Origin of the sequence: Tardiphaga robiniae (assembly GCF_013359755.1) — a bacterium.
Lineage (GTDB): Bacteria > Pseudomonadota > Alphaproteobacteria > Rhizobiales > Xanthobacteraceae > Tardiphaga > Tardiphaga robiniae.
This window is the reverse complement of sequence record NZ_JABMCJ010000094.1, coordinates 398,919-513,073: the sequence shown is the minus strand read 5'-3', so window position 1 is coordinate 513,073 and position 114,155 is coordinate 398,919. Positions and strand designations below refer to the sequence as shown.

Annotated in this window: 110 protein-coding genes and 2 tRNA genes (1 of these 112 only partly in view); 49 read left to right on the top strand and 63 right to left on the bottom strand. The window is 62.1% G+C overall.

The annotated features are described in order from the left end of the window. The 8 genes from pnp to rimP form a co-directional block, all read right to left on the bottom strand. Positions 1-249, bottom strand: partial view of a polyribonucleotide nucleotidyltransferase gene (gene pnp / locus HP556_RS28735; protein WP_089266441.1) — the start only. Its footprint begins 1,899 nt before the window's first position; only the first 249 of its 2,148 coding nucleotides appear in the window; it begins with the start codon at positions 247-249; its stop codon lies off the left edge, out of view. A gap of 323 nt (positions 250-572) precedes the next feature. Further along, positions 573-842: a 30S ribosomal protein S15 gene (gene rpsO, locus HP556_RS28730; protein ID WP_068734145.1), complete on the bottom strand. Its 270-nt coding sequence runs from the start codon at positions 840-842 to the stop codon at positions 573-575. A 2-nt stretch (positions 843-844) separates the two neighbouring features. Continuing rightward, positions 845-2,005, bottom strand: a complete 1,161-nt coding sequence (gene truB / locus HP556_RS28725) for a tRNA pseudouridine(55) synthase TruB (RefSeq protein ID WP_093757901.1) — start codon at positions 2,003-2,005, stop codon at positions 845-847. Continuing rightward, on the bottom strand, positions 2,002-2,418 hold the full coding sequence (gene rbfA / locus HP556_RS28720) for a 30S ribosome-binding factor RbfA (protein WP_068734171.1): 417 nt from the start codon (positions 2,416-2,418) through the stop codon (positions 2,002-2,004). Before rbfA ends, truB begins: the two co-directional genes overlap by 4 nt. 168 nt (positions 2,419-2,586) lie before the next feature. Beyond that, complete coding sequence (infB, locus tag HP556_RS28715) at positions 2,587-5,370, bottom strand: translation initiation factor IF-2 (protein ID WP_175369428.1); 2,784 nt, start codon at positions 5,368-5,370, stop codon at positions 2,587-2,589. 9 nt (positions 5,371-5,379) lie between these two features. Then, complete coding sequence (locus HP556_RS28710) at positions 5,380-6,168, bottom strand: RNA-binding protein (RefSeq protein ID WP_175369427.1); 789 nt, start codon at positions 6,166-6,168, stop codon at positions 5,380-5,382. A 16-nt stretch (positions 6,169-6,184) separates the two neighbouring features. Then, complete coding sequence (nusA, locus tag HP556_RS28705) at positions 6,185-7,789, bottom strand: transcription termination factor NusA (protein WP_068734140.1); 1,605 nt, start codon at positions 7,787-7,789, stop codon at positions 6,185-6,187. 3 nt (positions 7,790-7,792) lie between these two features. After that, positions 7,793-8,572, bottom strand: a complete 780-nt coding sequence (gene rimP, locus HP556_RS28700) for a ribosome maturation factor RimP (RefSeq protein WP_175369426.1) — start codon at positions 8,570-8,572, stop codon at positions 7,793-7,795. Between the two features lie 360 nt (positions 8,573-8,932). On the opposite strand from rimP, the gene HP556_RS28695 reads away from it, so the two are divergent. Further along, positions 8,933-10,036, top strand: coding sequence for a DUF2336 domain-containing protein (locus HP556_RS28695; protein WP_089266433.1), 1,104 nt, complete (start codon positions 8,933-8,935; stop codon positions 10,034-10,036). Here the strand turns inward: HP556_RS28695 and HP556_RS28690 are convergent. Beyond that, positions 10,013-10,966: a LysR family transcriptional regulator gene (locus HP556_RS28690; RefSeq protein WP_175369425.1), complete on the bottom strand. Its 954-nt coding sequence runs from the start codon at positions 10,964-10,966 to the stop codon at positions 10,013-10,015. The genes HP556_RS28695 and HP556_RS28690 overlap by 24 nt on opposite strands. Positions 10,967-11,084: 118 nt before the next feature. Here HP556_RS28690 and HP556_RS28685 point away from each other — a divergent pair, with 118 nt between their 5' ends. Then, positions 11,085-12,086, top strand: coding sequence for an aldo/keto reductase (locus tag HP556_RS28685; protein WP_175369424.1), 1,002 nt, complete (start codon positions 11,085-11,087; stop codon positions 12,084-12,086). Positions 12,087-12,142: 56 nt separating this feature from the next. Here the strand turns inward: HP556_RS28685 and HP556_RS28680 are convergent, their stop codons facing one another. Next, on the bottom strand, positions 12,143-12,943 hold the full coding sequence (locus tag HP556_RS28680) for a HesA/MoeB/ThiF family protein (protein ID WP_175369423.1): 801 nt from the start codon (positions 12,941-12,943) through the stop codon (positions 12,143-12,145). A 234-nt stretch (positions 12,944-13,177) separates the two neighbouring features. Between HP556_RS28680 and HP556_RS28675 the strand changes: the two genes are divergently transcribed. From HP556_RS28675 to HP556_RS28665, 3 genes are read left to right on the top strand one after another with little or no spacing between them, the layout of a single operon-like run. After that, positions 13,178-14,539, top strand: coding sequence for a serine protease (locus tag HP556_RS28675; RefSeq protein WP_175369422.1), 1,362 nt, complete (start codon positions 13,178-13,180; stop codon positions 14,537-14,539). A 60-nt stretch (positions 14,540-14,599) separates the two neighbouring features. Next, entirely contained in the window at positions 14,600-14,839 is a 240-nt protein-coding gene (locus HP556_RS28670; protein ID WP_175369421.1) for an antitoxin, read from the top strand. A 14-nt stretch (positions 14,840-14,853) separates the two neighbouring features. Beyond that, positions 14,854-15,243, top strand: a complete 390-nt coding sequence (locus HP556_RS28665; RefSeq protein WP_120287747.1) for a type II toxin-antitoxin system VapC family toxin — start codon at positions 14,854-14,856, stop codon at positions 15,241-15,243. Positions 15,244-15,263: 20 nt separating this feature from the next. On the opposite strand, the gene HP556_RS28660 is transcribed toward HP556_RS28665, so the two are convergent. Both HP556_RS28660 and HP556_RS28655 read right to left on the bottom strand, forming a co-directional pair. Then, complete coding sequence (locus HP556_RS28660; protein ID WP_338117628.1) at positions 15,264-15,941, bottom strand: PilZ domain-containing protein; 678 nt, start codon at positions 15,939-15,941, stop codon at positions 15,264-15,266. A gap of 165 nt (positions 15,942-16,106) precedes the next feature. Beyond that, positions 16,107-16,904: a class I SAM-dependent methyltransferase gene (locus HP556_RS28655; protein WP_175369420.1), complete on the bottom strand. Its 798-nt coding sequence runs from the start codon at positions 16,902-16,904 to the stop codon at positions 16,107-16,109. A gap of 182 nt (positions 16,905-17,086) precedes the next feature. Between HP556_RS28655 and rutA the strand changes: the two genes are divergently transcribed. Beyond that, entirely contained in the window at positions 17,087-18,187 is a 1,101-nt protein-coding gene (gene rutA, locus HP556_RS28650; RefSeq protein ID WP_175369419.1) for a pyrimidine utilization protein A, read from the top strand. A gap of 49 nt (positions 18,188-18,236) precedes the next feature. Here rutA and mutM read toward each other — a convergent pair whose 3' ends face one another. Then, a complete protein-coding gene (gene mutM, locus HP556_RS28645; protein WP_175369418.1) occupies positions 18,237-19,142 on the bottom strand; it encodes a bifunctional DNA-formamidopyrimidine glycosylase/DNA-(apurinic or apyrimidinic site) lyase in 906 nt (301 codons plus the stop codon). A gap of 94 nt (positions 19,143-19,236) precedes the next feature. On the opposite strand from mutM, the gene ubiE reads away from it, so the two are divergent. The 11 genes from ubiE (at position 19,237) to trxA (ending at position 36,242) form a co-directional block, all read left to right on the top strand. After that, on the top strand, positions 19,237-19,998 hold the full coding sequence (ubiE, locus tag HP556_RS28640; RefSeq protein ID WP_120288096.1) for a bifunctional demethylmenaquinone methyltransferase/2-methoxy-6-polyprenyl-1,4-benzoquinol methylase UbiE: 762 nt from the start codon (positions 19,237-19,239) through the stop codon (positions 19,996-19,998). Continuing rightward, entirely contained in the window at positions 19,995-21,563 is a 1,569-nt protein-coding gene (ubiB, locus tag HP556_RS28635) for a 2-polyprenylphenol 6-hydroxylase (protein WP_093757889.1), read from the top strand. Before ubiE ends, ubiB begins: the two co-directional genes overlap by 4 nt. Before the next feature lie 61 nt (positions 21,564-21,624). Beyond that, on the top strand, positions 21,625-23,085 hold the full coding sequence (coaBC, locus tag HP556_RS28630; RefSeq protein ID WP_175369417.1) for a bifunctional phosphopantothenoylcysteine decarboxylase/phosphopantothenate--cysteine ligase CoaBC: 1,461 nt from the start codon (positions 21,625-21,627) through the stop codon (positions 23,083-23,085). After that, entirely contained in the window at positions 23,082-23,546 is a 465-nt protein-coding gene (gene dut / locus HP556_RS28625) for a dUTP diphosphatase (protein ID WP_120287740.1), read from the top strand. The genes coaBC and dut overlap by 4 nt, the downstream gene beginning before the upstream one ends. A 173-nt stretch (positions 23,547-23,719) precedes the next feature. Beyond that, positions 23,720-26,242 carry a PAS domain-containing sensor histidine kinase gene (locus tag HP556_RS28620; protein WP_175369416.1) on the top strand — a complete coding sequence of 841 codons (2,523 nt, stop codon included), beginning with the start codon at positions 23,720-23,722 and terminating at the stop codon, positions 26,240-26,242. An 11-nt stretch (positions 26,243-26,253) separates the two neighbouring features. Then, positions 26,254-27,777, top strand: a complete 1,524-nt coding sequence (gene tsaE, locus HP556_RS28615) for a tRNA (adenosine(37)-N6)-threonylcarbamoyltransferase complex ATPase subunit type 1 TsaE (RefSeq protein WP_175369623.1) — start codon at positions 26,254-26,256, stop codon at positions 27,775-27,777. A gap of 92 nt (positions 27,778-27,869) precedes the next feature. After that, entirely contained in the window at positions 27,870-28,187 is a 318-nt protein-coding gene (locus HP556_RS28610; RefSeq protein ID WP_175369415.1) for a PilZ domain-containing protein, read from the top strand. A gap of 159 nt (positions 28,188-28,346) precedes the next feature. Beyond that, entirely contained in the window at positions 28,347-29,069 is a 723-nt protein-coding gene (locus HP556_RS28605) for a nucleotidyltransferase family protein (RefSeq protein WP_089266886.1), read from the top strand. 68 nt (positions 29,070-29,137) lie between these two features. Then, positions 29,138-32,329: a double-strand break repair protein AddB gene (addB, locus tag HP556_RS28600; RefSeq protein WP_175369414.1), complete on the top strand. Its 3,192-nt coding sequence runs from the start codon at positions 29,138-29,140 to the stop codon at positions 32,327-32,329. Next, positions 32,326-35,820 carry a double-strand break repair helicase AddA gene (gene addA, locus HP556_RS28595; RefSeq protein WP_175369413.1) on the top strand — a complete coding sequence of 1,165 codons (3,495 nt, stop codon included), beginning with the start codon at positions 32,326-32,328 and terminating at the stop codon, positions 35,818-35,820. Before addB ends, addA begins: the two co-directional genes overlap by 4 nt. Before the next feature lie 101 nt (positions 35,821-35,921). Then, complete coding sequence (gene trxA, locus HP556_RS28590; RefSeq protein WP_068734104.1) at positions 35,922-36,242, top strand: thioredoxin; 321 nt, start codon at positions 35,922-35,924, stop codon at positions 36,240-36,242. Between the two features lie 244 nt (positions 36,243-36,486). Here trxA and HP556_RS28585 read toward each other — a convergent pair whose 3' ends face one another. The 12 genes from HP556_RS28585 to aroA form a co-directional block, all read right to left on the bottom strand. After that, positions 36,487-37,227 carry a metallophosphoesterase family protein gene (locus HP556_RS28585; protein WP_175369412.1) on the bottom strand — a complete coding sequence of 247 codons (741 nt, stop codon included), beginning with the start codon at positions 37,225-37,227 and terminating at the stop codon, positions 36,487-36,489. A 57-nt stretch (positions 37,228-37,284) separates the two neighbouring features. Then, positions 37,285-38,616, bottom strand: coding sequence for a glutamate ligase domain-containing protein (locus HP556_RS28580; protein ID WP_175369411.1), 1,332 nt, complete (start codon positions 38,614-38,616; stop codon positions 37,285-37,287). Then, positions 38,613-39,542, bottom strand: coding sequence for an acetyl-CoA carboxylase, carboxyltransferase subunit beta (accD, locus tag HP556_RS28575; protein ID WP_175369410.1), 930 nt, complete (start codon positions 39,540-39,542; stop codon positions 38,613-38,615). The genes HP556_RS28580 and accD overlap by 4 nt, the downstream gene beginning before the upstream one ends. Before the next feature lie 105 nt (positions 39,543-39,647). Beyond that, positions 39,648-40,484 (bottom strand): tryptophan synthase subunit alpha, encoded by an 837-nt coding sequence (gene trpA, locus HP556_RS28570; protein WP_175369409.1) that lies wholly within the window; start codon positions 40,482-40,484, stop codon positions 39,648-39,650. Beyond that, complete coding sequence (trpB, locus tag HP556_RS28565; protein WP_120287734.1) at positions 40,481-41,698, bottom strand: tryptophan synthase subunit beta; 1,218 nt, start codon at positions 41,696-41,698, stop codon at positions 40,481-40,483. The genes trpA and trpB overlap by 4 nt, the downstream gene beginning before the upstream one ends. Further along, positions 41,698-42,354, bottom strand: coding sequence for a phosphoribosylanthranilate isomerase (locus HP556_RS28560; RefSeq protein ID WP_175369408.1), 657 nt, complete (start codon positions 42,352-42,354; stop codon positions 41,698-41,700). The genes trpB and HP556_RS28560 overlap by 1 nt, the downstream gene beginning before the upstream one ends. A gap of 57 nt (positions 42,355-42,411) precedes the next feature. Continuing rightward, positions 42,412-42,801: a LapA family protein gene (locus HP556_RS28555; protein ID WP_175369407.1), complete on the bottom strand. Its 390-nt coding sequence runs from the start codon at positions 42,799-42,801 to the stop codon at positions 42,412-42,414. A gap of 87 nt (positions 42,802-42,888) precedes the next feature. Next, positions 42,889-43,200 carry an integration host factor subunit beta gene (locus HP556_RS28550; protein WP_068730326.1) on the bottom strand — a complete coding sequence of 104 codons (312 nt, stop codon included), beginning with the start codon at positions 43,198-43,200 and terminating at the stop codon, positions 42,889-42,891. Between the two features lie 161 nt (positions 43,201-43,361). Continuing rightward, positions 43,362-44,342, bottom strand: coding sequence for a signal peptide peptidase SppA (gene sppA, locus HP556_RS28545; protein ID WP_175369406.1), 981 nt, complete (start codon positions 44,340-44,342; stop codon positions 43,362-43,364). 203 nt (positions 44,343-44,545) lie between these two features. After that, a complete protein-coding gene (gene rpsA / locus HP556_RS28540) occupies positions 44,546-46,249 on the bottom strand; it encodes a 30S ribosomal protein S1 (protein ID WP_068730324.1) in 1,704 nt (567 codons plus the stop codon). Positions 46,250-46,511: 262 nt separating this feature from the next. Then, a complete protein-coding gene (gene cmk, locus HP556_RS28535; RefSeq protein ID WP_093757876.1) occupies positions 46,512-47,150 on the bottom strand; it encodes a (d)CMP kinase in 639 nt (212 codons plus the stop codon). Positions 47,151-47,261: 111 nt separating this feature from the next. Then, positions 47,262-48,611 (bottom strand): 3-phosphoshikimate 1-carboxyvinyltransferase, encoded by a 1,350-nt coding sequence (gene aroA / locus HP556_RS28530; RefSeq protein WP_175369405.1) that lies wholly within the window; start codon positions 48,609-48,611, stop codon positions 47,262-47,264. 147 nt (positions 48,612-48,758) lie between these two features. Here aroA and HP556_RS28525 point away from each other — a divergent pair, with 147 nt between their 5' ends. Together HP556_RS28525 and HP556_RS28520 are read left to right on the top strand one after the other, a co-directional pair. Next, the gene (locus HP556_RS28525) at positions 48,759-49,172 is read left to right on the top strand and encodes a TIGR02300 family protein (RefSeq protein ID WP_068730321.1); all 414 of its coding nucleotides are present in this window, start codon (positions 48,759-48,761) and stop codon (positions 49,170-49,172) included. A gap of 81 nt (positions 49,173-49,253) precedes the next feature. Continuing rightward, positions 49,254-49,329: transfer RNA gene (locus HP556_RS28520), tRNA-Ala, on the top strand. 69 nt (positions 49,330-49,398) lie between these two features. Here HP556_RS28520 and HP556_RS28515 read toward each other — a convergent pair. Further along, positions 49,399-49,857: a MarR family winged helix-turn-helix transcriptional regulator gene (locus tag HP556_RS28515; protein ID WP_175369404.1), complete on the bottom strand. Its 459-nt coding sequence runs from the start codon at positions 49,855-49,857 to the stop codon at positions 49,399-49,401. 161 nt (positions 49,858-50,018) lie between these two features. Between HP556_RS28515 and HP556_RS28510 the strand changes: the two genes are divergently transcribed. From HP556_RS28510 to HP556_RS28465, 10 genes are all read left to right on the top strand, one after another. After that, a complete protein-coding gene (locus HP556_RS28510) occupies positions 50,019-50,444 on the top strand; it encodes an organic hydroperoxide resistance protein (protein ID WP_175369403.1) in 426 nt (141 codons plus the stop codon). 222 nt (positions 50,445-50,666) lie between these two features. Further along, complete coding sequence (locus tag HP556_RS28505; RefSeq protein ID WP_175369402.1) at positions 50,667-51,875, top strand: CaiB/BaiF CoA transferase family protein; 1,209 nt, start codon at positions 50,667-50,669, stop codon at positions 51,873-51,875. Between the two features lie 167 nt (positions 51,876-52,042). Next, entirely contained in the window at positions 52,043-53,356 is a 1,314-nt protein-coding gene (gene ugpB / locus HP556_RS28500) for a sn-glycerol-3-phosphate ABC transporter substrate-binding protein UgpB (protein WP_175369401.1), read from the top strand. A gap of 105 nt (positions 53,357-53,461) precedes the next feature. Further along, positions 53,462-54,343, top strand: a complete 882-nt coding sequence (gene ugpA, locus HP556_RS28495; protein WP_175369400.1) for a sn-glycerol-3-phosphate ABC transporter permease UgpA — start codon at positions 53,462-53,464, stop codon at positions 54,341-54,343. Continuing rightward, positions 54,343-55,191, top strand: a complete 849-nt coding sequence (gene ugpE, locus HP556_RS28490) for a sn-glycerol-3-phosphate ABC transporter permease UgpE (protein WP_175369399.1) — start codon at positions 54,343-54,345, stop codon at positions 55,189-55,191. Before ugpA ends, ugpE begins: the two co-directional genes overlap by 1 nt. A 6-nt stretch (positions 55,192-55,197) precedes the next feature. Beyond that, positions 55,198-56,295, top strand: a complete 1,098-nt coding sequence (locus HP556_RS28485; RefSeq protein ID WP_175369398.1) for a sn-glycerol-3-phosphate import ATP-binding protein UgpC — start codon at positions 55,198-55,200, stop codon at positions 56,293-56,295. A gap of 158 nt (positions 56,296-56,453) precedes the next feature. Beyond that, positions 56,454-56,879 (top strand): Hsp20 family protein, encoded by a 426-nt coding sequence (locus HP556_RS28480; protein ID WP_068730313.1) that lies wholly within the window; start codon positions 56,454-56,456, stop codon positions 56,877-56,879. Positions 56,880-56,986: 107 nt separating this feature from the next. Beyond that, positions 56,987-57,253 carry a BQ00720 family protein gene (locus HP556_RS28475; protein ID WP_089266380.1) on the top strand — a complete coding sequence of 89 codons (267 nt, stop codon included), beginning with the start codon at positions 56,987-56,989 and terminating at the stop codon, positions 57,251-57,253. 336 nt (positions 57,254-57,589) lie between these two features. Further along, a complete protein-coding gene (locus tag HP556_RS28470) occupies positions 57,590-58,198 on the top strand; it encodes a hypothetical protein (RefSeq protein WP_175369397.1) in 609 nt (202 codons plus the stop codon). Between the two features lie 32 nt (positions 58,199-58,230). Further along, positions 58,231-58,758, top strand: coding sequence for a hypothetical protein (locus HP556_RS28465; protein WP_139285801.1), 528 nt, complete (start codon positions 58,231-58,233; stop codon positions 58,756-58,758). A gap of 111 nt (positions 58,759-58,869) precedes the next feature. On the opposite strand, the gene ptsN is transcribed toward HP556_RS28465, so the two are convergent. From ptsN to HP556_RS28430, 7 genes are all read right to left on the bottom strand, one after another. Beyond that, the gene (gene ptsN / locus HP556_RS28460) at positions 58,870-59,331 is read right to left on the bottom strand and encodes a PTS IIA-like nitrogen regulatory protein PtsN (RefSeq protein WP_089266376.1); all 462 of its coding nucleotides are present in this window, start codon (positions 59,329-59,331) and stop codon (positions 58,870-58,872) included. Positions 59,332-59,554: 223 nt separating this feature from the next. Beyond that, positions 59,555-60,160 (bottom strand): ribosome hibernation-promoting factor, HPF/YfiA family, encoded by a 606-nt coding sequence (hpf, locus tag HP556_RS28455; protein WP_089266375.1) that lies wholly within the window; start codon positions 60,158-60,160, stop codon positions 59,555-59,557. A 59-nt stretch (positions 60,161-60,219) separates the two neighbouring features. After that, positions 60,220-61,896, bottom strand: coding sequence for an RNA polymerase factor sigma-54 (gene rpoN, locus HP556_RS28450; protein WP_175369396.1), 1,677 nt, complete (start codon positions 61,894-61,896; stop codon positions 60,220-60,222). A 90-nt stretch (positions 61,897-61,986) separates the two neighbouring features. Continuing rightward, positions 61,987-63,003, bottom strand: a complete 1,017-nt coding sequence (gene lptB, locus HP556_RS28445) for an LPS export ABC transporter ATP-binding protein (protein WP_175369395.1) — start codon at positions 63,001-63,003, stop codon at positions 61,987-61,989. A 197-nt stretch (positions 63,004-63,200) separates the two neighbouring features. Beyond that, on the bottom strand, positions 63,201-63,872 hold the full coding sequence (locus HP556_RS28440) for an LptA/OstA family protein (RefSeq protein WP_420878726.1): 672 nt from the start codon (positions 63,870-63,872) through the stop codon (positions 63,201-63,203). Positions 63,873-63,877: 5 nt separating this feature from the next. Next, the gene (lptC, locus tag HP556_RS28435) at positions 63,878-64,627 is read right to left on the bottom strand and encodes an LPS export ABC transporter periplasmic protein LptC (protein ID WP_175369393.1); all 750 of its coding nucleotides are present in this window, start codon (positions 64,625-64,627) and stop codon (positions 63,878-63,880) included. Positions 64,628-64,802: 175 nt separating this feature from the next. Next, positions 64,803-65,417, bottom strand: a complete 615-nt coding sequence (locus tag HP556_RS28430; protein WP_068730302.1) for a ribonuclease D — start codon at positions 65,415-65,417, stop codon at positions 64,803-64,805. A gap of 162 nt (positions 65,418-65,579) precedes the next feature. On the opposite strand from HP556_RS28430, the gene HP556_RS28425 reads away from it, so the two are divergent. Further along, a complete protein-coding gene (locus HP556_RS28425; protein WP_175369392.1) occupies positions 65,580-66,416 on the top strand; it encodes an NYN domain-containing protein in 837 nt (278 codons plus the stop codon). Here the strand turns inward: HP556_RS28425 and HP556_RS28420 are convergent. From HP556_RS28420 to HP556_RS28410, 3 genes are read right to left on the bottom strand one after another with little or no spacing between them, the layout of a single operon-like run. Then, the gene (locus tag HP556_RS28420) at positions 66,398-66,778 is read right to left on the bottom strand and encodes a cupin domain-containing protein (protein ID WP_089266367.1); all 381 of its coding nucleotides are present in this window, start codon (positions 66,776-66,778) and stop codon (positions 66,398-66,400) included. The genes HP556_RS28425 and HP556_RS28420 overlap by 19 nt on opposite strands. Positions 66,779-66,802: 24 nt before the next feature. Further along, positions 66,803-68,302: a 4-hydroxyphenylacetate 3-hydroxylase family protein gene (locus HP556_RS28415; protein ID WP_175369391.1), complete on the bottom strand. Its 1,500-nt coding sequence runs from the start codon at positions 68,300-68,302 to the stop codon at positions 66,803-66,805. A gap of 51 nt (positions 68,303-68,353) precedes the next feature. Beyond that, complete coding sequence (locus HP556_RS28410; RefSeq protein WP_210269356.1) at positions 68,354-68,884, bottom strand: flavin reductase family protein; 531 nt, start codon at positions 68,882-68,884, stop codon at positions 68,354-68,356. 202 nt (positions 68,885-69,086) lie between these two features. Here HP556_RS28410 and HP556_RS28405 point away from each other — a divergent pair, with 202 nt between their 5' ends. Further along, positions 69,087-69,626, top strand: coding sequence for a MarR family winged helix-turn-helix transcriptional regulator (locus HP556_RS28405; protein WP_158596735.1), 540 nt, complete (start codon positions 69,087-69,089; stop codon positions 69,624-69,626). 27 nt (positions 69,627-69,653) lie between these two features. Here HP556_RS28405 and HP556_RS28400 read toward each other — a convergent pair whose 3' ends face one another. The 6 genes from HP556_RS28400 to HP556_RS28375 are packed head-to-tail and all read right to left on the bottom strand — an operon-like array spanning position 69,654 to position 77,683. Beyond that, positions 69,654-70,343 carry a response regulator gene (locus HP556_RS28400; RefSeq protein WP_175369389.1) on the bottom strand — a complete coding sequence of 230 codons (690 nt, stop codon included), beginning with the start codon at positions 70,341-70,343 and terminating at the stop codon, positions 69,654-69,656. After that, positions 70,340-73,060 (bottom strand): sensor histidine kinase, encoded by a 2,721-nt coding sequence (locus HP556_RS28395; protein WP_175369388.1) that lies wholly within the window; start codon positions 73,058-73,060, stop codon positions 70,340-70,342. The genes HP556_RS28400 and HP556_RS28395 overlap by 4 nt, the downstream gene beginning before the upstream one ends. A 40-nt stretch (positions 73,061-73,100) precedes the next feature. Beyond that, positions 73,101-73,706, bottom strand: a complete 606-nt coding sequence (locus tag HP556_RS28390; protein ID WP_175369387.1) for a K(+)-transporting ATPase subunit C — start codon at positions 73,704-73,706, stop codon at positions 73,101-73,103. Positions 73,707-73,717: 11 nt separating this feature from the next. After that, positions 73,718-75,841 (bottom strand): potassium-transporting ATPase subunit KdpB, encoded by a 2,124-nt coding sequence (gene kdpB / locus HP556_RS28385; protein ID WP_120287716.1) that lies wholly within the window; start codon positions 75,839-75,841, stop codon positions 73,718-73,720. 20 nt (positions 75,842-75,861) lie between these two features. Continuing rightward, the gene (gene kdpA, locus HP556_RS28380) at positions 75,862-77,565 is read right to left on the bottom strand and encodes a potassium-transporting ATPase subunit KdpA (protein ID WP_175369386.1); all 1,704 of its coding nucleotides are present in this window, start codon (positions 77,563-77,565) and stop codon (positions 75,862-75,864) included. Between the two features lie 28 nt (positions 77,566-77,593). Further along, positions 77,594-77,683 (bottom strand): K(+)-transporting ATPase subunit F, encoded by a 90-nt coding sequence (locus HP556_RS28375; protein WP_081421711.1) that lies wholly within the window; start codon positions 77,681-77,683, stop codon positions 77,594-77,596. 380 nt (positions 77,684-78,063) lie between these two features. Between HP556_RS28375 and HP556_RS28370 the strand changes: the two genes are divergently transcribed. The 3 genes from HP556_RS28370 to HP556_RS28360 all read left to right on the top strand — a co-directional run bounded on the left by HP556_RS28370 (position 78,064) and on the right by HP556_RS28360 (position 80,192). After that, a complete protein-coding gene (locus HP556_RS28370; RefSeq protein WP_175369385.1) occupies positions 78,064-78,522 on the top strand; it encodes a hypothetical protein in 459 nt (152 codons plus the stop codon). Between the two features lie 114 nt (positions 78,523-78,636). Continuing rightward, entirely contained in the window at positions 78,637-79,560 is a 924-nt protein-coding gene (locus HP556_RS28365) for a 2-dehydro-3-deoxygalactonokinase (RefSeq protein ID WP_420878724.1), read from the top strand. Beyond that, the gene (locus HP556_RS28360; RefSeq protein ID WP_175369383.1) at positions 79,557-80,192 is read left to right on the top strand and encodes a 2-dehydro-3-deoxy-6-phosphogalactonate aldolase; all 636 of its coding nucleotides are present in this window, start codon (positions 79,557-79,559) and stop codon (positions 80,190-80,192) included. The genes HP556_RS28365 and HP556_RS28360 overlap by 4 nt, the downstream gene beginning before the upstream one ends. Before the next feature lie 149 nt (positions 80,193-80,341). Here HP556_RS28360 and HP556_RS28355 read toward each other — a convergent pair. Further along, a tRNA-Leu gene (locus HP556_RS28355) sits at positions 80,342-80,428 on the bottom strand. Between the two features lie 163 nt (positions 80,429-80,591). Between HP556_RS28355 and HP556_RS28350 the strand changes: the two genes are divergently transcribed. Then, complete coding sequence (locus tag HP556_RS28350) at positions 80,592-81,560, top strand: complex I NDUFA9 subunit family protein (RefSeq protein ID WP_175369382.1); 969 nt, start codon at positions 80,592-80,594, stop codon at positions 81,558-81,560. A gap of 69 nt (positions 81,561-81,629) precedes the next feature. Here the strand turns inward: HP556_RS28350 and HP556_RS28345 are convergent, their stop codons facing one another. After that, positions 81,630-82,439 carry an undecaprenyl-diphosphate phosphatase gene (locus HP556_RS28345; RefSeq protein WP_170849629.1) on the bottom strand — a complete coding sequence of 270 codons (810 nt, stop codon included), beginning with the start codon at positions 82,437-82,439 and terminating at the stop codon, positions 81,630-81,632. 205 nt (positions 82,440-82,644) lie between these two features. Here HP556_RS28345 and HP556_RS28340 point away from each other — a divergent pair, with 205 nt between their 5' ends. Next, complete coding sequence (locus tag HP556_RS28340) at positions 82,645-83,337, top strand: glutathione S-transferase family protein (protein ID WP_068730287.1); 693 nt, start codon at positions 82,645-82,647, stop codon at positions 83,335-83,337. After that, positions 83,286-84,521 carry a tRNA epoxyqueuosine(34) reductase QueG gene (gene queG, locus HP556_RS28335; protein ID WP_175369381.1) on the top strand — a complete coding sequence of 412 codons (1,236 nt, stop codon included), beginning with the start codon at positions 83,286-83,288 and terminating at the stop codon, positions 84,519-84,521. The genes HP556_RS28340 and queG overlap by 52 nt, the downstream gene beginning before the upstream one ends. Here the strand turns inward: queG and HP556_RS28330 are convergent. Together HP556_RS28330 and HP556_RS28325 are read right to left on the bottom strand one after the other, a co-directional pair. Then, complete coding sequence (locus tag HP556_RS28330) at positions 84,481-84,951, bottom strand: nuclear transport factor 2 family protein (protein WP_175369380.1); 471 nt, start codon at positions 84,949-84,951, stop codon at positions 84,481-84,483. The two genes, queG and HP556_RS28330, sit on opposite strands and share 41 nt — an antisense overlap. A gap of 66 nt (positions 84,952-85,017) precedes the next feature. Continuing rightward, positions 85,018-85,800, bottom strand: coding sequence for an alpha/beta hydrolase (locus tag HP556_RS28325; protein WP_175369379.1), 783 nt, complete (start codon positions 85,798-85,800; stop codon positions 85,018-85,020). Between the two features lie 323 nt (positions 85,801-86,123). Here HP556_RS28325 and infC point away from each other — a divergent pair, with 323 nt between their 5' ends. Further along, complete coding sequence (infC, locus tag HP556_RS28320; protein WP_086936983.1) at positions 86,124-86,663, top strand: translation initiation factor IF-3; 540 nt, start codon at positions 86,124-86,126, stop codon at positions 86,661-86,663. A gap of 113 nt (positions 86,664-86,776) precedes the next feature. On the opposite strand, the gene HP556_RS28315 is transcribed toward infC, so the two are convergent. Beyond that, entirely contained in the window at positions 86,777-86,923 is a 147-nt protein-coding gene (locus HP556_RS28315; RefSeq protein ID WP_175369378.1) for a hypothetical protein, read from the bottom strand. A 283-nt stretch (positions 86,924-87,206) separates the two neighbouring features. On the opposite strand from HP556_RS28315, the gene rpmI reads away from it, so the two are divergent. The 6 genes from rpmI (at position 87,207) to HP556_RS28285 (ending at position 93,311) form a co-directional block, all read left to right on the top strand. Then, the gene (rpmI, locus tag HP556_RS28310; protein WP_068730283.1) at positions 87,207-87,407 is read left to right on the top strand and encodes a 50S ribosomal protein L35; all 201 of its coding nucleotides are present in this window, start codon (positions 87,207-87,209) and stop codon (positions 87,405-87,407) included. Positions 87,408-87,475: 68 nt separating this feature from the next. Continuing rightward, complete coding sequence (gene rplT / locus HP556_RS28305) at positions 87,476-87,835, top strand: 50S ribosomal protein L20 (RefSeq protein ID WP_068730282.1); 360 nt, start codon at positions 87,476-87,478, stop codon at positions 87,833-87,835. Positions 87,836-88,041: 206 nt separating this feature from the next. After that, positions 88,042-89,124 (top strand): phenylalanine--tRNA ligase subunit alpha, encoded by a 1,083-nt coding sequence (pheS, locus tag HP556_RS28300; RefSeq protein ID WP_089263024.1) that lies wholly within the window; start codon positions 88,042-88,044, stop codon positions 89,122-89,124. Beyond that, a complete protein-coding gene (gene pheT / locus HP556_RS28295) occupies positions 89,121-91,526 on the top strand; it encodes a phenylalanine--tRNA ligase subunit beta (RefSeq protein ID WP_175369377.1) in 2,406 nt (801 codons plus the stop codon). The genes pheS and pheT overlap by 4 nt, the downstream gene beginning before the upstream one ends. Beyond that, positions 91,523-92,290, top strand: a complete 768-nt coding sequence (locus tag HP556_RS28290; protein ID WP_246297927.1) for a sulfite exporter TauE/SafE family protein — start codon at positions 91,523-91,525, stop codon at positions 92,288-92,290. Before pheT ends, HP556_RS28290 begins: the two co-directional genes overlap by 4 nt. 73 nt (positions 92,291-92,363) lie before the next feature. Continuing rightward, complete coding sequence (locus tag HP556_RS28285) at positions 92,364-93,311, top strand: MBL fold metallo-hydrolase (protein WP_175369376.1); 948 nt, start codon at positions 92,364-92,366, stop codon at positions 93,309-93,311. A 25-nt stretch (positions 93,312-93,336) separates the two neighbouring features. Here the strand turns inward: HP556_RS28285 and HP556_RS28280 are convergent, their stop codons facing one another. Continuing rightward, entirely contained in the window at positions 93,337-94,740 is a 1,404-nt protein-coding gene (locus HP556_RS28280; RefSeq protein ID WP_175369375.1) for a flavin monoamine oxidase family protein, read from the bottom strand. Between the two features lie 194 nt (positions 94,741-94,934). On the opposite strand from HP556_RS28280, the gene HP556_RS28275 reads away from it, so the two are divergent. Continuing rightward, positions 94,935-95,822: a YiiX/YebB-like N1pC/P60 family cysteine hydrolase gene (locus HP556_RS28275; protein WP_175369621.1), complete on the top strand. Its 888-nt coding sequence runs from the start codon at positions 94,935-94,937 to the stop codon at positions 95,820-95,822. A gap of 9 nt (positions 95,823-95,831) precedes the next feature. On the opposite strand, the gene HP556_RS28270 is transcribed toward HP556_RS28275, so the two are convergent. Genes HP556_RS28270 through HP556_RS28260 form a run of 3 tightly spaced genes read right to left on the bottom strand, consistent with a single transcriptional unit; the run spans position 95,832 to position 99,011 of the window. After that, positions 95,832-96,683 carry a carbohydrate ABC transporter permease gene (locus HP556_RS28270; RefSeq protein ID WP_068730277.1) on the bottom strand — a complete coding sequence of 284 codons (852 nt, stop codon included), beginning with the start codon at positions 96,681-96,683 and terminating at the stop codon, positions 95,832-95,834. A gap of 13 nt (positions 96,684-96,696) precedes the next feature. Continuing rightward, positions 96,697-97,575 (bottom strand): carbohydrate ABC transporter permease, encoded by an 879-nt coding sequence (locus HP556_RS28265; RefSeq protein ID WP_089263663.1) that lies wholly within the window; start codon positions 97,573-97,575, stop codon positions 96,697-96,699. Positions 97,576-97,628: 53 nt separating this feature from the next. Beyond that, a complete protein-coding gene (locus HP556_RS28260; protein WP_089263039.1) occupies positions 97,629-99,011 on the bottom strand; it encodes an ABC transporter substrate-binding protein in 1,383 nt (460 codons plus the stop codon). Between the two features lie 140 nt (positions 99,012-99,151). Here HP556_RS28260 and HP556_RS28255 point away from each other — a divergent pair, with 140 nt between their 5' ends. After that, positions 99,152-99,904 (top strand): sulfate transporter family protein, encoded by a 753-nt coding sequence (locus tag HP556_RS28255; protein ID WP_175369374.1) that lies wholly within the window; start codon positions 99,152-99,154, stop codon positions 99,902-99,904. On the opposite strand, the gene nth is transcribed toward HP556_RS28255, so the two are convergent. Then, positions 99,901-100,674, bottom strand: coding sequence for an endonuclease III (gene nth, locus HP556_RS28250; protein WP_175369373.1), 774 nt, complete (start codon positions 100,672-100,674; stop codon positions 99,901-99,903). The genes HP556_RS28255 and nth overlap by 4 nt on opposite strands. 22 nt (positions 100,675-100,696) lie before the next feature. Here nth and HP556_RS28245 point away from each other — a divergent pair, with 22 nt between their 5' ends. Continuing rightward, positions 100,697-101,215, top strand: coding sequence for a DUF2244 domain-containing protein (locus tag HP556_RS28245; protein WP_175369372.1), 519 nt, complete (start codon positions 100,697-100,699; stop codon positions 101,213-101,215). A gap of 81 nt (positions 101,216-101,296) precedes the next feature. Continuing rightward, complete coding sequence (locus tag HP556_RS28240) at positions 101,297-102,178, top strand: methylated-DNA--[protein]-cysteine S-methyltransferase (protein WP_414716825.1); 882 nt, start codon at positions 101,297-101,299, stop codon at positions 102,176-102,178. A 47-nt stretch (positions 102,179-102,225) separates the two neighbouring features. Here the strand turns inward: HP556_RS28240 and HP556_RS28235 are convergent, their stop codons facing one another. The 3 genes from HP556_RS28235 to HP556_RS28225 form a co-directional block, all read right to left on the bottom strand. Next, positions 102,226-103,593, bottom strand: a complete 1,368-nt coding sequence (locus HP556_RS28235; RefSeq protein ID WP_089263047.1) for an MFS transporter — start codon at positions 103,591-103,593, stop codon at positions 102,226-102,228. 76 nt (positions 103,594-103,669) lie between these two features. After that, positions 103,670-105,199, bottom strand: a complete 1,530-nt coding sequence (locus HP556_RS28230; RefSeq protein WP_175369371.1) for an aldehyde dehydrogenase — start codon at positions 105,197-105,199, stop codon at positions 103,670-103,672. After that, entirely contained in the window at positions 105,196-105,846 is a 651-nt protein-coding gene (locus tag HP556_RS28225) for a GntR family transcriptional regulator (RefSeq protein WP_093757834.1), read from the bottom strand. The genes HP556_RS28230 and HP556_RS28225 overlap by 4 nt, the downstream gene beginning before the upstream one ends. 171 nt (positions 105,847-106,017) lie before the next feature. Between HP556_RS28225 and HP556_RS28220 the strand changes: the two genes are divergently transcribed. Continuing rightward, positions 106,018-106,809 (top strand): alpha/beta fold hydrolase, encoded by a 792-nt coding sequence (locus HP556_RS28220; RefSeq protein WP_175369370.1) that lies wholly within the window; start codon positions 106,018-106,020, stop codon positions 106,807-106,809. Between the two features lie 26 nt (positions 106,810-106,835). Here HP556_RS28220 and HP556_RS28215 read toward each other — a convergent pair whose 3' ends face one another. From HP556_RS28215 to dnaK, 8 genes are all read right to left on the bottom strand, one after another. Further along, entirely contained in the window at positions 106,836-107,459 is a 624-nt protein-coding gene (locus tag HP556_RS28215) for a 2,3-bisphosphoglycerate-dependent phosphoglycerate mutase (protein ID WP_089263055.1), read from the bottom strand. A 22-nt stretch (positions 107,460-107,481) separates the two neighbouring features. Continuing rightward, a complete protein-coding gene (gene dapB, locus HP556_RS28210) occupies positions 107,482-108,297 on the bottom strand; it encodes a 4-hydroxy-tetrahydrodipicolinate reductase (protein ID WP_089263057.1) in 816 nt (271 codons plus the stop codon). A gap of 120 nt (positions 108,298-108,417) precedes the next feature. Then, positions 108,418-108,720 carry a DUF1330 domain-containing protein gene (locus tag HP556_RS28205; RefSeq protein ID WP_120287700.1) on the bottom strand — a complete coding sequence of 101 codons (303 nt, stop codon included), beginning with the start codon at positions 108,718-108,720 and terminating at the stop codon, positions 108,418-108,420. Positions 108,721-108,743: 23 nt separating this feature from the next. After that, on the bottom strand, positions 108,744-109,460 hold the full coding sequence (gene pyrF / locus HP556_RS28200) for an orotidine-5'-phosphate decarboxylase (protein ID WP_175369369.1): 717 nt from the start codon (positions 109,458-109,460) through the stop codon (positions 108,744-108,746). A 6-nt stretch (positions 109,461-109,466) separates the two neighbouring features. After that, positions 109,467-110,045, bottom strand: a complete 579-nt coding sequence (locus HP556_RS28195) for an NADPH-dependent FMN reductase (RefSeq protein ID WP_093757831.1) — start codon at positions 110,043-110,045, stop codon at positions 109,467-109,469. 45 nt (positions 110,046-110,090) lie between these two features. Further along, on the bottom strand, positions 110,091-110,693 hold the full coding sequence (locus HP556_RS28190; protein WP_093757830.1) for a class I SAM-dependent methyltransferase: 603 nt from the start codon (positions 110,691-110,693) through the stop codon (positions 110,091-110,093). Between the two features lie 92 nt (positions 110,694-110,785). After that, on the bottom strand, positions 110,786-111,928 hold the full coding sequence (gene dnaJ, locus HP556_RS28185; RefSeq protein WP_092140889.1) for a molecular chaperone DnaJ: 1,143 nt from the start codon (positions 111,926-111,928) through the stop codon (positions 110,786-110,788). 183 nt (positions 111,929-112,111) lie between these two features. Continuing rightward, positions 112,112-114,010 carry a molecular chaperone DnaK gene (dnaK, locus tag HP556_RS28180; RefSeq protein ID WP_068730261.1) on the bottom strand — a complete coding sequence of 633 codons (1,899 nt, stop codon included), beginning with the start codon at positions 114,008-114,010 and terminating at the stop codon, positions 112,112-112,114. Positions 114,011-114,155 lie beyond the last annotated feature (145 nt).

Sequence of the window (114,155 nt, the reverse complement as noted above, 5' to 3'; positions counted from 1 at the left end):
ACGACCTTCGCGCTTGAAGTAGCCGCCGGGAATGCGGCCGGCTGCGTAGGTCTTCTCGATGTAGTCGACGGTCAGCGGCAGGAAGTCGATGCCATCCTTGGCAGTCTTCGCGGCGACGACGGTGGCGATAACGACGGTCTCGCCATAGGTGGCGATGACGGCGCCGTCAGCCTGACGGGCAACCTTGCCGGTTTCCAGCTTGAGCGGACGACCGCCCCAATCGATCTCGACGGAGTGAACATTAAACATCTTAGGTTTCTTTCATGGGTTCACGGAGGACGTGACGGCCAAAAACACTGAAGTCCAAAACACAAAAGCCATGCGCAAGACGGCAAGAAGCTGTTCGCGATGTCGCGAAATCAGCGTCCGGCGATCCTGCCATGGCTCTGGTATTCTGAATGGCGTCCATCCTTCCGATGGTCGCGGGGATCTTTGGAGGATCGCGCCGCGCGACGGGCACCTTGCCCGTCATCGTCCAGTTGCCGGATTGCTTCTGAACGTTATCGCGAAAGCCGCACATGGCTTCCGCTACAAAAAACGCGCGCAAAGGGTTTTTGCGCGCGTGATTTCGCTTAGCGGCGAATGTTGTGCTTCTCGAGCAGCGCCTTGTAGCGCGCCTCGTCCTTGCGCTTGATGTAGTCAAGCAGCGAACGACGCGTGGAGACGAGCTTCAAAAGACCACGGCGGGAATGGTTGTCCTTGGTGTGGGTCTTGAAGTGTCCGGTCAGGTTGGCAATGCGCTCGGAGAGGATCGCAACCTGGACTTCCGGCGAACCAGTGTCGCCGGTCTTGTTGGCATTGGTCTTGATGACTTCCGCTTTGCGTTCTGCGGTAATCGACATCGTCAGTTACTTTCTTTGCGGGCCGAACTGGCGGTCAGTCCGGTCAGGTTAAACACGCGCTTGGGGATGAGTTCGCCGTTGCCAACTTCAGCGAGGGCCAATAATCGCCCTGCCACCGTGACATAAACTGTGCCGCTACAATCGGGCGCATCCCGTCCGCGCAACAAAACGGCCTGGCCCCGATGGAGCCTTGCCGCATCCGCCCGTGTGACGGCCAGTGCCGGGATGTCGTCCAGCGCGGTCTCAACGGGCAGTAGCGCGTCGGCGAGGCTACCCTCGCCAGACGCGGCTCTATCGCACAAAGCCTCCAACTGTTCCAGCGGAATCATGTCGGCTTCGGCGAAAGGTCCGACCAGGGTACGCCGGAGCGCACTGATATGGCCGTAGCAGCCGAGTAAACGGCCGATATCGCGGGCCAGCGCACGCACGTAAGTGCCCTTGCCGCACTCGGCTTCGAACACGGCATGGTCGCTATCTGGCTGTTCTGTCAGGACTAATTCGTGAATCACAACCGGTCGGGGAACCAGTGGCACCACCTCGCCGTCGCGGGCGAGATCATAGGCGCGCTCGCCCTGGATCTTGATCGCCGAGTATTGCGGCGGGGTCTGTTCGATATTGCCGGTAAATTGCGGCAGCAACGCCCGGATCTGGTCCGCCGTTGGCCTATTCGGGCTGGTGAAGGTCGCGCGGCCCTCGGTGTCGTCGGTATCGCGTTCCTCGCCCCAGGCGACCGTGAAGCGATAGCGCTTGCGGCCGTCCATCACGAACGGAACCGTCTTGGTGGCTTCACCGAGCGCGATCGGCAGACCGCCGGACGCCAACGGATCGAGGGTACCGGCATGGCCGGCGCGCTTGGCCTGGAACAGGCGCTTGGCGATCGCGACCGCCTGGGTCGAGGTCATGCCGATCGGCTTGTCGAGGATCACCCAGCCATGAACGTCGCGCTTGTCGCGCCGGACCTGGCCCTGCTGACGCTGCTTGCCGCCCTGATGGCGGGGATCGTTATTGCCGCGATGGCCCTGATGCTGACGCTGGTCATTGCCGCCGCGGTCACCTTGCTGACCGTGGTCGCCGTGCTGCACGGCCGGAGACAGGGTGGGCTCGCCATTGCCCGCTTCATCGAGACGTGAATCGAGGGCGGCGGCTGGGGTCGTCACAGTCATTCGTTTTCGTCCGAGTCTGGTTTGAGGTCGCGCGCAACGGCAGGCGTGCGCAGGAGTTTGTCGATGCGCTCGGCTTCGTCGAAGCGCTCATCGATGCGGAAGCGAAGATCGGGGGCGTATTTGAGGTTCACGCGATACGCGACCTCGGTTCGCAGGAAGCTCTTGTTCGCCGCAAGCGCCTTCAGCACCGGTTCGGTGTTCTGGCCGCCGAGCGGCATCACATAGACGGTGGCGAGCTTGAGATCGGGCGACATCTTCACCTCGGGCACGGTGATGATGGTGGTCTGCAGAACGGGATCGTGGACCCCACCCTGCGACAGGATATCGGCAATCGCGTGGCGCATCAGCTCGCCAACGCGCAATTGACGCTGCGAGCCGCCCGGCGCGGCAGATTTTTGGTGATGCTTGGGCATCGGTTTCCCTACGAAAACAAAATTCGTCATGGCCGGGTTTGTCCCGGCCATCCACGACTGCTCTTTTGAAATTCAAAGACGTGGATGCCCGGCCATCTAGCGAAGCTAGCTTCGCGCAGGCCGGGCATGACGTCTCGTTTAAATCCGGTCTCTCTGTAAGATTTGGACTTACAGGGAGCGCTGGATGGTCTCTACGCGGTAACACTCGATCACATCGCCGGCGCGCATGTCGCCGTAGTTCTCGAACGCCATGCCGCATTCCTGGCCTGACGCCACTTCCTTCACTTCGTCCTTGAAGCGCTTCAGTGTCGACAGCTTGCCTTCGTGCACCACGACGTTGTCGCGGATCAGGCGCACATTCGCGCCGCGTTCCACGGTTCCGTCGGTGACGCGGCAACCCGCAACCTTGCCGACCTTCGAGATGTTGAACACTTCGAGGATCTGCGCATTGCCCAGCATGGTTTCGCGCAGTGTGGGCGCGAGCAGACCGGACATGGCTTTCTTCACGTCATCCACGAGATCGTAGATGATGTTGTAGTAGCGGATTTCGATGCCGTTGCGCTTGGCAGCAGCGGCGGCTTCCTTGTTGGCACGAACCGAGAAGCCGATGATGGCGGCGTTGAAGCCTTCCGCCAGCGTGACGTCCGATTCCGAAATGCCGCCGACGCCCGCATGCAGGATGCGCGCAGCGACTTCGTCGGTGCCGAGCTTCTCGAGCGAGCCGAGAATGGCTTCGAGCGAACCCTGCACGTCGGCCTTGATGATCAGCGGGAAGTCCTTGCGACCCGAGGTCTTCAGCTGGCTCATCATCTGCTCGAGCGAGCCGCGCATGCCGTTGGTGGAGGCCGCGGACTTCTCGCGCTTCTGATGCGCACGGTAGCCGGTGATTTCACGGGCGCGGGCTTCGTTCTCGACCACGGCCATGCGATCGCCAGCTTCCGGCGGACCGTTGAAACCGAGCACTTCGACCGGCACCGACGGACCTGCCGCGGTTAACGTCTCGCCCTGATCGGAGATCAGCGCGCGGACACGGCCCATTTCGGCACCGGCCACGATAATGTCGCCAACCTTCAGGGTGCCGCGCTGAACCAGCACGGTCGCCACCGGACCACGACCACGATCGAGCTTGGCTTCGATCACGGTACCTTCCGCCGGACGCTCCGAATTGGTCTTCAGGTCGAGAATATCGGCCTGCAGCGCGATCATTTCCAAGAGCTTGTCGAGGTTGGTCTTGTTCTTCGCCGACACTTCGACGTCGACCACGTCGCCGCCGAAGGATTCGACCTGCACGTCATGCTGCAGCAGTTCGGTGCGCACGCGCTCCGCCTTGGCGTCGGGCTTGTCGATCTTGTTGATCGCCACGATCATCGGCACGCCGGCTGCCTTGGCGTGGTTGATGGCTTCGATGGTCTGCGGCATGACGCCGTCATCGGCCGCGACCACCAGGATGACGATATCCGTGACCTTGGCGCCGCGGGCACGCATCGCGGTGAACGCAGCGTGGCCTGGCGTATCGATGAAGGTGATCTTCTTGCCGCTCTCGGGCGACGTGACCTGATAAGCGCCGATATGCTGCGTGATGCCGCCGGCTTCGCCGGACACCACATTGGCATGACGCAACGCATCGAGCAGCGAGGTCTTGCCATGGTCGACGTGACCCATGACGGTCACGACCGGCGAACGCGGCTCGGTATCGGTGGAATCGTCGACCTTGTCGAACAGACCTTCTTCAACGTCCGATTCGGCAACGCGCTTGACGGTGTGGCCCATTTCCTCGGCCACCAGCTGCGCGGTGTCGGCGTCGATGACGTCGTTGATCTTGTGGATCGCGCCCTGCTTCATGAGCAGACGGATAACGTCCACGGCGCGCTCGGCCATACGGTTGGCGAGTTCCTGAATCGTGATCGCTTCCGGGATCGTGACTTCACGAACCAGCTTTTCCTTCGGCTCGTTCGACTGATGACCCTTCAGACGCTGGGTGCGGCGACGGAACGAGGCGATCGAACGCTCGCGCACGTCGCCAGCCGACAGCGCGGTAACGACGGTGAGACGGCCGCGCTCCTTCTGCGGACCGGGCTTGGCAGTGGGCTTCGGCGCGATCACGGGGCGCGCGGCGCCGCCGGGACCACGGCGAATGACGCGTGGACCTTCATCCTCGTCGGTGCCGTCGGCAGCAACGCCGGGCGCACGCGCTGGCGTAGTTGAGGTGGCGCCAGGACGGGCCGTCGTCGTGGCCGGCTTGGCGGCCTTCGCATCGGCTTCAGCCTGACGGCGCTTGGCCTCGACTTCGGCGCGGCGCTTGGTTTCTTCTTCCTGGCGGTGACGCTCTTCCTCGGCCTTACGACGGGCTTCGGCAGCTTCACGCTCTTCCTGTTCCTTGAATTCCTTGGTGTTGCGGCGGGCAGCCTCAATCTCGGCGAGGCGCCGCTCTTCCTGCTCGCGCACGCGGGCATCGGCCAGCGCGCTGGCGCGGGCATTGCGCTCTTCTTCGGTCAGGGTGCGGAGCACGACGCCCGAACCTGAACGGGCCGGAGGCTGCGGGCGCTGCGGCGCGCGCGACGGCTGCGCTGCGGGAGGCGGAGCGGAGCTGCGTCCTGCGGGAGAAGGGGCAGCGGTGCGGGAAGCCGGTGCGGCCGGTGCAGGCGCAGCAGCGCGCGCAACCGGCGCCGCGGGCGCAGCAGTTGCAGCGGGAGCAGCCGGCGCAGCAGCAACGGGAGCTGGTGCAGCAGTCTCGACAGGTGCGGGAGCAGCAGTTGCTGGCGCGGCGACAGGCGCAGTCGCGGGCGCATCGCCGGGCATACGGCGCTTGCCGCGCTTCTCGACCACCACCTGCTTGGTGCGGCCATGGCTGAAGCTCTGGCGCACAGTGCCCTGCTCGACGCGCGGCTTGAGCGTCAAGGTCTTGCTGGGAACGCTCAGAGTCTTGTCACCAGGCGTTTTCGTATCAACCATTCAGCAGTCCTAATCTTGTTGCGTTGTGCGCGGTCGCACAGTCGTCGAAGTTTCGATCAGCGAGATCGTTGGCGTCAGCGGCTCCGTCTCCGGCGCAGCAGTTGTCAGCGAAGCTTTGGCGCTTGCGTTGATGTCGTCGTCAGCCAGCCGGTATTGGACCAGAGTCTGGCTGCGCGACAGGAACGTTTTGCCCGCCGGGCCCGTAAGCACGGCAGCATGTATCACATTTGACCGCCCCAATGCCAAATCCAATTCATCGGAGCTTAAAACCGTAATGATCGGCAGTTTCGGCGCGTCGTCGCCGGATTCCGCGTCAAATTCCACGCGTTGCCGGGCAACGCTGTCCAGTTTGCGGATTCCGTCGGGGGCGCCATTGGAGGCGTGGAGAAGAACACCGACCGTTCCGCGGCGCAGGGCGTCTTCGACCTTGGTGAAGCCGGAAACCACCTGACCGGCCTTGGCAGTTATGGCCAGCGCCTCGATGACGCCGCGCACCATGAGCTTGTCGGTGTCGTCGGCCAGGGTCGGCGACGCCTTGACCGCTTTCTTGAAGCCCTTGGCAAAAAGATTGCGCTTCGCCGCCTCGGTCACCGCCTTGCGGGAGGCCGTGACCCAGAGGCCGCGGCCAGGAAGCTTGCGCTTCAGATCCGGGATCGCCTCGCCCGTGGGCGCGACGACGAACCGGATCAGATCATCGATCGGGCGCACGCTCCGCGTAACCACGCACATCCGCATCGTCCCGGGCTTGGTGCTCCGGGGGCCGTTGTCCAGATCTGCTTGGTCAGCAATGGCGAGCATGCGCGTGGCATTGTCCTTACGCTTCTTCGGTGGCGTCGAGCGGCGCACCCTTGTCGAGATCGGCCTGGGTGATCCAGCCGGCCACGACGCGGGCCTGCATAATCAGATGCTCGGCGTCTTCACGCGAAATTTCGCTGGCATCGAGAATGCCCGGGTGCTTGGTCGGCTCGGAGCCTTCCTTGCGTTCGGTCCAGCCCACCAGATCGTCAGTGGCGCAGCCGGCAAGATCCTCGACGGTCTTGATGTCGTTTTCGCCGAACTTGACCATCATCTTGAGGGTCACGCCCGGAACGTCCTTCAAAGCGTCTTCCACACCCAGTTCCTTACGTTTGCCTTCGAGTTCAGCTTCGAGCTGCTCGAGGTATTCACGTGCACGGCTCTGCAATTCGGCCGCTGTTTCGTCGTCGAAGCCCTCGATGCCCGACAGTTCCTTGGCATCGACCATCGAAAGTTCTTCCACCGAGGTGAAACCTTCCGACGCGAGCAGCTGACCGACGACTTCGTCGACGTTCAGCGCTTCCATGAAGACGCGCGTGGAATTTTCGAAATCGGCCTGGCGACGTTCGGATTCTTCCTGCTCGGTCAGGATGTCGATATCCCAGCCGGTCAGCTGCGAAGCCAGGCGCACATTCTGGCCGCGACGACCGATCGCAAGGGATAGCTGGTTATTCGTGTCGGGAACGACAACCTCGATGCGCTCACGATCTTCATCGATCACGACTTTCGAGACTTCTGCCGGCGCCAGCGCGTTCACCACGAAAGTAGCGATATCCGGCGACCACGGAATGATGTCGATCTTCTCGCCCTGCAGCTCGTTGACCACGGCCTGCACGCGGGAACCACGCATACCGACGCAGGCGCCGACCGGATCCACCGACGAGTCGCGCGAGATCACGCCAATTTTCGCACGCGAACCGGGATCGCGGGCCACAGCCTTGATCTCGACGATACCGTCATAGATTTCAGGCACTTCCTGCGCGAACAACTTGGCCATGAACTGCGGATGGGTGCGCGACAGGAAGATCTGCGGACCACGGGTCTCGCGGCGCACGTCGAACACATAGGCGCGAACGCGGTCGCCGTTGCGGAACACTTCGCGCGGCAGCATCTCGTCGCGGCGCACGATGGCTTCGCTGCGGCCAAGATCGACGATCACTGAACCGTATTCGACGCGCTTGACGATGCCGTTGACGATCTCGCCGATGCGATCCTTGAATTCCTGGTACTGCCGGTCACGCTCGGCTTCGCGCACCTTCTGCACGATGACCTGCTTGGCGGACTGCGCGGCGATACGGCCGTATTCCAGCGGCGGCAGCGTGTCGGCGATGGTATCGCCGATCTGCGCACCCGGATTGGCGCGCTGCGCGTCAAACAGCGAGGTCTGGAAAGACGAATTCTCGACGTCCTCTACCACCAGCATGTGGCGGGTCAGAGAGAGCTGGCCGGTCTTGGGATGAATCTCGGCATGCACATCGGTCTCGGAACCGTAACGCGCGCGGGCCGCTTTCGCGATCGCCTCTTCCATCGCCTGGATGACGATGTTGCGGTCGATCGATTTTTCGCGCGCGACGGCGTCGGCGATCTGCAGCAGTTCGAGTTTATTGGCGCTGACAGCGGCCATAGCTCATTCTCCTTCGATGGGATCGATTTCGCCTCGGCGCGCACGATCGGCGGCCAGACGATGTTCTTTGGTATTCTTCGGCAAAGGCTTCTTGGTAGCTTTCGCGACCTTGAGTTTTGGCTTCGGCGCAAAGCTCTTTTTGGGATCGCTGCGCTTGGCATGCGGTGCCGGCGGCGGCGCGAGACCGAGCTCTCGCTTGAGATCAAGCTCGGCGTGCTTGCCGCGGCGCATGGACTCGGCGATCAGCTCGTCGGTCAGCACCAGACTGGCATTGGAGATATCTTCCAGCGGCAACCGCGTGATGGGGTCCTCGCCGTCGCGGGCGCCTTCCCGATCGATCAGGACGACATCGTCTTCGATGGCGCCGAGCAGGCCACGGAAGCGTTTGCGGCCACCGACGGCGACGGCCATCTCGATCTTAACCAGATAGCCATGATAGCGCTCGAAATCGGAGCGTCGGACCAGCGGACGATCGATGCCGGGCGAGGAAATTTCGAGGCGATAGGCGCGCTGGATCGGATCGGCGACGTCCATCACCGGCGACAGCGCGTGTGAGATCGCCTCGCAGTCCTCGACCAGCATGGTGCCATCCGGCCGCTCCGCCATGATCTGCACGGTACAGCCGAGCTCGCCGGAAATTTTGATCCGCACCAGCCGGTAACCGAGGTTTTCGAGCACGGGCGTGGCGACTGCCGATACCCGCGCCGCAGCACCCGGCTCGATCACCAGGCGCGGCTCGGAAAGCAGCTCGGTATCAACGGTTTCTGGGTTTTGGTCGGTCATGTCCAGGATCGAAGTATTCCGGTTGGAGGATGTCTGAATGCGCGTGCAGCCTGCAGAAGTGTATCGCGTCGGGCTTTCGGCCCTTTTGGACCCTGCGAGCCCCGCCGGATTATGGCCAAGGTCCGTTCAGGTAATAAAAAAGAGCGGGTCCCGAGGGGCCCACTCTCAAACGCGATCGTATGAGAACCTAATAAGTTGTGGGCGATATAGCCCTTTTCCGGCGCCCCGGCAAGGCCGCAGTGGCTGCCCCGCAATATTTCTGCAACCCGCGGTAGCCCAATCCTGCGGACTAACCGTTCCTTCATCAACCCCATCTAGGGTGCCCCAGCCTTTCCGTATGGTGGTGTTGAGTATTTTTTGATGGCTGAGGCGAAATCGCTCATTCCCGGGCTGGAGAACATCGTCAGAGATGGCGATCCCAAGCGGCGCGGCGAGGCGGTGCGTAAGATTTCCGAGCTTTTCCTAAGGGGCGCATCCCGTTTTCAGCCGGCCCATGTCGATCTGTTCGACGGCGTTCTGACGAGTCTGGTTCCACAAACCGAGGTCGAAGCACGCACCGAGCTGGCCGAACGGCTGTCTGATCTCGTCAACGCACCGCCGCAACTGGTGGCCTTGCTCGTCCGCGATGACGAGATCCTGATCGCCGGGCCGCTGTTGCGCCGCTCACCTTTGATCGACGAACCGACACTGGTCGACATCGCCAAGGCCCAGGGCCAGTCGCATCTGCTGGCGATCTCCGATCGCTCGACACTGACTCCGCGCATTACCGACGTGATCGTCCGCCGCGGCGACCGCGACGTGATCCGCCGCGTGGCCGGCAACGCCGGTGCGGCTTTCTCGCAGCTTGGCTATACCGGCCTCATTCGCCGCGCCAGCGACGATGGCGCCCTCGCCGTCACGGTCGGGCAGCGCGACGATCTCGCGCCGGAACAACTCAAACACCTGTTGGCGCAGTCGGTCGAGGTGGTTCGCCGTCGGCTGTTCGACGCCGCCGCCCCCCAACTGCGCAACGCGATCAACCGCGCGATGCAAGACATCACCGGTACGCCGACGCATCTGGCCGTCACCCGCGACTTCGCCACCGCGCAGCGTGCCATTCGCAAGCTCCACCAGGCCGACGAGCTGGACGAAGGCGCTTTGTTGCGCTTTGCCCGCGCCCATCAATATGAGGAAACCGCCGCCGCCCTCGCCGCTCTGTCGGGCGTGCGGATCGGGACCATCGACCAGCTCCTCAAGGGCGACCGCGACGATCCGATGCTGATACTCGGCAAATCGATCGGGATTTCCTGGGCCACCGTCCGCGCCTTGATGACGCTGCGTCTCGGCCCCGGCCGTTCGCCTGCCGCCGCCGATGTCGAGGAAGCCCGGCAGAATTTCGAGCGCCTGGTGCCCGCCACGGCACAGCGTGTGCTGACCTTCTGGCAGACCCGCGAGACCGCCTCAGCGATTCCCCTGCCGCTCTGATCCACTGGGGTTCTCCGGGGCCGCAGCCCGCCGCTCCCGTTTGCGCCACTCCGCCACAAAACTCACGAACGCCGCCAAAGCCGGCGGTGGCTGCCGACGGCTTGGATAATACAGGAACGGCCCCGGGAATGGCGGCAGCCAGTCCTCCAGCACGCTGACCAGCCTCCCGGTCGCGAGGTCGTCCCGCACATAGCCCTCAAACACCGCGTAAAAGCCGAGCCCGTCCCGTGCCGCTTCCAGCCCGAGCCGGGAATAACTCGCCAGCAGCGGCCCCCGGGGCGGTATCCGGACCACCTGGCCGTCCTTTTCGAACTCCCATTCCGGGATAGAACCGTTGTCGAAACGCGTTCTGATGCAGCAATGCTGCAGCAATTGCTGCGGTGCAATAGGCTGCCCATGCTGCGCAATATATTGCGAAGAAGCCACCATCACGAAGCGTTGCGGCGGCCCCAGCGACACCGCGATCATGTCCTGCGCCAGATCCTCGCCATAGCGAATGCCGGCGTCGAAGCCCTTGGCGACGATGTCGATCAGTGACGTCTCGGCAACGATCTCAAGCTCAACCTGCGGATATTGCTGCAAAAATGGCGTAACCATCGGCGCCACGACGATATCGATGGCTGGTGCCGGACCGTTGATCCTGAGGCGGCCAGACGGCACATCACCGAAATCGCGGACTTGCTGCAGCGCAGCATAGACATCGCCCATAGCCGGAACGATTTTGCGCTGCAGCAATTCTCCGGCTTCGGTAAGCGCAACACTGCGCGTTGTGCGATGCAGCAAACGAACGCCAAGCCGCTCTTCCATATCGCGCAGCCGCTGGCTCAGGCTGGACACCGAGACATGGGTCTCTACCGCAGCCCGCCGGAAATTCCGGGTCCTGGCCACGGCCAGAAAGGCCGCCAGATCGCGCAGATCGAGATCGCTCATTGTTCGACAGAGTGAACAAGCCTTTCGGGATTGTCCAGCTTATCGGATCAATGGAGCGGGCTCATATCGGGGCGGCAGCGGCAAAGGATCGGTCCGGCCGCCTTCTGGGAGAACCACAGTGAACCACCTTCAACTCGGAAAGACTGGCCCCACAGTGGGCGCGCTCGGCCTCGGCTGCATGGGCATGTCGGATGTCTACGGCCCGGCCGACCGAGGCGAAAGCATTGCCACCATCCACGCCGCGCTGGAGGCCGGCGTCACCCTGATCGACACCGGCGACTTCTACGCCATGGGCCACAACGAACTCCTGATCGCCGAAGCCCTGCGCGGCCGCAGCCGCGACAGCCTGCAGCTTTCGGTCAAATTCGGCGGTATGCGCGATCCCGCCGGTGCCTTCATGGGCTTCGACAACCGCCCGATAGCGATCAAGAATTTCGTGGCCTATTCGCTGGTGCGGCTCGGCGTCGAGGTCATCGACATCTACCGCCCCGCGCGGCTCGACCCCAATGTACCCATCGAGGACACCGTCGGCGCCATCGCCGACCTGATCAAGGCCGGCTATGTCAAACATATCGGCCTGTCCGAAGTCGGCTCCGAGACCATCCGCCGTGCCCACAAGGTGCATCCGATCACCGACCTGCAGATCGAATATTCGCTGATCTCGCGCGGTATCGAGGATGACATCCTGCCGACCTGCCGCGAGCTCGGCATCGGCATCACGGCTTACGGTGTGCTGTCGCGCGGCCTGATCGGCGGCCACTTCACCAAGAACGGCATGAACGCGAAGGACTATCGCAGCCACAGCCCACGCTTCAGCGCCGCGAATATCGATCAGAATCTGGCTCTGGTTGAAAAAATCCGCGCTGTCGCCGACGACATCGGCGCTTCGGTCGCACAGGTCGCCATCGCCTGGGTCGCCGCACAGGGCCAGGATATCCTGCCCGTGGTCGGTGCCCGCCGACGGGATCGGCTCACTGAAGCGCTGGGATCGCTGGATGTGAAACTCAAGCCCGCGCATCTCAGGGCGCTGGCGGAGGCGATCCCGGCCGATGCGGCAGCCGGCGGCCGTTATCCGGACGAGCATCTCGCGCATATGGACAGTGAGAAGAAACGGGCGTGAGACGACACAGGCCAATGGCATCCCTCCCCCTTGCGGGGAGGGATTAAGAAAGCGCCTCACAAATATGCGCTCAAATCCCTGATGCTCGGCGCATCCCCGTTCAGCGGATTCGCCGGATCGCGCCCGTAACGCAGCGTCTCGAAGCGCATGTTGCGGGCGTCGATCATCAGCAGACGCCCGACCAGCCCTTCGCCAAAGCCCACGATCTCGCGGATGGTTTCCAGCGCCATCATCGAGCCAACCATACCGGCCAGCGCGCCCATGACGCCGGCTTCCTGGCAACTGGGAACCGTGCCCGGCGGCGGCGCTTCGGGAAACAGGCAGCGATAGGTCGGGTTCAATGCGCCCGATGCATTGGCCTCATGGGCACGGATCGTGGTCAGCGAGGCATCGAAAGTGCCGAGAGCCGCGGAGATCAACGGCTTCTTTGCAAGATAGCAAGCATCCGACAGCAGATAGCGCGTGGTGAAATTGTCGGAACCATCGAGCACGATGTCGTAGCCCGACAACAGCGCCATCGCATTCGCTGCATTAAGCCTGACGGCATGGCCGATAAATCTGACATGCGGATTGAGCGCATGGATCTTTGCCGCGGCGCTGTCGGTCTTCAACGCGCCGATATCCGGCGTTGCGTGAATGACCTGCCGCTGCAGGTTTGACAGCGACACCGTGTCGTCGTCGACCACACCGAGCGTGCCGATGCCCGCGGCCGCCAGATACATCAATGCTGGTGCACCCAGCCCGCCGGCGCCGATCACAAGCACTTTCGCGCCCTGCAGCGCGGTCTGGCCGGGACCGCCGACCTCGCGGAGCACAATGTGACGCGCATAGCGCTCGAGTTCATCGGCATTCAGCATCGCAATAGTCGCTCCAAACTCCGACCCTCATGGTGAGGAGCGCGCTTCTTGCGCGCGTCTCGAACCATGAGATGAACAGCTCATCCTTCGAGACGGCGCTGAAGAAGCGCCTCCTCAGGATGAGGCCACGGATCAGGTCCCGCATTGTCGTGAACCCTTCCCGCGCTGTCACCGACCCACGAGATGTGCTTAATTCCACCGAAATCAATCACCAGCTTCAAGACCGGACATGTCATGAGATCGATGCTTTCAGCAACATTGATGATCGTGGCAGCCTCTGCGGCTCACGCACAGGTGCAGGCGACGCCTCCCGCGGTGCAAGGCATCAAGCCGAAGCCGGTCACCACCACACCGATCCGCCCGGCGCTGCAGACCCCTGCCGACACCGCCAATGCCATGGCGCAGGCCGAGCGGCTCGGCATTCAATCGGATCTGGCGTGGACCGGACAGTATAACGGCGCCATTACCGGCGAGGTCTCGGATCGCATGGTCAATGCGATCAAGACGTTCCAGAAGGACAACGGCGCCAAGCAAACCGGCGTCCTGAACCCGCAGGAGCGCGATCTGCTGCGCGCCGCAGCGAAGAAACTTCAGGACAATGTCGGCTGGAAAATGGTCACCGACATGGTGACCGGCGCACGGCTTGGCATTCCCGGCAAGCTGGTGCCGCAGCAGGCCTCCGACGCGAACGGCAGCAAATGGTCGTCCTCCACCGGCACGATCCAGATCACGCTGGCGCGCCGCAAGGAGGACGCGCCCTCCACCGCGAAACTCGCCGAGGCCGAGCGCAAGGAGCCCGGTCGCAAGATCGACTATCAGGTCGTGAAGCCGGATTTCTTCGTGCTGTCCGGCCTGCAGAACCAGAAGAAGTTCTACATCCGCGGCCAGTTCAAGGACTCGGAGGTCCGCATCCTCTCGATCTTCTACGATCAGGCCACCGAAGGCACGATGGAGCCGGTGGTGATCGCGATGTCATCGGCCTTCAACGCATTCCCCGCCGGCGCACAGGCGATGGGTCCGCCGCCGCGCAAGAAGGTCGAATATGCCAGCGGCATCGTGGTGAGCGACGACGGCGCCATCGTCACCGATCGCCAGGCCGTGGATGGCTGCATGTCCATCGTCGTGGCCGGTTATGGCAATGCCGACAAACTGGCCGAGGACAAGGTGCGCGATCTCGCACTGCTGCGCATCTATGGCGCGCGCGAGCTGAGGCCGCTGTCGCTTGGCGCAGGCGCAGCGAAGCCCAATCTCGATCTCGTAGGGATTGCCGATCCGCAGAACCAGGGCGGCGGCGCAGCAGTCACCAGCGTGAAGGCAACCACCACACCGATCGGCACCGGAAGCGAACTGGCGCTGTCGCCCGCGCCGGGCCTGGGCTTTTCCGGCGCAGCCGCCATCGACAGCGACGGCAAATTCGCGGGCCTCGCGCAGTTGAAGCCGCTACTCGTTGCGGGCCCACCGAATGCGCCGCCGCAGACGGCACTGGTGCCCGCGGAACTCGTGCTGAATTTCGTGAAAGCGAATGGCGTGAACGCGAACGGCAGCTCGGCCGATGCGAAGGCTGCGATGGTGCGTGTGATCTGCGTGCGGAAGTAGTTTTCGCTGGAAATTAGCTCTCTTTTGGCCTATGCTCAAGCATATGCCACGGAGGTGCCGATGACCGACTCCCGTCACGTCAGGCTGTTTCGTAACGGTCGCAATCAGGCGGTCCGCATTCCCGTTGAATTCGAGTTACCGGGCGACGAAGCTGTCATGCACCGCGACGGCGACAGGCTGGTGATCGAACCCGTACGCAAGCGCGGCCTGCTGGCATTGCTTGATACGATGGAGCCCTTCACAGAAGAATTTCCGGACGTCGATGCAGGCCTGCGCCCGCTACGGGACATCAAGCTGTGAGCACACCACGCTACATGCTTGATACAAACGTCGTCTCGGATCTGATCCGAAATCCAGCGGGTCGTGTAGCCAAGAGAATTCGTAAACTCGGCGCCGAGGGATTTTGCGTCAGCATCATTACGTCCGCCGAATTGCGGTTCGGATGCGCCAAACGTAATTCACCGCGGCTCACGCAACTCGTAGAGCAGGTGCTGAATGAGCTCGATATCCTGCCGCTGGAAAGTCCGGCCGACACCGAATACGCCCGCATTCGCCACGACCTTGAAAAGAAGGGCGTCCCCATCGGCCCGAATGACCTGCTGATCGCGGCTCACGCTTGCGCCGTCGATGCCACGCTGGTGACTGCGAATGCGAAAGAATTCAAACGGGTGAGCGGTCTGAAAGTCGAGAACTGGCTGTCATAGGCAACCGCCTGTCCGATGCTCTAGTCCACTTCCTCATACATCGAATCCATCTGCGCCGCGAACGGCGTCGCGCGCGGCGGCGGCGCTGCGGGCGCGCGGATGATCCGGCGTTCGAGCTGTTCACGGTTCTGCTGCTCGACGAATTTCACTGCGAAACCGCCTTGGAGATGGCGCACCACGCGGCCGACGCAGGCGCCGACGGCGAGCGGCGTGCCGACCTCCGGCTGCACGTCGGCCGAGATCGCGGCGCCGGACACGGACATGTCGATGACGAAGCAGTTCTTCATACTGCCGTCGGCGAACGTCAGCATGGAATGCGGGCTCGCGGGAATGAGGCGGGCCTGCTTGCGCTCCTCGCGCACCGTGGGGTCTTTCTGGAATTTCTCCAGCCAGGTCAGCTTGTCCGAGAGCTTCTGGCGCATCGGCGGCGTCATATTGAGTTCGAGCAGGAAGCTGCCGGAGATGGTATCGCTGATGCGACCTTCGAGCTGACCGAAGTCGCCGAAATAGGGCGTGATGCGATCGCCGATACGGCCGACCACCGGCACATCGACAATCATCCGGAACGGCGAGACGCGGCTGGTCCGGCAGGCAAAGCTGCGCGGATTGCCTTCGGAATCCAGCCAGTTCGACAGCGTATATTGCCCGCTGACAACGACGTTGACAGCCCGCTGCTTGAGGAATTTTTCGACGGACACAGGTTCATCCTCTACGGTACATTTCCACCACCATAGAAAACCCAACCACGCCAGCATTTGCGCCCGCCTTGGTTATTGCGTTACTTATATACCCCTTCAAGTTGAGGAAATATTACCGGCAAAATCCCGGCGATTGGCGCTATGGAGCCCAGAGGCTTCTCTGCCTCAGCCGGGCACCCGCCCCTTGATGGCATTGGCGCGGGCACTGCAGGTGATACGGCCGGTTGCATCCTCTGAAAGTCCCGTCCGGACGCGCGATTTGAGCTGCACAATCTCCTCCGGCGTCATCGCCGTCAGAGCTGCCTTCACCGATGGCCCTGCAGACGAGGCCGACCAGAAGTCGTCGAAATCGGTGAAGGCACGGGTGACATCGATCACGCGGGTTTCGACGTCCACCAGGCCGGCGGAGGTCCACAGCAACTGCATCACGTCGAGGCGCGATGCGTCCACGCTCGGCGGAAGCGACGGCATCTGGCCCATCTTCAGCAATTCACCCAGGATCGGCTGCAGCGGAAAGCCGCCGCCATCCATATCCCACGCATAGGCGGCCACCGTGCCGCCGGGTGACACGACACGCACCATCTCCGCAACGCCCTTCGACGGCTCCGGCACAAAGAAGATCACCAGCGCCATCACGGCGACATCGAAGGATTTGTCGGAAAACGGCAGCGCCATCGCGTCGCCCAGATGAAACGCCGCCATCGCGGCGCCCGGCCGTGTCCGCGCATAGGCAAGCTGCGGCTCCGAGGGATCGATGCCGTCGATCACCGACGGCGCATGGCGCTCGGCGATCAGCTGCGTGAAGGCGCCGTTGCCGCAGCCGACATCGACCCAGGCAAGACCCGGCTTTGGCGCCACCCAGTCCAGAAAGACCTCGCCGGCGCTGCGGCTCCAGACGCCCATCATCCGCTCATAGGACGCGCCGTCGTTGAAGCGGATGGAGGGAGACGATGCGTCGGTCATGGGGAGTCCTCAATACAGTGTTGGCGGCAGATCATGGCCGGAAATGCCGGGCGCGCAACCACGTTGCCTTCACGGTGGGATCGGCGTGATGCGCACGCATCGGCACAGTTGTTGCTTGGTTTATCGCAAGCAGAACAGTTCGCGACGTCCCGAGGCGTCACCCTGTTACAAAGGAGAGCGAGATGAAGGTCGGCGTATTCATTCCAATCGGGAACAATGGCTGGTTGCTCTCTGAAAATGCCCCGCAATACATGCCGACTTTCGACCTCAACAAGGAGGTGACGCTAAAAGCCGAACATTACGGACTCGATTTTGTGCTCTCGATGATCAAATTGCGTGGCTTCGGCGGGAAAACCGAATTCTGGGATCACAATCTGGAATCCTTCACCTTGATGGCCGGGTTGGCCGCAGTGACCAAGCGAATAAAACTGTTCGCCACGGCGGCGACGCTCGTGATGCCTCCCGCGATTGCCGCGCGCATGGCTGTGACCATCGATTCGATTTCACATGGCCGCTTCGGCCTCAATCTCATCACGGGCTGGCAACGTCCCGAATATTCGCAGATGGGGCTTTGGCCGGGCGATGAATATTTCGCACGCCGTTACGAATATCTGTCGGAATATGTCGAGATCCTTCGCGAGCTTTGGCAGACCGGCGCCTCGGATCGTAAAGGTGAATTTTTCCGGATGGAGGACTGCCGCGTCAGCCCGCGACCGCAAGCCGATATGAAGATCATTTGCGCCGGCCAAAGCGGCGCCGGAATGGCCTTCTCCGCAAAATACGCCGACTACAATTTCTGCTTCGGCAAGGGCATCAACACCCCGACCGATTTTGCGCCCGCCGCCGAACGGCTGATCGAAGCCACGCATGACACAGGCCGGCACGTGACGACCTATGTGCTGTTCATGGTGATCGCGGCCGAGACCGATGAAGCCGCGTTCGCAAAGTGGGAACACTACAAAGCCGGCGTGGATCACGAAGCGGTCGCCTGGCTGGGCGTACAGGGTGCCGTCGACACCAAGTCAGGCAAGGACACCAACATCCGCCAGATGGCCGACCCGACATCAGCCGTGAATATCAACATGGGAACGTTCGTCGGCTCTTTCGCAAATGTCGCCCGCATGCTCGACGACGTCGCCACCGTGCCGGGCACCGAGGGCGTGTTGCTCACCTTCGACGATTTCGTCCAGGGCGTTGAGGACTTCGGACAACACATTCAACCCTTGATGACATCGCGTAAGGGAGTTGCGGAGGCGGCGGCAGAGGCATTGAAAGACATGTGACTGTCGATATCAAAAAAGAGTCGCCGACAAGGTCAACCCCGACTCGGTGTCACCTCTGACACTTTGGACACCAGAAGGTCGACCGCCCGTTCTGCACGAAACGTTTCACGATCCCCGAACACCCATCGGTCTGGCACGGCTCGCCTTCGCGGTCATAGACCTGAAACGAGTGCTGGAAGTAACCGAGCTCGCCATCGGTCTGGCGGTGGTCGCGCAGCGACGAGCCGCCGGCCTTGATGGCTTGGTTCAGCACCTCGTGGATCGCGATGACCAGTCGTTTGGAATGATCGGTCGGTTCGCCTTTCTTGGTCGCGAGTGTCGCCGCCAGTCGCCGCGGCGACAGATGCGAGCGAAACAGCGCCTCACAGACATAAATGTTGCCAAGGCCGGCGACGACGCGCTGATCCAGCAGCGCGGCCTTGAGGCTGGTCTTCTTGCCTGCGGTGGCGCCGGCCAGCATCGCCGCATCGAAGGCATTGCCCAGCGGCTCGGGGCCGATGTCCTTCAGGAACGGCTCGTTCTCGATCTCGCTGCGCGCAAAGATCTTCATGAAGCCGAAACGGCGGGGATCGTTGTAGATCACCGACGGGCCCGACGACATATGGAAGACGACGTGATCGTGTGCCCGCTCGTCGCTGCGCGGATGATGGAAGGCACCTGGCATCACATTTTCTTCATCACCTGCGACAGCAGCGGGCGCATCGGACACCACCCGGAACGAACCGGACATGCCCAGATGCATCAGCAGCACGTCGCCGGAATCCAGATCCGCCAGCAGATATTTGGCGCGGCGGCCCAGGCTTGTCACGACCCGCCCCTGCAACCTGCCGGCAAAATCCGGCTGAAACGGAAACCGCAGGTCCTTCCGGCGCAATTCCAGGCGGGTGATCCTGGACCCCTCCATGGCCGGCTGCAGGCCGCGGCGGACAGTCTCGACTTCGGGTAATTCAGGCATGATTCACGTCATTCACCTTGAGATGGGGACGTGATAGCCCCATTGCCGCAGGCGCGCTATGGTCCGCCGCGATGAGGCTTTTGAGATGAAAACGATGGATCAGCCGGGCGAAACCACCCATTTCGGCTTCAGGGACGTCCCCGTGGGCGACAAGCAGACGCTGGTGAACGATGTGTTCCACAGCGTGGCACGGCGCTACGACCTGATGAACGATCTGATGTCCGGCGGCATGCATCGCGTTTGGAAGGACGTGATGATCAACGCGCTCAACCCGCCACGCTCGGACGCGCCGTTTGCCCTGCTGGACGTTGCCGGCGGCACCGGCGACATTTCCTTCCGCGCTGCCAAGGCGTCGGGCCTCGGCTTCTCGGCGACGGTCTGCGACATCAACACCGGCATGCTCGATGTCGGCCGCGAGCGCGCCATTACCCACCATCTCGAACATCAGGTCTCCTTTGTCGAGGGCAATGCAGAAGAGTTGCCATTCGCCGACAAGAGCTATGACGCCTATACGATCGCCTTCGGCATCCGCAACGTGCCGCGCATCGACCGCGCGCTCGCTGAGGCCTATCGCGTGCTGAAGCCGGGCAGCCGTTTTCTCTGCCTCGAATTCTCGACCGTGGATGTCCCCGGCCTCGACAAGATCTATGACCTGTTTTCGTTTAAGGTCATCCCGCCGCTCGGCAAGGCCGTCACCGGCGATTCCGAATCCTATCAGTATCTCGTCGAATCGATCCGCAAGTTTCCGAAGCCGCCAATTTTCGCCGACATGATCCGCGAGGCCGGCTTCTCCCGCGTGAAGTACGAACTCCTCTCGGGCGGCATCGTCGCGCTGCATTCGGGCTGGCGTTTGTGATCTCGGCACTCAATCATATGGCGCGGCTGGCCCGCGCCGGCTTCGTGTTTGCGCGCGAAGGCGTGTTCGGCGTCGTCGATCCCTCGCTGGTGCCGCCGCCGGGACAGCTCGCGCTACGCATGGCGCGGCTCATTGAGCGGCCCGGCGCGAAATCGGGCGCGCGGCTGTCGCGCGCGCTGACCCGGCTGGGACCTGCCTATCTCAAGCTCGGCCAGTTTCTCGCGACGCGGCCCGACGTGGTCGGCGTCGCCATGGCGCGCGATCTCGAAAGCCTGCAGGACCGGCTTCCGCCGTTCTCCCTGACCGAAGCCGAAGGTGTCGTCGCCGCTTCGCTGGAACGCCCTGTGGCGCAGCTCTATGCGAGCTTCAGCCCGCCGGTCGCCGCGGCCTCGATCGCGCAGGTGCATCGCGCCGAGATCGACAAGGATGGTGTCCGCAAGGTCTACGCCGTGAAAGTGCTGCGCCCGAATGTCGCCGCGCAATTCCGCCGCGACCTCGGCGATTTCGCTTACGTCGCCCACAAGGCCGAGGAGCATTTTTCCGAAGCGCGGCGCCTTCGCCTGATCGAGATCATCACCACCATGTCGCGCTCGGTGGCGATGGAGATGGATCTTCGGCTCGAAGCCGCAGCACTCTCCGAGATGGCGGAGAACACCCGCAACGATTCGGATTTCCGCGTGCCGGAAGTGGACTGGGATCGCACCTCGCACAATGTGCTGACGATGGAGTGGATCGACGGCATCGCGCTGAACGATCACAAGGGCCTGGAAGAATCCAACGTCGATCTGCCGGACCTTGGCCGCAAGGTGATCCAGAGTTTCCTGCGCCATGCGCTGCGTGACGGCTTCTTCCATGCCGACATGCATCCGGGCAATCTGTTCCTCGATCCTGACGGCCGCCTCGTCGCCGTCGACTTCGGCATCATGGGCCGGCTCGGTCTGAAGGAGCGCCGCTTCCTCGCGGAGATTCTGCTGGGCTTCATCACCCGCAACTATCGCCGCGTCGCCGAAGTCCACTTCGAGGCCGGCTATGTGCCCGGCCACCATTCAGTAGAAAATTTCGCGCAGGCAATCCGTGCCATCGGCGAGCCGATTCACAATCGCACCGCCGAAGAAATCTCGATGGCCAAGCTGCTGACGCTGCTGCTTGAGGTCACCGGCCTCTTTGATATGCGCACGCGGCCGGAATTGATCCTGCTGCAGAAGACCATGGTCGTGGTCGAAGGTGTCGCACGAAGCTTCGATCCCAAGCTCGACATCTGGAAGGTCGCCGATCCCGTTGTCCGCGAATGGATCGAGCGCAATCTCGGCCCATTGGGCAAGATTCAGGGCGCGCTCGCCGGCGCCGGCGAACTCGGCAAGGTCGCCGGCAGTCTGCCGGCCCTGGCAACACGGGCGCTGACGGTGCTGGAACAGTTGGAGACCATGACCCGCGACGGCGTCAGGCTCGACGACGCAACCATCGCCGCCATCGCGCGGGCACGGGCCAAGCAGCTCCGCTGGCGCACCGTGGGCGTCTGGGTGATCGCTCTGTCGTTTCTGGGACTGCTGCTCTCGATTCGCTAAGACTGATTGCAGTGCTGGCATTTTATGCTAGCATTGCCATCAGAATAGCGCGAGACGCCTCATGGCCAGCCTGACGATCCGCAAGCTCGACGACTCCATTCGCGATGAATTGCGGCTGCGTGCCGCCCGCAACGGACGGTCGGTTGAGGACGAGGTGCGGGTCATTTTGCGCCAGGCGTCGCAAGACGGCCTCAAGACTGACGCAAGCTTTCCGCAAGACGCGCCAACCCCGGAAAACCCATCCAAGCCATTGAAATACATCGGCGATCAGCTCCGCGTCACGCTGATCATCGGCGGCGGAATCGCGGCCTATAAAGCGCTCGATCTGATCCGCCGGCTGAAGGAGCGGCAGATCCATGTCCGCGTGGTACTGACCCGCGCCGCGCAGCAATTCGTCACGCCGCTGGCCGCCAGCGCCCTGTCCAACGAGCGCGCCTATACCGACCTGTTCGATCCACAGAGCGAATTCGATGCCGGGCATATTCGCCTTGCGCGTGAATGCGATCTCATTGTTGTGGCACCTGCGACGGCGGACCTGATGGCGAAGATGGCCAATGGCCTTGCCGATGATCTGGCCTCTGCGATTCTACTCGCGGCCGACAAACCGATCCTGATCGCGCCGGCGATGAATCCGCTGATGTGGAATAACGCCGCGACGCGCCGCAATGTCGCGCAGTTGCAGCGTGACGGCGTGCGGATGATCGGACCGAATGCCGGCGAGATGGCCGAACGCAACGAAGCCGGCGTCGGTCGGATGGCCGAGCCGACCGAGATTGCGATTGCGGCTCACACCTTCCTGCGGCCGCCGCGCGCACAACCGCTGGCGGGCAAGCGCGTGCTGATCACTGCAGGCCCGACCCATGAGCCGATCGATCCGGTGCGCTACATCGCCAATCGCTCGTCCGGCAAGCAGGGCTATGCGATTGCCGCCGCGGCACGGGCAGCAGGCGCCGAGGTCATTCTCGTCTCGGGCCCGGTCGATCTCGACGAGGTGCCGGGCGTGTCGATGACGCATGTCGAATCCGCGCGCGACATGCTCGCCGCGGTTCAAGCCGCACTGCCAGTGGACATCGCGATCTTCGCGGCGGCCGTTGCCGACTGGCGCGTCGTCAATGAAGGCGCCCAGAAGCTGAAGAAGACCGCCGGTGCTGCGATGGCGCCGCTGCAGCTCACGGAAAATCCGGACATCCTCGCGACGATCTCAAAACTCCCCGAACATCGTCCACCCCTCGTGATCGGTTTCGCCGCCGAGACCGAACACCTGATCGACAACGCCAAAGCCAAGATCGCGCGCAAGGGCTGCGACTGGATCGTCGCCAATGACGTATCGCCCGCGACCGGCATCATGGGCGGCGACAACAATACCGTGCATCTGCTGACACGCAGCACGGACAGCGCGGATATCGCAGTTGATTCGTGGGCGCCGATGAGCAAGGAACAGGTCGCAACGACCCTGGTCGCGCGAATCGCCGACGCGGCGACATCAAATAAATCGACGCAATCCACGAAAGACCAATCATGAGCGCTGCCATCCCCGTTCAGGTCGACGTCCAGCAGCTCCCGCATGGCGCTGGCCTCGCGCTACCGGCCTATCAGACCGCGCATGCTGCCGGCCTCGATCTGCTCGCCGCGGTTCCCGAAGACCAACCGATGATTCTCGCCCGCGGCAAATATGCGCTGGTGCCGACCGCACTGACCATCGCGCTGCCGCCGGGCTATGAGGCGCAGGTGCGCCCGCGCTCCGGCCTTGCCGCCAAGCACGGCATCACCGTGCTGAATTCACCAGGCACCATCGACGCCGATTACCGGGGCGAGATTGGCGTGCTGCTGATCAATCACGGCCCCGCGGATTTCACGATCAAGCGCGGTGAGCGAATCGCCCAGATGGTGATCGCGCCGGTCACGCATGCGGAACTTGTGGTAGTCGCGGCGCTCAGCGAGACCGAACGCGGCAGCGGTGGCTTCGGATCCACCGGCCGCTAGCGCGTATTTCGTCACATCGCGCAGCATTTGAATCAAAAGCGCCTGCATTTTTTAACCGGGGACTCTGCGTTCACGGTCTGGACTCTTACCCGGCGACTCCCGAAGCGGATATTGTCGAACGATTCGCGATCGGTGAGGGGCTGGTCGGGAAGACGTGCGGTTTGGGGCGAATGATGTCAGGCGTGATCGCGGCGATGCGTCGGACCTTGCTGTCGTGCACTTCTATGGTGCGCGACGGGCTTGTCGGCATCAGTGCGTCTGCACTTCTGGCCACCTCCTCGGCGTCGGCCGCTGACGAACCCTTCATTACCCAGACGCTCGCCAATCTGCTCGATCTCGATCGCCAGGAAATCGCCGCGCTGACGACCGCCACAGCGGTGCTCGGCTTCTCCGTCGTTTCCGCCATCCTGTTGATGCACAATCGTATTCGCTCGGCCAAGACCGAAGCGAAGCTGCGCGCCGAACTGCATACGCTGCAGGTTGAATCCGACCGCTTTCGCGCCTTGCTGTTTACCGAGCCGCAGGTGCTGATCGCCTGGGCTGCGGGCGAAACCCGTCCCGATATCTCCGGCGACACCGCATTGATGATGTCGCAGGATCCGCAGCAGCATCAGCCGCAGCGCATTCTTGCGTTCGGAACATGGCTGCCGCCGGAACCCGCGCTGCGGATGGATCACGCCGTCGACGCACTGCTCGATGCCGGCGAAGGCTTTGTGCTGAATCTGACGACCTCGAGCGGCCGCGCCATCGAGGCGATGGGTCGCGCCATCGGCGGTCAGGCCATTGTCCGGATTCGCGAATTGAGCGGTTTGCGCCGCGAGCTCGCCGAAGTCTCGCTGCGTCACAAGGAACTGGCTGAGGAAGCCGAGGTTCTCCGCGGCTTCGCCAATGCCGCGCCATGGCCGATCTGGGCCAAGCATGCCGATGGCCGATTGAGCTTTGTCAATGCCGCCTATGCGCGTGCGACTGAAGCGGCTGATACGGGCGATGCGGTCGGTCGCAATCTGGAACTGCTGGACAGCGACGACCGCAGCAGCCTGGCGCGTGCGCTGAACGACAACCAGCCATTTGCCGCGCGCGTGCCGATCGTGATTTCCGGCGAGCGCCGCATCTTCGACGTCCACGCCGCCAAGGTCGCCAGCGGCAGCGCCGGCATGGCGATCGACGCCAGCGAAGCTGCCGCGCTATCAGCCGCCTTGGTGCGGATGGCCGAGGCGCATCGCCGCACGCTCGACCAGCTGTCATCGGGCGTCGCCGTATTCGACGGCCAGCGCCGCCTTGCCTTCTACAACGACTCCTATCGCCGGCTGTGGGATCTCGACCGCACCTTCCTCGACGGCAATCCCGACGATTCCAGTGTGCTCGACCGTCTCCGTGCTGCGCGAAAACTGCCGGAGCAGCCCGACTTCCGCGCCTGGAAGGCCAAGCTGCACGAAGCCTATCGTGCCGTCGAAGCTCATAAGGATGTCTGGTATCTGCCGGATGGCCGCGCGCTCTCGATCGTCACCACGCCGAATCCCGAAGGCGGCGTCACCTATCTGTTCGACGATGTGACCGAGAGCCTCGAACTGGCGCGGCGCTTCGATGGCCTGATCCGCGTTCAGCGCGAGACGCTCGACAATCTTGCCGAGGCCGTCGCGGTGTTTGGCAGCAACGGCCGCGCGCAACTGTTCAATCCAGCTTTCGCCAAGATGTGGAAGCTGTCGGACGAAGCGCTGGAGCAGCGTCCGCATATCGAAATGGTCGAAACCTGGTGCCGGCCATTGTTCGACGACACTCCGACATGGCAGGCGATCCGCAGCGCGATTACCGGGATCGACAATCGCAAGTCTGTTCCGCTCAAGCTCGAGCGCAAGGACGGCAGTGTGCTGGCCTGCATGACCATGCCGCTGCCTGATGGCGCGACCATGCTCACCTTCCAGGACATTTCGGACGCCGAGAATGTCGAGCGCGCGCTGCGCGAGCGCAACGAGGCGCTCGAGACCGCCGACCAGATGAAGGTCGATTTCGTCCACCACGTCTCCTACGAGCTGCGCTCGCCGCTGACCACCATCATCGGCTTCGCGCATCTGCTCAGCGATCCCGTGACCGGCCCGCTGATGCCGAAGCAGGCCGAATATCTCGATTACATCACCACCTCGACCGGCGCGCTGCTGGCGATCATCAATAATATTCTGGATCTCGCCACCATCGATGCCGGCGCGATGACGCTGAATCTCGGCCCGATCGATATCCGCAAGACCATCTCGGCGGCGGCCGAAGGCATTCAGGATCGCCTGGTGCGCGACCGCATCGCGCTGCAGATCGACGTCGACCCCGCCATCGGCAGCTTTACCGGCGACGAAAGCCGCGTTGTGCAGGTGCTGTACAATTTGCTCGCCAATGCCGTCGGCTTCTCGCCGCATGATGCTGCAATCACGCTGACCGCGCGACGATCCGAACACACCATCACCTTCACCGTCACCGATCGCGGCCCCGGCATTCCGCCCGAGGTGAAGGACAAGGTGTTCGACTGGTTCGAAAGCCACGCCAATGGCTCGCGTCATCGCGGCGCAGGACTCGGCCTGTCGCTGGTGCGCTCCTTCGTCGAATTGCATGGCGGCAAGGTCCGCGTCGATTCCGCAGTCGGCAAGGGCACCACCGTCAGCTGCGACTTCCCCATCGACCAGACCGCGCATCGCAACGCCGCCGAATGACCGACCCCATCATAAACGAGCCCTGCACATTTTCGCTGGCGCTCGCAAATGAGACGGCCACTGCGCAATTGATGGCCGACCTCGCTCTGCTGATCGGCCCCGGCGATGTCATCACCCTCTCGGGCGATCTCGGCGCCGGCAAGACGGCCGCGGCACGCGCGATGATCCGCTATCTCGCCAGCGATTCTGAACTCGAAGTGCCGAGCCCGACCTTCACGCTGGCGCAGAACTATGACCTGCCGTCGTTTCCTCTCATCCATGCCGATCTCTATCGTATCAACGACGCGAGCGAACTCGAGGAGATCGGCCTATCGCCGTTGCCGGACGACGTGGTGGCGCTGATCGAATGGCCGGAGCGCGCCGATGGTACGCTGCCGCCGGATCGTATCGATATTGCGCTCAGCCATCGTCCGGCACTGGGCTCCGTGGCGCGTGCTGCGGAGATCACCGGTCACGGCAAGGCCGCATCGACCGTTCTGCGCCTGAAAGCACTGCGTGAATTTCTCGAAGAGGCGCGCTATCTCGATGCTATCAGACAGCGCATGGCCGGCGATGCGTCGACGCGCTCCTATGCGCGGTTGATCCGCGGTGATGACGTCTTCATCCTGATGAATGCGCCGAAGCGGCCGGATGGTGCGCCGGTCTATGACGGCAAGTCCTACAGCGCAGCGGTGCATCTGGCGGAGGACGTCAGACCGTTCGTCGCCATTGCGAACGGTTTGCGCGCGCAGGGGATCTCCGCGCCGGCGATTCATCACGCCGATCTCGATGCGGGTTTCCTGATCACCGAGGATTTCGGCACAGCGCCGGTGACCGAAGGCGAGCCGCCGGCACCGATCGCCGAGCGCTATCAGGTCGCGACCGACATGCTGGCCCTGCTGCACAGCAAGTCGCTGCCGGAAACGCTGCCGCTGTCGCCGCATGTCGATTACGCCATTCCCGTCTTCGACACGGATGCATTGCTGGTCGAGATCGGCCTGATGCCGGAATGGTATCTGCCGGACCGCGACGCGCCGCTCGCAGATGACGCACGCATTGAATTTGTCACGATGTGGCGCGAGCTGCTGGCGAAACCCGCTGCGGCGCCAAAGACCTGGGTACTGCGCGACTTCCATTCGCCGAATATCATCTGGCTCGACGATCGCGAGGGCATCAACAAGGTCGGTGTAATCGATTTCCAGGACACGGTGCTCGGCCCCGCCGCCTATGATCTCGTCTCGCTGCTGCAGGACGCGCGTATCGACGTGCCCGAGCATCTGGAGCTGACCATGCTGACGCGCTACATCAAGGCGCGGCGCGCGACCGATCCCGCTTTCGATGCCGCGGCTTTCGCCGAGCTCTATGCAATCATGTCGGCACAGCGAAACACGCGACTGCTTGGTACATTTGCGCGGCTCAACCGCCGCGACGGCAAGCCGCATTATCTCAAGCACCAGCCACGGATCTGGACCTATCTCAACCGCTCGCTGGCGCATCCGACGCTGACGCCGTTCCAGCAGTGGTATGCGGCGCATGTACCACCGCCGCGGGCCTAACACTTCCTTAACTACTTATTAGTCGCACGCGCTCTATCCTGCGCTTGAGCCCCGCACGTTCGGGGCTTGGCGTACTGGACAAGGGACGTGTCATGACGGAGCGGCGTGCCGGAGATCGGGTCGTTTTCGAGCGCGGCTTTCCTGCGCACATGATGGGCATCGACGGCACCTGGCGTCGCTCCTGCATCATGGAAGATATTTCCGAGACCGGCGCCAAGCTCACCGTCGATGGTTCTGTCGAAGGATTGAACCTGAAAGAATTCTTCCTTCTGCTCTCATCAACCGGACTTGCCTATCGCCGCTGCGAACTCGGCTGGGTCAATGGCGACCAGATTGGTGTGAATTTTCTCAAACCCAACGACAAAAGGAAAAAGACGAAACGTTCCGAGACGCAGGAGGCAGAAACGTGACTGTGCAGGCGGGTGTAATTGTCGCATCCGCGTCATCTCGGCCCATTATGGCTCGATAGGTTCATGCATGCGACACGCCGCCGTGTTACCATCATTTCAGCTCAAAAATTCAAGAACGATTCCATCAAGGCCCATCATTCTACCAAGGCCAATGTCGCTATGTCCGTAAAACCCACCAAAGCAATGGTTCTCGCCGCCGGTCTCGGCCTGCGCATGCGACCGCTCACCGACAACTTGCCGAAGCCGCTGGTCCCTGTCGCAGGACAGCCGCTGCTGGATCACGTGCTCGACAAGCTCGCCGCTGCTGGCGTGACCGAAGCCGTCGTCAATGTGCATTACCTGCCCGACCAGATCATCGATCATGTCGCGACGCGCACCAAACCGAAGATCACCATTTCCGATGAGCGCGATCAGGTGCTCGGCACTGGCGGTGCCGTGGTGAAGGCGCTGCCGCTGCTCGGCTCCGAGCCGTTCTATCATCTCAATGCCGACACGATGTGGATTGACGGCGTGCAGCCGAATCTCGCGCGTCTTGCGGAGGCCTTCGATCCCGCACGTATGGACATCCTGCTGCTGATGGCGCCGACCGCCAACAGCATCGGCTATGCCGGCTGCGGTGACTACGCGATGCTCACCGATGGTGCGCTGCGTCGCCGCAAGGAGAATCAGGTCGTGCCGTTCGTCTATGCCGGTGTCGCGATCCTGTCACCGGCGCTGTTCAAGGATGCGCCATCCGGTGAATTTTCGCTGACCAAACTGTTCGATAAGGCCAACGAGCAGGAGCGCCTGTTCGGACTACGCATGGAAGGCGTTTGGATGCATGTCGGCACGCCCGACGCCGTGCGCGCCGCGGAAGATGCGTTCCTCGCCAGCGTCGCCTGAGTTTCCTGCGACTCCCGTCACCTTTCCAACCATGCCATGATGCACCCTGATCACGAATCAGGGTGTTCATGCGCGTCTTCAACATTCCATCCTCTGCGCCGTTCCTGCGCACGCTGATCACCGCGCTTGTCGACGGTGATCTCGTCGAGGGATTTTCCGCGCGCGGCGCGCCGGAGAAACTGGCTGAAGTCACCCTGTATCTGCCGACACGCCGCGCCGGCCGCATGGCGCAGGAGATATTCCTCGACGTGCTCGGGACCGACGCCGTGCTGCTGCCGCGTATCGTTCCGCTAGGGGATGTCGACGAGGAAGAACTGGCCTTCGCGCAGGCAGCATCGCCTGAGGCGCTCGAAAGGCTCGATGCACCTCCCGCGCTCGACGGATTGCAGCGCCGGCTTCTGCTGGCGCAACTGATTGCCGCCTGGGCGAAGCAACTCGCACCCGGCGATCCCACGCAGACACCGCTCGTGGTCGGTGGCCCGGCCTCGACACTGGCGCTGGCCGACGACCTCGCGCGGCTGATGGACGACATGGCGACGCGCAAGGTCGACTGGAGCGCGCTGGACGGGCTGGTGCCCGATGCGCTCGATCAATACTGGCAGTTGACGCTGCAGTTCCTGAGTATCGCCAGAAACGTCTGGCCGGACATCCTCGCCGCACACAATGCAATTGAACCCGCGATTCGCCGCGACCTCTTGATCGACGCCGAAGCCGCGCGCCTGAAGGCGCACAAAGGCGGCCCGATCATCGCAGCCGGCTCGACCGGGTCGATGCCGACGACAGCGAAGTTTCTGCGCGAAGTCGCGCAGCTACCCATTGGCGCCGTCGTGTTGCCGGGGCTCGATACCGACCTTGATGACGCCGCATGGAATCTGATCGGTGGCACCAGGGATGCGCAAGGCCGGGTCGAATCCTCGGCATCGAATCATCCGCAATTCGCGCTCCATGCGCTGCTGGAACGTTTCGGTATCACGCGCCGCGATGTGACGACGCTCGGCACACCGTCGCCGCGGGGCCGCGAATTGCTGGCCTCGGAAGCGATGCGGCCGTCCAATGCCACGGCGCAGTGGCATACGCGGCTGGCGCAGCCCGTCGTCGACCAGAAAATAGCGGCCGGCATGCAGAAGCTCTCTGTGATCGCCGCCGCCAATCCGGAAATGGAAGCGCTGGCCATCGCCATTGCCATGCGCGAAGCCCATGAACTGAAGAAGTCCGCAGCCCTGGTGACGCCAGACCGCGCACTGGCGCGCCGGGTGATGGCCGCGCTCGGGCGATGGAATCTGATCTATGACGATTCAGGCGGCGACGCGCTGACGGAAACCTCGGCCGGCATCTTCGCGCGCCTCATTGCCGAAGCTGCGGCAGAACAGCTTGAACCGGCCACTTTGCTGGCGCTGTTGAAACATCCGCTGTTTCGTCTCGGCGCCACGCCGAACGCATGGACAGATGCCATCGAGACGCTCGAACTCGCACTCTTGCGCGGCACGCGGCCGACGCCCGGCACCGCGGGACTCGCACAGGACCTCGCGCGCTTCCGCGACGAACTCGGCAAGCTGCGCCGCCGCGAAGCGTCGATGCTGCACGGTGCCGAGCCACGCGCAAAACTCAACGATGACCGCCTCGACCGCGCGGAAGACCTGATCGCGGCATTGCGCGCAGCGCTCGCGCCGCTGGAGAGCATCCACCCCATCAGGCCCATCGATTTCGCCGAGGTCGCGCTGCGACATCGCGAAGCGATCAAGCTGTTGTCGCGCGACGACAGAGGCAACGATGTCGCGTTCGTGGGGCGCGAAGGCACGGCGCTGACCAAGGCGTTCGACGATCTCGTCGTCATGGAGACCATCGACTCCGAGAGCGGCAGCGAGGAACGGCTGCGCCAGAGCGGGCTGATGATGCAGGTCCGCGATTATCCCGATGTGTTCCACACGGCGTTTTCCGACCGTATCGTGCGCCGGCCGGAAGTCGCCAATGCCAGCTTGCGCATCTACGGCCAGCTCGAAGCACGGTTGACTCAATCGGACCGCGTGATCCTCGGCGGCCTTGTCGAAGGCATCTGGCCGCCATCGCCGCGAATTGATCCCTGGCTCAGCCGGCCGATGCGCTATCAGCTCGGCCTCGATTTGCCGGAGCGCCGCATCGGTCTCACCGCGCATGACTTCGTGCAATTGCTCGGCACCGAAGACGTCATTCTCAGCCACGCCGCGAAAGTCGGCGGCGCGCCCGCCGTCGCATCGCGCTTCCTGCATCGTCTCGAAGCCGTCGCCGGCGAGGCTCGCTGGGAGGCCGCGCTGGCTGCCGGCGAGCATTATGTTCGCTATGCCGAAGAACTCGATCGCCCCGAACAGGTCACGCCGATTGCCCAGCCGGAGCCGCGGCCGCCACGCGCGGCGCGCCCGCTCAGGCTCTCGGTCACTGCCATCGAGGACTGGCTGCGCGATCCCTATACGATCTACGCCAAATATATTCTGGGTCTCTTGCCGCTCGATCCCGTCGACATGCCGCTATCGGCTGCCGACCGGGGATCGGCGATCCATGCGTCACTCGGCGACTTCACGATGGAATACAGCAAGGCGCTGCCGGACGATCCCGCCGCTGCTCTGCGACGGATCGGACAGACACACTTTGCGCCCCTGATGACGCGGCCGGAAGCGCGTGCGCTGTGGTGGCCGCGCTTCCTGCGCATTGCATCGTGGTTTGGCGCCTGGGAGATCGACCGTCGCATCAATGTCGCCAGCATCGATGCGGAAGTGCGCGGCGAGATCGCGATCCCACTCGATCACGGCCGTGTCTTCCACCTCTCGGCCCGCGCCGACCGCATCGAACATCGCAGCGACCGTACTTTTGCACTCTTGGACTACAAGACCGGCCAGCCGCCGACCGGCAAACAGGTGCGCATGGGCCTGTCGCCGCAGCTCACGCTGGAAGCCGCGATCCTGCGCGAGGGCGGCTTCAAGGGCATTGCTGCCGGCTCGTCCGTCAGCGAGCTGGTCTATGTCCGGCTCAGCGGCAACAATCCGCCCGGTGAACCGCGGTCACTCGCACTCAAGATCGAGCGCAAGGACGAGCCGCAGTTACCCGACGACGCCGCGATCGAAGCGCGCGCCAAGCTGGAAGCGCTGATCCGCACCTTCGAGGACGAGGCCACTGCCTATACGTCACTCAGCCTGTCCATGTGGTCGAACCGCTATGGCAGCTATGACGATCTGGCCCGCATCAAGGAATGGTCGGCCAATGGTGGCTCTGGGGGAGGCGAGTCATGAGCGGCCCGCGCAATATCCCGCCGGCCGCGAGCGCCAGGCAGCAACTGGCATCCGATCCGGCATCATCGGTGTTCGTCTCGGCCAATGCCGGCTCCGGCAAGACCTATGTGCTGGTCAATCGCGTCATACGCCTGTTGCTTGACGGCGTCCCACCCGAGAAGATTCTCTGCGTCACCTTCACCAAGGCGGCGGCCGCGAACATGGCGGAGCGCGTCTTCACACGGCTCGGCCACTGGGTCACGCTGGATGACGCCGCGCTCGATGCGGAAATCAGGAATGCCGGCGTTCCCGCCTCGAACAGCAGGCTGCGTTCGCGTGCGCGTGAGCTATTCGCCAGCGCGCTTGAAACGCCGGGCGGGCTGAAGGTGCAAACCATCCACGCGCTGTGCACGCGGCTGCTGCAGCAATTTCCGTTCGAAGCCAATGTGCCGGCGCGGTTCAGCGTGCTCGACGACCGCGACCAGAACGAGATGATGGAACGCGCCAGCCTGCAGGTGCTGCTGCACGCGGCGGCTGCGCCCGACAGCGCCGAAGGCCGCGCGCTGACGACCGCCATGACATCGGCGGCCGACGTGACATTCCGCGACGTTGTCCGCGAGGCGAGTCTGTCCCGCGACCAGTTCCTGGCCTGGATCGAACGTGCGGGCTCGACCGACGCTGCGATGGCGCAGCTCTCGGCGACGCTGGGCGTCGGGCCCGGAGACAGCCGCGAGAGTGTCGAACTGGAGATCATCGACGGCCCGCATCTGCCACGCGAGCGCTGGATACCCGCCGCGGAAATCTTTGAGACTGGCAGCAAGACCGATAACGATCAGGCAGCGCGGCTGCGTGAGGCTTTGGCGTTGTCCGGTACCGAACAGGTCGAGAAATATCTCGAACTGTTCCTGACCAAGGACCAGTCACTCCGCAAATCGCTTGCGACCAAGAAGATCGCCGACAGCCGGCCGGATCTGCTGGCGGCCCTGCAGCGCGAGGGCGATCGTGTAATCCCGCTGCTGGAGCGCCGCCGCGCCGTCGCGATGCGCGAACGCACCCAGTCGCTGCTGGTGATCGCCAGTCAGGTCGCGGAGAATTATCGCCGCGAGAAGAACGAGCGCGGCCTCCTGGACTACGACGACCTGATCGCGCGCACGCTGGAGATGCTCGATCGGGTGTCGTCGAGCTGGGTGCATTTCAAGCTCGATCGCGGCGTCGATCACGTGCTGATCGACGAGGCGCAGGATACCTCGCCGCGGCAATGGGACATCATCACCCATCTGATCTCGGAATTCACCTCCGGCGAAGGTGCGCGCGACGGGCTCAAGCGCACGATCTTCGCCGTCGGCGACGAGAAGCAATCGATCTTCTCGTTCCAGGGCGCAGCACCGCGCGAATTCGATCTGCGGCGCAAGGCGCTCCAAAGCCGCTTCAAGGACGCCGGGATGAAATTCGATCCCATCGCGTTCAGCCATTCTTTCCGGTCGGGCTCAGCCATTCTGCGATCGGTCGACCACGTGTTTCGCGAGGAAGCGATCTTCCGCAGTATCCACGCCGTCGAGAACGGCTATCCGATTCATGAGACGCTGGACGATGCCGGTCCCAGCCTGATCGATCTGTGGGAGCTGGAGCAGCCTGACGACCGGCCAAGCATCGAAGGCTGGCAGGCGCCGTTCGACAAGCGCTCCGAGACCAGCCCTGAAGTGAAACTCGCCCGCCGCGTGCAGACCGAGATCAAAGACTTGATCGCGGCGAAGACGGAGACCGGGCCCATCGGCAAGCGTCGCGCGCTGCGCTATGGCGACATGCTGGTGCTGGTGCGCCGCCGCGGCAAGGCCTTCGACGCCATCATCCAGGCGCTGAAACATGCCGGCATTCCCGTCGCCGGCGCCGACCGGCTGAAGCTCACCGAACATATCGCCATCATCGACCTGATGAACCTGGCCGACGCGCTACTGCTGCCGCAGGACGACCTGGCATTGGCGACCGTATTGAAGAGCCCGCTATTCGGCCTCGATGACGATGACCTGTTCAAGCTGGCCTATGAGCGCACGGGATCGCTGCGCGACGCACTCGGCGAAAAGGCGGTGAGCGATCCCAAGCTCGGCGGCGCTTTCAAGCGGCTCATCGCTTGCGAGAAGCGCTTTGCCAGCGAGACGCCTTTTGCGTTCTATGCGTGGCTGCTCGGCGGTGATCACGGCCGCGCGCGCATCCTGCGTCGGCTCGGCCATGAGGCCAATGACGCGCTCGACGAATTTCTCGAACTCGCGCTGGGCTATGAGCGCAAGGCGCCGGCCTCGCTGCAGGGCTTCGTCGCCTGGCTGCGCGCCGCCGACACGGAAGTGAAGCGCGACATGGAGATCACCCGCGACGAAGTTCGCGTGATGACCGTGCATGGCGCCAAAGGCCTCGAAGCACCGGTCGTATTCCTGGTCGATACCACATCGTCGCCGGCGGATTCGCAGCGACTCAATTTGATCCATCTCCCGCAGGGCAACGCCGCACCGAACAGCCCGGGCGTCGTGGTCTGGGCCGGCAAGAAGGCGGACGATCCGCCAGCAGTCGCGGCGGCGCGCGCCGACATGATCCGCGATACCGAGGACGAATATCGCCGGCTGCTTTATGTGGCGATGACGCGCGCGGCCGATCGCCTGATCGTTGGCGGCTGCATGCCCGGCAACCGCAACGAGGTGCGGCCGCTGTCCTGGTACGACCTGATCCAGAAGGGCCTGGAGAATTCCGGGCTGCAGATGCAGAGCGTGCCGCCGCCGGACGGCGTGGTGAAACGCTATACGCGCGTGGAAGACGTGACACCGGCGCCTGGCGCGATAGCGTCTGTCGCAGCAGGTGCGCCCATCGTGCTGCCATCCTGGATGCGCGACAAGGTCGGCGACCAGCCGCGCCGCGAAAGCCTGCTGCGGCCATCGGATGCCGACGACGATGACGACGGGCGCGGCCAGCGTACCGGTGAATCCGAGCGGCTGCGCCAACTGGCCTTACAGCGCGGCAACCTTGTGCACCGGCTGCTGCAATCGCTGCCCGACATCGCCGCCGAAAAGCGTCGCGAGACCGCGCTGAATTTCCTCGCTCGCAACGCCAATAACTGGACCGATCTCGACCGGGTGGCGCTGGCCACGCAGGTGCTGTCGCTGATCGGCGATCCGCGCCTCGCGGAACTGTTTGCCCCCGGCAGTCGCGCCGAGGTGGCGGTGGCCGGACGACTGACGCGAAAGGACGGATCGCCTGTGCTCGTCTCGGGCCAGATCGACCGGCTGGTCCTGACCAAAACCGAGATCCGGATCGTCGACTACAAGACCAACCACAACCCGCCGCGCAAGCTGATCGAGGCGCCCAAGGCCTATATCCGGCAGCTGGCGCTGTATCGCGGCGTGCTCGCCAAGTTATACCCAGATCGGCCGATCCGGGCCGCCTTGCTCTGGACGGAAACGCTTGAAATGATGGAGATTTCCGGTGCTGCGCTGGACGCGGAGCTGGCCGCCATCATCTCACTGTGACCAACCTTGACCCGGCAAGGGGGCGTTCATAGGTTGGATGCATCATTCCAGCGCGCGAATCTTCCAGCGCGCCTTTCATTGAACAGGACGAGGATACGATCATGGCCGTTGGCAAGGTGACAGACGCCGATTTCGAAGCGGAAGTGCTCAAGGCGACCGGCCCGGTCGTGATCGATTTCTGGGCCGAGTGGTGCGGTCCCTGCCGCATGATCGCGCCGGCGCTCGACGAAATCTCCGCTGCCATGGGCGAAAAGGTCACCATCCTGAAGCTCAATGTCGACGAGAACCCGAAGACCGCATCGAAGTATGGCGTGATGTCGATCCCGACGCTGATGATCTTCAAGGGCGGCGAAATGGCCTCGCGCCAGGTCGGCGCCGCGCCGAAGGCGAAGCTGCAGCAGTGGATCAGCGCCGCGGTCTGATCGCGACGCGCTATATCCCAGAATTTACGGCCGGTGATTTTCACCGGCCGTTTTTGTTTTGTGTACCTAACCTCGCCCCGCTTGCGGGGAGAGGTCGACTTTCACATGCGGAGCATGTGGAAGGCGGGTGAGGGGGAGCCAGTGTTTCACTCGCTGGCTCCCCCTCACCCGCCGCGGACTTCGTCCGCGCCACCCTCTCCCCGCAAGCGGGGCGAGGGAAGCGACGCCGACGTTTTTCTTTACATCAGCGAATCCATCCCGTCGCCAGTGCGCTCGCCCATTCCGGTCGCTGGTTCTCCAACGCCAACTCCGCCATCGCCTGATGGTCGTAAGGCACCTGACGGAACGTCACCTGCCATCGCTCGCCCGCCTTCTCGATAATTGCGTAGCAGGCGTCGGGCGTGCCGACTTCCAGCGTGTGCGGATAGGGCGTGACGTCGCGATAGCCGGGGCCACCGACGCTACCGGGATTGACGATCATGCGGCCGTCGCGAAGCCTGACGGCACGCGCGATGTGGGTGTGTGCGCAGAGAATCAGCGATTGCGTGATACCCCCCGCCTTCTCCTCGATGGCTTCGATCGAGGCCATATGCACGATGCCTTCGGGGGTCACCGCTTCCATCCAGTAGGTGTTGTCGTCATCGGGCGTCGCGTGAACGAGATAGACCTCACCCTGATAAATCGTGCTGAAGGGCAACGCGCGTAGCCAGTCCATCTGCTCTGGTTCTAGCTGGCTGTGTGCCAGCCGATCGGACGGCCACATGTCGTCAAGCTTGTAGTCGGTGATGTAGCGATCATGATTGCCGCGGACATTAGTGGCATTGAGGCCCATCATGATGTCCACCGCACGGCGCGCATCGAGCGCACCGCTGGCCATATCACCAAGATTGACGATATCGGTGATACCTTGGGTACGGATATCGGCGACAACCGCCTCAAGGGCAAAGTGATTGCCGTGAACGTCGGCAATGGCAGCGAAGCGCATCGAACCTCCCTAAAATCAAGCAAAGATCAATCAGAGATCACTTGTATCGATGCGATTCTATGCAGGTAGCGTGCCGTTCTCGGCAAGCACATGGCCGGCCAGGTAGAGCGAGCCTGCGATCAGGATCCGCGGAGGCACTTCATAGGCGAGCCTAGTGAGAGATTGCAGCGCATCGGCGACGCTCGGCGCCGTCTCGACGCGCATGCCGAGACTCCGCGCGGCGTCGGCCAACGCATCCGGCGCCATGACGCCGTCGCGGCCGGGGATTTTCACCGCAATGATATGGCGGGTCTGGCCGGCGAAATTCGCCAGAAAGCCCGTCGCATCCTTGTTGGCCATCATGCCGGCGATCACCACCAGCGGCCGGGGCACGCGCTCTTCGAGATCGCCGAGCGCGGCTGCGATGACGCGCCCGCCATCGGCATTGTGACCGCCGTCGAGCCAGACTTCGGATTCGGCAGGCGCCGCCGCGACAAGCTTGCCCGACGTCAGCCGCTGCATCCGCGCCGGCCATTCGGCGCGCGCCACACCGGTTTCATAGGCGGCAGGATCGATCTTGAAGATATCCAGCGCGCGCAATGCCGCAATCGCCAGACCCGCATTGCCGAACTGATGGCGCCCGAACAACCGCGGCGCAGCAATATCCATCAACCCGCGATCATCCTGATACACGAGGCGGCCGCGCTCGATATTGACGTGCCATTCCTGCCCGGCGCTCACAAGCGGCGCATGCATCCTGCGCGCCTGCTGTTCGATCACATCGGTTACATCAGGCGCTTGCTCGGCCGTGATGACCGGCACGCGGCGCTTGATGATGCCGGCTTTCTCGGTTGCGATTTTCGCGAGCGTGTCGCCGAGGAAGTCGGTGTGATCGATGGTAATCGGCGTGAGCACGCAGGCGGCGGGCGTTTCGATCACGTTGGTCGCATCGAGCCGCCCGCCGAGGCCGACTTCGAGTAGCACGATATCGGCGGGAGACTTTGCGAACAGACCGAACGCGACGGCGGTCTCAGCCTCGAACAGCGTGATCGGAGCGCCAGCGTTGATCGTCTCGACCCAAGCGAACGCGTCACGCAATGCGTCATCGCTCACCAATGTGCCAGCAAGGCGAATGCTCTCATTCATGCGGACGAGATGCGGTGAGGTATAGACGTGAACGCGCAGGCCTGCGGCCTCACAGATCGCGCGCAGATAGGCGATGGTCGAGCCCTTCCCGTTGGTGCCGGCCACATGAATGACCGGGGGCAGCTTGCGCTCGGGATTGCCGAGCTGCGCCATGAGCCGCTGCATGCGGTCCAGCGACAGATCGATGGCGTTCGGATGCAGCTTGGAGAGCCGCGCCAGAATCTCGCCGAGGTCGGGCGACGATGGCGGCGCGGAGGTGCTCACGCGTGAGCGGCCGGCACCGCGTCCGGAGCCACGAGGATCTCGGCCGGAATGCTCTCCGCGCGCGGCGGGCTCGCAATGGCCGGAGACTTCGTCAGCAGGCGACACAGGCGCGCCAGCGTCGGCTTCAGATCGTGGCGATGCACGACCATGTCGATCATGCCGTGGTCACGCAGATATTCAGCGCGCTGGAAACCTTCCGGCAGCTTTTCGCGAATGGTCTGTTCGATCACGCGCGCACCGGCAAAGCCGATCAGCGCGCCGGGCTCGGCGATCTGCACGTCGCCCAGCATCGCATAGGACGCGGTGACGCCGCCGGTGGTCGGGTTGGTGAGCACGACAATGTAAGGCAGCTTGGCCTCGCGCAGCATCTGCACGCCGACGGTGGTGCGCGGCAGCTGCATCAGCGAAAGAATGCCTTCCTGCATGCGGGCGCCGCCGGAGGCTGCGAAGACGATGAAGGGCGACTTCTTCTCGACCGCGAGTTCGAGCCCGCGCACCAGCGCTTCACCGGCAGCCATGCCGAGCGAACCGCCCATGAAATCGAAATCCTGTACGGCGACGACGACGCCGGAGCCTTCCATCCTGCCGTAACCGACCTTCACTGAATCGTTCATGCCGGTCTTGGTGCGGGCATCCTTGATGCGGTCGACATATTTGCGCTCGTCGCGAAACTTCAGCGGATCGGCGATCACTTCGGGCAGCGCCACGTCGTACCAGGTCTCGTTGTCGAAGATCGACTTCATGCGGGCGGTGGCGCCCATGCGCATGTGATAGTTCGAGCCGGGAATGACGAACTGATTGCTCTCGACGTCTTTGTAGAACACGAGCTGCCCTGTATCCGGGCACTTGATCCAGAGGTTCTCGGGCGTATCGCGCTTGAGGATGCTGCGGATCTTCGGCCGGACGACGTTGGTGAGCCAATTCATATGTGTCTCCGCGTCGCTGAGATGGTGCGTCGCTCTGATATCTATATGGCGGCCAGGACGGAGCCCGGCAACCGTTGTTCCCGGTTGATGGAGGCCAATTGTGGCTTATTCCGCAGCCTGTTTGGCCCCATGAACGCCCTGGGCGAGGGCTGCGGCCAAATCGGCGACCGCACTGACGGTCCTGGCCGTGGCCTTGCCATCGGAATCCAGCGAGCCTTTCAGCGCATCGATCAGCGCCGTTCCGACCACCGCGCCGTTGGCATGCCGCGCGATGTCATGCGCCGCTTCCGGCGTCCGGATGCCGAAACCGACACAGACCGGCAGTTTGGTATGGCGCTTGATCCGCGCCACGGCCGCGCTCACGGCGGATGAATCCGCGCTAGCTGATCCCGTGATGCCGGTGACCGAGACGTAATAGACGAAGCCCGAGGTGTTCGCGAGCACCGCCGGGAGGCGCTTGTCATCGGTGGTCGGTGTGGCCAGACGGATGAAGTTCAATCCGGCTTTGATTGCCGGCAGGCAGAGCTCAGCGTCTTCTTCCGGTGGCAAATCGACGATGATCAGACCATCGACGCCCGCGGCCTTGGCGTCAGGCAGGAATTTATCGACGCCGTAAATATAGATCGGATTGTAGTAGCCCATCAGGACGATGGGCGTTTTGTTGTCGGAGCTGCGGAAGTCGCGCACGAGCTGCAGCGTCTTGCGCAGCGTCATGCCGGCCTGCAGCGCGCGCAGGCCCGCGGCCTGGATCGACGGGCCGTCGGCCATCGGATCGGTGAAGGGCATGCCGATCTCGATGATGTCGGCACCGGCCTTGGGCAGCGCCTTGACGATTTCGAGCGCGGTGGCGGGATCGGGATCGCCAGCCATCACGAAGGTGACAAAAGCCGCGCGGCCTTCGGCCTTGAGCTCAGCGAAACGGGTATCGATGCGGGTGGTCACGACTGCCTGCCCTTCAGGATATCGCCGACCTGCGGGACGTCCTTGTCGCCACGGCCGGAGAGGTTGACGACCATCAGGTGATCCTTCGGCAGCGTTGGCGCGAGTTCGCTTACCTTGGCGAGGGCATGAGCTGGCTCCAGCGCCGGGATGATGCCTTCGAGTTTCGACAGCAACTGGAATGCGGCCAGCGCTTCCTCGTCGGTCGCCGACAGATATTTCACGCGGCCGATCGTATGCAGCCACGAATGTTCGGGGCCGATACCAGGATAATCTAGGCCGGCAGAGATCGAATGGCCTTCCTGGATCTGGCCATCTTCATCCATCAAGAGATAGGTGCGGTTGCCATGCAGCACGCCGGGACGGCCACCAGCGATCGATGCGGCGTGCAGGTTGGTGAGCCCGTGGCCCGCCGCCTCGACGCCGTAGATATCGACCGAAGGATCGTCGAGGAACGGATGGAAGAGCCCCATCGCATTGGAGCCGCCGCCGATGCAGGCGATCAGCGAATCCGGCAAACGACCTTCGATCTCCTGCATCTGCACACGAGTTTCCTCGCCGATGATCGACTGGAAGTCGCGCACCATCATCGGATACGGATGCGGGCCGGCGACGGTGCCGATGCAATAGAACGTGTTGTGCACATTGGTGACCCAGTCGCGCAGCGCCTCGTTCATCGCATCTTTCAGCGTGCGTGCGCCGACCTGCACCGGCACCACCTTGGCGCCGAGCATTTCCATGCGGATCACATTGGGCTGCTGACGGGCGACGTCCACCGCACCCATATAGACGATGCATTCGAGGCCGAAGCGCGCACAGAGCGTCGCCGTCGCCACGCCATGCTGGCCGGCGCCGGTCTCGGCGATGATGCGCTTCTTGCCCATGCGGCGCGCGACCATGATTTGGCCGAGCACGTTGTTCACCTTGTGCGAGCCGGTGTGATTCAGCTCCTCACGCTTCAGATAGATTTTTGCGCCGCCGAGATGCTCGGTGAGACGTTCCGCGAAATAGAGCGGCGACGGGCGGCCGACATAGGCCTTGAGATAACCATCCATCTCCTTGCGGAAGGCGGGATCGGCCTTGGCGTCCTCATAGGCCTTCTGCAGATCGAGGATCAGCGGCATCAGCGTCTCGGCGACAAAGCGGCCGCCGAAAATGCCGAAGTGACCGGTGTCGTCGGGACCGGACCGATAGGAATTGGGAATGGCTTGAGTCATCAGGTCGTCAACTCTTCCGTTGCGCGCGCGGCGCGGATGAAAGCGCGGATCATGTCGGGATCCTTGATGCCCGGCGCGCTTTCCACGCCGGATGAAATATCGACACCGCCGGCCCGCGTGATGCGCAGGGCCTCGGCGACGTTGGCGGCATTGAGGCCGCCCGACACCATGAAGGGCAGCTTCAGATCGAGGCCTTCGAGCAGATGCCAGTCGAAGACCGCGCCGAGACCACCCGGACGCGTTGCATCCTTCGGCGCCTTGGCATCGAACAGGATGCGATCGCAGACCGCGGCATAGCCGGGCAATGCTGCGAGATCGGCCCTGGTCTCGACGGCAAGCGCCTTCATCACCGGAAGGCCAAACTTCTGTTTGATATCACGCACCCGCGCCACGCTCTCCTTGCCATGGAGCTGCAGGATATCGGGCTTCAAGGCTTCGATGCTGTTTTCGAGATCCGCGTCATCGGCATCGACCGACAGCGCAACCTTCACGGCGCGGCCCTTCGCCTGCTTGCCCAAAGCCCGCGCAACGTCGAGCGTGACGTGGCGCGGCGACGGCGGAAAGAACACGAAGCCGACCATATCCGCGCCGCCGACCAGAGCCGCATCGAGCGTCTCCGGAGTGGACAGGCCGCAAATTTTGACGATCAGAGACATGCTTCAAATGGCCGCTGGCAATACCGGGAATGGCAGGAAAAGCCTATGCGCGGGGTTCTACAACGTCGCGCCGGACTTGTCTCGCTCACCGGCCATATAAGGGGAACCCGGCGCCGGGAGCCGCTGCGTACCATTCCGCGAAGCGGTCGCAGTATGGGCGCGCAAATCGGCCAGTTCTGCGCGGGCCCGCTGCGCATCGGCCTCGCGCTGGCGCGCTGCACGGCGCCAGTGGCCCTGCCTGAACCAGGTGGCCATACCGCCTGCGATGACACCCAGGATGGCCGACAGGATGATCACGGCGAATAGCGGCAGCGTGACGCCGACCGCCGGAACGCTGCTGTTGAACGGATCGAAGGACACCGTGACCAGATGACGATTGGCGACGGCGAACACGACGAAGACGATCGCGAGGGGGATGATCACCAGAGCTGAGAAGAATTTGCGCATCAACATCTCTCGCGAAGGCGATGCGGGCGCGCATTCCGCTATCTGGCTCAGGCCTGTCGGCCCGAATGCGCGCTACCTCAAAGTTCTTTATGTCGCTGCGCTTGCTTCCGGTGCAGCATCGTCGCGATTCAGGCGCTCGCGCATTTCCTTGCCCGTCTTGAAGAACGGAACGCTCTTCTGGTCCACCGGAACATGCTCGCCGGTACGCGGATTGCGGCCCGCACGGGCCGGGCGATGCTTCACCGAAAATGCACCGAAGCCGCGGAGTTCGACACGGTCACCGCGTGCCAGCGCGGCCACGATCTCATCGAGAATTGCATTCACGATGTTCTCAACATCCCGCTGGTAGAGGTGCGGGTTATGCTCAGCGATGCGTTGAACGAGTTCGGATTTGATCATCGAGACGTTGGACTCTGAACGGGAGGATGCATTTCCGTGAAAATGCCTTGAACTGTCAAGACGCTAAATGAATTCGGGCACCTTCGAAAATGCGTGACAAATGCCCGAAACCGTTGTTGCAGCCTTCCTTGCAGTGCGGAAAGAACAGGACGAGCGGTTCCCTAGTTAGTGGTGGCCGGCCGCCACAACGCCAGCATGCCATCGAGGCCGAAGCCATCCATGGCCTGCGCGAGGCCCGCCTGCTCGACCTGCCGCGCGATCGCACCAAGACCTACAGCGTCGAGCGTGATCGTCGCAGCAGCGCGCAGGAAGGTGAAATCGCTGAATTTAGGCGTCAGCTTGAAGTCGCGAACCGGCAGGTCACTCTTGATCTTCTTCTCGGATACCAGCCACGCCACGGCGGCTTTCTCGTCGCCAAGCTGATCAATCAGCTTGAGGTCCACGGCCTGGCGCCCCGTGAAAACACGGCCATCGGCGACTTTCTGTAGTTGCGCGTCATCCATGGCGCGGCGGCTCTGCACGAGCCCGCGGAACCAGCCGTAGGAGTCCCTCACCAGCGATTCCAGCGCTGCCCGCGCCTCCGGGCTGGTCGGCTCGAAACCATTGGGCGCCGCCTTCAGGGGCGAGGATTTGACCTGCTCGACCTCGACACCGACGGTCTTCATCAACCCCGTGAAATTGGGAAACTGGAACAGAACACCGATGGAGCCGACCAGCGAGCTCTGCTGCGCAACGATATGGTCGGATGCGAGTGCCGCGATGTAGCCGCCCGATGCGGCCAGGCCCTCGACGACAACGACCATCGGTTTCTTGGCCTTGAGGCGCATCAGCGCGTCATAGAGCTGCTCAGAGCCAGCCGTGGTGCCGCCCGGCGAATTGATATGTACCACCACCGCTGCCGCGGATGACTTCTCCAGCCGCTCCAGCGCCTCGACGCGATCATTGTTGCTCTGGATCAGGCCCTCGATCTTGATGCGCGCGATCGCCCCCGACGACGACAGCGCCTCAGAGCCCGATCGTGTCACGACGACGCCGACGACGACCACCGCAGCGACCGCGACCAGCACCGCCGCCACGCGCCAGAACGTCAGCTTGCGACGTATCCTGCGGCGATCGACGATCACATCGGAATCAAGCGACATCGGAAATCTCCTGGAAGCCCTCGGGAGAGCTTGCGTCTGGCGGATGCTGCATCTGTCGTCCGGGCAGCGTTTACTTGAGGTATCTCAAATACATCAATTGCGAGGCAATATGAAGAAAACATGGTCGAAACAGCAAAAAGGGCCCCGGTGAAACCGGGGCCCCAATTGGTAGCAAACAAGTGAGTCGAAACTTACTTGCGCGCTTACTTGTCGGTGCTCTGCTTGAGCGCCTTGCCGAGAATGTCGCCGAGGGTCGCGCCCGAATCCGACGATCCGTACTGCGCGATGGCTTCCTTCTCTTCCGCCACTTCGAGAGCCTTGATCGACACCTGGACCTTGCGGGCCTTCTTGTCGAACTGGATCACGCGGGCATCGACCTTCTCGCCGACGGCGAAACGCTCAGCGCGCTGATCCGAACGCTCACGCGCCAGTTCCGAACGCTTGATGAAGGTCGTGAAGTCGGTGCCGGCGATCTGAACGTCGATGCCGGATTCCTTCACTTCGATCACTTCGCAAGTCACGACAGCGCCCTTCTTGACGTCGCCCGGCTCTGCGAAGGGGTCGCCTTCGAGCTGCTTGACGCCGAGCGAGATACGCTCCTTCTCGACATCCACGTCGAGGACGATGGCCTTGACCATGTCGCCCTTCTTGAAGTTGTCGATGACCTGCTCGCCCGGCTGCTTCCAGTCGAGGTCGGAGAGATGGACCATGCCGTCCACGTCGCCTTCGAGGCCGAGGAACAGACCGAACTCGGTCTTGTTCTTGACTTCGCCTTCGACGGTCGAGCCGACCGGGAACTTCTCGACGAACACTTCCCACGGATTGCGCATGGTCTGCTTGAGACCGAGCGAAATGCGGCGCTTGACGCTGTCGACTTCGAGAACCTGCACTTCGACTTCCTGCGAGGTCGAAACGATCTTGCCGGGGTGCATGTTCTTCTTGGTCCACGACATCTCCGACACGTGGATCAGGCCTTCGATGCCCGGCTCCAGTTCGACGAATGCGCCGTAGTCGGTGATGTTGGTGACGCGACCCGAGAAGCGTGCATTCAGCGGGTACTTCGCCTCGATGCCCTGCCACGGATCGTCGAGCAGCTGCTTCATGCCGAGCGAGATACGGTGGGTCTCGTGGTTGATCTTGATGATCTTGACCTTGACCGTCTGACCGATGGTGAGCACTTCAGTCGGGTGGTTGACGCGGCGCCACGCGATATCGGTGACGTGCAGCAGGCCGTCGATACCGCCGAGGTCAACGAACGCACCGTAATCAGTGATGTTCTTGACGACGCCGTCGATGACCTGACCTTCTTCAAGGTTCTGGACCAGTTCCTGACGCTGTTCAGCGCGGGTCTCTTCGAGAACCGTACGACGCGACACGACGATATTGCCGCGGCGGCGATCCATCTTGAGGATCTGGAACGGCTGCGAGTTGTTCATCAGCGGAGCGACGTCGCGGATCGGACGAATGTCCACCTGCGAACGCGGCAGGAAGGCCACTGCGCCGTCGAGATCGACGGTGAAGCCACCCTTGACCTGGTTGAAGATGACGCCGTGAACCTTCTCATTGTTGTTGAAGGCCTTCTCGAGCTTGCCCCAGCTCTCTTCGCGGCGGGCCTTGTCGCGCGACAGAACGGCTTCGCCGAGTGCGTTTTCGATCCGGTCGAGGAACACTTCGACTTCGTCGCCGACCTTGAGTTCGCTGTCACGGCCGGGACCGGCGAATTCGCGCAGTGCCACACGGCCTTCAGTCTTCAGGCCGACGTCGATGACGGCCATGTCCTTTTCAATCGCAACCACGATGCCCTTGATGACAGAGCTTTCCTGAAGGTTGCCGCCCGCGAAGGACTCGTCGAGCATTGCCGCGAAATCATCGCGGGAAGGATTATACGAAGAAGCAGTCGAAGCCATTTGTTCTCCAGATGCGGGTATCGCCGGCCGTTCGGGTTAATGGGCGTCTCAAATGTGAAGTGTCAGGGGTCCGCAACCTCTAACGACCGCCTTGCAGGAGGATGCAAGAACGGGCCGGCAGCATGCCTTCACGATCGAAACGTGGGTAGGGTCTTGATGGTGTCCGGAGCCTTAAGCGCGTATCGCAGCTCGAGATCGGGAGCGGGCTTTCCTCCAATGACGGCAACGGTTTTGTCTGAGGTCTTTCGGAAAGAAAGAAAAATCAGACCCGCTGCCGGCCCGCTCGGACGGCCTCGACAATGTCGATGGCGGCCCGGACGCCGCCTTCTATATCCAAATTGGAGTTATCCAGCAAGTATGCATCCGTGGCCGGCTTCAGAGGCGCAATCGGGCGGTTCTGGTCGCGTTCGTCGCGCCTGATGATATCCGCCAGCACGGCGGCCTCATCGGCCACCTCGCCCCGTCCAAGAGCCTCCAGGGTGCGCCGGCGGGCGCGGACCCTGGCATCGGCCACCACGAAGATCTTCACGTCGGCATGGGGGCAGATCACGGTTCCAATGTCGCGGCCGTCAAGCACCGCTCCCGGCGGATCCTCGGCAAAACGCCGCTGGAAGTTCAAAAGCACCTCCCGCACCCGCGGGATAGCCGAGACCACAGAGGCCGCATCACCGACTTCCTGGGTCTTCAGCGCCGGATTGCCGAATTTCTCGGGATCGAGCTCACTGGCGACAGCCACGGCCTGCGCCTCATCGGTCAGGTCCGCACCGAGATCGAGCATCGCCTTGGCGACCGCGCGATAGATCACGCCGGTATCGAGGTGCCGGTAACCGTAATGATGCGCAAGCCGTTTGCCCAGCGTGCCTTTTCCAGATGCGGCGGGACCGTCGATAGCAATGATCATGCGTTGCGCGTGCTCGTCTTGTCACGATGAATGGCGGTGGATCGGGAGCTAGGCTCGCGCGACCTGCGCGGACTTAGCACCCGCCTCGGGAAATATCCACGCCAGCCCAGCTCACGAAAAATCAGCACCCAGCCGACGCATCATCGGGATGAAATCGGGGAAGCTGGTCGCGATGAAGGTCGTGTCGTCGATGGTCACCGGTCTGTCGGAAGCGAGGCCCATGGCCAGAGCCGACATGGCGATACGGTGATCCATATGGGTGGCAACGAGGCCGCCACCGGCAACGCGACCGTCACCGTGCACGATGAGGTCATCGCCAACAATCTCGACATTAACGCCGTTGACCCGCAGCATCGCCGCAGTGGCTTCCAGACGGTCGGATTCCTTCACGCGCAGCTCCTGCAGCCCGCGCATGATGGTCGTGCCTTCGGCAAACGCCGCAGCCACAGCCAGCACCAGATATTCGTCGATCATCGACGGCGCGCGCTCCGGCGGCACTTCGACGCCGTGCAGCTTCGAGGCCTTGATCCGGAACTGCGCCATCGGTTCGCCGGCATCGCCGCGGATATCGCTTTCCTCGATGGATGCGCCCATCTCGCGCAACGTCGTGAACAGCCCGGTGCGCAGCGGATTGGTCATCACATCGGTGAGTACGATCTCGGAGCCCGGCACGATCAATGCCGCAACCATCGGGAATGCTGCGGAGGACGGATCTGCCGGCACCACGACATCGGCACCCTTCAATTCGGGCTGGCCGGTGAGCGTGATCTTGCGGCCGTGCGCGCCTTCTTTTTCGGAAGTAATCTCGGCGCCGAAATGCTTGAGCATCAGCTCGGTGTGGTCCCGGCTGGCCTCGGTCTCGATGACCGTGGTGGTGCCCGGGGCCGACAGGCCGGCCAGCAGCACGGCTGACTTGATCTGGGCGGAAGCTACCGGGGTACGATAGACGATCGGCAGCGGATCACGCGCGCCTTTGAGCGTCAACGGCAGACGCCCGCCGTCCTGGCTCGCGGTGACCTTGGCGCCCATCAGCTCCAACGGATCAACGATCCTGCGCATCGGTCGGCTGCGCAGCGACGCGTCGCCATCGAATGTCGCCTCGATCGGACAGCCCGCGACCGCCCCCATCACCAGCCGGCACCCGGTACCCGAATTGCCGAAATCCAGCGGCGCCTTGGGCGCGGCGAAGCCGGCAACGCCGACGCCGTTGACCTTCCACGCAAAATCGCCTGTTCGTTCGACCTTGGCGCCCAGCGCCTGCATCGATTTGGCGGTATTCAGGACGTCCTCGCCCTCCAGCAGCCCCGTAATCCGGGTCTCGCCGACCGCCAAGGCACCCAGAATAAGAGCCCGGTGCGAGATCGACTTGTCGCCGGGCACGCGGGCAGAGCCGCGCAGGGCGCCGGATTTTCGCGCGGTCAGCGGGGTCGGCTGGGCGGCGGCTGTGTCTGATTGGGTCAAGATTGTGTTCCTTCGCGCAGGCGGCTCGTAGCATATGAGCCACGCTGCGTCACGCAGCGGTCATTCTCACGCAAACCGCTATTGACAGGGGCGCGTCAACTAGCCAAGTGAAGCACCGTTTTTCAAAAAATCCCCAGGACCCTTCACGTGGCCAAATCCGATCTCGGAACCAAACGCATTTGCCCCACGACGGGCAAGAAGTTCTACGACCTCAACAAGAGCCCGGTGATTTCGCCTTATACGGGCGAGGTTGTGCCGATTGCGCCGATTGCGCCGCCGCGGACCCGCGCGGATGCAGCTGCACGCGCAGCTGCAGCATCTGCCGCCGCAGAAACTCCGGAAGCCGCCGAGAGCGAAGAATTGGTCTCGCTGGAGGAAGCCGACGCCGAGGAAAATACCGGCAAGAAGGCTGCCGTGCTGGAATCCGAGGACGATATCGAAGTCGATGACACGATCGATGACGATGAGGACGATGATTCGACCTTCATTGCCGACGAAGAAGAAGGCGATGAGGACGTGACCGACATCATCGGCGACGTCTCGGGCGACGAAGAAAGTTAAGCTCAGAAGAGACTTGAGATCACTCCTGATATGTGATCTTGGTTTGCCGCGCGACGCCCCACCCAGTGCGTCGCAGGTATTGGGGCCATAGCTCAGCTGGGAGAGCGCTTGCATGGCATGCAAGAGGTCGGCGGTTCGATCCCGCCTGGCTCCACCATCCTTCGCTCGCTTCGCGAGCTTCGGCTCGGCAAGCCGCACCAACCCATCCTCGTAGAGAATGACCGCGCTAATCCCCGAGCGCTGCGTTCAGCCGATCACGTAGCGCCACGAGTTCATTTTTCATCGCAGCCATTTCGCCGACCGTGCAGGCTGACGCTGCGAGGATTCCCTGCGGCACAGCCTTGGCTTTTTCACGCAGCGCCTGACCTTGCGCCGTCAATGCGATCAGCATCTGCCGCTCGTCTTCGATGCTGCGGGTGCGTTTGATCAGGCCGGCCGCTTCCAGCCGCTTCAACAGCGGCGTCAGCGTGCCGGAATCGAGAAACAGCCGCTCGCCGATGTCCTTCACCGGCACATTGTCCTGCTCCCACAGCACCAGCATCGCCAGATATTGCGGATAGGTCAGCTTCAATCGGTCCAGCAGCGGCTTGTAGACGCGGTTGAACGCGTGGCCGGTCGAATAGACGGCAAAGCAGAGCTGGTTATCGAGCTGCAGCAGCGGAACAGGTGCGGGTTTCTTGGCCATGATGATCTCCGGAGCTTATTTGGCCACAGCTGACGCCAGACCCCAACCCCTTCACGATCAGTTGAGCACAATTCGATTGCGTCACGCATTTTATGTATTGTGCACAATCTAATTGTGCGCAATTATAATGAGGCAAGATACAAACAACGAGGAGACACACCATGTCTGTCAACGTGCTCTACAAGACCAGTGCCAAGGCAACCGGTGGCCGCGATGGCCACGCCGCTACGCTTGATGGCGCGCTCGACGTCAAACTCACCACGCCGAAGGAACTCGGCGGCGCAGGCGGCGCAGGCAATAATCCCGAGCAGCTGTTCGCGGCCGGCTATGCTGCCTGTTTCATCGGCGCGATGAAGTTCGTGGGCTCGCAGGGCGGCCCGAAGGTACCCGCCGATGTGTCGGTCACCTCCACCGTGGGCATCGGCCCGCGCTCGGCTGGCGGTTTCGGCCTCGATGTCGAACTCGCGGTCTCGCTGCCGGGCCTGCCGCGCGCGGAAGCCGAAGCGCTGGTCGAAAAGGCACATCAGATCTGCCCGTATTCCAACGCTACACGCGGCAATATCGACGTCCGCACCGTGATCGTCTGAGTTTCGGCGACGCAAACGAATTGACTCTCGATACGAACGGGCTCGGCCATCGGCCGAGCCCGTTCGCGTTCGTCTGGCGGTTGCGCCATACCCTCGCTCTGGCCATAGCCGCTGCCCGGACAAGGCCATTGCTGACCAGCCGGAAGCCCGCTAGCTCTGACAGCCCTTACATGCTCTCTGGCATAAAAATATCCCAACGACACTTGAGAGAAGGCTGATTGAATGAGCTTGCCCATAGCTCCCGGCGCGATTGCCGGCCTGCGCGTGATCGATCTGTCGCGCGTTCTTGGCGGACCCTATTGCACCCAGATCCTGGCCGACCACGGCGCTGACGTCGTCAAGGTCGAGCCGCCCGCCGGCGACGAGACGCGCGACTGGGGCCCCCCCTTCCACGACGACGATGCGGCCTATTTCATCGGCACCAACCGCAACAAGCGTTCGATCGGTCTCGACCTCGCCTCCGAGGGCGGTCGTACTGTGCTGATGCGGATGCTCGAAAATGCCGACGTGATGATCGAGAACTTCAAGCCCGGCACGCTCGACAAATGGGGCATCGGCAACGATTTCCTGCGCGAGAAATTCCCGCAGCTGATCCATTGCCGCATCTCCGGCTTCGGCGGCGATGGCCCGCATGGCGGCCACCCCGGCTATGACGCGATCATCCAGTCGATGGTCGGCCTGATGGCATCGACCGGCTCACAGGACAGCGGCCCGACCCGCATCGGCGTCGCGCTTGTCGACATGGCGACCGGTCTCTATGCCTGCGTCGGCATCCTGATGGCGCTCGCCGAGCGCGCCAAATCGGGTCTCGGTCAATTCGTCGAGGCGACATTGTACGAAACCGGTCTCGCGATCATGCACCCGCATACCGCGAACTATTTCTACAACGGTGGCAAGCCGCCGGCACTGACCGGCAACGAGCATCCGAACCTAGTGCCCTATGCCGTGTTCGCTGCCCGCGACGGCAATATCTTCATGGGCGTCGGCAATGACGGCACCTTCCGGAAGCTGTGCCGCGAACTTGGCAAGCCGGAACTCGGCACGGACGTGCGCTTCGCACGCAACCGTGACCGCGTGCAGAATCGCGATGCGCTGCGTGCCGAGCTGGAAGCGATCCTGAAGGATCACGACAGCGCACCGCTGTGCGAGCGCCTGCTCGGCGCCGGCCTGCCGGCAGGCCCGGTGCAGTCGATCGACAAGGCGCTCGCCAATGCCCACACGAAGCATCGCGGCGATATCATCGAGAAGGACTGGTACAAGGGCGTTGCCTCGCCGGTCCGCTTCGACCGCACCAAAGCGAGCCTGCGCCACGTGCCGCCGAAGTTCAACGAGCACTTCAACGAGATCCTCACCGAGTTCGGCTACTCCGGTGATGAGATCAAGGAGCTGGTCGCCAAAGGAACCGTGAGCGGCTCCGAGCGCAAGCGATAAGAACAACACGGGGCTGCGCGATCCGCAGCCCCGTTCGTCTTCGACTTTTTGCGGCTTCCCAACGCCGCCATTTCCCGCCTAGCATCCGCGCTGTCAAAATGTCGCATGCACGTCATCCGGCGCAGCTTTGTTGCAACGAGACGATGACGGCTAACGGGAGAAACTGGATGATCCGCCCCCAATTCGCACTCGCCACTCTGTTCGCATGCACGCTGGCGCTCGCTTCGCCCGCGCAAGCGGTGACCGAGATCCAGTGGTGGCACGCGATGACCGGCGGCAACAACGACATCGTCAACAAGCTCGCGGCTGACTTCAATGCCAGCCAACCGGACTACAAGGTGGTCCCGACCTTCAAGGGCAGCTATCCCGACACCATGAATGCCGGCATCGCAGCATTTCGCGCCGGCACCGCACCGCACATCCTGCAGGTCTTCGAGGTCGGTACCGCGACCATGATGAGCGCCAAGGGCGCCGTCAAACCTGTCTACCAGCTGATGAAGGATGCGGGCGAGCCGTTCGATCCAAACAACTACCTGCCCGCGATCACCGGCTACTACTCGACATCGAAGGGCGAAATGCTGTCGTTTCCCTTCAACTCATCGTCGATGGTGATGTGGGTCAATCTGGATGCGCTGAAGAAGGCCAATATTGCCGAAATTCCCAAGACCTGGCCCGAAGTGTTCGAGGGCGCCAAGAAGCTCAAGGCGGCCGGCTATGCGACCTGCGGCTTCTCCAATGCCTGGGCGACCTGGGCCAATATCGAGCAGTTCTCGGCATGGCACAACGTGCCGATCGGCACGAAGGCGAACGGACTCGACGGCTTCGACACCGAGCTGAAATTCAATTCGCCACTCCATGTCCAACATCTGCAGACACTGATCGAATTGCAGAAGGACAAGACCTACGATTATTCCGGTCGCGCCAACGCCAGCGAGAGTCGCTTCGGCTCCGGCGAATGCCCGCTCTTCATGACCTCGTCCGGCTATTACGCGACGGCGAAGGGTACCGCCAAATTCGCCTTTACCTCGGTGCCGATGCCCTACTATCCCGACGTCACCGGCGCGCCACAGAATTCGATCATCGGCGGCGCCTCGCTGTGGGTGATGGGCGGCAAGAAGCCTGAGGAATACAAGGGCATCGCAAAATTCTTCAGCTTCCTGTCCGACACAGATCGGCAGGCCAAGCTGCATCAGGAGTCCGGTTATCTGCCGATCACCAAGGCCGCCTATGAAAAGACCAAGGCCGACGGCTTCTATGACAAGAACCCGATCCTGCAGACCCCGCTGAAGGAGCTGACCAACAAGGAGCCGACCGAAAATTCGCGCGGCCTGCGGTTCGGCAACATGGTGCAACTGCGAGACGTCTGGTCCGAAGAGATTGAGGCTGCATTGGGTGGCCAGAAGACGGCACAACAGGCACTCGATACTGCCGTAAGCCGTGGCAACGCCATGTTGCGGACCTTCGAAAAGACTGCGAAGTAGTATTCAAGCGGACGCTGTCGTTGCCCGGCCTCGCGCGCAATTGCGCGCTTGGACGGGCGATGACATGAGCAGAATGAGGCTGCTTTCTGGGGCACGACGAACTGCATGGAAAAGTCCGCGGTCTTCAAGGGTAAGCTGCTGCCATATTTGTTGCTCGTGCCGCAGCTGGTCATCACCCTGGTGTTTTTCTACTGGCCGGCCAGCCAGGCTGTCTGGCAATCGTTTTTGCGCGAGGACGCGTTCGGCCTGAACTCGGAATTCATCGGGCTGGAGAACTATCAGGCGCTGCTTGCCCAGCCGGAATACTACAAGGCAATGGCGACGACCGTGGTATTCTCGTCGCTGGTCGCGGCGCTCTCGCTGTCAATCGCATTGTTGTTCGCCACCCAGGCCGACAAGAATCTGAAAGCAGCACCGACCTTCAAGGTCATGATGATCTGGCCCTATGCGGTGGCGCCGGCCGTCGCCGGCGTGCTGTGGCTGTTCATCTTCCATCCCTCCCTCGGCACCATGGCACGGCCGCTGCGCATGATGGGCTTCAACTGGAATCCGATGTTGAACGGCAACCACGCCATGGCGCTCGTCGTCATGGCCGCGGTGTGGAAGCAGATCGCCTATAATTTCCTGTTCTTCCTGGCCGGCCTGCAGGCGATCCCGCGCAGCGTACTAGAGGCCGGGGCGATTGATGGCGCCGGGCCATATCGGCGATTCTGGACGATCACGTTCCCGCTGCTGTCGCCGACCACGTTCTTCCTGCTGGTCGTCAACGTCGTCTATGTGTTCTTCGACACTTTCGGCATCATCGACGCCGTCACGGGTGGTGGGCCGGCCGGGGCGACGACCACCATGGTCTACAAGGTCTATGCCGACGGCAGGCTCGGCGGCGACCTCGGCGGATCGGCAGCGCAGTCGGTGATCCTGATGGTGATCGTGATCGTGCTCACGGCCATCCAGTTTCGTTATGTCGAGCGCAAGGTGCAGTACTGATGGTCGAGCACCGCCGCTGGAACGACATCCTCGCTTACGCGATCCTGACTTTCGGCGTGTTCATCGTCGTATTCCCGGTCTATGTCGCACTGATCGCCTCGACACATGACGCAGCAACGGTGGTCAACGGCAACATGCCGATGCTGCCGGGCAGTCATACGCTGGAGAACTATTACCGAGCCATTTTCGTCGGCGGATCGCGCGCCAGCCGCGAGCCGGTCGGCCACATGCTGATGAACTCGTTCGTCATGGCAATGGGCATCGCGCTCGGCAAGATCGTGATCTCGATCCTCTCCGCCTATGCCGTGGTGTATTTCCGTTTTCCGTTCCGCCAGACGGCGTTCTGGATCATCTTCGTGACGCTGATGCTGCCGGTCGAGGTCCGTATCTATCCGACCTACAAGGTGATCGCCGATCTGAAGATGCTCGACACCTATGCCGGGCTGATCCTGCCGCTGATTGCGTCGGCCACCGGCACGCTGCTGTTTCGCCAGTTCTTCATGACCATCCCCGATGAACTGCTCGAAGCCTCGCGCATCGACGGCGCCGGTCCCTTTCGCTTTTTCAAGGATACGCTGCTGCCACTGTCGGTGACGACGATGGCAGCGTTGTTCGTGATCCAGTTCATCTATGGCTGGAACCAGTATCTGTGGCCGCTGCTGATCACGACACAGGAATCCATGCAGACCATCGTCACCGGCATCAAGAAGATGCTGACGACGACGGACGAACTCGCCGAATGGCAACTCGCGATGGCGACGGCGATCCTTGCGATGGTGCCTCCTGTCGCCGTGGTGGTGTTCATGCAGCGGCGGTTCGTGCGCGGTCTGGTCGAGACGGAGAAGTAAATTCAGATGGCCAATGTTTCGCTGCGCAACGTCCGTAAGACCTATCCCGGCGGCTTCGAGGCCATCAAGGGCATCGAGTTCGAAATCGGCGACGGCCAGTTCTGCGTGCTGGTAGGACCAAGCGGCTGCGGCAAGTCGACCTTGCTGCGCATGGTCGCCGGCCTCGAGACCGTCACCTCCGGCGAGGTCGATATTGGCGGCCGTGTCGTCAACGAGATCGAGCCGGCAGATCGCGACATCGCCATGGTATTTCAGAATTACGCGCTCTATCCGCATATGAGCGTCTACAACAACATGGCCTACGGCCTGCGCAACAGGGGCATGCCGAAGCCGGAGATCGATACGCGCGTACGCGAAGCCGCTCAGACACTCGAACTCGCCGGCATGCTCGATCGCAAGCCCAGACAATTGTCCGGCGGCCAGCGCCAGCGCGTCGCCATGGGCCGCGCCATCGTGCGGCAACCGAAAGTGTTCCTGTTCGACGAGCCACTGTCTAATCTCGATGCCAAGCTGCGCGTTGCCATGCGGGTCGAAATCCGCAAGCTGCAACGTCGCCTCAAGACGACGTCGATCTACGTCACCCACGATCAGTTGGAGGCGATGACGCTGGCGGATATTCTGGTGGTGATGAACGGCGGCCAGGTCGAGCAGATCGGCAGTCCGCTCGATATCTACCGCAAGCCGGCGACCACTTTCGTCGCCTCCTTCATCGGCGCGCCACCGATGAACCTGATCAAGCTGGGCGGCAATGAGATCCGTGCGCAGTTCGCCGGCGACAGCCGCAGCGCCGCCGAGGCCGGTATCCTGGGCGTCCGGCCGGAAGACCTTACGATTTCCGGCGCGGCCGCAACTGACGGCGGCATCACGCTGAACCTGACGGTCGAGGCCATCGAACGGGTCGGCGCGGAAACCTTCGTCTATGGCACCCGTGCGCGGGCCGAGAAGGCCGTCAGCGCCACTCCGGGCGAGCTGCCCGAGGGCGAGGTCATCGTGCGTATCCCCGGCCAGGATGCCCCGGCCATCGGTGCTTCGATCCGCGCCACGGCTTCCCGCGACAAACTGCACCTGTTCAGCGCTAACGGCCGCAACCGGATCGATATCTGATCGGTTTCAAGGCCTTAGTAACGGTTTCCCGGCAATTTAGAGGTGCTTGAACCGGGCTTTGGCATGCCCATATTGTTGATTGACCGGTTGGCAGAGTGCCGATTGGCCAGGGGTGCCGTAAGGGCCCCTCAAAGTCGCTTCGAGAGGGCTTTGTAGGTATGTCTCGTGTTCCTTCGTTATCTAGTCCGTTCCTTTTGGGATTCGACGAGATTGAGCGTGCGCTCGATCGCGTCGTCAAAGGTGCCGACGGTTATCCTCCTTACAACATCGAGCGGTGCGACCGTAATAACGGTCAACCCGAACGCCTGCGGATCACGCTGGCGGTCGCAGGTTTCACCCGCGATCAGCTCGATGTGACCACCGAGGAAAACCAGCTCGTGATCCGGGGCCGCCAGCAGGACGACAAGACCCGGCAATACATCCATCGCGGCATCGCCGCGCGCCACTTCCAGCGCACCTTCGTGCTGGCAGAGGGGATGCTGGTGCTGGGTGCGGATCTAAAGAACGGGCTGTTGTCGATTGATCTGGCCAGGCCCGAGCCTGAAAGGGTCATTAAGACAATCGCTATCAATGAACACGAATAATGCATGACCCGACAAACTGGTTTCCGGTTTTTCGATCAGGTCATGCATCCTGAGTATGGAACGAGTAGCGGACTCGACCGCTTGATCTCATAGAAGGAGTCGAGACGATGACTGAAGTTGTTACGATCAATGAAAATGCCGCCGTCACCACCGAAGCATTGGCGCATCTGGGCGAAGGTATGATCGCCTATGTGAAGCCGGTTCGCTCGGAAGATGTGCCGGGACTGTTCCCGCAGGCGCCGGAGATTGCGCCGGGATTGCAGCTGTTCGCGCTGCACGCCGCCGACGGCACGCCGATCATGCTCACCGACAGCCGTGAAGCGGCGATCGCGAATGCATGGAGCCAGGAATTGCAGACCGTCAGCGTTCACTAACGCGAACCGGCCAGCATGCAGACGTCAGGATACGCGGTGACAGCCGCGTATCCCAATGTTGAGTATCCCAGCGTCCAAACGACGATCATCACGCGCAGGCGCTCGGCTTGCATGACGCGGTATCTATTTAACCCGTCGTCAATATCGTGAGCACATTAACGGACGCAATCGATTCGCACGCGACCTCTCATCCGCTGCGCCATCTGAAAAACTGATCCCCCCATCAATAGCAATCTGGGTATCCGACGCGATGGCATCATTGCGTCTGATCTTTGCTGCTGTTTCACAGAAGAAAATGGTGACTACGCATTCACCATGACTTGAGAAAATCTGGTCATGTTGAGATTCGAGGTCGCCATGAATGGATCGACACAAGCGCAGATAGTTCAAGTCGAAGACTTGCTACGGAGCTTCGGTGCAACGATCACCGCTCCGAAATCAGAGGCAGTTCCCCGGACCGGCTCCTGGGGTTTTGATAGTCGGCCAGTGATCGCAGCCTGTTTCGCGATCCTCGTCTTTGCACCGGGCTGCGCAGCTGCCACCGTATTCTTGATGCGCGCCGACGGCACCGTCCCTCTCATCATCGCACCCGACAGCAGCCCGCCTTTCGTGACCAAGTCAGACCGCTTGCCGCTCGGGCAATGGAGTATCGAGGCCGTTCAGAGCCTCGGCACTCTAAATAACGCGCGCCTTGCGACGGCTGCTGCACTCGCAGATCCCATATTTCTCTCACCAATCCTGATCCGCGGCAGCCTCGAGGACGGCACGCTCACGACCTTCGCCGAGCCCGCGGCCATGCCTGGGCCGACCATGCTGCTGTCAAAGCTGCGGGTGAAGCGTGACGTCCGGCGGCCCAAGCCACCCAAACTCGTCGCCGAAATCACTCACCCCGAGCCGCCACAACCAACCTTCTTCGAAAAGCTGTTCGGACGACGTTTCAACTAGCTCAGTCACTCTTCTCACAAGCGAGGAACACAATGCAAAACACTGCCGCGATGAACTCGGACGTCAAAGCTCTCCTCACTTTGCTGTTGCTGAAGACCGGCACCAGTTCGCCGGAGATTCACAATGCTCTGCAGCTTGCTGCCGCATCGCGGGTAATGATGGCGGAAGAATATGCCAATCCGATGCGCATGCAGGGCATAGAAGCTTCAGGCAGCAACGTCGCCAAGCTTCGTCCCGCAACCGCCGTCAACGTTCCTGAAACGTCAGCGGCCGTGCGACGCATGAAGCAGAGCGCAGACGCGATGAATTCCGACGTCAAGGCGCTGCTGACGTTGCTGCTGCTCAAGAGCGGCGCGGATTCCAACGAGATCCAGACCGCACTGCGGATGGCAGCATCGTCGCGCGCAGTCGCTGCAGCGGAAGAAGCAGAATCGATCCGTGCCGAAACGCAAGCCGAAGCTGCCTCTGCGGCCATGAACGAGCTCGCATCGATCACCGCGCGGCAGGCGGTGCGCAACGAGTCGCTCGCTCCAATCTCGGCCAAGGAATTCGCGGCGTAAGCTGGCAAGGCCAACCAGCCTTCCATCTCCGCGCAAGCAGGGATCTGGTTCGGAACAGAGAAACGCCCGGTCCAACCGGGTGCTTCCAGCGTAAGCTGCGGGGTGAGATGGTTAGGCGGCTGTCGCTGGCGGCAAAGCGAGCACCGAATAGATCGCCTGAGCGTCACGGGAGGCACGCAGCTTTTTGGCGACGTCCTGATCGCGCAGCAGACGTGCGATCCGTGCCAGCGCCTTCAGATGATCGGCGCCCGCACCTTCCGGCGCCAGCAGCAGAAACACCAGATCGACCGGCTGGCCGTCCATGGCCTCGAAATCGATCGGACGATCGAGACGCGCAAACAGGCCGAACAGCTTGTCGAGCTTCGGCAACTTGCCATGCGGAATGGCAACGCCATAGCCCACGGCCGTCGTACCGAGCTTCTCACGCTGCAACAGCACCTCGAAAATGGCGCGGTCGTTCTGACCGGTGAGCGCGGAAGCGCGCGCAGCGAGCTCCTGCAGCGCCTGCTTCTTGCTGTTGACCTTCAACGCCGGGATTATCGCCTCGGGCGCGACCAGATCGGTAATTGTCATTGACCGTTCCGAGGATGTTTGACCGTCAGCGGGTAGTTAGAACCAAAACCGGCAGCGTCAAGAAAGACTGGAAAGGGACATCGTTCCTGTGATGGAAAACGCGCCGGGCGCGAACGCCCGGACGTACTCTAGCACCGGAACCCCCCATGCGAAATCCATTGACCGGTATAACCCTGTCAAAGGCGGCGGACCATAGGGAGGGGCCGTTTGGGCGTCAATGCCGTCAGGACGGTTTAACCACCGGTGGATCGACCCAACCCACGTTACCGTCGCCTCGGCGGTACACGATATTCACCCGACCGGTACTGCCATGCAGGAATAGCACGACGGCCGCGCCGGTGAAATCAAGTTCCATGACAGCTTCGCTCACCGAGAACCGCTTCAGCGACCTGGTCGATTCGGCAATGATGACCGGATCGTAGCCACTGTCGGCATCGCCCTCATGATCGGGCGCCTCAAGGATGTAGCTCGGCGCGTCCAAAGTCGGGGCCGTGAGTTCAGCCATTGCCTGATTTTCAGCATGCGTCTTGCGCGCGGAACGATCCTTCAGCCGGCTCTTGTAGCGACGCAAACGTTTCTCGATCTGAAGCAGCGCCTGATCGGCGCTGGCGTAAGCATCCGCTGCATTGGAGTCCGCTTCGAGCGTAATTCCGGAATCAAGATGCAACGCACAATCGGTGCGGAAGCCGAAGCCGTCTTTGCTGAGCGTGATGTGACCGGAATAGTTGCCATCGAAATATTTGCGAAGGACCTCATCGGTCCGCTCGCTCACGCGGCCTCGCAAAGCGTCTCCGACATTGATGCTTTTTCCCGAGATACGAAGGGTCATGCTGATGCCTCGATTCTTCTGCCTTGAACCGACAGTATCCCGTTTCCACGGGAGTGCAATCAAGCTGGTGCAGTGTCGCGGGATCGGTCGGGTGCCCTATCGGACGGAGTGGCGGGTGCCGTGAGTGCATTGCCGAGCATACTCTGCTTGTCGCGCCGGCGCTGAACTGAAGACGGGATACGCATGGCTTCACGGTATTTGGCAACGGTACGGCGCGCGATATCAATTCCGGCTTCGCGCAAGCGTTCCACGATCGTGTCGTCCGAAAGAATAAGAGAAGGACTTTCTCCATCAATCAATTGCTTGATGTGATGTCGCACCGCTTCAGCCGAATGCGCTTCGCCACCATCAGCCGACGCTATCGATGCCGTAAAGAAGTATTTCAATTCAAAGCTGCCGCGATTTGTCGCCATGTATTTATTGGCGGTAACGCGCGACACCGTCGATTCATGCATTTGAATGGCATCAGCAACCGCCTTGAGATTCAGCGGCCGAAGATGCGCAACACCCTGCGTGAAGAAGCCATCCTGTTGCCGGACGATCTCGGTCGCAACCTTTAGGATAGTACGCGCGCGCTGATCGAGCGCACGCACCAACCAGGTCGCATTTTGTAGACAATCAGTGAAGTACGACTTGTCACCATCCTTGCGGATCGTTTTCGACAATTCGGAATAATAAACCTGGTTCACGAGAACGCGCGGCAGCGTGTCGCTGTTCAACTCGACATGCCAGCCGCCATCAGGACCCGGCCGCACATAGACATCAGGCACCACGGTCTGTGTTCGCGCCGAGCCAAACTTCAGACCGGGCTTCGGATCGAGCCTGCGAATCTCGCCGATCATGTCGGTCAGATCTTCGTCGTCGACGCCGCAGATTTTTCTGAGATTGCCGATGTCGCGCTTGGCCAGGAGATCGAGATGCTCGACCAATGCCTGCATCGCGGGGTCGTAACGGTTCTGTTCACGCAACTGGATTGCGAGACATTCGCTGAGACTGCGCGCGCAGACACCCGGCGGATCGAATTTCTGCAACGCACCGAGAACGCTTTGGACATCGTCTACAGAGGCGCCCAGCCGCTCATGCACGTCGCCGAGATCTTGTGGCAGGTAGCCGGCCTCATCGACGAGATCGATCAGATACTGACCGATCATGCGCTGCGCGGGCGACGAGAACGCCACCGAGAGCTGTTCGGCGAGATGGCTGCCGAGAGTCACTTCCGCGGCAACGAAGGCCTCGAGATTGTAGCTGTCGTCGTTGGAGGCGCCGCCGCCCCATTCGGTATAGGCGGTCGGGGCTGCGTCCTGCGCGTTGCGTGCAGCGGCCTCTGCAGGCTCTTCGGAGAAGACGTTGTCCAGCCCAGTGTCCAGGGTCTGCTCGATCTCGGCGCGGGTGCCGAGCTCGCGGTTCATCCACTCGTCGGGCGCCGGCGCATCGAAGCTGTCGCCGCCTGAACGATCGGAAAAATCGGAATGGTCGCCGCCATCGTCGTGGCCGGAGGCATAGCCCGCCTCGTCCTGGCTCGAAAACTCGCTGCGCTCGGGGCTGGCCTCGCCGGCCACTGGCGGCTCAGGACCGTCGCTGGCGCGTTCCAGCAGCGGATTGCGCTCCAGTTCATCTTCGACAAAGGTTGCGAGATCGAGATTCGACAGCTGCAGGAGCTTGATGGCCTGCATCAGCTGCGGCGTCATCACCAGCGACTGGGATTGCCGGAACTCTAGTCTCTGCGTCAGCGCCATGGAGGCAAAAACCGATCCAAAAGTTGGTCCGTTTCTTGCTTATCTCTTTCCCGGCCTGATGTACACGGCTTGACGAATTGTAAATTTGGTCTAGAGGCGGAATTCCTCGCCAAGGTAAAGCCGACGCACGTCCGGGTCAGCCACGATCTCCTCAGGAGATCCTTCCGTCAGGATTTCACCAGCATAGACGATGTAGGCGCGGTCTGTCAGCCCCAGCGTTTCGCGCACGTTGTGGTCGGTGATGAGCACGCCGATGCCGCGATTGGTCAGGTGACGGACCAGGTCCTGAATATCCCCCACGGCAATCGGGTCGATGCCGGCAAAGGGCTCGTCGAGCAGCATGTAATTCGGCCGCGTCGCCAGCGCGCGCGCAATTTCAACGCGGCGGCGCTCACCGCCGGACAGCGCGATCGACGGCGACTTGCGCAGTCTCTGGATGTTGAACTCTTCGAGCAGCCCGTCGAGCTCGCGCTCGCGTTTCTTGCGGCTGGGCTCGACGACCTCCAGCACCGCACGGATGTTCTGCTCGACCGTGAGGCCGCGAAAAATCGAGGCTTCCTGCGGCAGATAGCCGATGCCGAGGCGCGCACGTTGATACATCGGCAGCTGGGTGACGTCGTGGCCGTCAAGCTCAATGGCCCCGCTGTCGGGCTTGATCAGGCCGGTGATCATGTAGAACACTGTGGTCTTGCCGGCGCCGTTCGGTCCGAGCAGACCGACGGCCTCGCCGCGGCGAACATAAATGCTGACGCCGCGGGTAACCTGGCGTGAACCGAAGCTCTTTTTCACATTATGGACGGCCAGATAACCCGCGCGCGGGGTCGCTTTTGGCGCGGCGGCGCCGTTGGTCCGGGGCCGCGGCGGCGCCTTGTCCGGACGGCGGGCCGGCGCAGGCTGTGGGGCACGCGGCGTCTCCCCCCGGGCCTGCGGAACCTGGGGCGTATCGGCCGGGGCGGTCCGCGCGAGTGGCGGCGCCTCACGGCTGGGATTGCCCAGCATGTCGCCCATGCTGTCGCCGAGCGCCGTGATGTCGACCGGCGACCGCGCAAAACCCTGCGGACCGCGTTTTGGAGCGCGCCGACGGAACATGCCGAGGAAATCAACCATTCGCGCTTCGATCAGCCTTTAAACGTCATCCGCGCCAGGTCGCGGCATGTTCGATCACTGGGAACAGCATGGCGGACTAGATGTCCCTTGCCCAGCCGAACGCCAAGCCTTCCATGTCGATTAAAACAATGGCGATAACGGGTTACGCAGCCAGATTCAACCGGATCCGGCTCGTCTATATCGGCAAACCCTTCGAGTTACTTGGGTTTTCCGCCTCCAGGCCCGGGTATGATCGAGGTCGGGCCCCCGCCACCCTTCTGGCCGGACGACTCGAACATGCCCTGGACCCTGCCGCTGTTGGATTCGACGCGTGAGGTGCCCGTGGTCATATCCACGGTCAGACGATCGCCGCGCAGCACATTCTTGCCCTGGGTGAGCACAACATTGCCCTGCATGGTGACGAGATTGGTCCGGGTGTCGAACACCGCCGTCTCGCCGGTGACAACCTGATCTTTCTGGGTGACGATGACCCCGCCGCGCGCTTCAAGTCGCTTGATCGCCGACGAGCCGCCAGGGCCGGGCTGCGCCGCCTTGATCGGCGCCTTGGGCGCAGCCTTGGCCGCCGGCTCGTTCGCGGAGCCGCCGCCGTCATAGAAGACCACAAGAGTCTTCGACTTCATCGTGGTATCGCCCTGCACGACCTTCACATCGCCTGCGAAGGTCGCTTCCTTTTTCTTGTCGCGCATTTCCAGCGATGCGGCCTCGATCTGGATAGGCTGATCGCGATTCTGCGAGAAGCCCTGCATGGCATTCGGCACACCCTGCACCGCGCTCTGCGCATTTGCATCGGCTGTGAAAGCCAGCACGAGCACGGCGATCGCAGCGCCGGTCACCCCGCGGAATCGGACATTACTGACGGGAAAAATCATCACATTCATTTCGCGTTGGGGCGCTTGCCGTTGGCGGCCCGCGGTTTCACGGGCTCCGGCGCGGCTTCGGGCTCCGCCACGGTCTCAGGCTGAGCCGAAGCGTCCGGCGAAGGCGGGTCCATCTTCAGGTTCATCGACACACCGCCCTCGAACCTAACCAGCTCACCGTGTTCCGTGATGCGCATCCGTTGCCCGAGCAAAGTGCCGTTGAGAAGTTTGACATCGACCGGTTCGTCCGACGTGACCGTGCCATTGGCAATATCAATGTTCGCCTGTGTCAGCTTGGCTTCGTAGCCGGTCGTCGTTTGCAGGAAAATGTCCTGATACAGATAGAGCATCTGTGATTTCGAATTGAACTTCCCGGTGCGGGCATCCATCGTCATCGTCGACTTGTCTTCCATCATCACCTTGGCGCGCAAGGTCGTTAGTTCGACATTGTCGGGATCCGTCAGATCCTGCGTCGCGGCCTTGGCCCACAACTCATAGGGCCGTCCGTCCGGCGAGAATCCGGCCAGATGCGGTGTCTCCATGGTGATCTTGGTCCCCGAAACGACCAGATTGCCCATGTCGAGCGGCAATTTGGCGAGGATCCGGAACGGATTGAAGATCGACACGCCGACAATTGCCGCCATCGACAGGATCACGACGGCAGGGACAGCAATCCGCAGCAGACGCACCAGACGGCTATGGCGTGCCGCGGCCCTGAACCGCGCATCCATGCCCGCCTGATAGCTGGGAATCTGAACTGAACTCACCGTCGCTCCAACGGGCCATGCCAAAAAGGGCCACACCGAAAGGCCTGCCAAACCGGCGCCAGTCTACGCTGAAATGCACCGGTTTGCAGCCCCGCCCACCAGAACGAGGAGTATGACCGAAACGCGGCGGGAGGGATCCTGAACTGTTTCAGAAAGTCACTTCGCCGCAGGCCGGTCACGAATGAGCGAAAATGTCCTCGTTTTCCCAACCCGACAGGTCGAGTTTGGCCCGGGTCGGGAGGAAGTCAAAACAGGCCTGCGCCAGCTCGGTGCGGCCCTCCCGCGCCAGCATGACGTTCAGCCGTTCGCGCAGCCCATGCAGATGCAGCACGTCCGATGCCGCGTAGGATAGCTGGGCCTCGCTGAGAGTCTGACTGCCCCAGTCGCTCGACTGCTGCTGCTTCGACAGATCGACGCCGAGGACTTCGCGGACCAGGTCCTTGAGACCATGCCTGTCGGTATAGGTGCGGCACAGGCGGGAGGCGATCTTGGTGCAATAGACCGGCTCGGGCATGACGCCGAGCGCATTGTAGAGAGCGGCGAGATCGAACCGCGCAAAGTGAAAGATCTTGGTCACCTTGGGATCGCCGAGCAGCTTCTTCAGGTTCGGCGCGTCCGTATGGCCCATCGGGATCTGCACGACATCAGCGCTTCCATCGCCGGGCGAAAGCTGCACCACGCATAGCCGGTCGCGATGCGGATTGAGACCCATGGTCTCGGTGTCGATCGCAACCGAATCGGTGTAACGGCTCAAATCCGGCAGATCGCCGCGATGCAGGCGGATGGTCATGGTCTCAATTGCCTCTTTCAGCGCCCGCGATTCGCGGGATTTGGGTGACTTTACCGCGCAATGGCCGGGCTGACGAGAGATACGCTCCCCCAGGCATGTTTCGCCTGCAGCAAAAAGCTGACAGACTGAGCGGGCCATTCATCCAGCGGGCAGAGGTTGCAGATGAACGTCGCACAGCAGCGTTTGCCCCGTTTCGCGGTCCTGATCGATGCCGACAACACGTCTCCGCAGATTGCCGGCAGCTTGTTCGAGGAAATCTCCAAATTCGGCGAAGCCAGCGTTCGCCGGATCTACGGCGACTTCTCAAGTCCGCAGCTCAGATCTTGGGCCGACATCCTGCAAAAGCACGCCATCGATCCTTATCAGCAGTTCGCCTACACGAAGGGCAAGAACTCGTCCGACATCGCGCTGGTGATCGACGCGATGGACCTGCTGCATAGCGGGCGGTTCGACGGCTTTTGCCTGGTGTCCTCCGATAGCGACTTCACACGTCTCGCCTCACGGCTCCGCGAGCAGGGCGCTGACGTCTACGGCTTCGGCACGCGGAAAACACCCGAGAGTTTTCGGCAGGCGTGCCGGCGCTTCATCTATACGGAGAACCTGAGACCCGAACGCGCAACGGCAAGCACAGAGCAACCATCAAAACCAGCAGCCTTGCAAAGCCCCGCTGCCGCAGTTCCCATTCTGGAAAAGGTGGTATCCCAACTGAGCAACGAAGACGGCTGGGTCAATCTGGACCGGGTCGGAGAACAACTTCCGAACACCGTGTCCGACTTTGACGTCCGCACCTACGGCTTTAAGAAGCTGAGCGACCTGGTGCGCAAAATGGAGACATTCGAGGTCGGAGAGGGCTCAACCGGACGTTTGCGACTTCGGATCAAACCGAAGACGGCCACGCCGGCCGAGGAGAAACCTTCCGAAGAAGCAGCGGTCGCGCCACAAAGAAAGCGCGCCGCCATCAGGAGGAGACGCGAAACGGCTCAGGCCGGGTCGAAATAGTGGATTTCCATCAACACGCAGCCGCCGACCGACTTGAACGGACCGTGATAGGCGCCGGGCGGACGGCAGGCATAGGTATTCGGCTTGAAGGACTCGCCGCCATTGCCCTGCTTGTCATTGCCGACGATCAGGTCGCCGGTGAACAGGAATACTTCTTCCCAATATTCGTGCACGAACGGCTCGGTGGTGTAGACGCCCGGCTCGAAGCGCAGCAGGCGGGTGCGGCTGCCACGCTTGTTCACTTCGTCGAGCGCCCCCGACAGGATCTTCTGCTGGATGCCGGCCGGATAGCCCGCGGGCGTCTCCCATCCCGAAGACATATCGACGGTGCGGAATTCATCGTGAAGTTTATTGATGGCCATGGTCAGTGTTCCTGAGGGGACAGATCAAGCGACAGCGCGCGGCGAGGCAGCCGGCGCCGTTGAGGTGGAGACTTCATCGGCAAGGTCATAGCTGGACAGCATCTTGTCGAGCAACGCCGCCGACCTCATCCAGTCATAGGTGCGGAAGGCATGGCCCTTGGTGACGAAGGTCGCGCCGGCGAAAAACATCTCGTATTGCGAGTGACGCGAGGCGAATTCGGAGCCGACCGCGTCCCAGGCCAGCTTGTAAAACTTGACCTTCTCGGTCGCGCTGGCCGCGGGGGACTGCTGGGTCTTGCCGATCAGACGCGCCAATTCCGGATTGGCAAAATCCTTCACCGAGGACGGCAGCATGATCATGCCGCCGCCGGCGAGCTCGCGCAGCGTGTTGATGACCTTGGAATAGAGCTGCTGGGTGAGGACCTGTGCCGAATACAGCATCGCCCGGTCCGGCACGTAATGAGCGCCGCGCTGCGTGCCCTTGGTCTCCATCGCGACGACGAAGGCTTCGACCATCGACACTTCGGCTGCGAGTTGGCCGAGCATTTCCCTGACCTGCGGGAAGCCGGCTATGCCGTTGGTCTCGGCGGTCCGGTGCGCGATCCCGATCAGGAAGCGCAGCTTCACCGAGAGCCGGATCATGGCCTGATAGTTCTGATACACATGCGCCGGGGTCGCGTGGAACTGCTTCTGGCACATCGCGATGTCATCGACGATGAACACCCGATCCCAAGGCACCTTCACGTCGTCGAAGTACAGCACGGCATCATTTTCATCGAAGCGGCTCGACAGCGGATTGTCGAACACGGACGGCGACGCAGCTTCATAGGACTTGCGCGACAGAACCTTCAGACCCTTGGTGTTCATCGGAACCGCGAAAGACACCGCATATTTCTCATCGCCGGGCTGCAGCGGCTGGATACAGGTGACGAACACCTCGTTCGCCATGATGCCGCCGGTGGCCAACATCTTGGCGCCACGGATCGTCAGGCCCTCGGCATCGCGCGACACTACGCCCGCCGACAGGAACGGATCGGCCTGCTCGGCCGCGCTCTTGGAGCGGTCGGCCTGCGGGTTGATGATCACATAAGTGAGGTAAAGATCGTTGTCGCGGGCGTAGCGATAGTAATCCGCCAGCGCCTTCGCGCGATCCTTGTCGTAGGCCTCGAATACCTCGACGCCCATATACATGCCGGCGATGCAGGAAGCGACGTGATCCGGCGCGCGGCCCATGAAGCCGGCATGCAGCTCGGTCCAGGCCTCCAGGCCACGGCGACGATTGACCAGCGCATCATAGCTGCCGGGCAATTCCCAGATCCGGTTGGCTCGGGTGCCAGTCTCGGTCTCGAAAGTCATCAGCTCGCGATTTTCCGGCGCGCTCTGGAAATCGAACATCCGCCCAATCGAGGCCACCGCACCCCGGAACGCCGGATGGGTGGTCACGTCATCCACCAGCTCGCCATCGAGATAGATTTCACGGCCATCGCGCAGGCTCGCGATATGCTGTTCGCCGGTCTTGATCATGGGTTGCCTCGATCACTTTCAGTCATGGATAGCATTTTCAGGTGCGTTATTTCAGTAGTGCATCGGCAGCGGCCATTCCGGGCTGCGCTCGGTGCTTGCAAGGCTGCGATAGGCCCCACGGAAGAAGACCAACGGCTCGTTGGCCGGATAGGCGCTGAACTTCACCACCCGGCCGACGAAGATCACATGGTCCCCGCCGTCATATTGCGCGTATGGCGCACATTCGAAGTGTGCGAGCGCGCCGGCGATCAGGGGCGCCGCCTCATGGCCCAGCGTATGTTCGACCGCCGCCCACTTGTCGCCGAGCGCCCTGGCGAACTTGTTCGACAGATGCTCCTGATCGCGGCCGAGGATGTTCACGGCATAACCTTTGGCCTCGGTCATCGCCTTGAGGCTGAAGGCCTTGCGGTCGATCGAGAACAGGATCAGCGGCGGGTCCACCGAGACCGAGTTGAACGAACTCATGGTCAAGCCGATCGCCTGGCCATCGGCCGCTTCGGCCGTGATCACGGCGACGCCGGTGGCAAACTGTCCGAGCGCCTGTCGGAAGGCGCGAGGATCCACGTCCGCAGTGGCGCCCATGGTCATCTCCTGATCGCGAAACCTGAACGACGCGCATTAGCTTTATAACAAAGCTATATTATCGAACGAAAGTGCGCGCTGTCAAGCATGGCTGGCCTGCTATCAAAACGCACTGGTTCCAACTTGTTTGTGCGTAACGCCGCCGCTATACGACTCATAGGTGTGCGGGGACCTGATGGCGATTAAGAGCAAATCACGTAAAATGAAGGTAGAACCGACGATTTCGCGGCCACAATTGATGGTCGACGGATCGGATCGGGCTTTCCGCCAATTTGTCCATGACACATTGGCGTTTTCGGCGCGGCTTCAGGCTGTGCGCGGGCAACTCGGCGCAGTGATCGGCCTGTCCGGCACGCAATACACGGTGCTGATCGCCATTGCTCATTTGAGCGGCACGGATGAGAAGATCGGCGTCAATCAGGTCGCCGAGCACCTGCACTTCAGCGGCGCGTTCATTACGATCGAGATCAACAAGCTGGTATCAAACGGCCTTGTTGAAAAAGAGACCGATGAGGAAGATCGCCGCCGCGTCATTCTGACCATCACGCCGAAAGCGCGCGCGCTGCTCAATGAACTGGCACCCGTTCAGCGTCCGGTGAACGATATGCTGTTTCGCAGCATGTCGGCTGCGGATTTCGAGCGAACGCGCAAGCTGATGTCGGAGATGGTGGACGCCGCCGACGAGGCAATCCGGCTGCTGGACTACAACGCACCGGCATCGGTCGCCCGGCAGACCAAATAACCTGCTGTTTGACGGGTTTGTCGTTAGCTATTCTCCGGCGCGCAGCCGGTAGCCGATACCCGTTTCGGTCAGGACGAATTGCGGGCGCTCCGGATCGAGCTCGATCTTTTGACGCAGCTGGCGGACATAAACGCGCAGATATTGTGCGTCGGTGAGCTCGTCCCACAATTCCTTCAGCAGAAACCGATGGGTCAGCACCTTGCCGGCATGCTGCACCAGGACCCGCAGCAACTCATATTCCTTTGGTGACAGTTTCACCTCACGGTCACCCACCTTGACGATGCGACGCACCAGATCGACCGACAATTCCCCGGAGCGGAATACCGGCCGCTCGCCATGAACCTGTAGCTGATGCCTGAGCGCGGCCCGCATGCGTGCCAGCAGCTCATCCATGCCAAACGGCTTGGTGAGATAGTCGTCGGCACCGAGATCGAGCGCCTGCACCTTGCCAGCTTCATCGCCGCGGCTGGACAGCACCACGATCGGCACGCTGTCGTCGCGGGCGCGAATCATCTGCAGCAGATCGTGGCCCTGGATGTCCGGCAGGCCCAGATCGAGAATGATCAAAGCGGGCTTCTCCGCCAATTTCTCCAGCGCGATCTTGCCGTTGCTGGCCTCAAGGATGTCATAACCCTGGGTGCTGAGGCCCATGCGCAGCAATTTGCGGATCGGCGGCTCATCATCGATGACCAGGACCTTGATGGCAGCGGTGTTCATGCGGCGGTGTCCAGAGCTTCGGAGGCCGGCGGGATGGGAAGGCGGATGGTCAGCACGGCGCCTGATCGGTCGGCGCGATTGGTGGCCGAAATAGTGCCACGCATTGCCTCAACAAAGCCCCGGGAGATCGCAAGGCCGAGGCCGGTGCCCGCCCGAACGTGATCGCCCTTGTTGGCGCGATAGAATTTATCGAACACCTGCTCGAGATCGGCGGGTGGAATGCCCGTCCCCTCGTCCGTCACCTGCAGCGAGACTGAGTCCGCATCGCGCATGGCCCTGATCGTGATGGTGGTGTCATCCGGGGCATATTTCGCGGCATTGTCGAGCAGATTGAACAGCACCTGCTCGAACAATACCGCATCAAGCTCCAGCATCGGCAGGTTTGGCGCCAGATCGAGCGTGACGCGATGCCTGCTGAGGATCTTGCCGGCCCGGCGCAGCGCGCTACCGACGATCTCGGTGAGATCCTGCAGCGTTGCATTCGGCACCACGGCACCGGATTCCAGCTTGGTCATATCCAGCAGATTGGCGATGAAGCGGTTCAGCCGTTCGGATTCGTCGATTACCGTACCGAGCAGATCGGCCTTCTCGGCCTCGCTGAGCTTCAGCGATAGATCGCGCAGCGTGGAAGCCGCACCGAGCACGGAGGCCAGCGGCGTCTTCAGATCATGCGAGATCGAGGTCAGCAGCGCCTGACGCAACCTATCGGATTCGACGTTGCGCTGCGCACGGTCCATGTCTTCGACGAGTTGTACGCGCTCGATCGCGAGTGCGCTCTGGTCCACAAGTGCATCCAGCAACCGGCGCTGGTCCGGCGTCAGCAGCGGACCCGTACGGTCATCGTCGATGCCGATCACGCCGATCGGCCCACGGCCGGTGCGCATGGGAAGAAACAGCCGCTTCGCGCCGGGTAACGTATCGGACCCACGACCCGCCGGGCGATCATTGCTCCAGGCCCAGTTGGCAGCGGCCAGATCCGCCTTGTCCAATTCGTCCTCAGGCGGATACCCGGCCTTGACGGTGATCACGCCCTGCTCCGGCAGCAGCAGTACAACCCGCACCTTCAGCATCAATGCGATCTGATAGGCGCTCGCCCACAGCACGTCGTCAAGCGCCGCCGTGCTCGCGAGCTTGCGGCTGAACGCGTAGAGCGACTCGGTTGTGCGCACGCGGCCAAAGGCCGAGACGGCCTGGGTGCGCACCCGCGCCGCCACATTGGACACCAGAATGGCGATCAGCATGAAGAAGAAGAAGGCCGCCACATTGGTCGGATCGGTGATGGTGAGCGTATAGACCGGCGGCAGGAAGAAGAAGTTATAGCTCAGCGATGCCACGACGCTTGCCAGCAGCGATGGCCAGAGACCAAAGCGCACGGCGACGCCGACCACGGCGGTGAGAAACATCAGATCGACATTCTCGATCCCGAAGATCGGACGCAGCAGCGTTGCGGCCCCAAGAGCCACCGCCACGACCGCCAGCGCCGCAATATAGGGCTTTGCATCGAACGGCTCGACGCGATCGGTCATCTGCGCACGTTTCGCAGCCGGCTCTGTCGGCAACGCATCGCCGGCGATCACATGCACACTGATATTGCCGGCGCGCCGCACGAGATCATGCACCACCGAACCGCGCACCAGCTCGAACCACCACGACCGTGATGCCTTGCCAATCACGATCTGGGTAACGTTGTTGGCATGCGCATAGCCGAGCAGATCGTCGGCGATCCGCCGGCCTGCGCCCGGAATCGTCAGCGCTTCGGCGCCAAGTGCCTCGGCAAGCCGCAGCGTATCGGCCAGCCGGTCGCGCTGTTCTTCGGTGAGTTGAAGGCTACGTCGCGTCTCGATGCTGACCGCCGTCCACGGCGCGTGAAGCCGATCCGCGAGACGCTTGGTGTAGCGCACCAGCCCGGCTGAGCGCGGGTCCTCACTGATACAGACCAGAATGCGTTCGCCGGCAGCCCACGGGCCGGCAATGGCATTGGCCTGCATATGCGTGAGCAATTGCTCATCGACCCGGTCGGCCGTGCGGCGCAACGCCAGCTCGCGCAACGCCGTGAGATTGCCGGGCGAGAAATAATGTTCCAGCGCACGCTCGGCCTGTTTGGGAACGTAGACCTTGCCTTCCTTCAGCCGCTGGATCAGATCGTCCGGGGTGAGGTCGATCAGCTCGATGGCGTCTGCACGATCGAACACCGAATCCGGCACGGTCTCGCGCACCCGCACATGAGTGATTTGGGCGACCACATCATTCAGGCTTTCGATGTGCTGGATATTGACTGCCGTGTAGACGTCGATCCCTGCGGCCAATAATTCTGCGGCGTCGAGATAACGTTTCGGATGCCGGCTGCCGGACGCGTTGGTATGGGCGAGTTCGTCCACCAATGCGATCTGCGGGCGCCGCGCAATCAGCGCATCGAGGTCCATTTCCTCGAGGACCTGACCCTTGTGATCGATCCGGCGCCGGGGAATGACTTCAAGGCCCGTGAGCAGCGCCTCGGTCTCCGCGCGGCCGTGGGTCTCGACGACACCGACCACCACATCGACACCCGCCTTGCGCCTGGCATGGGCGCTTTGCAGCATCTCGTAGGTCTTGCCGACGCCGGGAGCGGCGCCGACAAAAATCTTCAACCGCCCGGCCGCACCTTCCTCGCGCCTCGCTGTTTCCAGCAAGGCTTCAGGCGAAGGTCGTTGATCGGGATCGCGGCGCTGATTTGCCATAAGGCAATATAGTCTCCGCTACGGCTGCGGCCTAGACGGCCTACTTCAGTGCGGCGGCGTCCAGCGCGAGATTCAAGGCAAGAACGTTAACGCGCGGTTCGCCTAGCAGACCGCCGAGGCGGCCTTCGACCTTATCTGTCACCAGCTGGCGGACGCGGTCCTCCGGCAGCTTGCGCGCCTTGGCGATACGGGGCACCTGAAACAGCGCACCCTCCGGCGAAATGTTCGGGTCGAGACCGCTGCCTGAGGTGGTCACGAGATCGATCGGCACCGGCATCGACGGGTTTTCTGCCTTCAGTTTCTCGACGTCCTCCTTCACGCGGTCAATCAGCGCCTTGCTGGTCGGGCCGAGATTGGAGCCCATCGAGTTGATGGCATTGTAAGGCTGCGGCACCGTCTTTGTGGAATCCTGCGGGTCGGGACCCAGGGTCGCCGACGGGCGGCCGTGGAAGTATTCCTCACCCTTGAATTCCTGACCGATCAGGGACGAGCCGACAACCTTGCCGTCCCGTTCGATGAGGCTCCCTTGCGCCTGGTTCGGCATGATGGCTTCAGCGACGCCCGTCATCGCGAGCGGGTAGCCGAAACCGGTGATGGCCGTGAGGCCGAGCAGCAGAACGATGGCTGGGCGAATTTCTCTCAACATAATGTAACTCCTCAAACCAGGTGCAGGGCGGTGACGACGAGGTCAATCGCCTTGATGCCGATGAACGGAACGATGATGCCGCCGAGGCCGTAGATCAGCAGGTTGCGGCCGAGCAGTGCGCCGGCGCCGATCGGGCGATAGGCGACGCCTTTCAGGGCCAACGGAATCAGCGCGATGATGATGATCGCGTTGAAGATAATGGCCGACAGGATGGCGCTCTGCGGGCTCGCCAGCTTCATGACATTGAGCGCTTCAAGCTGCGGATAGAAGGCGAGGAAGATCGCCGGGATAATGGCGAAGTATTTCGCCACGTCATTGGCGATCGAGAACGTGGTCAGCGCCCCCCGCGTCATCAGGAGCTGCTTGCCAATTTCGACGACTTCGATGAGCTTGGTCGGATTGGAGTCCAGATCGACCATATTGCCCGCTTCGCGCGCCGCCTGCGTGCCGGTGTTCATCGCAACGCCCACATCGGCTTGCGCCAGTGCCGGCGCGTCGTTGGTGCCGTCGCCGCACATCGCCACCAACTTGCCCTTGGCCTGCTCGTCGCGGATAAGCTGCAGCTTGTCCTCGGGTGTCGCCTGCGCCAGGAAATCATCGACGCCGGCTTCGGCTGCGATGGCTGCAGCGGTCATCGGATTGTCGCCGGTGATCATGATGGTGCGGATGCCCATGCGGCGCAGTTCGGCGAAACGCTCACGGATGCCGCCCTTGACGATATCCTTCAGATGGATGACGCCGAGCAGCTTGCCATCGCGCGCAACCGCCAACGGGGTGCCGCCGCCCTTTGCAATCTCGTCGGAGATCGCCTGGATTTCACGTGCCGTGTCCGACATCGCGGCCGGCTGCATCGCACGCACGGTGTTGCCGGACGCCACGGCGAACGACGCGCCACCGTTGACGTAAGCGAGTATCGAATCCACCGCTCCCTTGCGGACCGACGAGCCACCGGCATCGACACCGCTCATTCGGGTCTGTGCGGTGAACGGCACGAAAGTCGCTGACAGTTCGGCCATGTCGCGGCCGCGGATGCCGTATTTCTCCTTAGCCAGCACGACGATGGAGCGGCCTTCCGGGGTTTCGTCCGCGAGCGATGCAAGCTGCGCCGCATCGGCCAGTTCCTGTTCGGTCACGCCGCGCACCGGACGGAAGGCTGTCGCCTGACGATTGCCGAGCGTGATGGTGCCGGTCTTGTCGAGCAGCAGCGTATCGACGTCGCCGGCAGCTTCCACCGCACGACCGGACATCGCCAGCACGTTGAAGCGCACCAGACGATCCATGCCGGCAATGCCGATCGCCGACAACAGCGCGCCGATGGTGGTCGGGATCAGGGTCACGAACAAAGCCACCAGCACCACCACCGAGATCGAACCACCAGCATAAGCCGCATAGCTCGGGATCGTCACCGTGGCGAAGACGAAAATGATGGTGAGCCCGACCAGCAGGATGTTCAGTGCGATCTCGTTCGGTGTCTTCTGCCGCTCGGCGCCTTCGACCAGCTTGATCATGCGGTCGATAAAAGTCGAGCCTTGCGCCGCGGTGATGCGGACGCGAATCCAGTCGGACAGCACCTGCGTGCCACCGGTGACCGCCGAGCGATCGCCGCCGGATTCACGAATGACAGGTGCAGACTCGCCGGTGATCGCCGCCTCATTAACTGAAGCCACGCCTTCGATCACTTCACCGTCGGACGGGATGTTGTCGCCGGCTTCCACCAGCACGACATCGCCGACCTTCAGGCTGGTGCCCGAGACCATGCGGTAGCTCTTGTCGCCGCTGTCGCTGCCGGTGAGCAGCTTGGCCTGGCTTTCGGTGCGGGTCTTCTTCAGCGATTCCGCCTGCGCCTTGCCGCGCCCTTCGGCGACGGCTTCGGCAAAGTTGGCGAACAGCACCGTGAACCAGAGCCAGAGGATGATCTGGAACGCAAATCCCAGATCGCTTCCGCCGGTGATGACGTTCTTGATGAAGATCACCGTGGTGAGTGCGGCGACGACCTCGACCACGAACATCACGGGATTCTTGATCATCAGCCGCGGATCAAGCTTTTTGAAAGCCGAGCCGATGGCTGGGATGACAATTTTCGAATCGAGCATGGCCGAGACCGGCACTCGCTTCTGCAGTTTCAACGTTTCCATGGACATAACTCCAAATCCGATCAGAACAGGGTGCTGGCGGTCATCGCGAGGTGCTCGACGATCGGCCCGAGCGCGAGCGCCGGGAAGAAAGTGAGACCGCCGATGATCAGGATCACGCCGATGACGAGACCGACAAACAGTCCGCCGGTGGTCGGCAAGGTGCCGGCCGAAGCCGGGATCGACTTCTTCGCGGCCAATGATCCGGCCAGCGCCATGGCTGGCACGATCATGAAGAAGCGGCCGACGAACATCGAACTCGCCAGTGTGAGGTTGTAAAAGAAGGTGTTGCCGGTGAGCCCGCCGAAGGCCGAGCCGTTATTGCCGGTGGCCGAGGTGAAAGCGTAGAGCACCTCGGTGAAGCCATGCGGCCCGGCATTGGCCATGGAGGCCACGGCCGAGGGCAACACCACCGCCACCGCGGTCCAACCAAGATACATCAGCGGCAGGACGAGAATGGCGAGCATCGCCATCTTCACTTCACGCGCCTCGATCTTCTTGCCGACATATTCCGGTGTGCGGCCGACCATCAGACCGGCGACGAAGATTGCCAGCACGACGAACAGCAGCATGCCGTAGAGACCGGCACCAACACCGCCGACGATAATCTCGCCGAGCTGCATATTGATCAGCGGGATCATGCCGCCAATCGCTGTAAACGAGTCATGCATCGCATTGACCGCACCGCAGGATGCCGCCGTGGTGATGACCGCGAACAGGCTGGAGGCGACAATGCCAAAGCGCAGTTCCTTGCCTTCCATATTACCGCCGGTGAGGCCGAGTGCATTCAGGCCTGTGGTGCCCGAGGCTTCGGCGCCATAGGTGATGGCAACGCCGACAATGAACAGCACGCCCATCACGGCCAGAATCGCCCAGCCTTGCCTTGGGTTGCCGACCATGCGGCCGAACACATTGGTCATCGCCGCACCTAGCGCGAAGATCGAGATCATCTGGATGAAGTTCGACAGCGCCGTCGGGTTCTCGAACGGATGCGCCGCATTGGCGTTGAAGAAGCCGCCGCCATTGGTGCCGAGCATCTTGATGGCAACCTGCGACGCAACGGGGCCAACCGCGATGGTCTGCTTCGCACCTTCAAGCGTGGTCGCATCGACATAGGCGCCGAGCGTCTGCGGCATGCCCTGCCAGACCAGGAACAGCGTGTAGACGATGCAGATCGGCAGCAGCACATAGAGCGTGCAACGGGTAATATCGACCCAGAAATTACCGATGGTGCGCATCGACGACCGTGCGAAGCCGCGGATCAGTGCCACGGCCAATGCGATGCCGGCCGCCGCCGACAGGAAGTTATGTACCGTCAGACCCAGCATCTGGGTCAGATACGACATGGTGCTTTCGCCGCCGTAGTTCTGCCAGTTGGTGTTGGTGATGAAGGAGATCGCGGTGTTGAAGGAGAGATCTTCGGCGACCGCGGACTGCCCGGCAGGATTGAACGGCAGCACGGCCTGCAGCCGCATGATCGCGTAGAGACCGAGGAAGCCGACCACATGAAACAGCAGCATGGCAACCGTATAGGTCAGCCAGTGCTGCTCACGTTTCTCGTCGACGCCACCGATCCAGTACAGACCGGCTTCGACCGGCCGCAGAATCGGAGAGAGGAACGTACGCTCGCCGTTGAAGACTGATGTCATGTAGCCGCCGAGCGGCTTCACCAGCGCGAGAACCACCGCGCAGTACAGAGCAATTTGAATCCAGCCAATCATTGTCATGTCAGTTGACCTTTTGAGGTGCGCGCGCTCAGAACCGCTCGGGTCGCAGCAGCGCGTAAGTGAGGTAGATCAGCAATGCCGCGGACACGAAGCCGGCGAGCGTGTAATCGAAAATCATGATGCGCTCCTCACAGCCGCTCGCAAGCATAGGCGTAGCCCAGGGTGAGAATGAAAAAGCCGAGCCCGAGGGCCAGCATGACGATGTCCAGCATGGAATGCTCCTGATGCAATGACTGCGGCGGCACGGAGCAAACGGCTCGCGCGCCCGATGCACGATCAGGTGCCATTCAGGACGTAGATTTTCGAGATGAGGCCAGCAGCGAACTTATAGGAATCTCATAAAGACGTGGCGGAGCGCGTGCGCGTGCGCCGCTAATCCTCGGGCGCTTATGCAGCCTTTATATCTTCGTGCCCGAAGCTGCCTCGTATTCAAATGACGGATTACGGATATTGCATGATGCGGTCTTCCGAAGATCGCGCTGTTCATGGAGACCCGTCATGTCGTTCATCTCGATTCAGCGAACGCCCCTTTCCGAAGCGCCATCCGAAACGGCTCCGCTTGACGCTACGAGTTTCACCGCGATCTGCCTCACCACCTGCAAGCGCCTGCCGGCAATGCGTCGCACAGCGGAGGCCCAGCGCCTCGACCGCCTGGTCGCTGTCGGCGCCTGGACCGATGCCGCGCTTGCCCTGATCGTGATCGAACTGCCGCGGTGGCAACTGCGTCGGCTCGCTTATGACGAAGGTGAATGGCATTGCGCTCTCTCGAACCAGCGTGACCTTCCTGACTGGTTGGACAGCGCCGTCGAGACGCATCACCCAGACATGGCGATGGCGATCCTGGATGCATTTCGCGCTGTTGTTAGCCGCGGAGGCACGCCGCATCTGACGCAAACGCCCGTGCGCGCGATCCAACCCACCGATTCCGAGCCGATGCTGTGTGAGAATTACTATTGAGCGAAGAGGGTCGGTGCGAAATGCTGTAGCTCGACCGCCGCGAACAGCCTTCCAAGAGTGAGGCTTTCGGCTATGCTCGGCACAAATTCGTGCCATGACAAGCCAGAGCAAAACGTGACATCAGACAAACCGGCCTTCGTTGCGGTCGATTGGGGCACCAGCAGCTTTCGAGGCTGGTTGATGGCCGCCGATGGCAGCGTGCTTGCGGAGACGCGCGGGCCTGAAGGCATGCTGCATTGCGCGACTGCAGGCTTCGCTCCGGTGCTCGCCGATCATCTTGCCAAACTTGGCGGAATGCAGAACCTGCCTGTGTTGATCTGTGGTATGGCCGGCGCACGACAGGGCTGGATCGAAGCGCCCTATCTGCACACACCGACACGCCTCGACGCCTTGCACGACGGTGCGCAGCGTGTCGACACGCAAGGCGACGTGCGTATCCTACCCGGCATCGCGCAAGCCGACGCCGCGGCACCCGACGTCATGCGCGGCGAAGAGACGCAACTGCTCGGCGTGACCGAGCCCGGCTTCACCGGTCTGGTCTGCATTCCCGGCACCCACAGCAAATGGGTATGGATCGAGTCCGGCAGCGTGGTGTCATTCACGACCTATATGACCGGCGAGCTCTTTTCGGTCATTACTCAACACAGCATCCTGAAACACGCTGTGGATCACGACGCGCCGTCGCCCGCCGCGAATGACGCGTTCCGCGACGCCCTGCAACGCGCGCTCGATGCGCCGACGGGCCTCACCGCCTTGCTCTTCAGCCTGCGCGCGGCGCAACTGCTCGGCTTCCAGCAACAGGCCGACGGCGCGGCACGCCTGTCGGGCCTCCTGATCGGCACCGAAATCGCCGATGCCGGATCGCGCTATGGCGCGCGGCATCCGGTGCGCCTGATCGGCGCCGGCGCGCTCAAGGATCTCTATGCGTCGGCGCTTGCGGCTGCCGGCTTCGAGGTCGCCATCGTCGATGCCGAACGCGCGTCGCAACACGGCCTGACCAAGGCCGCAATCCATCTGTGGGGAGCTCAGTTCACATGAACCAGCCAATCCGTTGGCCCACCGTGAAGCGTCCGCTCGTCGCCATTCTGCGCGGCGTGCAGCCCGACGAGGTGGAGAGCATCGTCGAGACGTTGATCGACACCGGCTTCGAGATGATCGAAGTGCCGCTGAACTCGCCCGATCCGTTCGATTCCATCGCACGGATCTGCAAACGATTTGGCAACGACACCCTGATCGGCGCCGGCACTGTCCTCACCGCGAATGACTGCGCCCGCGTCGCCGATGTCGGCGGGCGTCTGATGGTGAGCCCGAATGTCGATGTCGATGTGCTGGCAATGGCGGCGAGCCGCGGCATGGTCACGATGCCCGGCGTGTTCTCGCCGACCGAAGCTTTCCTCGCGCTCCGCGCCGGTGCGTCCGCCCTGAAATTCTTTCCGGCGTCGATCCTCGGCCCGTCCGGTATCGCCGCCATTCGCGCGGTTCTGCCCAGGGATGTCGTGATCGGGGCTGTTGGTGGTGTTTCCGATCGGAATTTCGCGGACTATGTCGCCGCCGGCATACAGGCCTTCGGCCTTGGCAGCAGCCTGTACCGGCCTGGAATGAGCGCTATCGAGGTGAAGGCGACCGCGCAGGCGTCTGTCGTGGCCTATGATCAGGCGATGGCCCGCTAGAAGCAGAGTGAAGTGTCTGTTTGCGGTTGTTGCGCGCTTCGCGGCGGCGGCAAGGCAGAAACACCTCCGCGCCCGCACGCATCGACCGCGCAACCCCAAACTGTCAAATTCATTGAATTGCTCTGAATATCAGAGACTTAGGAGCACCGTGGTGCCCAGGAAAGGACTCGAACCTTCACGGCCGTTAAGCCACTGGCACCTGAAGCCAGCGCGTCTACCAATTCCGCCACCTGGGCACGTGCGAGGCACGTGGCGCGGTTAGTAGGGGGCCGTTACGCGCTTGTCAAATTGCTTCGTTCAATTCCAAATCCGCTGTACAGGCCCCGCGCGTTGGCGTATCGCGAATTGGTCTAAATTCCCCCGTTTTGCCCTTGCATGACTGACTCAAGGAACTGATCCATGGCTGCCCCCATCGACACCCTCGTTACGGTTTTCGGCGGATCCGGCTTCGTGGGACGCCATGTGGTCCGCGCGCTGGCCAAGCGCGAATACCGGATCAGGGTCGCCGTGCGTCGGCCGGAACTGGCCGGCCATCTGCAACCGCTTGGCCGTGTCGGACAGATCAATATCGTTCAGGCCAATTTGCGCCACCCCGCCTCGATCAAGGCCGCGATGCGCGACGCCAGCATCGTCGTCAATCTGGTGGGTATCCTGACCGAAAGCGGCGCGCAGACCTTTGATGCCGTGCAGGCGCGAGGCGCCGGCGCGGTGGCGCAGGCTGCCGCCGAGATCGGCGCGCGGATGGTGCAGTTTTCAGCGATCGGCGCCGATGCCGATTCCGAATCGGCCTATGCCCGCGCCAAGGCGGCCGGCGAGCAGGCCGTGCTGGCGGCTGTGCCTTCCGCGACCATCCTGCGCCCGTCGATCGTGTTCGGCCCCGAGGATCAGTTCACCAATCGATTTGCCAATCTCGCCCGGATGGCCCCGGTGATGCCGGTGTTCGGCGCCACGACCAAAATGCAGCCGGTCTATGTGGGCGATGTCGCCCAGGCTGCGGCCGATGCCGTCGACGGCAAGACCAAGCCAGGCGCCACCTATGAACTTGGCGGCCCGGAAGTGCTAACGATGAGTGAAATCATCGACATCATCCTCGCGACCATCGAGCGCAAGCGCATGACGCTGCCGGTGCCGGCGGCCATCGCCAAGCTGCAGTCCTATTTCCTGCAGTTCGCCCCGGGCGACTTCAAACTGACGCCGGATCAGGTCGCCATGCTTGGTGTCGACAATGTGGTGTCGGAAGCCGCCAAGGCGGCCGGTCTAACGCTGGATGGCTTGGGTATTGCCGCTGATTCACTGGAAGCGATTGCGCCACAATATCTCTGGCGCTTCCGCGCCACCGGTCAGTTCGCACATAACGGCATAAACTGACGATATCGTCCCCGCCTGGCACGCCGAAGGCGTGCGCGGCGGGGATGACAGCAGAGTGTTTGGCAAAATTCAGTAGCCCAGCGCCAGCGCGATCAGGCCGAGCGTACCGACGATCACGCGCCACCATGCGAACAACGCGAAGCCGTGGCGGGTCACGTAGCCGAGAAAGCTTTTCACCACGATGATCGCGGTGATGAACGACACCACGAAACCGATGGCGATGATCACGCCGTGATCGACCGAGAGATCGGCCCGGCTCTTGTAGAGATCGTAGACGAAGGCACCGACCATGGTCGGGATCGCCAGGAAGAACGAGAACTCCGCCGCTGCGCGCTTTTCAGCACCGAGCAGCATAGCGCCGACGATGGTCGCGCCGGAGCGCGACACGCCGGGAATCATCGCCACGCACTGCGCCAGACCGATCTTCAGATACATCGGCAATGGAAACGTCGTGGCATCGTGATGTACCGGCTCAAGATCGAGCTGATCGACCCAAAGCAGGATCGCGCCGCCGACGATCAGCGAAAAGCACACGACCCACGGATTGAACAGATAGCTTTTGACATAGCCGCCCGCAGCCGCGCCGATGATCGCGGCAGGCAGGAACGCGATCAGCACGCCGATCACGAAACGGCGCGCAGCAGCGTCGCCTTTGAACAGGTTCAGCGCGATATGCCACAACTTGCCGAAGTAAAGTGCAAGGATCGCCAGAATGGCGCCGAGCTGGATCAGCACGGCGAAGCTTTTCCAGAAATTGTCCTCGCCCAGATCGAAGAAGCGTTCCGCGAGCAGCAGATGCCCCGTTGAGGAAACCGGCAGGAACTCGGTGACACCCTCGACAATGCCGAGAATCACCGCCCTTATCGCATCAGACATCATCCGCTTATCTGTCCTTCGTCAGTGTGGGCCTGAAAAAGCCGGGTTCTTCTCGCCTATTCCCTTCATTGCTGCAATCGCAAATACCATCACATTCGCGGGTTGCCTCAGAGCCAAGCTTCGCTAGTTTGGCGCGCGCCGCGTGACACTTTTACCACCGACGCAACCGAGACGCTTTCTTAACGACCGCATAACTATCAAGGCCGGCATGTACACGCTTTACCATCACTCGTTCTGTCCGCATTCCCGCTTCATTCGTCTCGTACTCGGCGAATACGGACTCGATCTCACACTGGTGGACGAGCGGCCGTGGGATCGGCGCGAGGCATTTCTGGCGCTCAATCCTGCGGGAACTACGCCGGTGCTGCTCACCGACGGTTTCCCGCCGATTCCAGGCGCCGGAATCATCGCCGAATATATCGACGAGACCCATGGACCGGAGATGGGCGATCGCCGCCTGCTGCCTGTTGCGATGGCGGAACGCATCGAAGTGCGCCGGCTGATGGCCTGGTTCAACGAGAAATTCTTCGAGGAGGCGTCGGGTCCGCTGGTCACCGAACGCATCTACAAGCGCTTCATGAGCGAAGAGGTCGGCGGCGGCGCCCCGGCGATGGATGTGATTCGCGCAGCCACCGCAAATGTGCGCTATCATCTGGCCTATATCGGCTGGCTGGCGCGGACACGCAATTTTCTGGCCGGTGATCGACTGACTTATGCGGATCTGGTCGCGGCAGCTCATCTGTCGGCGATTGACTATCTGGGCGATGTGCCATGGAGCGAGGACGACGCAGCGAAGGCGTGGTACGCGCGGGTGAAATCCCGTCCGTCGTTCCGACCGCTGCTGAGCGAATGGCTGGCGGGCGTGCCGGCATCGCGGACCTATGTGGATCTCGATTTCTGAGCCCATCTGCTGACGATGCAATCGCCACTCTTCCCGCCGATCTCAAGGATACGCTGACGCGCGAGGCGAAGGCGCTTGGCTTCGATTCAATCGGGATCACCGATCCAGATGCCATCGCCGGCGTTCGCGAGCGGCTGCAGGAATTTCTCAACGCCGGCGCCCATGGTGATATGGAGTGGCTTGCCGACAATCCCGACCGCCGCGCCGACCCCAAGGTGATGTGGCAGGACGTTCGCTCCGTCATCATGCTCGGCGTCAATTACGGACCCGACGAGAATCCGCTCGAGATCCTCAAGCAACGCTCGCACGCCGCGATCTCGGTCTATGCCCGCGGCGACGACTATCATGATCTCATCAAGAAACGCCTGAAGCTGCTGGCGCGATGGCTGATCGCGCAGGCCGGCGGCGATGTGAAAGTGTTCGTCGATACGGCCGCCGTGATGGAGAAACCGCTCGCCGGCGCCGCAGGATTGGGCTGGCAGGGTAAGCATACCAATCTCGTCTCGCGCGAATTCGGCTCGTGGCTGTTTCTCGGCGCGATCTTCACCACGCTCGAACTGCCGCGCGATGCGCGCACCATCGATCACTGCGGCTCGTGCCAGGCCTGTCTCGACAGTTGCCCGACATCGGCCTTTCCGGCGCCTTACAAACTCGATGCGCGGCGCTGCATTTCCTATCTCACCATCGAGAACAAGGGCCCGATCCCGCGCGAATTCCGCAAGCCCATGGGCAATCGCATCTATGGCTGCGACGATTGCCTCGCCGCCTGCCCATGGAACAAATTCGCTCAGGAGGGCCGCGAGATCAAACTCGCCGCACGCGATGAGTTGCGCGCGCCGTCGCTGGCCGAACTTGCAAGGCTCGATGATCCGTCTTTCCGCACATTCTTCACGAAGTCACCCGTGAAGCGCATTGGCCGTAACCGCTTCATTCGCAATGTGCTGATCGCCATCGGCAATTCGAACGACCTATCACTGGTAAGCGATGCGCAGCAGCTGCTGGGCGATGAAAGTCCTGTGGTGCGCGGGGCAGCGATATGGGCGCTGTCGCAACTGATGCCTGCGGATGCGTTTGCTGCATTGGCTGTGCAGTTCACCGAAGCCGAACAGGACGAGAGCGTCGGTAGCGAGTGGCGACTGGCGCTCAGTTCGTCAGGTGTCGCGCCATCTCCGGTCGCGCTTTGAGCGCACCGTTCTGCTTGCCGACGATCTTGGCGATGCGTTCCGGCGCGAAATGCAGATCGACGAAGGCCGGTGCCGTATTGGCCACTTCGTGATAGCTCACGATCTTGCCGTCACGCAGCGTCATGATCGCAACGCCCTCGAACATCGCGCGGCCGCCATTGGCTTCCGGGAGTTTCGAGCGATAACTGAACGTGTAGCGCGCATAGAGCGTGGTGCCGTCGCTGACGGGCGTGTGCATGTCCCAACGAAAATCTTCCGCGGTCCGATAGAACCAGTCATCGACCATGTCGGCGATTTTGGCACGGCCTTCGAATGCGCCGTAGAAGACGTCGTGATAGACGCCGTCTTCAGTGAACAGTGCAGCGAAGCTCTGGCCGTCACGCTGTTCAACGGCATCGCAAAATGCGCGCAAGAGTGCCGTAGCGTCCATCCGAATTCCTCCCGCTGATTGATCGCTCTTTTCAGGCGAGCCTATTCAACGGTACGGGTGATGCAATCAAAACTCCGCCACAGCCGACAATAGTCGCGCAATGTCCTGCGGGCGTGACAGCCGATGGTCGCCGTCCTGGATCATGGTCAACACGACATCTTCGCTCGGCAGCCGTTCGGCCAGCCGGAAAGCGTGCTGCCAGGGCACGTCGGGGTCCTGCCTGCCTTGCAAAATCCGCACGGGGCAACCGACATCGATCGCGCTGCCGAGCAGCAGGTGATTGCGCCCCTCTTCGATCAACCGCCGCGTGATCGGATAGGGCTCGCCATATTCCGACGGGCGCAGCCATTGACCGGTGGTCTCGATCTCCGCGCGGATTTCCGGCGAGAAGCCTTTCCACATCAGCTCTTCGGTGAAGTCCGGCGCCGGCGCGATCAGCACCAGACCCTTCAGCGTCGCGCGCCCCACTTTGCCGCGTCGGGCCAGCGCGCGCGCCAGCAGGAGTGCCATCCAGCCGCCCATCGACGAGCCAATCACCACCTGCGGCCCCTGACAGGCCGCATCGAACGCCGCGAGGCCATCCTCCAGCCATTGGCCGATGGTCCCATCGACGAAATCGCCGCCGGATTCGCCATGGCCGGAATAATCGAAACGTACACAGGCCCGGCCATGGTCGGCGGCCCAGGCATCGAGCGCCACCGCCTTGCCACCCTGCATGTCGGATTTGAAGCCGCTCATCCAGAACAGGCCCGGAGCAGCGCCATCGCGGACCCGGATGGCGATCTGGCGGCGGCTACTGCCTGTACCTGCTGTGATGAAAGTGGGGTCGATCGATACCGTTGTGCTCATCAAACCATCCTTGTTCGACCCTGAAATGCCGATTGCTGTTTGATTGAGCAGGTCGGGATCGTCAACGTCGATCCTTCAACGTCCATATCATCCCAGGGAACGTCCGCCTCGATACCGCGTTGCGCTCCTGTCAACCACGGCTTGCAGAACGGGCCGGGGAACTCTATTTGAGCAAGGTCAGCGGTGTACGGCGCCTATGGCCTTTCGCGTGACGAAATTGCCTCGTATTTGACTGATTGGCGCTGCGTTGCGTGAGTTTGCTTGCTCCAAACGCCTTATTCCTTCACACTGCGGCCTTCCTAAACAACATTGGAGAGTTACCCATTCGCCGTCCCAACAGAGCCCCGCCCGCCGCAACCAAAGACGGGCCGCGCACCAACGATGAAATTCGCAATCTGCAGATCCAGCTGATTGATCAGACCGGCCTCAACCACGGCACCGTGGAAACCATTGCTGCGATCAAGATGGCGATGGAAGCCGGTATGGATCTGGTCGAGATTTCGCCGAATGTGAGCCCCCCCGTCTGTAAGATCATGGACTACGGGAAGTTCAAGTATTCGGCGCAGAAGAAGGCCGCCGAGGCCCGCAAGAAGCAGAAGATCGTCGAAATCAAGGAGATCAAGCTCCGCCCGATGATCGATGATCATGACTACGACGTGAAAATGCGCGCGATGCAGCGCTTCTTCGAAGAAGGCGACAAGGTCAAAATCACCTTGCGCTATCGTGGCCGCGAAATGGCGCACCAGGAAATCGGTACCAAGCTGCTCGACAAGGTCAAAGCAGACGTCGCCGAATACGCCAAGGTGGAGCAGGACGCGCGCTTCGAAGGTCGTCAGGTGGTGATGGTGCTCGCACCGCGCTGATCGTAGCGGCGACTGACCTTAACGAGGTTGGCAATCAGAATTTCGGCCCGTCAGATTTCTGGCGGGCCTTTTTCTTTGGGAGAGTATTCGGAGATCGTTCGGAGCTGGGCGGCTCAGCCCGAAATGAGGGCGAGTGCACCGGCCAGCGCGAGAGCCGCGGCGAGGCCAGCGGCTGCGAACATCCAGCGGGTGGCGGTCTGAGCAGCAGCATCTTGCTGGATGGCAGCCGCCCTTGCGGCGGCACGTGCATTCCGGGCCATTGTCGTCGTCCCTCTGTTTCTCTGGTCCGGATCACATAGGCATCCGGGGCGCGTCGGACCAGTCTGAAGCCATGCGCTAAACAGAGTGTTGATCGTTGCCATCGGAGCATTCCTCTGCCATAAGCGCAACCTTCGTCGCCCGGCTGATTAAGGGCTGCCGTGTCGACGACTGTGCTGACTTTCCGCAAACGGCGGTTAGTTGAGCATTTTCAACGCTCTAACGAGCATTTTAGCCGACGCAACGCCTTTCGAGGCGCTTTCTGCGTGGCCATAGGAGAGCCAAATGCCCAAGCTGAAGACCAAGTCGGGCGCTAAAAAGCGCTTTAAAGTCACCGGAACGGGTAAGGTTATGGCCGCCCATGCCGGTAAACGCCACGGTATGATCAAGCGGACGAAGAAGCAGATTCGTCAGCTCCGCGGCACCCGCGTGCTGTTCAAGACCGACGGCGACAACATCAAGCAGTACTTTCTGCCAAACGCCTGATCGCCCTTACGCCGCTTCATTGCGGCGGATATCACCCCTTTTGTTATTTCAGATGAAGGAGATCAGTCATGGCTCGCGTAAAACGCGGTGTGACGGCTCACGCCAAGCATAAGAAAGTCTACAAGGCCGCCAAGGGTTTCCGCGGTCGCCGCAAGAACACCATTCGCGCAGCAAAGGCCGCCGTCGACAAGGCCGGCCAATATGCGTTCCGCGATCGCAAGCGCAAGAAGCGTACGTTCCGCGCGCTCTGGATCCAGCGTCTCAACGCTGCCGTCCGTCCGCTCGGCATGACCTACAGCGTGTTTATCAACGGTCTCGCCAAGTCCGGCGTGACGGTCGACCGCAAGGTGCTCTCGGATCTCGCGATCAACGAGCCGGCGGCGTTCAACGCGATTGCTGAGAAGGCCAAAGCTGCACTCGCAGCCTAAGCCAGCAAAGGCCGCACTGGCGGCCTGAGCTCTCCACTCCGCGTATTCATCGACATTGTCATGGCCGGGCAGAAGCGTTCACGCGCTCCTGTCCCGGCCATTGACGTCTTAATCCCTGTGATACCCGTGCTGTAGAAGCTGGTGCCCGGCCTTCCGTCGGACGCGCAGACAGCAAGAGGCGCCCGCCTCTCTCATCGAGGTTGCTGATGTCCGATCTGACGACGCTCCAACAGACTATTCTGGCCGATATTGCCAATGCCTCCGACGAAGCCGCCCTGGAAGCCGTGCGCGTCGGCGCGCTCGGCAAGAAGGGTTCGATCTCCGCGCTGTTGTCGACTCTCGGCAAGATGACGCCAGAAGAACGCAAGACCGAGGGCGCGGCCATCAACCTGGCCAAGGACACCGTCACGCAAGCGCTGACCGCGCGCCGCGATGTGTTGAAATCCGCAGCCCTCGATGCACGTCTCGCTTCCGAGACCATCGACGTGACGCTGCCGCTGCGCGATGGCCCCGCTGAACTCGGCCGCATTCATCCGCTCAGCCAGACCTGGGACGAATTGACGACGATCTTCGCCGATATGGGCTTCGCCGTCGCCGAAGGTCCGGATATCGAGACGGACGACTACAATTTCACCAAGCTGAATTTCCCCGAGGGCCATCCCGCCCGCGAGATGCACGACACCTTCTACTTCAATCCGAAGGAAGACGGCTCGCGCCTGCTGCTGCGCACGCATACATCACCGGTTCAGGTGCGCACCATGCTGAGCCAGCAGCCGCCGATCCGCGTGATCTGTCCGGGCCGCACCTATCGCAGCGACTCTGACCAGACTCACACGCCGATGTTCCATCAGGTCGAAGGTCTCGTCATCGACAAGGGTTCGCATCTCGGCCACCTCAAATGGATCCTGCACGAATTCTGCAAGGCTTTCTTCGAAGTCGATAACGTCAATATGCGCTTCCGTCCGTCGTTCTTCCCGTTCACGGAGCCGTCGCTGGAAGTCGATATCCAGTGCCGCCGCGACAAGAACGAGATCCGCTTCGGCGAAGGCGAAGACTGGCTCGAGATTCTCGGCTGCGGCATGGTGCATCCGAATGTGCTACGCGCCTGCGGCATCGATCCCGATGTGTATCAGGGCTTCGCCTGGGGCATGGGCATCGATCGTATCGCGATGCTGAAATACGGCATGGCCGACCTTCGTCAGCTGTTCGAAGGCGACGTGCGTTGGCTCAATCACTACGGCTTCAAGCCGCTTGAAGTACCGACGCTGGCCGGAGGACTGAGCACGTGAAATTCTCCCTCTCCTGGCTGAAGGATCATCTCGAGACCGACGAGTCGCTCGAGACGCTGACCGACAAGCTCACCATGATCGGGCTCGAGGTCGAACATATCGACGATAAGGCGAAGCTGCTGAAGCCGTTCACGATCGCCGAGATCGTCACAGCCGTGCAACATCCCAATGCAGATCGGTTGCGCGTCTGCACCGTGAATGCCGGCGATGACAAGCTGCTGCAGATCGTCTGCGGGGCGCCGAATGCGCGCGCGGGACTGAAGACCGTCCTCGCCAGGCCTGGTACTTTTATCCCGGGTAAGGATTTCACCATCGGCCTCGGCAATATCCGCGGCGTCGAAAGCCAGGGCATGTTGTGCTCGGCCGGCGAACTCGGACTCCCCGACGCGATCGACGGCATCATCGAACTGCCCGCCGATGCGCCCGTCGGCGCAATCTATCCCGACTGGGCCAAACTCGGCGATCCCGTCATAGAAATCAACCTGACGCCCAATCGTCAGGACTGCACCGGCGTGTCGGGCATCGCCAGGGATCTCGCCGCGGCCGACATGGGCGTGTTCAAGAATCCCGGCATCAAGCCGATCAAGGGCGAATTCCCCTGCCCGGTGAAAGTCACCGTCGAAGACGCCAAGCTGTGCCCCGGCTTCGCACTGCGTCTCGTGCGCGGTGTCAAGAACGGCCCATCGCCGGAGTGGCTGCAGAAGAAGCTGACCTCCATCGGCCTGCGCCCGATCAATGCGCTGGTCGACATCACCAACTTCCTGACCTTCGACCGCGCCCGTCCGCTGCATGTGTTCGACGCCGCCAAGGTGAAGGGCGATATCGTTGTCCGCCGCGCACGTGACGGCGAGACGCTGCTCGCGCTCGACGGCAAGACCTACACGCTCGACAGCAAGGCCTGCGTCATCGCCGACGACAATGGTGTCGAGTCGCTCGCCGGCATTATGGGCGGCGAAGCGTCGGGCTGTTCGGAAGACACCACCGATGTACTGATCGAATCCGCGCTGTGGAACGAGATCAATATCGCGCAGACCGGCCGCAGGCTCGGGATCAATTCCGACGCGCGTTATCGGTTCGAGCGCGGCGTCGATCCGGTCTTCATGGTGCCCGGTCTCGAACTGGCAACCAAGCTGGTGATGGAACTGTGCGGCGGCGCACCGTCGGAGAGCATCGTCGTTGGCAAGCCCTACGGCGACGACCGTATCATCGACTTCCCGATTGCCGAGGTGAAGCGCCTCGCCGCCATCGACGTGCCATTCCCGGAGATGCGACGCATCCTGACGCATCTCGGCTTCATGGTGGCCGGCAGCGGCCCCGTGGTGAAGGTCGCAGTGCCGTCATGGCGTAGCGACGTGACCGGCAAGGCTGACATCGTCGAAGAGGTCATGCGCATCTTCGGCGTCGACAAGGTGCCGATGACGCCGTTCCCGCGCGGCGATGCCCCGCGCAAGCCGGTACTGACGCAGATCCAGCAGCGCACCCGCCGCGCCAAACGTGGACTGGCCGCGCGCGGCCTCGTCGAGGCCGTGACATGGTCGTTCATCTCGAAGCCGCATGCCGAGGTGTTCGGCGGCGGCGCGCCGGAACTGGCGCTGGCCAACCCGATCGCCTCCGACCTCTCCGACATGCGGCCGAGCCTGTTGCCCGGACTGATCGCAGCCGCTCAGGCCAATGCGCATCGCGGTTCGTCCGACCTAACGCTGTTCGAAGTCGGCCAGATCTTCCGCGGCGATCGCCCGCAGGATCAGTTCATGGCTGCATCCGGCGTGCGGCGTGGCCTCGCCTCGTCGGCTGGCAATGGCCGTCATTGGTCAGGCGCCAGCGCTGCGAACGCACTCGACGCCAAGGCCGATGCCTTTGCAGTTCTCGCAGCCGCAGGTGCACCGATGCAGGCGCTGCAGATCGTCGCCGGTGGCGCGAACTGGCTGCATCCCGGCCGTTCGGGTACGATCCAGATCGGACCGCAAAACGTCCTCGGTTATTTCGGCGAGCTGCACCCGCGCACGCTCGAAGCACTCGGTGCCGACGGCCCGTTGATGGCTTTCGAAGTGATCCTCGATCGCATTCCCGACGCCAAGCAGAAGGCGACCCGCGCCAAACCGACTTTGGAGCTCTCGGCGTTCCAGCCTGTGTCACGCGACTTCGCTTTCATCGTCGATCGCAAGGTCAGGTCCGGTGACATCCTCCGCGCGGCAGCCGGCGTGGACAAGAAGCTGGTCACCGATGTGACGGTGTTCGACGTCTATGAAGGCAAGGGCATCGACGACGACAAGAAGTCCGTCGCCATCGCCGTGACCATGCAGCCGCGCGAGAAGACCCTGACCGATCAGGAAATTGATGCGGTGGCAGCGAAGATCGTGGCGGAAGTAACGAAGAAGACGGGCGGCACGTTACGCGCATGATGGAATCACTCGGCCTGGTCCAGTATTCGACCACGTCGCTCGTTTTTATCACCGTCACCGCCTTCATCGCCGGACTGGCCCGCGGGTTTTCGGGCTTCGGTTCGGCGCTGATCTTCATGCCGCTCGCCTCAAGCGTGGCGGGCGCGCAGGTCGCGTCGCCGTTGCTGCTGCTGATCGACTTCTCGACCACGCTGACGCTGATCCCGAACGCCGCAAGACAAGCCGACAGGCGCGACGTCAGCATCATTTCGCTGGGCGCACTTATTGGCGTGCCACTTGGCACGATGGCCTTGGCCTGGGCCGATCCGCTGACCGTTCGCTGGGGCATCGTCGCACTGATCGTCACGATGCTGACGCTACTGATCTCCGGCTGGCGCTATCCCGGTAAGCCGACCGTTCCAGTGACGGTCAGTGTCGGCGGCGTCGCCGGCTTTTTTGGTGGCTTGGCGCAACTCGGCGGGCCGCCGATAGTGATGTATTGGCTGCGAGACGCGGCAGTCGCTGCCGTCACCCGCGCAAATATCATCCTGTACTTCGCGGTCGCAGACGTCTTGATCATCATCAGCTATACGATCGGCGGATTGTGGAGTTCCGCCATTCTCGGCCTCGCGGTGATTACCGGACCACTGTTCGGTCTCGGCCTCTGGCTCGGCTCGAAACTGTTCGGCAAGGCCAGCGATGAGCTGTTCCGCAAGATCTGCTACGCGCTGATCGCCGTCTCGGCGCTGATCAGCCTGCCGCTGTTCGACGGGATATTTCACTGACGCTTGCGTGACTTGCGGCGCCAGCCGCCGCGGCGCTAGGGTCTCTCCAATTCAAGAACAACGGGAGAAGACCATGATCGATCGCCGCGACATGCTGAAGTTTGCCGCTGCCGGCGCCATGGTCCTCGCGGCGCGCCCCGCGCTGGCGCAGACGCCAGCAAAACCGCGCACCAGGATCATATTTCTCGGCACCAAGGGCGGCCCGCGCGTCGGCGTCGGTGCATCCAATCCCGCCAACCTCGTTGTGGTCAACGACACGCCATTCGTGATCGATTGCGGCATGGGCGTCAGCCGGCAACTGGTCAATGCCGGCGTGCCGCTTCCCTCGGTGAAGTATATCTTCATCAGCCACCACCATTCCGATCACAATCTGGAATACGGCAACTTGTTCTACAATGCTTGGGCCGCAGGCCTCTCGACGCCGATCTACTCGTTTGGTCCCAAGGGCATCGAGGCAATGACCCGGACTTACTGGGAGTTGAACAAATTCGACGTTGATACCCGCATCGAAGATGAAGGCCGCCCCGATCCGCGGCCGTTGCTCGTTGCCAAGGATATCACCGAGGATGGCGTGGTGCTGCAGACCGTCGACGTCAAGGTGACAGCCTTCCGCACTCCGCATCCGCCGATCGTCGACAGCTTCGCCTACAAATTCGAGACGCCCGACGGCGTCATCGTGTTCTCCAGCGACACCGCTTACAACCCGAAGCTCGCAGAGTTCGCCAAGGGGGCGGACGTGCTGGTGCATGAGGCACTTTACGTGCCCGCTGTTGACCGGCTGGTGATCAAGACGAAGAACGGCGCGACGCTGAAAAAGCATTTGATGGAAAGCCACACCACCACCGAGGATGTCGGCCGCATCGCCGCCGCGGCTGGCGTGAAGGTGCTGGTGCTCAGCCACTTCGTGCCGGGCGACGATCCCGAAGTCACCGACGAGGACTGGATCTCGGGCGTGCGAAAGAATTTTTCCGGCAAGATCATCGTGGCCAAAGATCTGATGCAGCTGGCGCTACCGGTGTAGCGCCAATAGCAGCCTCACGTCGCGGCTACTCCAACCCCGCTCCGCTCGACCGCTGCCGCCGCTGCTTCGTCCGCACCGGCTTGTCTGGTTCCGGCTCTTTCATTGCGCCGATCTTCTTGAGCGCCGCCTCTGCTGCGCGCTCGCCGCTTTCCCATGCGCCATCGACCGTGCCCCACAATGTTTCGTGCGTGGCTTCGCCGGCAAGGAACAGATTGCCCATAGGCTCAGCCAATACGCGGCGCGAGGCCTGGCCACCCGGTGCGGCCCCCGACATGGCTCCGAGCACGAATGGCATCGCATCCCAGCGCGTCGTTGCAGAACGCTTGATCGCCGGTTTGATATCGGAGCCGAACAGCTTCGTCAGCCATTCAACGGCGAAAGCCACCATCGCGGCCTCGCCCTGAGTTGCAAGGTCGCGGCCGAATGCGCCCGCGACATCGACGGTACACAGCGATGACCCGCCAATATTCGCAAACAGTGCACCGGTACGTGTGCTCGTGCTTTGCTCGACCATCAGCTCATCGCGACCCAGCCCGAGCGGATTGCCAGTAAACTGTAGCGCGATACGGTCATAGCTGCCGAGGCTGAGTTTTGCCGCCGCGTCGAGCTGCCGCTTTGGCAGTTCCGGCGTGAACTTGATTGTCCCCGACGACAACACATTGCTTGATGCGGTGATGATCACCGCCCGCGCCGCAACGCGCCCTGACGCCGTCTCAACGCCTATGTCGCGTCCGCTCCAGGTCACGCGCGTCGCAGGCGTCGACAGCGCCACCGGAACGGCCTCACCGAGCTTACCCATCAACGCGCCGAGCCCCTGGCGCGTGGCAACGTCGATGGCGCGATCCTGCGCGCGCGAAAGATCCAGCGTCGAGAGATCCTTGAGGTCCTTGCCGGTCGCATAGGCCCCGAGCACGAAATCGATCGTGCCAGCCCAGTCCCCGAGGTCCTTCGGCAGCGCCGCGGCACAGGAGATGTCGGCACGGCGCGCTGCCTCGTCGATGGCGCGATTGGCGCGCACCACCGCGGCGAGCAATTCTTCGGTCTCGCCGGCGCGGGCATTGCGACGGCCGATGCGCAGCTTCTGGCTCGGCGGCGATGGCGCGACATCAATTCCCACCGGCCGGGCAAGCTTCACCATCGCGTTGGTTTCAGGCGTGTGCAGCCAGCGCGCGCCGCGATCGAACGGGGCGTCGAAACTTGTCGCGTCTGTCATGCACCGTCCGCCAATCCGGCTGGAGGCCTCGACCACGATCACCTTGCGATTGGCCGCCTGGATGCGACGCGCCGCAGCGATGCCCGCAGCGCCCGCGCCAATCACGACAATGTCAGCATCCCGCGGCAGCGACGCGGCCAATGTCCTTGCGCCGAACAGCGGCACAAGTGTCAATGCTGCGGACGCCGACAGGAAATCTCGGCGTGAAATCGTCATGACATGGTTTCCGAAATTTTATGATGCATGAGAACGTCTCGCGAACCTTGCCGTATTCGAGGGTGTGCGGCAACCGTCGTGGTGAATGAATCGTCACCAGCGCCGCGCGGGCATGAACCAAATTGCAATGGCTCTCGACCATGATGGAGCCAGGGAAAGCGGTCGACATGAACCGCGCTGGGGGAGTCACGATCATGGGCCTCATGCTCGATACGGTCGGGAAACTGATCGCGAAATATCTGCAGAAGGAGCTGCCCGGCTACGAGCCATTCACGCCGAGCGACCCCGAACGCCTGCGCGGTATCATCGAGGAAGGTGACGTGCTGCTGGTCGAAGGCAACAACCGCGTCTCTGGCATCATCAAATATCTCACGCAATCGACCTGGTCGCATGCCGCGCTCTATGTCGGCCCAATCAATGGTGCTGCAGAGCCGAACGGCGAGCCCCATGTGCTGATCGAGGCCAATATCGGCGAAGGTGTCACCTCGGCACCGCTGTCGAAATATTATCCGTTCCACACCCGCCTGTGCCGCCCGGTCGGTCTGTCCTACGAGGACCGCACCACTGTGTGTCGCTACGCCATCAACCGGATTGGCTTTGGTTACGACACCAAGAACATTCTCGACCTGATGCGCTTCCTGATCCCGCTGCCAATACCGCAGCGCTGGCGGCGGCGCATGATCGCTTTCGGCTCCGGCGATCCCACCAAGATCATCTGCTCGGCATTGATCGCGCAGGCTTTCGATGCCGTGCGCTATCCGATTCTGCCGAAAATCACCCGCGCCGGTAGCCGCCAGGCCCGTCGCGAGATTCTGCACATCCGCGATTCATCGCTGTATATGCCCAGGGATTTCGATATCTCGCCCTATTTCGAAGTGGTGAAGCCGACCATTGAACTCGGATTCGATTACACGGCATTGCATTGGGCCGACAAACAAAAGCCGCTCCGGGAGGTGGCGGGCACTTTCGATCCATTTCCGGACGTCTTCGGCACGCCGACGCTCATTCCTGAGACGACTGACACGGAAGCGGAAGTGGCTGACGAAGACGTGAGCAGGCCTCGGATCAGGCTTATCGCCTGATCCGCCACTTCAAGACTTGACCGCGCCGGCTGTGAGTCCGCCGACCATGTAGCGCCGAAAGGCGTAATACACTGCGGCTGGTGGTAGCGCGTAAATAAAGCCCGTGGTCATCAGCAATTCCCAGGGCGAGTCATCAGCGGCCAGGAAGTTGCCGAGCGCGACGGGTAGCGTGATCTCGGTATCCTTGGACAGCAGCAGGAAGGCGTAGAGATATTCGTTCCAGGCGAGCAGCAGCGCATAGGTGCCGATCGCGACCAGCGACGGCAACATCAGCGGCACATAGACCATGCGAAACAGTTGCAGCGGCGTTGCGCCGTCCATGATGGCGGCTTCGTCGAGCTCGAGCGGCAGCTTGTCCGACGCCTGCTTGAGCACCCAGATCGCATAGGGCGAAGCAATGGTCACCATCGCCAGGATCAGCGACCAGTGATTGTTGAGCAGACCGTAATTGCCCATGGTGCGATACATCGGTACCGCGAGGAATGCCGCGGGAATGAAATAGGTGAACAGCGCCATGTTCATCACCGTTCGACCGCCGCGGACGCGCAGACGACTGATCGCAAAGGCCGCCGATGTCGCAATCACCAGCGTCAGCGCACCGACCGCCACCGCAATGACGACCGAGTTCAGGAACTGCGCCCAAAAATCGCGCAGGAAATAGTGCTGCTGATTGAACACGATTCTGAAATTGTTCAGCGTCGGATGGTCGGGCCACAGCTTGCCCGCGAACGCATCCTGCTTCGGCGAGATCGCGAACAGGAACATGTGGTAGATCGGAATCAACGTCCAGATCAGCACGGGAATGCCGATCAGCAGCAGCCGCGCTTCGGTGCCGACTTCTCGTAGCGTTGGCACTCTCATCGGGTGAACCTCTTCATCGAGAGAGCCGTTTCATCATGAAATAGACCAACGGCAGCACAAGCGGCATCGCGCAAACGATAGATGCCATCGACATGTCGAGCTGATCGAGGCGGAGATAGCGAATCCCCAATGTGGACAGAACATGAGTGAGATCCGCTGGCCCGCCTCCCGTCAACAGATAGACGCTGTTGAAGTCACCGAGCGTCCAGATCATCGAAAGCAGCGTGCAGGTCAGATACAGCGTCTGCATCGACGGCCAGGTGATGAAGCGGAATTTCTGCCACCAGCTGGCGCCGTCGACATCGGCGGCTTCGAACATGTCCGTCGAGATCGCCAGACGCCCTGTCATCAGGATCAACGTCCAGAACGGCAGCGACTTCCAGATGTGCACCATGATCGCCAGCGTCAGGCCGATAGCGGGATCGTTCAGCCAGTTGGGCCCATCCTCGCCGGTAAACTTGAAGATCAGATTATTGATCACGCCCCATTCGGGATTGAACATGAAGCGCACCGACAGGATGGTCGGGATCGACGGCACCGCCCAAGGCAGGATGAACAGTACCGACAGCCAGCGTATCCATGTCCGTGACTGCACGAAGAAGCCGGACAGAAACAGAGCGATCAGCATCTTCACATTGATGCCGATAATCAGGAAGATCAGCGTGTTGACGACTGCGCGCGCGAATACCGGATCGTTATAGAGCGCGACGTAACTCGCCGGGTGCCGCGCCAGCCACAAGCCATAACCGATCGGATAGACCACGAAGGCGGCGAACACGAGCAGATAGGGCGCGATCATCACGACGCCCCAGACCTGCGGCGTCGTCAGGCGGGCCGACCATGGCCGGCGTGGCAGCGTATCGGCGGGAGCGGGATAGGTGATCGTGGCCATGCTGTACACCATTGCAAAAGCCGGCCGCGAGGGGCGGCCGGCTTTGTCTCGGACTAACCCGCGATTTCCTTGATGCGGGCGATCAACTCATCGACGGCCTTCTCGACCGGCACCTTCTCGCTGACCACGCGGTTCATCGCCTTGGCCCAGACGTTCTCGTTATTGAGGATCGTGAACTTGTAGTTCTTCACGAAATCGAACGACGAGGTGCCTCCCGTGAACTGGGTGTAGACCGCCTTGCGATGCTTGTCGGCCTGCCAGAACGGGCTTGCCTGTCCAGCCTTGGTCACCGGGAACCAACGACCGAGCGCGCCTTCGACATAGGGGCCCAGGTTTTCTTCTTCCATCAGGAACTTGACGAACTCCTTGGCGCCCGCCTTGTTCTTCGACTGCGAGAAGATCATCCCCGTCTTCACGTCGGAGCGATACTTGATCGGCGTGCCGTCCGGCTTCAGCGGGAACGATGCAGTGACGATGGTTTCCTCATAGGCCTTCTTGCCGGCCGCGCGCTGCTCCGGCGTCAGCGTCTGGTTCTGCGAATCCTCAAACCACTTCGCCGCGATCGAAATCGTGAAGTTGTGGGTCATGATGATGCTCTTGTTGTGGAAGGCGACATTGTTGTCGGGGTCCTTCCACGTTGTCGAGGATGGCGGCGTACAGCCCTTGATATAGGTGTCGGTATAGTCCCTGAGCGCGCCGATCAGACCTTCCTTGACCTTGGGATCGTCCACCAGAAGCTTTCCATCGTCGTCCACCAGCTTGACGTTATAGGCATCCATGAAGGTGTAGAACGATTGCAGCGAGTCCGTGGACTCCACGCCCATCGGCTGGCCGACACCATAGGCACGGCTGCCTGACGCCTTGCGATAGGCCGGCTGGACCTTATCGCACCAGAACGACCAATAGCCCTTCCAGTCCTTGGGAATATCACTGATCTTGTAGCCGGCCTGCTCGAGCAGATCGCTCCAGATCTCCACATGCATCGACTGCTGCTTCAGCGGAAAGCCGTAATACGCCTTCTTCTTGGTCTGACCGTTCATCAGATAGGCCGTCTCGACCGTGTTCGGCGCAAATTTATCCATCATCGGCTTTAGGATGTCGGTGATATCTTCCAGCTTGCCTTCGAAGGCCCATTTGCCGGATGCCTGCACATCGTAGGTGTCGGCATAAGCGACATCTGGCGGCGTGCCGGAATCCAATGCGGCCACGGTCTTCGGGATCATGTCCTGAATGGCATATTGCGAGAGTTCGACCTTGATCTTGGTTTTGTCTTCGAACTTCTTGATCGCCGCCAGCAGCGATTCATCTTCAGACTTATAAAACCCCTTGCTGAACCAGACGGTGATGCTTTGCTGCGCGAAGGCGGGCGCTGCGGTCAGAAACAAGCCGGAAGCGGCAGTGGCGAAAACAAGCGCACGGGTACCCTTGGTGATCAAGACGTCGTCCTCCCTGATGATTGTTTTTCTTGAGACTACCTCTTTCTATTTATCCGTCCAGTGAAGAAGTCGATGCTGCGCTGCACTTGTCTGACAACTTCGCAAGGGTTACGTCTTCGTGATTGCAAGGAGAAAATCGGATGCTTGTCGCTGCCGCCAAGGCGCTATCGCAAATTCTTTCACCACCGATGCGCAGCATCCTGTGGAAGTCGATCGGACTTGCCCTGGTTTTAATCACCGTATTGGCGGTCGGCATGCAGCGGTTGTTGAACTGGGCTGCCACTTCGGGCGGCGTCTGGGCCGAAAGCACGATCGGGTCGGACTACCACACGATGATCAATGTGCTGTCCTGGATCTTGTCGATTGCCGCCGGTCTCGGCGTCGTCGCCGGCGCAATCTTTCTGATGCCGGCGATTACATCACTGGTCGCCAGCGTGTTCGTCGATGATGTTGCCGATATCGTCGAGCGCGAGCACTATCCCGCCGAGCGGGTCGGCGTCGCATTGCCGTTCGGGCTCGCCATCACCGAAGGCGGCAAGACCGCGCTGCTGACCATCGCGGTCTATCTGGTCGCGCTGCCCTTCGTGTTCTTCGCCGGCATTGGTTTCGTTGTCTTCTTCATCGCCACAGCCTGGCTGCTCGGCCGCGAATATTTCGAGCTGGCCGCCATGCGGTTCCGCTCGCCGGCGGACGCCAAGGTGATGCGCAAGCAGCATGCGGCGACGGTGTTCACCGCCGGGCTGTTTATCGCAGCCTTCGTCTCGATCCCGATCGTCAACCTGGCCACGCCGCTATTCGGCATGACCTTCATGGTCCATATGCACAAGCGATTGAGCGGACCACGACCGGAGCTGATCGAGCCAGGTCGCGTGACGAAGGTGCCGGTCGCCTAGACCACGGTCTTCTCCGGCCACTGGCACAGATCGTTGATCAGACACACCTCGCAGCGCGGCTTGCGCGCGAGACACGTATAGCGGCCGTGCAGGATCAGCCAATGATGAGCATGCAGCATGAACTCGTGCGGGATCACCCGCTCCAATTCGAGTTCGACGTCCAGTACGTTCTTGCCCGGCGCCATATTGGTGCGATTGCCGACGCGGAAGACATGGGTGTCCACAGCCATCGTGTGCTCGCCAAACGCCATATTGAGCACGACATTGGCGGTCTTGCGCCCGGCGCCCGGCAGTGACTCGATTTCGGCGCGGGTGCGCGGCACGACGCCGCCGAATTCGCGGATCAGTTTTTCCGACAGCGCGATGACGTTCTTCGCCTTGGTGCGGTAGAGGCCGATGGTCTTGATATACTCCCGCACCGCCTCTTCGCCGAGATCGATCATTTTCTGCGGCGTATCGGCGATGGGAAACAGCGCACGCGTCGCCTTGTTGACTCCGGCGTCCGTCGCCTGCGCCGACAGCACCACGGCGACCAGCAATGTGTAGGGATTGAGATGTTCGAGCTCGCCCTTGGGCTCGGGATTAGCCTTGCGGAAGCGCGAGAAGGCTTCATGGACCTGGGCTTTGGTCCAAGGCTTCAACTTGATGGGTTTCAACTTGATGGGCTTCGGCTTGGCTATCTTCGCAGGTGCCTTGACCGCTTTCGCTACAACCTTCTTTGCAGGACTGGGCTTCGCGCTGGCGGGGAGCTTGCGGGTGATTTTCGGCATCAAAGGGATATACTGAGGGACCATGACATCAGGCAACGACTTTGACGTCCCGCAGGAACCGATGCTGTTCAGCGCGCTGCTGCGTCCGCATCACGCGCTGGGTCGCAAGGGCTTCCTCATGCTCATGGGTTTCATCAGCATGGTCTCGTTCGGCGCGGGGATGGCCTTTCTGCTAATGGGCGCCTGGCCGGTGCTCGGCTTTTTCGGCCTCGACCTGCTGGCGATCTATATCGCCTTCAAGATCTACGACAGACGCGCCAGGGCCACCGAAGAGATCACGGTCACGCCGTCGGAAATCCGTGTGCGCCGGGTCAGCCCATCAGGCGACGTCGTGGAATGGGCATTCAATCCGCTCTGGGTGCAGATCGATCAGGTGTGCCACGCCGAATTCGGCATCGAGCAGCTTTTTCTGGTGTCGCGCGGCCGTCGAGTGTCGATCGCACGGTTCCTCGGCGCAGAGGAAAAGGCAAGCTTCATCAAAGCCTTGATGGAAGCGCTCCAGGCCGCCAAACGCGGCCCGACCTATAATCCGGTGAACTGATGATCCATCGGGAAACGGGTGGTTTGCGCGTCGGGGCAGGCCTACATCGATATCATGATGAATCTTGCCAGAGACCTAGCGATGACTGAGCATCGCCCGATCAAGCCGGGCCAGCGCGACGCAGCCCTGCGCGATTACGATTCCGTACGCCGTGCCATCGGCTTCATGCACTCGCAGTGGCGGGACCAGCCGAACATCGAGGCCGTGGCTGACGCCGCGAGCGTGACGCCGGACGAGTTGCACCACCTGTTCCGCCGCTGGGCCGGACTGACACCGAAAGCGTTCATGCAGGCGCTGACGCTCGATCATGCCAAGCACCTGCTGCGCGATTCCGCCAGCGTGCTCGATGCGGCGCTCGACTCCGGCCTGTCGGGCCCGGGCCGGCTGCACGATCTGTTCGTCACCCATGAAGCGATGTCGCCAGGAGAATGGAAAACCGGCGGCGCCGGTATGGAATTGCGCTACGGCTTCCATCCCTCGCCGTTCGGCACAGCCATCGTGATCGCCAGCGACCGCGGCCTTGCGGGTCTCGCTTTCTCCGATCCCGGCGACGAACAGCGCGCTTTCGCCGACATGAGTCGGCGCTGGCCGGCGGCCACATTGATTGAGGACACTCCCGGCACGGCCGGACTGGCGCAGCGAATTTTCGACAGCAAGCTGTGGCGCCCGGACCAGCCGTTGCGGGTGGTGCTGATCGGGACGGATTTCGAAGTCCGCGTCTGGGAAACGCTGCTGAAGATCCCGATGGGTCGTGCGGTCAGCTATTCGGATATCGCCTGCAAGATCGACAACCCGAAGGCCTCACGCGCCGTCGGCGCGGCCGTGGGCAAGAACCCGATTTCCTTCGTGGTGCCGTGCCACCGTGCGCTCGGTAAATCCGGCGCACTGACGGGTTATCATTGGGGCATTACACGGAAGCAGGCCATGATCGGCTGGGAAGCGGGACAGGTGGGAGCGAATTAACAGCAACGGGCCGCAGTTTCCTGCGACCCATTGGACTGAACGAACGACTAAGACGCTTCCTTCAGCACGGGCGCTGAGGATTCGTCGGTCTTCATTTCTTCAAGGCTGCGGTTCCGTGGCTCAATGCCGAACGCCCACACCGTGATGATCTGCAGCACCAGCAATCCGATCATCAGCGCCATTACGCCCGCAACGCCGCGCGCCTCGAACAGGGTCACCACCAAGAACGGCGTCACGATGGTTGCGCCGCGCCCCAGCGTGTTGACGATCCCCGACGCCCGCAATCGCACTTCGGTGGGGAACAGTTCGGGGATATAGATGCCGAACAGCAGCGCAACCAGCACATAGATCGGGATCGTGAGTGCGAAACCGACCGCTGGCAGCAGAAGCGGATCGGAAATCATCGGATAGATGATGCCCAACACCACCGCGATCAGCGACGAACCGATGATGGTCGGCTTGCGGCCCCAACGGTCGGCCGTCAGCGCGCCGATAGCCGAGCCGACCGGAGCACCCAGCGCCATCAGCAGCGAGTAACTGAACGACGTGGCGACACTCAATCCCTGTTTGATGAAGAACACCGGCAGCCAGGTCACGAAGCCATACAGCAATGTGTTGATGGTGATCAGGCAGATCGAACCGACGATCATACGCGACAGCAGTGGGGGCGCGAATAGCGACGACAGCTGGCCGGACGCCTGCACGGTCGGGACCGTGGTCACCGGCGGCAGCGGCTTGCCCTGGGCAGCCTCGCTTTCGATCTTCTGCATCAGCGCCTCAGCCTCCTCGCGGCGGCCGACGGCCTCGAGCCAGCGCGGCGACTCGGGCAGGTTCTTGCGCATGTACCAGACCACCAGCGCACCGATGCCGCCGAGCACGAACATGGCGCGCCATCCGAACATCGGCACCACGAACGAGGCCACCAGTAGCGCCACCGGCAGGCCACTAACGACGCAGACGGCCATCAGCCCCAGATACTTGCCGCGCGAACGCGCGGGAACGAACTCGGTCATCGTCGAGTAGCCGACCACGTTTTCAGCACCGAGCCCAAGACCCATCACGAAGCGGCACAGGATCAGGATGGTCATGTTTGGCGCGAATGCCGCCGCGAGCGATGCTACGCCGAATAGCAGCAGATTGAACTGATAGGAGAACCGACGGCCGTAGCGATCACCGAGAAAGCCGGTGCCGAACGAGCCGAGCATCATTCCGAAGAACGTCGCCGAAATGAACAGCGCATTCTCCGCGAGTGTTGAGAAGCCGCTCTTGAGCGTCACGCCCAGCACTGTTCCTGCGATATAGATGTCAAAGCCGTCGAAGAACATTCCAATCCCGATCAACGTCATGATGCGGTAGTGGAACGGTCCGATCGGCAGCCGGTCCAACCGGCCGCCCGCATTTACTGATGTCGGCATCGTCGTCTCTCCCTGTTTGTTTCCATATCGATTAGCGCCGTCCCTCTGTGGGGGATCTGTTGGCGATCGCTTTGCTCTAGTTCAGTCGCTTCTGCCCCGCCGTGTCGCGATACCAGTCGAACGGGCCATCGCCCGTCGCCACCATCACGCTCTTGGTGTTGAAGTGATCATCGAAGCTTTCGGTGCCGCATTCACGGCCGATGCCACTGTCGTCCACGCCGCCCCAGGGCGATGCAGGATCGAGGCGATGATGATCGTTGATCCAGACGATACCCGCCTTGACGCGGCCGGCCACGCGATGTGCGCGCGCGACGTCACGGGTGCGGATCGCCGCTGCAAGTCCGAACGGGGAATCATTGGCCAGACGCAACGCATCGGCCTCGTCCTTGAACGGCGTGACAGAGGTGAACGGACCGAACACCTCTTCCTGGAAGATGCGCATGTCCGACCGAACATCCGCGAACACCGTGGGCTCCACGAAGAACCCGTTTTCGTGACCGGCTATCTTTGCCGCAACGCCACCAGCAACCAGCCGGGCGCCATCCTCGTGACCGAAACGCGCATAAGACAGTACGCGGTCACGCTGGCGCGCCGAGATCACCGGGCCGAGCTGCGTGTTGGGATCGAACGGATCGCCGATACGGATAGACTTCGTCTTGGCCTGCAGCTTCGCTACGAACTCGTCGTAGATCGAGGCCTGCACGATATGCCTGGAAGCGCAGACGCAAGTCTGGCCGGCACCGATGAAGGCACCGAAGGCAGCGTAGTTCACTGCCTGATCGACATCGAAATCGTCGAACACCATGACAGGCGTCTTGCCGCCAAGCTCCATCGTCTGATGCGCGAATACTTTCGCTGCCGAAGCACCGGCGATGCGCCCGGCTTCGGTACCGCCGGTCAACACCAGCTTGTTGATATCGGGATGTTCGGACAGCATCTTGCCGGCGCTCGGGCCGTAGCCGAGCACGATATTAAATACGCCCGGCGGCAGGCCGGCTTCGGTGAAGATCTGCGCGAGCTTCAGCGTGGTCAGGGGCGTGTATTCCGAGGGCTTCACGACCGTCACGCAACCGGTGGCCAGAACGGCAGCCAGCGACTTGCACAGGATCATCAGCGGATGATTGAACGGCGTACAGTTCGCCACGATCCCGATCGGCGTGCGCAGCGTATAGTTGAGATACGCGCCTTCAACCGGAATGACGGAATCGCGCCGCGCCAGGGCGACGCCCGCGAAGTAGCGGAAGAAGTCCGGGAGGCGCGAGAGCTGCGCACGTGTCTCGTTGACTGGACGGCCGTTGTTCAACGTTTCCAGCCGATACAGCGTGTCTAGGTTGGCCTCGAACGCATCGGCGAGCTTATTGATCAGGCGCGCACGGGCACGTGTATCCATGCCACCCCAGGCGCGCCCTTCGAACGCCGCACGCGCGCTCTTCATGGCATGATCGATATCGGCTGCGGTCGAATTGGGAATTCGTGCGATGACGTCGCCCGTGGCCGGGTTGCGCACATCGATCATCTCGCCGTTGCCGGCCTCGACTTCGCGGCCGTCTACGAAATTGCCGTGGATCTCGACATCGATGGAGCCTGTTTTTGTTGGAATGTTCATAGATCTCTCCCTTCGACGATGATCGCGTTACGCGCCAAGGCAGGCAGCACGCGCTTTTCTGTTTTCTCGATGTGAGCCTTGATGATGCGCGCCGCGCCGCGCTGGTCGCGGCGCTGCATGGCGTCGATCAGGCTGACGTGCTCGCCCACGAGCTGCATGTGATCGCGGCCCTTGACGTTGGCGATGCTGATACGCACCAGCCGGTCGGCCTGTTCGATCAGATCGCGCGCGGCCGACGCCATGCGCCGGTTGCCGGACGCCTGTGCCAGCGCGATATGGAAGGCGCGGTTATAATCGATGAAATCTTCCGCCGAGCCGTCGAACGACCTGTATTGGTCCAATCCGCGCAGGATGTTGTCCGAGGCGTGCTCGATCGCTTCCGACACACAGGCCGGCTCGACCGCATAGCGAAACCGCAACAGGTCCCGGGCGTCCGAGATCGAGATCGGATTGACCCGATAACCCTGGCGCGGCTGCACCGTCACGAGATGCTCGCGCTCGAGCCGCAGCAAAGCCTCACGTACGGGCTGGCGGCTGACCGCATAGCGCACCGCCAGCTCCTGCTCCCGCATATCATCGCCTGGCAAAAAGCGACACATCAGGATATCAGACCTGAGGCTGTTGTAGACGTTATCTCGAAGAAGCACGGATATTTCCTCTGATTCTCCGACAAAGATGCATCTCGTGAAATATCACGTCAAGTCAGATTTGCGCGATCGAGGACTTGCTTTTAGGCTCCGGTCCGGGACACAACAGGACAGGCGGATGCAACAGCCGACCAGGCTGCGGGCTGCAAGCTTTTGACGGGAGAGGCAAAAATGGCAGATCGGCGCTTGGCAAACAGCACCGTCAATGCAGCGCAATTCGGCGAAGGACCGGCCATCATGCTGCTTCACTCGCTGCTGTCTGACCGGGCAAGCTTCGACAGCATCGTGCCGTCGCTGGCCAAGACCCACCGTGTCATCGTTCCCGAATTGCCGGGTTTTGGGGGATCAGACGCCGTAAGCGGCGGACTGGCGGCCGTAGCGGACCGCGTGGCGGAAGCCGTCAGGGACTGCGGCGACGGCGCGGACACGATCGTGCTCGGTAACGGCTATGGCGGTTTCGTTGCCTTGCAGATGGCGATCCGCCATCCCGGCATTGCAGGCCGTCTGGTTCTCGCCGATTGCGGCGCAGCGTTTTCCGAATCCGGCCGCGAGGCGTTCCGCAACATGGCGACGGCAGCATCGACCAAGGGATTGCCGGCGGTTACCGATGTCGCGATGCGACGCTTGTTCGCCGCTGAATTTCAGGAACAGAACCCGGAGCTGATGCGCGATCGCCGCGAGGCCTTTTTGCGCACGGATCCCGGCGTGTTTCAGAGTGCCTGCGAGTCCCTGGCGACGCTGGACCTCCGGCCTGAGATCGGGACCGTCAAAGTGCCGGTGCTGGTGCTGGTCGGCGAGCACGATGAAGCGACGCCACCACCGATGTCCAGAGAGCTTGCTGCCGGACTACTTGATGCACGGCTGATCGTGCTTCCGGGCTGCGCGCATGTCCCGCAATTGCAGAAGCCGGACGTCTTTCTCGATGCGATCTCGGATTTCGTGTCGGCTGCGATGGCGCGCTAGCCGCGCCACGCAACCGAGCGCGTCGATCAACCCGCCAGATCGAGTTTCGACGCCACCGTCGCATCGGCATTGAGCCGATAGATCACCGGCACGCCGGTTGCGAGTTCGCGGGCGAGAATGCCTTCCGGCGTCAGCTTCTCCAGCACCATGATCAGGGCACGCAGCGAATTGCCGTGGGCCGCTACCAGCGTGCGTTCGCCGCGCAGCACGCAGGGCAGGATTTCCTGCACGAAATACGGCAGCGTGCGCGCCAGCGTATCCTTCAGGCTCTCGCCACCGGGCGGCGGCACGTCATAGGAACGACGCCAGACATGGACCTGCTCCTCGCCCCATTTGGCGCGGGCGTCGTCCTTATTGAGGCCGGAGAGATCACCGTAATCGCGCTCGTTCAGCGCCAGATGTTTCGTGATCGGCAGGCCGGTTTGGCCCATCTCTTCCAGTGCGAGATTGAGCGTGTGCTGCGCGCGGGTCAGCGCCGAGGTGAACGCGACATCGAAGGTCAGACCCTGCGCCTTCAGCTTGCGGCCGGCTTCCTTGGCCTCTGCGACGCCCTTCTCGGTGAGATCAGGATCTTTCCAGCCGGTGAAAAGGTTCTTCAGATTCCATTCGCTCTGTCCATGACGGACGAGGACGAGAAGACGTTCGTTCATCGAGAATTCCGTTTCGTTCTTCTTACATTTCACCAAGGCCGAGCACGTCAGCCATCGAGTACAAACCTGGCTTTTTTCCATGCGCCCACATCGCCGCCTTCAGCGCACCATGGGCGAAGATCATGCGATCCTCGGCCTTGTGCGACAGCTCGATGCGTTCATGGGGACCGGCGAAGATCACCGTATGATCGCCAGCGACAGTACCGCCGCGCAACGAGGCAAAGCCGATATCGCCGGTTTTGCGCGCGCCGGTGAGCCCGTCGCGGCCACGCGCCGAATGTTGCTCGAGCGGAATCTTGCGACCCTCGGCAGCAGCCTGACCCAGCATGAAAGCCGTGCCCGAGGGCGCGTCGATCTTGGCCTTGTGATGCATCTCCAGCACTTCGATGTCGAAGCCGTCATCGAGCGACTGCGCAACGCGCTTCACCAGCGCGGCGAGCAGATTGACGCCGAGGCTCATATTGCCCGACTGCACGACGATGGCCTGACCGGTCACGCTCTTGATCACCGCGTTGTCCGACGACGACAGGCCGGTGGTGCCGATCACGTGAACGAGGCCGCGCTGGGCTGCGATCGCAACATTGGCGATGGTCGCCGCAGGCACCGTGAAATCAAGGATACCATCGGCATCCTTCGACAGCGTCCAGAGGTCGGCCGAGAGTTTGACGCCGTTCTCGGGAAGGCCGGCGAGCACGCCGGCATCCTGTCCGAGCAGCTCCGAGCCGGGCGCCTCGAGCGCACCGGAAACAACAGCGCCGGGGGTTTCGGAGATGGTGCGGATCAGCGCGCGGCCCATTCGGCCGCCGGCGCCAGCAACGATCAGTCTCATATCGGACATTGAACGATCCTCAGTATCTCAAGGCGGTATAGCGGCGCGTTGCCACGGCGGCAACACGCCCACGGTACCTAAAGTCCTTAGATACCAATCAGATCAAACACATGCTTAAGGCCCTGCCGCTCAAGGCTGCGGACCGTCATACCCCTCGATGATCACGAGATCGCTCTCGCCGTGCGGGCTGCGCATCGCGACCAACCGCTGGTATTCCGGCGAATTGTAACAGGCTAGCGCGGTCGTGTAGTCCTTGAATTCGAGCACAACATTGCGCGAGCGCGACGTGCCTTCCTTGGCCTCGAACTGACCACCGCGCACCAGGAATTTGGCCCCGAATTTATTGAAGACCGGGCCGTTCTCGGCCACGTATTGCTTGTAGCCGTCCATATTGTGCACGTCGACGCGTGCAATCCAGTAAGCCTTGGCCATCTGTCTCTCTCCCTGTCCCGTTCTTACGTGTTCGCCAGTGCCTGCGTAATTTCGGCGACGATCGCCTCGGCCGCAGCCTTCGGATCAGCAGCTTCCATTACCGGACGGCCGACCACCAGATAGTCCGAACCTTCGGCAATCGCGCGTGCCGGGGTCATGATCCGCTTCTGATCGCCCACGTCACTGCCCGCAGGGCGCACACCGGGCGTGACCAGACACATCTCAGGCTTGATATGCTTGCGCAGGTTCGCCGCCTCTTCTGGCGAACAGACGAGGCCATCGATACCGAGCGCCTGCGCCTGCTGCGCGCGCGCGGCGACGAGATCGCTGACACCGAGTTGATAGCCCGCGGCCTTCAGATCCTCGTTGTCGTACGAGGTCAGTACTGTCACCGCGAGGATCTTCAGGCCCGAGCCCTTGCTGGCATTGGCCGCCGCCTGCATGGTCTGCGGATAGCCATGCACGGTGAGGAAGGTCGCGCCGAGCTTCGCCACGCTTTCCACACCGCGCGCGACGGTGTTGCCGATGTCGTGCATCTTCAGATCGGCGAACACCTTCTTTCCGGTATCGGCGAGCTTGCGCACCAGCGGCAGACCACCAGCATAGCCGAGCTGATAGCCGATCTTGTAGAAAGTCACGCTGTCGCCGAGCCGCGCGATCATCGCTTCGGCAGCGTCAACATCCGGCAAATCGAGCGCGACGATCAGGCGGTCGCGGGGATCAATGGTCTGCAACGTCATCTCGTCTCACTTCATCTGCTGCGCGACATCGATAAGCTGGCGCACCATCGCCGTCATCGCATCCTTGTCGGCGGCGTGTTTCAGCCGGTCCATATCGTCATAGGCCTCACCGGCGAACGCCAGCGTGAGCTGGTTCGGGATCACCATCGCGCGACACGCCGACAGCACCAGCCGCAAGGCCTGCAAACAGCGCGCACCGCCAAGCCGCCCATTCGAAGCCGCCGCAATCGCAAACGGCCGCTCGCGAAACACCTGGCCCTTGCTCTCATGCGTGTCTTCCACGCGCGAGATCCAGTCGATCGTATTCTTCACCAGCGGCGGCAGCGACGCGTTGTATTCAGGCGTCACGATCAGCACACCATGATGCGCCGATATCATACGCTTCAGATCGAGCGCATGTTTCGGTACGCCGGAATTGCTCTCAAGGTCGCCGTCATAGATCGGCAGCGGAAAGTCGCCGAGCGAAATCCTGGTGGCATCGACATCGGCGCGAACCAGCGCGTCAATGGCGACAGCCGCGAGTTTCGCATTCAGCGACCCTGTGCGCAGCGAGCCTGGAATAACGAGGATCTTGATCGCAGCCATGATTCCGATCGTCGGGGCGAAGCCACCGCGCGATCGCGGCCGGCACTAGCGTTTGCGATACACCCAGACGCGCGCCGGCGGAAGGTTCATCCAGATCCGCTCGGAGGCCTCTGTGGACACGCCGGGCAGCGATTTGGGGATCGGCGGCGCCACCGAATAGGTGAACTGCACGAAGGGCGCGTTCGGCGACATCGCCGCGAAGGCATCGCGGATCAGCTTGAGGCGCGTCAGCATCGGCTTGGTGACCAGCGGCAGGCCGGAGACGACGGCGGAGGCGGGCTCTTTCAGCACATCCCACAGGGTATCGCGCAATGTGTAGGCGTCACCCTGAACGATCGTCGCCTGCGGGTAGCGCTCACGCAGCAGTGCGCAAAAGGTGGGATTGAATTCGACGAGCACCAGACGTTTCTGGTCCACCCCGTGCGCAACCAGCGCAGAGGTGATCGCGCCGGTGCCGGGTCCAAGTTCGATGACCGGACCGGTCGCATCATTGTCGACATATTGCGCCATCGTGCGGGCAAGAGCTTTGCCCGACGGCATCACGGCACCCATATGCAGCGGCTTATCGATCCATGAACGGAGGAAGCGAACCTCGTCGTCGAGACGGAGCGGCTTCTTCAACGTACGCGCGGACGAGTGCAGAGGCATGTCGCTTCCAGGCAGACCGCGGAACGTGCGGAACGTCAGAATTTCGTCATAAAGAGGTATAGGCAACAATAGAAACGGTCAAGCTTCCAACGTTAGGAGCCTGTCCGCGTTCCGAAGAAGTCCTTGACCTTAGTGAAGAAACCCGCGGCTTCAGGTTGCGTTGCACCCGAAGATAGTTTCTCGAATTCGGCCAGCAGCTCCTGCTGCTTTTTCGTCAGGTTCTGCGGCGTTTCCACGACGACCTGGACATACATGTCGCCGGTCTGGCGCGAGCGCAGCACCGGCATGCCTTTCGATGAAACGCGGAAGCGCCGCCCGGACTGGGTGCCCGAGGGAACCTTGACCTTGTTGCGCCCGCCTTCGATGGTCGGCACTTCGAATTCGCCGCCCAGCGCGGCGGTCACCATCGAGATCGGCACGCGGCAATGTAGGTCCGCGCCATCGCGCTGGAAGAAGTCGTGCGAGGCCAGCGACAGGAAAATATAGAGATCGCCCGACGGGCCACCGCGCGCGCCGGCTTCGCCTTCATTGGCAAGACGAATGCGGGTGCCGTCCTCGACGCCCGCCGGAATGTTGACCGAGAGCGTGCGCTCGCGCTCGACGCGGCCGGCGCCGGAGCAGCTCGGGCACGGATCCTCGATCATCTGACCGCGGCCCTGACAGCTCGGGCAGGTCCTTTCCAGTGTGAAGAAGCCTTGGGCCTGACGGACGCGGCCGGCACCGCCGCAGGTCGAACAGGCCTTCGGCTTGGTTCCTGCCTTGGCGCCGGTGCCGGAGCACGCTTCGCAGGTCACCGCGACCGGAATCTCGATCTGTGCGGTCTTGCCGGAGTAAGCCTCCTCCAGCGTGATTTCCATGTTGTAGCGAAGATCGGCCCCGCGCTCGCGGCCGCCGCTGCGGCCACCGCCGCGCTGCCCGGCCATACCGAACAAGTCTTCGAAAATGTCGGAGAAGGAGGAGGCGAAGCCGGATCCGAAGCCCGGACCACCGCCGCCACCATTGCCCTGTTCGAAGGCCGCATGGCCATAACGGTCATAGGCCGCGCGCTTGTCGCCGTCCTTGAGGACGTCGTAGGCCTCGGCAATTTCCTTGAACTTCACTTCAGCGGCGGCATCGCCTGGATTCTTGTCCGGATGCCATTTCATCGCAAGCTTACGAAACGACGTCTTCAGGGTCGCATCATTCGCGCCGCGCTCGACTTCCAACGTCTCGTAATAACACTGCTTGGTGGACATCAGTCAGATCCGCCCGAAATTGGTCCTCATCCCGAGGAGCATCCCAGAAGAACGCATCGATGAAGATGCTACTCCCGCACTAACAAAACTTGCCTAACAAGGCCCGCCTGACAAAAAACAACCCTCATCCTTCGAGACGCGCACCGCGCTACTCAGGATGAGGGTCATCGTTCCGCTCGCCTATCAGGCCGACTTCTTCGGCTTGTCGTCGTCGACTTCCGTGAATTCGGCGTCGACCACGTCATCCTTCTCGGCATCGCGCTTGGCGTCAGCCTCGGCCTGCTGGGTGTACATCGCTTCGCCGAGCTTCATCGAAGCTTGCGCCAGCGTGTTGGTCTTGGCCTTGATCGCCTCGGCATCATCACCCTTCAGAGCTTCCTTCAGGTCGCTCATGGCATCCTCGATGGCGCGGCGCTCGGTCTCACCAACCTTGTCGCCATGCTCGCCGAGAGCCTTCTCGGTCGAATGCACGAGGGCATCGCCGTGGTTCTTGGCATCGACAGCCTCACGACGCTTCTTGTCCTCGGCAGCGTTGGCTTCGGCGTCCTTGACCATCTTCTGGATGTCGGACTCGGACAGACCGCCGGATGCCTGAATCCGGATCTGCTGTTCCTTGTTGGTCGCCTTGTCCTTCGCCGACACGTTGACGATGCCGTTGGCGTCGATGTCGAAGGTCACCTCGACCTGCGGCATGCCGCGCGGAGCCGGCGGAATGCCCATCAGGTCGAACTGGCCGAGCGGCTTGTTGTCGGCCGCCATTTCGCGCTCACCCTGGAAGACCCGGATGGTAACGGCGTTCTGGTTGTCTTCGGCCGTCGAGAATACCTGGCTCTTCTTGGTCGGGATCGTCGTGTTGCGCTCGATGATGCGGGTGAACACGCCACCCAGCGTCTCGATGCCCAGCGACAGCGGGGTCACGTCGAGCAGCAGCACGTCCTTGACGTCGCCCTGCAGCACGCCGGCCTGAATGGCGGCGCCGATGGCCACGACTTCGTCCGGGTTGACGCCCTTGTGGGGCTCCTTGCCGAAGAACTGCTTCACGACTTCCTGGATCTTCGGCATGCGGATCATGCCGCCGACCAGAACCACTTCGCCGATTTCACCGGCGGTGAGGCCCGCATCCTTGAGCGCCTTGCGGCAAGGCTCGATGGTCTTCTGCACGAGATCGTCGACCAGCGCTTCGAACTTGGCGCGGGTCAGCTTCAGCGTCAGATGCTTCGGACCGGAGGCATCCGCCGTGATGAACGGCAGGTTGATTTCGGTCTGGGTCGTCGACGACAGCTCGATCTTCGCCTTTTCAGCAGCTTCCTTCAGACGCTGCAGGGCCAGCTTGTCGTTGCGCAGGTCGATGCCCTGCTCTTTCTTGAACTCGTCGGCGAGGTAGCCGACCAGACGCATGTCGAAGTCTTCACCGCCGAGGAACGTATCGCCGTTGGTGGACTTCACCTCGAACACGCCGTCGCCGATCTCGAGGATCGAAACGTCGAAGGTGCCGCCGCCGAGGTCGTACACCGCGATGGTGCCGGACTTCGACTTGTCGAGGCCGTAAGCGAGCGCAGCTGCCGTCGGCTCGTTGATGATGCGCAGCACTTCGAGGCCGGCGATCTTGCCGGCATCCTTGGTGGCCTGACGCTGGGCGTCGTTGAAGTAAGCGGGCACGGTGATGACGGCCTGCTCGACCTTCTGGCCGAGATGAGCCTCCGCGGTCTCCTTCATCTTCTGCAGCGTGAAGGCGGAGATCTGCGAGGGCGAATAGGTTTTACCGTCAACTTCGACCCAGGCGTCGCCATTGCCACCCTTGGCAATCTTGTAGGGGACGAGCTTCTTGTCCTTCTCGACGGTCGGATCGTCATAGCGGCGGCCGATCAGGCGCTTCACCGCGAAAATGGTGCGCTCGGGATTGGTAACTGCCTGGCGCTTGGCCGGCTGGCCGACGAGGCGCTCGCCATCATCGGTAAAAGCCACGATGGACGGCGTGGTCCGCATGCCTTCTGCGTTCTCGATGACCTTCGGCGTTTTGCCATCCATGACGGCGACGCAGGAATTCGTCGTACCGAGGTCGATACCGATGACCTTTCCCATGCTCTCATATCCTTTTTCTGCGGCAGGTTGGCTGGGCCCTGACGGCACCCCGCTCCCAACCCCCAAACATCAACTATTCGCGATATTGCGACGGTAGGCCTCATATAGGAGGGGGGGTGGTGGCCGCAAGGCATCTGGCACACTC

Excerpts from the sequence above, each read along its gene's own strand:
- HP556_RS28235 (WP_089263047.1), bottom strand. The coding sequence starts at position 103,593 with ATGCCGACATCAGTAAATGCGGGCGGCCGGTTGGACCGGCTGCCGATC.
- rutA (WP_175369419.1), top strand. The coding sequence starts at position 17,087 with ATGAAGGTCGGCGTATTCATTCCAATCGGGAACAATGGCTGGTTGCTC.
- HP556_RS28430 (WP_068730302.1), bottom strand. The coding sequence starts at position 65,417 with ATGACCATCCGCCTGCATCGCGGCGATCTGCCGGATTTGAGCCGTTAC.
- HP556_RS28505 (WP_175369402.1), top strand. The coding sequence starts at position 50,667 with ATGAGCTTGCCCATAGCTCCCGGCGCGATTGCCGGCCTGCGCGTGATC.
- ugpA (WP_175369400.1), top strand. The coding sequence starts at position 53,462 with ATGGAAAAGTCCGCGGTCTTCAAGGGTAAGCTGCTGCCATATTTGTTG.
- HP556_RS28620 (WP_175369416.1), top strand. The coding sequence starts at position 23,720 with ATGTCAGGCGTGATCGCGGCGATGCGTCGGACCTTGCTGTCGTGCACT.
- addA (WP_175369413.1), top strand. The coding sequence starts at position 32,326 with ATGAGCGGCCCGCGCAATATCCCGCCGGCCGCGAGCGCCAGGCAGCAA.
- HP556_RS28465 (WP_139285801.1), top strand. The coding sequence starts at position 58,231 with ATGCAAAACACTGCCGCGATGAACTCGGACGTCAAAGCTCTCCTCACT.
- HP556_RS28560 (WP_175369408.1), bottom strand. The coding sequence starts at position 42,354 with ATGTCTCTGATCGTCAAAATTTGCGGCCTGTCCACTCCGGAGACGCTC.
- HP556_RS28510 (WP_175369403.1), top strand. The coding sequence starts at position 50,019 with ATGTCTGTCAACGTGCTCTACAAGACCAGTGCCAAGGCAACCGGTGGC.
- pyrF (WP_175369369.1), bottom strand. The coding sequence starts at position 109,460 with ATGACGTTGCAGACCATTGATCCCCGCGACCGCCTGATCGTCGCGCTC.
- addB (WP_175369414.1), top strand. The coding sequence starts at position 29,138 with ATGCGCGTCTTCAACATTCCATCCTCTGCGCCGTTCCTGCGCACGCTG.
- HP556_RS28205 (WP_120287700.1), bottom strand. The coding sequence starts at position 108,720 with ATGGCCAAGGCTTACTGGATTGCACGCGTCGACGTGCACAATATGGAC.
- HP556_RS28665 (WP_120287747.1), top strand. The coding sequence starts at position 14,854 with ATGCTTGATACAAACGTCGTCTCGGATCTGATCCGAAATCCAGCGGGT.
- HP556_RS28265 (WP_089263663.1), bottom strand. The coding sequence starts at position 97,575 with ATGGCCACGATCACCTATCCCGCTCCCGCCGATACGCTGCCACGCCGG.
- kdpA (WP_175369386.1), bottom strand. The coding sequence starts at position 77,565 with ATGACAATGATTGGCTGGATTCAAATTGCTCTGTACTGCGCGGTGGTT.
- HP556_RS28690 (WP_175369425.1), bottom strand. The coding sequence starts at position 10,966 with ATGAGCGATCTCGATCTGCGCGATCTGGCGGCCTTTCTGGCCGTGGCC.
- HP556_RS28680 (WP_175369423.1), bottom strand. The coding sequence starts at position 12,943 with ATGCTGAATGCCGATGAACTCGAGCGCTATGCGCGTCACATTGTGCTC.
- HP556_RS28605 (WP_089266886.1), top strand. The coding sequence starts at position 28,347 with ATGTCCGTAAAACCCACCAAAGCAATGGTTCTCGCCGCCGGTCTCGGC.
- HP556_RS28390 (WP_175369387.1), bottom strand. The coding sequence starts at position 73,706 with ATGTTGAGAGAAATTCGCCCAGCCATCGTTCTGCTGCTCGGCCTCACG.
- ugpB (WP_175369401.1), top strand. The coding sequence starts at position 52,043 with ATGATCCGCCCCCAATTCGCACTCGCCACTCTGTTCGCATGCACGCTG.
- HP556_RS28255 (WP_175369374.1), top strand. The coding sequence starts at position 99,152 with ATGCTTGTCGCTGCCGCCAAGGCGCTATCGCAAATTCTTTCACCACCG.
- HP556_RS28480 (WP_068730313.1), top strand. The coding sequence starts at position 56,454 with ATGTCTCGTGTTCCTTCGTTATCTAGTCCGTTCCTTTTGGGATTCGAC.
- HP556_RS28190 (WP_093757830.1), bottom strand. The coding sequence starts at position 110,693 with ATGCCTCTGCACTCGTCCGCGCGTACGTTGAAGAAGCCGCTCCGTCTC.
- HP556_RS28360 (WP_175369383.1), top strand. The coding sequence starts at position 79,557 with ATGAACCAGCCAATCCGTTGGCCCACCGTGAAGCGTCCGCTCGTCGCC.
- HP556_RS28340 (WP_068730287.1), top strand. The coding sequence starts at position 82,645 with ATGTACACGCTTTACCATCACTCGTTCTGTCCGCATTCCCGCTTCATT.
- rplT (WP_068730282.1), top strand. The coding sequence starts at position 87,476 with ATGGCTCGCGTAAAACGCGGTGTGACGGCTCACGCCAAGCATAAGAAA.
- queG (WP_175369381.1), top strand. The coding sequence starts at position 83,286 with ATGGCTGGCGGGCGTGCCGGCATCGCGGACCTATGTGGATCTCGATTT.
- HP556_RS28220 (WP_175369370.1), top strand. The coding sequence starts at position 106,018 with ATGGCAGATCGGCGCTTGGCAAACAGCACCGTCAATGCAGCGCAATTC.
- dut (WP_120287740.1), top strand. The coding sequence starts at position 23,082 with ATGAGCGCTGCCATCCCCGTTCAGGTCGACGTCCAGCAGCTCCCGCAT.
- dnaJ (WP_092140889.1), bottom strand. The coding sequence starts at position 111,928 with ATGTCCACCAAGCAGTGTTATTACGAGACGTTGGAAGTCGAGCGCGGC.
- HP556_RS28280 (WP_175369375.1), bottom strand. The coding sequence starts at position 94,740 with ATGACGATTTCACGCCGAGATTTCCTGTCGGCGTCCGCAGCATTGACA.
- HP556_RS28485 (WP_175369398.1), top strand. The coding sequence starts at position 55,198 with ATGGCCAATGTTTCGCTGCGCAACGTCCGTAAGACCTATCCCGGCGGC.
- kdpB (WP_120287716.1), bottom strand. The coding sequence starts at position 75,841 with ATGGAAACGTTGAAACTGCAGAAGCGAGTGCCGGTCTCGGCCATGCTC.
- HP556_RS28670 (WP_175369421.1), top strand. The coding sequence starts at position 14,600 with ATGACCGACTCCCGTCACGTCAGGCTGTTTCGTAACGGTCGCAATCAG.
- mutM (WP_175369418.1), bottom strand. The coding sequence starts at position 19,142 with ATGCCTGAATTACCCGAAGTCGAGACTGTCCGCCGCGGCCTGCAGCCG.
- cmk (WP_093757876.1), bottom strand. The coding sequence starts at position 47,150 with ATGATCATTGCTATCGACGGTCCCGCCGCATCTGGAAAAGGCACGCTG.
- HP556_RS28195 (WP_093757831.1), bottom strand. The coding sequence starts at position 110,045 with ATGGCTGCGATCAAGATCCTCGTTATTCCAGGCTCGCTGCGCACAGGG.
- infB (WP_175369428.1), bottom strand. The coding sequence starts at position 5,370 with ATGGTTGATACGAAAACGCCTGGTGACAAGACTCTGAGCGTTCCCAGC.
- ptsN (WP_089266376.1), bottom strand. The coding sequence starts at position 59,331 with ATGACAATTACCGATCTGGTCGCGCCCGAGGCGATAATCCCGGCGTTG.
- HP556_RS28315 (WP_175369378.1), bottom strand. The coding sequence starts at position 86,923 with ATGGCCCGGAATGCACGTGCCGCCGCAAGGGCGGCTGCCATCCAGCAA.
- HP556_RS28290 (WP_246297927.1), top strand. The coding sequence starts at position 91,523 with ATGATGGAATCACTCGGCCTGGTCCAGTATTCGACCACGTCGCTCGTT.
- rpoN (WP_175369396.1), bottom strand. The coding sequence starts at position 61,896 with ATGGCGCTGACGCAGAGACTAGAGTTCCGGCAATCCCAGTCGCTGGTG.
- HP556_RS28420 (WP_089266367.1), bottom strand. The coding sequence starts at position 66,778 with ATGGCCATCAATAAACTTCACGATGAATTCCGCACCGTCGATATGTCT.
- rbfA (WP_068734171.1), bottom strand. The coding sequence starts at position 2,418 with ATGCCCAAGCATCACCAAAAATCTGCCGCGCCGGGCGGCTCGCAGCGT.
- trpB (WP_120287734.1), bottom strand. The coding sequence starts at position 41,698 with ATGACTCAAGCCATTCCCAATTCCTATCGGTCCGGTCCCGACGACACC.
- ugpE (WP_175369399.1), top strand. The coding sequence starts at position 54,343 with ATGGTCGAGCACCGCCGCTGGAACGACATCCTCGCTTACGCGATCCTG.
- accD (WP_175369410.1), bottom strand. The coding sequence starts at position 39,542 with ATGAATTGGCTCACCAACGTCGTCCGGCCGAAGATCCGCAGCATCCTC.
- HP556_RS28325 (WP_175369379.1), bottom strand. The coding sequence starts at position 85,800 with ATGAGCACAACGGTATCGATCGACCCCACTTTCATCACAGCAGGTACA.
- HP556_RS28405 (WP_158596735.1), top strand. The coding sequence starts at position 69,087 with ATGAAGGTAGAACCGACGATTTCGCGGCCACAATTGATGGTCGACGGA.
- HP556_RS28695 (WP_089266433.1), top strand. The coding sequence starts at position 8,933 with ATGGCTGAGGCGAAATCGCTCATTCCCGGGCTGGAGAACATCGTCAGA.
- HP556_RS28395 (WP_175369388.1), bottom strand. The coding sequence starts at position 73,060 with ATGGCAAATCAGCGCCGCGATCCCGATCAACGACCTTCGCCTGAAGCC.
- HP556_RS28515 (WP_175369404.1), bottom strand. The coding sequence starts at position 49,857 with ATGGCCAAGAAACCCGCACCTGTTCCGCTGCTGCAGCTCGATAACCAG.
- rimP (WP_175369426.1), bottom strand. The coding sequence starts at position 8,572 with ATGACCGACCAAAACCCAGAAACCGTTGATACCGAGCTGCTTTCCGAG.
- coaBC (WP_175369417.1), top strand. The coding sequence starts at position 21,625 with ATGGCCAGCCTGACGATCCGCAAGCTCGACGACTCCATTCGCGATGAA.
- pheS (WP_089263024.1), top strand. The coding sequence starts at position 88,042 with ATGTCCGATCTGACGACGCTCCAACAGACTATTCTGGCCGATATTGCC.
- HP556_RS28425 (WP_175369392.1), top strand. The coding sequence starts at position 65,580 with ATGAACGTCGCACAGCAGCGTTTGCCCCGTTTCGCGGTCCTGATCGAT.
- HP556_RS28470 (WP_175369397.1), top strand. The coding sequence starts at position 57,590 with ATGTTGAGATTCGAGGTCGCCATGAATGGATCGACACAAGCGCAGATA.
- sppA (WP_175369406.1), bottom strand. The coding sequence starts at position 44,342 with ATGTCGCTTGATTCCGATGTGATCGTCGATCGCCGCAGGATACGTCGC.
- HP556_RS28440 (WP_420878726.1), bottom strand. The coding sequence starts at position 63,872 with ATGATTTTTCCCGTCAGTAATGTCCGATTCCGCGGGGTGACCGGCGCT.
- HP556_RS28610 (WP_175369415.1), top strand. The coding sequence starts at position 27,870 with ATGACGGAGCGGCGTGCCGGAGATCGGGTCGTTTTCGAGCGCGGCTTT.
- HP556_RS28330 (WP_175369380.1), bottom strand. The coding sequence starts at position 84,951 with ATGGACGCTACGGCACTCTTGCGCGCATTTTGCGATGCCGTTGAACAG.
- HP556_RS28285 (WP_175369376.1), top strand. The coding sequence starts at position 92,364 with ATGATCGATCGCCGCGACATGCTGAAGTTTGCCGCTGCCGGCGCCATG.
- HP556_RS28275 (WP_175369621.1), top strand. The coding sequence starts at position 94,935 with ATGGGCCTCATGCTCGATACGGTCGGGAAACTGATCGCGAAATATCTG.
- HP556_RS28350 (WP_175369382.1), top strand. The coding sequence starts at position 80,592 with ATGGCTGCCCCCATCGACACCCTCGTTACGGTTTTCGGCGGATCCGGC.
- HP556_RS28370 (WP_175369385.1), top strand. The coding sequence starts at position 78,064 with ATGTCGTTCATCTCGATTCAGCGAACGCCCCTTTCCGAAGCGCCATCC.
- HP556_RS28415 (WP_175369391.1), bottom strand. The coding sequence starts at position 68,302 with ATGATCAAGACCGGCGAACAGCATATCGCGAGCCTGCGCGATGGCCGT.
- HP556_RS28655 (WP_175369420.1), bottom strand. The coding sequence starts at position 16,904 with ATGACCGACGCATCGTCTCCCTCCATCCGCTTCAACGACGGCGCGTCC.
- lptB (WP_175369395.1), bottom strand. The coding sequence starts at position 63,003 with ATGGTTGATTTCCTCGGCATGTTCCGTCGGCGCGCTCCAAAACGCGGT.
- truB (WP_093757901.1), bottom strand. The coding sequence starts at position 2,005 with ATGACTGTGACGACCCCAGCCGCCGCCCTCGATTCACGTCTCGATGAA.
- HP556_RS28710 (WP_175369427.1), bottom strand. The coding sequence starts at position 6,168 with ATGCTCGCCATTGCTGACCAAGCAGATCTGGACAACGGCCCCCGGAGC.
- rpmI (WP_068730283.1), top strand. The coding sequence starts at position 87,207 with ATGCCCAAGCTGAAGACCAAGTCGGGCGCTAAAAAGCGCTTTAAAGTC.
- HP556_RS28410 (WP_210269356.1), bottom strand. The coding sequence starts at position 68,884 with ATGGGCGCCACTGCGGACGTGGATCCTCGCGCCTTCCGACAGGCGCTC.
- HP556_RS28215 (WP_089263055.1), bottom strand. The coding sequence starts at position 107,459 with ATGAACGAACGTCTTCTCGTCCTCGTCCGTCATGGACAGAGCGAATGG.
- dnaK (WP_068730261.1), bottom strand. The coding sequence starts at position 114,010 with ATGGGAAAGGTCATCGGTATCGACCTCGGTACGACGAATTCCTGCGTC.
- HP556_RS28245 (WP_175369372.1), top strand. The coding sequence starts at position 100,697 with ATGACATCAGGCAACGACTTTGACGTCCCGCAGGAACCGATGCTGTTC.
- HP556_RS28230 (WP_175369371.1), bottom strand. The coding sequence starts at position 105,199 with ATGAACATTCCAACAAAAACAGGCTCCATCGATGTCGAGATCCACGGC.
- trxA (WP_068734104.1), top strand. The coding sequence starts at position 35,922 with ATGGCCGTTGGCAAGGTGACAGACGCCGATTTCGAAGCGGAAGTGCTC.
- HP556_RS28270 (WP_068730277.1), bottom strand. The coding sequence starts at position 96,683 with ATGAGAGTGCCAACGCTACGAGAAGTCGGCACCGAAGCGCGGCTGCTG.
- rpsO (WP_068734145.1), bottom strand. The coding sequence starts at position 842 with ATGTCGATTACCGCAGAACGCAAAGCGGAAGTCATCAAGACCAATGCC.
- nth (WP_175369373.1), bottom strand. The coding sequence starts at position 100,674 with ATGCCGAAAATCACCCGCAAGCTCCCCGCCAGCGCGAAGCCCAGTCCT.
- HP556_RS28375 (WP_081421711.1), bottom strand. The coding sequence starts at position 77,683 with ATGATTTTCGATTACACGCTCGCCGGCTTCGTGTCCGCGGCATTGCTG.
- HP556_RS28675 (WP_175369422.1), top strand. The coding sequence starts at position 13,178 with ATGAGATCGATGCTTTCAGCAACATTGATGATCGTGGCAGCCTCTGCG.
- HP556_RS28345 (WP_170849629.1), bottom strand. The coding sequence starts at position 82,439 with ATGATGTCTGATGCGATAAGGGCGGTGATTCTCGGCATTGTCGAGGGT.
- dapB (WP_089263057.1), bottom strand. The coding sequence starts at position 108,297 with ATGTCCGATATGAGACTGATCGTTGCTGGCGCCGGCGGCCGAATGGGC.
- HP556_RS28555 (WP_175369407.1), bottom strand. The coding sequence starts at position 42,801 with ATGCGCAAATTCTTCTCAGCTCTGGTGATCATCCCCCTCGCGATCGTC.
- hpf (WP_089266375.1), bottom strand. The coding sequence starts at position 60,160 with ATGACCCTTCGTATCTCGGGAAAAAGCATCAATGTCGGAGACGCTTTG.
- HP556_RS28585 (WP_175369412.1), bottom strand. The coding sequence starts at position 37,227 with ATGCGCTTCGCTGCCATTGCCGACGTTCACGGCAATCACTTTGCCCTT.
- HP556_RS28240 (WP_414716825.1), top strand. The coding sequence starts at position 101,297 with ATGACTGAGCATCGCCCGATCAAGCCGGGCCAGCGCGACGCAGCCCTG.
- rpsA (WP_068730324.1), bottom strand. The coding sequence starts at position 46,249 with ATGGCTTCGACTGCTTCTTCGTATAATCCTTCCCGCGATGATTTCGCG.
- ubiE (WP_120288096.1), top strand. The coding sequence starts at position 19,237 with ATGGATCAGCCGGGCGAAACCACCCATTTCGGCTTCAGGGACGTCCCC.
- HP556_RS28400 (WP_175369389.1), bottom strand. The coding sequence starts at position 70,343 with ATGAACACCGCTGCCATCAAGGTCCTGGTCATCGATGATGAGCCGCCG.
- HP556_RS28475 (WP_089266380.1), top strand. The coding sequence starts at position 56,987 with ATGACTGAAGTTGTTACGATCAATGAAAATGCCGCCGTCACCACCGAA.
- HP556_RS28550 (WP_068730326.1), bottom strand. The coding sequence starts at position 43,200 with ATGATCAAATCCGAACTCGTTCAACGCATCGCTGAGCATAACCCGCAC.
- nusA (WP_068734140.1), bottom strand. The coding sequence starts at position 7,789 with ATGGCCGCTGTCAGCGCCAATAAACTCGAACTGCTGCAGATCGCCGAC.